We start from the raw sequence: 112569 nt of genomic DNA on the forward strand, positions 1-112569 counted from the left end.
TCGGCGACGGGCGCACACTACGCGGCCGCGAAAGGCGGCACGCTGACGCTGACCAAGGTGTTCGCGCGCGACCTCGCCGCGCAGGGCGTGACCGTCAACGCGATCTCGCCGGGGCCGCTCGACCTGCCGATCGTCTACGAGAGCGTCGCGCCGGACAAGCTCCGACAGGTGCTCGCGAGCCTGCCGGGCGGCAAGCTCGGGTCGGCCGGCTTCGTCGCCGATGCGGCCGTGCTGCTCGCGTCGGGCGACGCGCATTTCGCGAATGGCGCGTGCTGGGACATCAACGGCGGGTTGTATATGCGTTGAGCGGCCGCCGCATCGATCGCGCGGTGCAGACTGATGCCGCCCGGTGCAGGCCGGTACCGCGCACGGTGTATGCGGTGTATGCGGTGTATGCGGTGTATGCGGTGTATGCGGTGTATGCGGTGTATGCGGTGTATGCGGTGCGTGGGTGCGTGGGTGCGTGGGTGCGTGGGTGCGGGGACTGCGGGGACTGCGGGGACTGCGCTTACGCGCACGGCCCGATTCGCGTGCGAACCACCCTGCGCTAGCGCGACTCCCCGTCGTCGCCCCACACGACCATTACATCGCGCACCAGCGCGGCGATCGACGTCGCGCCGAGCTTCTCCTTGATGCTCGCGCGATGCACGTCGACGGTCTTCACGCTGATCGACAGGTCCGACGCGATCTGCTTGCTGCCCTTGCCGTCGACGACGCCGCGCAGCACCTCCTTCTCGCGCGCGGTCAGCGCATCGAGCCGCTGGCGCAGCTCGCGGTGACGCTGGCCGACCGCGTGCCGCTGCTGCGCGAGCCGCAGCGCGCGTTGCACGCGCTCGAGCATCTGCTGCGAGTTGTACGGCTTCTCGACGAAGTCGATCGCGCCGTTCTGCAGCGCGCGCACCGACATCGGAATGTCGCCGTGTCCGCTGACGAAGATCACCGGCAGCGTCGCGCCGCGCGCGTTCAGTTCGGCCTGCACGTCGAACCCGCTTTTCTCCGGCATGCGCACGTCGAGCACCAGGCACGCGGGCAGGTTCACGTCGAAGCGCGCGAGAAAATCGGCGGCATTCGCGAATCCCTCGGACGCGATGCCGACCGATTCGAGCAACCACGCGAGCGACGTCCGCATGCCGCTGTCGTCGTCGACGATGTATACGATCGGAGCGGGTGACGTCATCGGGGTGTCTCGCAAGATATCGGTATCGCACGCGCCGCGGGTGAGGCAAGCGTCGTTCGTCGGGGATGTGCGGCACATCATAGCGAGCCGAAAATGCGCTGAATACCCCTTTACGTACCGCTCGAACGCCCGATCGCACTTTTTTTCGCGCATCGTGCCGCGCATCTAGGTAGAACCTTTAGATGCGTTGGCGGGAACGCCATCTTCATCGTCAATCGTGCGAATGTTCGCCAGCTTTTTCGCGACGTACGCTTGGTTCATCGTCGACGATCCGCTGCCGCATCGACAACGCGCACGATCGCCGCCCTCATTCACCCAGGAGCGCCCATGTCCGCAACGACCGATACCCCGCAACCGGCGCGCGCCGCCCCCACCGACGCGCAACAGGCCTTCCGGCAAGCGATGGCCCACCTCGGCGCGGCCGTCAACGTGATCACCACCGCGGGGCCGCACGGCCGCTGCGGCATCACCGCGAGCGCCGTCTGCTCCGTCACCGACGCGCCGCCGACGCTGCTCGTGTGCCTGAACCGGTCGAGCGCGATGCATGCGATCTTCGAGCGCAATCGTCAGGTATGCATCAACGTGCTGCCAGCCGAGCACGAACTGCTCGCGCGCCATTTCGCGGGGATGACCGAGCTACCGATGGAACGCCGCTTCGAATTGCCGGTGTGGGATCGCGGCGAGCAGGACGTCCCCGTGCTGCGCGATGCGCTCGCGAGCCTGCAGGGCAGGATCGCCGAGATGAAGGAAGTCGGCTCGCATTCGGTGATGTTCATCGAGGCGACGTCGATTCGCGTGCGCAACGACGGCGACAGTCTCATCTACTTCAGCCGCGCGTTTCATCGCGTGTCGCGCACGGCCTGCGTGCGGTAACGGGAACGGTAACGGTCGCACTCACGTTGTCGCGCTCGCCGGTCGTTGCAGGCCCGATCGGCTACGCCGACGCCCTTAATGCACGCTGTCCGGCTGCGAGGGCCGCGCCCGCGAACAGCGTCAGCGCCGAATAGACGAGCCCGCGCGCAAGGCCCGCGCTGTCGGACACCCATCCGATCGCGACCGGCCCGGCGATCTGCCCGAACGCGAAGATCGTCGTGAATGCGCTGATGCCCTTCGCCCAGCCTTCCGGCGGCAGGTTGTGGCGCACGAACGCGGTCGTCGACGCGACCGCCGACAGGAACGTCGCGCCGAACAGCACGCCCGACGCGAACGCGGCCGCCGGATGCACGAGCAGCGCCGGCATCAGCGTCGCCACGCCGAGCAATGCGTTGAGCACGGCCAGCGCCTGGCCGCCGCGCATCCGGTCGAGCAGCCCCGACCACAGCCGCGCCGACACGACGGTCGCGACGCCGAGCATTACGTAGAACGCGGACACGACCGTCCCGCTCATTCCCGCGCCGCGCAGCAGCGCGACGATGAACGTCATGTAGCCGATGTAGCCGACGCCGAACAGGCCGTAGCCCGCGAGCGCGAGTGCGAAACGCGCGGGGCTCGCGGTCGCCGCCGAGGCGGCAGCGTCACGCCGCGCGGCCGGTGCCGCATGCGCATGCTCGATGCGACGCGCCGCCGACACGGCGATCGCCGAGAACAGCACGCATGCGAACGCGAGCGCGAACCATGCTGGTTGCCAGCCGTGCGCGCGCTGCACGAGCGTCGCGGGCACGAGCAGCGACGACGCGACGATGCCCCACCCGGTGCCGCCGTAATAGAGCCCGAGCAGCAGCCCCGCGTCGCGCGGCGCTGCGGACGCGAGCCGCGCGGCCAGCACGCCGCCGCTGATGAAGATCAGCGCGCTGCCGACACCCGTCGCGAGCCGCTCGACGAGCAGCGCGTTCATGCCGGACGTGAGCCCGCATGCGGCCATCAGCACCGCGGTCAGCGCGCAGCCGGCCGCCAGCAGCGTGCCGGTGCGCCAGCGGCGGGACAGCAACGGGAAGACGAGCGCGCCGATCAGGTAGCCGGCCGCGTTGGCCGTGTTCAAGGCGCCGGCCTGCGCGAAGGTCCAGCCGAGATCGGCCTTCATCGGCGGCAGCAGCAGTGCATACGAGAAACGCGCGAGCCCGAGCGCGATCGCGCTGCCGAGCGACAGGCAGATCGCGAGCCGCCACGCGGTCATGCGGTCGGGTTCGGTGGCGCCGGCGTCCTGTCGTGCCGGGCCGGCGTGCTCCGGTTGCGGCGCTGCGCGCATTGCGGTGTCTCCATCGTGGTTCGCATCGTGCCGCCGGGACGGCGGCGGGCGCGCGGCTGCGGCCCGCGCGCGAGGTCGTCAGATGGTGCCAGAAAACCGCTGGAGCCGGTTCGCGTCCACGATAACCGCGCGCATTGTTCGTGAATGGCGGAAATCGAAATGATCGATGCGATTGAACTCGCGATTCAAAAAATTGCTTGAATGAATCAATCAATCGATCGCGGCCCCGATATTCGAAAAAATCCTCGGGCTTTGCGATTGGATTCATACGCCTTCAGCGCGCGAAATGCAGCGAACCCGCGTGTTTAGCACGCCGCGGCTAAAAACCTCGCCACGCATTGCATTCGCCAAATCATCAGACTAATATCGACGCCACTCGTCCGGTATTCAAAAAACATCGGATGAGCGGCGGTAATCCCGTTACCGCGCTTTCATGTTGAATCGCTCATGTTCACCACAGGAGAATTGACATGCAGGAAACCCGGCAGATCGAATTGCTTGACTGGATGCAGGAAGACACGCACCCCGAGGCCGTCGAGATGATGGTCGAGGATGCCGTGGTGCCGTTCGGCACCGCGCTCTGGCCGGTCTGAGCGGCCAGCCCGTTCCCGCGGAAGGGCCGCGGCCCTTCCGCCGCCTCCGGAGACACGCATGCTGAACCTGCACCGTGCGCTGGGGTATCACCCGGCGCTGCGCGACAAGCTCGCACGCGGCGAGACGGGCAAACTGCTGGTCGGCTACGACAGCCGCAACCGCGACACCGCGTTGCGTGCGTTTTCCGCCCTGCCCGACTCGCTCGACGCGACGATCCTCTGCCTCGACACCCCCCCACCCGCCGACATCACCGCCGCGCTCACGCATGCGGACCTGTTCGTGCTGCTGTACGACTCGTCGTGCCTGCCGACGCCGTCGCCGAGCGGCCCGCCGTTCCTGGCCGCGATCCGTCCCGCGATCGTCAGGCACTGGAGCAAGTCGGTGCTGTTCAAGGATTACGGCCCGCATCTCGACGAGGCGTTCGCCGAATCGCTCGACGACATCGCCGCGCGCAACGGCCGGCTGATCGAAGCGGCCGCGCGCGCTTCGCAGATCCATTTCATCGACGAAGCCGGCAACACGCTGACCGGCTCGCTTGCGCCGGACCAGAAATGGACGAGCGTGGACGGGATGGGCAACCTCGACGTCGTGCCCGGCGAGATCGCGACGCACGTCACCGACCTGCACGGCTCGATCGTGTTCAGCGGCACGTTCCTCGGCACCGTGCCGTTCGCGATCAAGTACCGCGTGACGGAGCGGCTCGCGACGCTGCATGTCGAAGACAGCCTGATCGTCGATTTCGACAGCGACGACGCGGGCTTCCGGCGCGACTTCGCGTCGTATCTCGACCGGCACGACAATCACCGGCGCATCGAGGAATTCGGCATCGGCACGAACCTGGGCATCCGCGGACTTTACGGCCGCAACGCCGGCTTCGAGGAACGCCATCCGGGCCTGCATCTCGGCCTCGGCGGCGGCGCGAACGGCAGCCACCACCTCGACCTGATCTTCGCGCGCGGCACGCTCGCGTTCGACGAGCGGATTGTGTTCGACGGCGCGTTCGCCGTCTGACCTTGGCATCAGGCGTCGGCGGCCGCCGCGTCGCCGAGCCACTTGAACATCACGAAGCAGTCGACGAAGCCGAGCCGCGCGTGACGATACGCGCGCGGCAGGCGGCCGACGATCTCGAAGCCGAGCTTCTGCCACAGCGCGACCGCCACCTCGTTCGTCGCGACCACCGAATTGAACTGCATCGCGAGGAAGCCGCGTTCGCGCGCCACCTGCTGCGAGTGCTCGCACATCAGGCGCGCGACGCCCTTGCCGCGCGCGGCCTCGCTGACCATGTAACCGCAGTTGCACACGTGATTGCCGGGCCCGGCCGCGTTCGCCTTCAGGAAGTACGAGCCGAGCAGCACGCCATCCTCTTCGGCAACCCACGTGCAAAGCGGCGCATCGAGCCACAGCGCGCGGGCGGCTTCACGCGTGGGCGCCGGATCGAATGCGTAGGTCTCCTGCGCGGCGACGATCGCGTGGTACGTGGGCCAGAAGCGGGGGAAGTCGTCTTCGGTCATCGGGCGAAGCGTGATCATGCGGGTCCTCTCGTGAAGGGGTTGGGGAATGCGCGCGTGGCGCGACCCTGCGTCAGGGTCAGCTGGTCAGCCGCGCCATGTCCTGGAGCGAGAACGGCACGTTGCCGGCGTCGCCGTCAGATATTACCGGACCCTCTCCGACGTGCCGACCCGCGCGCGCCGCGCGTCGACCAGCGGGCTGCACATCTGCTCGCACATCGAAACGGTCAGCGGATTCGCGTGCGCCTTCGCGTCGTGCTTCGTCTCGATTCGGCAGTCGGCCCGCGTGCGTTTCACGTCATCCGCCTCATCGGGCCAACAACGCAATCACGTCGATATCCATGCCTTTATGTAACTTATAAGCTACAATGCTCTCCAAGTTCGAACTGCTTCGCTATCAGCGCGCCGACGGTCGCGAGCCTTTCACCGAATGGTTGAACGCCGTGCGCGACAAGGTCGCCCAGGCGCGGATTCGCGAGCGGCTGCGTCGCGTGCAGACCGGAAATTTCGGCGATTGCGAGCCCGTCGGTGAAGGTGTGATCGAACTGCGCATCCACGTCGGTGCCGGCTATCGCGTGTACTTCGGCCGGTACGACAGTGCGCTGGTGCTGCTGTTGTACGGCGGCGACAAGCACAGCCAGTCCGACGACATCAGGCATGCGAAGGAACACTGGCTGGACTGGAAACGGAGGCAAGCATGAACAAGCTCAAAGGCGCGGTATCGCACCACGACGCGGAAGTCGCCGAACTCGGTGCCGACCGCGAGCTCGCGGTGGCCTATTTGCGCGTCGCGATGGAATCGCTCGACGACCCCGACAATCGCGCGGCCGCGCTGCTCGCGCTGCGCACGGTCGCGGAAGCGTATGGCGGGCTCGGCGCGGTCGCGGCCGACGCCGGCATCAGCCGCGAATCGCTGTATCGCACGCTGTCGCCCAACGGCAACCCGACGCTGAAAACCCTGCTCGCGGTGCTCAAGACGGTCGGCCTGCGCCTGTCCGTCGTCCCCGCGCAACCGTCGCACGCATAACGCGGCGCACGCGCTTCAAGGCTGCACCATCCACACGAGCAGCACCGCGGCCGGCGCCCCACTCGTCCCCGCCGGCGGCCGCGCGAGCGTCGGCTCGACCTGCAGCGCCTGCGCGATCGTCGCCGCATCGTCGATCGTCGTCGTGCGCACGACCGTCATCAGCCGTGCGGGCCGATGCAGCGTCTCGCGATACAGCGCGCCGTACCACAGCGGCCGCGTGCCGAGCGCATCCTGCAGCGCGTACGGATAACGCCACAGCCGCAGCACGAGGCGGCTGTCCGGACGGGCCGGATCGACACGCACGAACACGCGGCGCGTACTTTCGCCATGCGTATAGCGCGGCAGCACGGGCAGCGCATCGGCCGGCCCCTGCGGCAGCAGCCACCGCAGCGCGGCGGCGGCCGACCACGACGTCGCGCGCTGCCAGCCGGCCAGCGAAAGATGGCGATCGAGCGTGTCCGACGTCGCGCACCATTGCAGCGGCAGATATTCCTCGCGATCGCCGCCGATCTCGGTGCGCCGCGTCGGCACGCGCTGCCACCCGCCGCGCATCCATTGATCGACCGTCATCGCGACGACGTCGCCCACGTGCGGGCGCGCCGCGCGATCGAGCTGCCATTGCGCGGGCACGGTCCAGACGCCGGCCGTCGCGAGCACGACGAGCACCGCGACGAGCGCGCCCCGCGGCTGCACATGCTCGCGCACCTGCCAGTACGCATAGGCGCCCGCCAGCACCGCGAACCACGCGAGCCCGAGGCTCCAGCCGCCGAGCAGACCCGACAGCCACGTATCGCCGACGTACAGCCGCGCGAAGCCGCCGAGCACGATCCACAACACGACCGCGGTCACGACCGGAATGCGCCACAGCGCCGGCCGGTCGCGCGTGATCACCCAGCCGATGCCGCTGCTCGCGAGCATCGCGAACGCCGCGTCGGCGTCGGGCAGCGGCACGTGCAGCGCGCCGGGCGGCAGGCTCGCGGGCGTCATGCCGGGCAGGCCGGTGCCGAACGCCGGCACGAGCACGACCGCGATGCCGACTGTCGCGAGCCACCACGCGGACGTCACCCAGCAGCGATGGATCATCAGCCAGACCAGGAACGCGGCCGCGACGATCAGCCCCGTATCGTGTCCGTGCAGCACCGCGAGCGCGCGCATCGCGGCATCCACGGGCGGCGTGCGCAGGTCCTGCAGGAACGCATACACCATGATGTCGGCGTGCATCAGCGAATCGTTCGCGACGACGTCCCGCACGATGCCGGCAAGCAGCCACACGCAGCCGACGAACAGCAGCGCGAACACGGGCACCACGCCCGGCAGGCGGCGCCCCTTCTCGATCGCGTCGTGCAGCCAGCCGCCGACGCGCGGCCAGCGGCGCGCGCATGCGTGCACGGCCGCGCCGGCCGCGCGGCGCAGCAACGGCCAGCCGCGCCGCAGCGCGACGCGCACGCCGATCCACACGAGCGCGACCAGCGCCGCGATCACCAGCAGGATCGCGGCGACCCGCACGCTGATCGCGGCGGCCAGCACCGCCGACGCGCCGAACAGGATGCCCGGCACGACGTGCACGGGCGCCCAGATCAGCGCCGACACGACATTGACGGGGTAGAACGACCGGCGCGGCAGCGTCGCGCAGCCGACCACGACCGGCACGACCGCGCGCACCGGCGCCAGGAAGCGCGCGAGCACGATGCTCTTCGTCCCGTGGCGCAGCACGAACTGCTCGCCGCGCGCATAGGCATCCGCGTAGCCCAGCCGGACCCACCCGTTTCGAATCGCGCCGCGGTAGCGGCGTCCGAGCTCGAAACTGATCCCGTCGCCGAGGATCGCGCCGGCGGCCGCGACGCCGATCGTCGTCCAGCCGTCGAGCGCGCCCGCGCCGATCAGCGTGCCGGCCGCGAACAGCACGGCACCGGCCGGCACGACCGTGCCGATCAGCGCGATCGCCTCGGCACAGGCGGCGGCGAACACGACCGCCAGCACGAGCGCCGGATGCGCGCCGATCGCACCGAGCCATGCGTGGATGGTGTCGCTCATCGCAGGCCGCGCGGCGTGGCGGCGCGGCGTGCCTGCACCGGGCCGGCGTTGGCGTGAGGAAGGTTCATCGGCGTATGCGCGCGGTCGCGCCGGGGGGCGGTGTCAGTCGAACTCGTACTGGCGCGCGTCGGCCTCGAGCGGCGCGTCGTGATAGCCGACGGTCGCGATCTCGTGCAGATAGCGCGCGAGAAACGCGCCGATCGACCCGGCTTCCTCGTACTGATGCACATGGCGGAATTCGTGCGTAAGGAGGCGTCGCGTGTCGTGGCCGCGCAGCACGAACACCGCATGGCCGAGCGTGAGGCCGATCGTCCCCGGCGACAGCAGGCCGGTGTCGCGCGCGATCGCGCCCAGCGCCGGCGTGTCCGGAAACGGCAGCCGGTCGGCGACCACGACGCGGATCCGCTCCGGCCGGACGACGCCGACGGTACGCGCGTCATCGGCCTGCGCGGGCGTCAGCGGCACGCCCTGCGCGAGCCCGTGGGCTGCCTGCGCGTCAGCCCACGCGACGGCGTCGGGCAACGCGGACGGCAGGATGTCGGCGAGATCGATCATCGTGGCGGCTCCTCGGGTCGGGACGGTGCAATCGGGCACCAGTTTATCTCTGAATCAGGGCGCTCCGCGAGGCATGCCGCCCGCCTGACGGCGACCATTCTTCGGGAATACCCGCCCCATCTGGCCCTATCGCCTGTACCATTTCACGCCGATTATTTCGCTTCAAGACAGATTCGACACTCTCGTGTCTCAAAAATTTCGCGCAGGTGCACCATTTTTGGTTTCGGCGGAATATATTGGTCAGAAGAACGGCCGCGGCGGCTACCGGCGGAGCAGCCCGCGGCATCATCCCGAAGAGGACCGCTAGATGATCAGGGTAATGCTGGCTGACGATCACGCAGTCATGCGGGACGGACTGCGTCACATCCTGGAAACGGCCGGCGGTTTCGAAATCGTCGGCGAGGCGAGCGACGGCGCGGCCACGCTCGCGCTGGCCGAGCGTCGCGCCGCCGACGTGCTGCTGCTCGACCTGTCGATGCCCGCGCCGACCGGTATCGAGCTGATCCGGCTGGTCAGGACGCATGCGCCGTCGCTTCGCATGCTGGTGCTGACGATGCATGCGGAGGCGCAGTACGCGGCGCGCACGTTCAAGGCCGGCGCAACCGGCTACCTGACGAAGGACAGCGCGACCGCCGAACTCGTCGAGGCCGTCACCAAGGTCGCGGCGGGCGGCGTGTACGTGAGCCGGTCGGCGGCCGAGAGCCTCGCGCGCACGCTGCGCACGCCGGCCGACATGCTGCCGCACGAGCGGCTGTCCGCGCGCGAACTCGACGTGATGCGCCGCATCGTCGCGGGCCAGACAGTCACGCGGATCGCGGCGGAACTCACGCTGAGCGCGAAGACGGTCAGCACCTACAAGACCCGCATCCTCGAGAAGATGGAGCTGCCGCACGAAGCCGCGCTGGTGCGCTACGCGATGCGCCACGATCTCGACCTCGGCGTCGACGACGCATGATGCCCGCGTTCCGCGTCCGCTCCGCCGCCCCCGACGACAACGACGCGTCGGATCCGTCGCGCCTGTTCATGTCGTCGCTGCCGCCCGACCGGCGCGAGCGGCAGCTCGCGATCGCGACGGTGATCGTGTCGGCCGTGATCTTCGCCGCCCTCGCGCCGTTCGCGGGCGTGCCGCTCGCGCGCGTGTTCGGCTTCATTCCCGTGTACCAGTCGGCGATCGTGATCAACGACATGGTGACGGCCGGCCTGCTGCTCGGCCAGTACGCGATCCTGCGCGAGAAATCGCTGCTCGCGCTCGCGGGCGGCTACCTGTTCACGGGCTTCATGGCCGGCACGCACATGCTGACCTTTCCGGGGTTGTTCTCGCCGACGGGCCTGCTCGGCGCGGGCGAACAGACCACCGCGTGGCTTTATCTGTTCTGGCACGGCGGCTTTCCGCTGACGGTCGCCGCGTACGTGCTGCTGCGCGCGGCGGCGCGCGCGCGTCCGCCGTCGCTCGAGCAGCGCCCTGCGGCGATCCCGATCCTGCTTTGCATCGCGTCGGCCGCGGGCGCGACCGTCGCGCTCGCGCTGCTCGCGACCGCCGGCCACGACCTGCTGCCGCGCATCATGCAAGGCAACCGGATGGCGTCGACGATGACGCACGCGATCACGATCGTCTGGGCACTGAACCTCGCCGCGCTCGTGTTGATGTGGTGGCTGCGGCGTCGTCATTCGGTGCTCGATCTGTGGGTGATGATCGTGCTCGTCGCCTGGCTGTTCGACATCGCGCTGTCGGCGATGCTGAACCACGGTCGCTTCGACCTGGGCTTCTACGCCGGGCGGACCTACGGCCTCGTCGCATCGTGCGTCGTGCTGTTCGCGCTGCTGTTCGAGAACGGCAGGCTGCATGCGCAGACGGTGCGCGCGCTGGCCGGCGCGCGCTATCAGCACCTGCTCGTCGTCCAGAAGAGCGCGCAGCTCAACGAGGCGAACGAACGGCTCGAGCAGCGCGTCGCGGCGCGCACCGCGCAGTTGAGCGCGTCGAACCGCGACCTGCGGCGCGAAGTCGAGGAGCGCGTGCGCGCGGAGCGGGCGCTGCAGGCGTCGCGCGAGGAGCTGCGCGAGATCGCGGCGATCAGCGCGACCGCACGCGAGGCCGAACAGCGCCGCATCGCGCGCGAACTGCACGACGAACTCGCGCAGACGCTCGCGGCGCTGAAGAACGATCTCGAATGGCTGCTCGACCGCGTGCCGCAGGACGACGCGCCGCTGGCGCGCAAGATCGCGGCGATGCATGCGCTCGCGCGCGGCGCGGTGACGGCCACGCGGCGCATCGCGTCCGACCTGCGTCCGCTGATGCTCGACGACCTCGGGTTCGCGGCCGCGATGCAATGGCTCGTGGAGGATTTCCAGCGCCGTCACGGCATCGCGTGCGTGCTGCACGTCGAGCCGGGCGAATTGCTGCTCGACGAACCGTATGCGACGGCCGTGTTCCGTATCGCGCAGGAAGCGCTCGCGAACGTCGCGCGGCATGCGGCCGCGTCGAGCGCGACCGTGGCGCTCGTCTACCGTGACGAGACGATCGCGCTGACGATTCGCGACGACGGTGCGGGCTTCGATCCCGGTGCGCCGCGCAAGTCGGGATCGTTCGGGCTGGTCGGCCTGCGCGAGCGCGCGTATCTCGTCGGCGGCACGCTGCGGATCGATACGACGCTCGGCGAGGGAACGACTGTGGAGGTGGATATTCCGGTGGCGTCGGCGCATGTGGCGATCGCGCATGACGGACGGGGGACGTCGCGGGCGGAAGAGGTAAGGGCGAAGCAGTAGCGGCGGTGTGCCGCTGCGGGGGTCAGTGGTAGTCTTCTTCCCGCTGATGCCGAACGGTGAGGATCGTGACTTGTTCGACCGTTGGCCCAATCGGCAGCAGGGACTGCGCGATACCGCAGCCCCCGGCCGCCGCCGTCCATCACACCCGCGCCGCCACCATCCCCCGCTCCGAGCGCGTCCACGCGACGAGCGCGCCGATCCCGAGCAGCGCAAGGCACACGATCGGCACGATCATCGGCCCGAACGCCGTGCCCGTCACCTTGCCCGCGAACGGCATCAGGTTCTGGCTGAAGAAGCCGCCGAGGTTGCCGATCGAGTTGATCGCCGCGACGCTCGCCGCCGCCCGCGCGCCGGTGAAGTAACGCGGCGGCATCGACCAGAAGCACGGATACAGCAGCGGGATGCACGCCCCGCCGAGTACGAGCGCGACGAAGCGCAGCGGCGTCGACGGCAGCACGAGGCTCAGCAGGAAGCCGAGCGCGCCCAGCGCCGCGACGATCGCGATCGTGCGCAGGATGCTCTTCGCGCGGCGCAGCTTCGACGGCAGCCACACCAGCAGCACCACCGCGAGCGCCCACGGCAGCATGCTCAGCAAACCGTTCGTACTGCTCGATACCCCGAACGATTTCACGAGCGTCGGCAGCCAGTACGTGACGCCGTACAGCGACGTCGACATCAGCATGTAGGTCGCCGCGAACAGCATCACGCGCGGATCGAGCAGCGCCTTCCACGGCTGCGCATGCTCGGCCTGCGCCGGCTTCTCGCGCTCCAGCGCGGCCGCGACGATCTGCTTCTCGCGTTCGTCGAGGAACGGCGCCTCGCGGAACGACGCCGGCAGCACGCGGAACACGACGATCGCGACGATCACGGCCGGGATGCCCGTCGCCACGAACACCCACTGCCAGCCCGCGAGCCCCCACACGCCGTTCAGGCTCAGCAGCACGCCGCCGACCAGCGAGCCGAGCATGTTCGCGAGCGCGCTGCCGAGCGTGAAGATGCCGAGCACCTTCGCGCGATAGCTCTGCGGGAACCACAGCGTCAGGTAATAGATCACGCCCGGATAGAAGCCGGCCTCGGCGATCCCGAGCAGGAAGCGCAGCGAACAGAACGCGGGCATCGACGTCGTGAAGCCCATCAGCACGGTGATGAGGCCCCACGTCAGCATGATCCGCGCGAGCCACACGCGGGCGCCGTAGCGATGCAGCGCGAGCGTGCTCGGCACCTCGAAGAGCAGGTAGCCGATGAAGAACAGCGACGACGCGAGACCGAACGCGGCCTCGGTCATCCCGAGGCTGTGCACCATCTGCAGTTTCGCGAAGCCGACGTTCTGCCGGTCGATGAACGCGATCAGGAACATCACGACAAGGATGGGCATCAGGCGCCGCGCCATCTTCGACATGATGCGCTGCTCTTCGGCGGACGCGGGGTCCAGGGTTTCGATGGTGGCATTCACTGCGGGCTCCTCCGTGAAGCGGTTGCTTGTCGGTTGAATCGGCGCCGCGCGCGACGAACGCGCGGGCGCGGTGGGGTTCGATGAAATCGGGATCCGGAAACGAATGACCGCCGTCGTCAGCCGGTCCGGTAGTCGTCGAGCATCGGCGCGAACATCTCGTGCCACGCGCGCGGCTTCGCCTTGATCGTGCCGGCGAGATACAGGAATTCGACGTAGTCCATCAGCTGGTTCGGCCGCACCGAGAAACGCGTGTCCGGCGCGGCGAGCATCTGCATTACGTCGTCGTGCGACACGGCGACGCCCGACGACGCCGCATACAGCGCGGCCGCCGCGCGCGGGTCCTGCGCGATCAGGCGGTTCGCTTCGTCGAGCGCGCCGAGAAACGCCGCGGCCAGCGCGGGCTCCGTATCGACGAGCCGCTTCGGCGCGAACACGACGTCGAGCGTCAGCGGGCCGAGCACGTCGACCGAATTCACGACGCGATGAATGCCCGGCTGCCGCAATTCGAGGGTCGAGAACGGCGGCGACGTGAAGTGCGCGGTGACGCCGTTCTCGCGGCGGATCAGCGCCTGCATCGCCTGCGGATGCGGCAGGTTCACGGTGATCGAGTCGAGCTGCGCGAAATGCCGCGCGCCGAGCTGCCGGCTCGCGACCATCTGCAGCACGACCGCCGACAGCGACGTACGGATGCCCGGCACCGCGATCCGGTCGGACGGCGTGAAGTCGCGCAGCGACGTCAGGCCCGGACGGTTTGCATTGAGCGACAGCGAGGTCGTGGACAATCCGCTGATGCCGATCACCTCGACGTTCGGAATCCCGCGCGCCCGCGCCCACAGCTCGATGAAGCCCGGCGCGCCGGCACCCGCGAAATCGAGCGTGCCGGCCATCATCGCGTCGTTGACGGAATTGCCGCCGTCGAGCAGTACCCAGTCGACCGCGACGTCGCGCAGGCCGTGCCGCGCCGCATGCCGCACGAACAGGCGCTGCTTCTCCATCACGAGCAGCGGCAGGTACAACACGCCATAGCCTTTCGAGATCCGCACCGTGCGTGGCTTCGCGCGCACCAGCGACGGTGCGCCCAGCATGCCGAGGCCGGCGGCGAGCAACGCGCGGCGGCGCGGCGACGTCGTCATGCGCATGCCTCCGTGCGGCGCACGACCGGCCGCAACTCGGCAGCCGGCGTCAGGCTACGCCGTGCATCCGGCCGCGCCTTCGTCGTGCCCGTGACATGCTGCATGTTGCCGTCTCCTCTGGTATTAATGCCGTCGTCGCTTGCTCCGGCTGAACACAGGTTATCGAGCGAGTCTGAGAAAATACTGACATCCCGCCCCCGGGAAAACCCCTAACCCCTCACCCTGCAAACGGCACCATGCGCATTCTCGTCGTGGAGGACGATGCCGAAATCGGCGCGGCGATCCGCAGCCGCCTCGCGCGGCTCGGCCATGCCGTCGATCTCGAAACCGACGGCTCGACCGCGAACGGCCTGCTGCGCGTCGAGCGCTTCGACCTCATCGTGCTCGATGCGAACCTGCCCGGCCTCGACGGCTTCGCGGTACTGCGCAACCTGCGCGCGTCGGGCAGCACGACGCCGGTGCTGCTCGTCACCGCGCGCTCGGCGATCGACGACCGCGTGAGCGGCCTCGGCCTCGGCGCCGACGACTATCTCGTGAAGCCGTTCGACTACCGCGAGCTCGATGCGCGCGTCCAGGCGCTGCTGCGCCGCAACAGCGGCCATGCGAACGACGTGCTGACGCTCGGCGGCCTCGTGATCGACCGCAGCAGCCGTCTCGCGGAGCTCGACGGCCAGCCGCTGTCGCTGTCGCGTCAGGAGTTCGCGTTGCTCGAGATTCTCGCGAGCCGCCCGCAGCGGATCTTCTCGAAGGACGAACTGCTGAACCAGCTGTTCAGCTTCGGCAACGAGCCGACCGCGAACGCGGTCGAGCAATACGTGACGCGCGTGCGCAGGAAGCTGCACGGCAGCTCGGTCGAGATTCGCACCGCACGCGGGATGGGGTATCAGATTGCCGCGCACTGACTGGTTCCCGAAGACGCTGTTCGGGCGCACGCTGCTGTTCATCGCGCTCGTGGTCGCGACCGGCGCGCTCGCGCTGGCCGCGATCGCGCGCTATTACGCGGGCGTCGCGGCCGAGCGTGCGTACGACCAGCTGCTCGCCGGCGCGTCGATCCAGGTCGCGGAGAACCTGTACGTGCAAGGCGGCGTGCTCGCGCTGAACCCGCCCGTCGCCGCGCTGTCGACGCTGTCGCGCTACGACCTCGTCTACTACAAGGTGGTCGATTCGCGCGGCGTCGTCGTGGCCGGCTACAACGATCTCGCGAGCCCCGCGACGCTCGCGGCCGCGAAGCAGGGCCCGTCGTTCGCGAACGCCGTCTACCAGGGTCACCGGATCCGCACCGCGACCATCGCGCGCTACATGCCGGAGGAAAGCACGCCGGGCTGGGCGCTCGTGACGGTTGCGCAGACAACCAATGCGCGGCAGCAACTGACGAACGACATGAGCATCAAGGTGTGGACGCTGATCCTGCTGATGAGCGTGCTCGCGATCGGCGCGAGCGGCCTCGCGATCCGGCGCGGGCTGCGCCCGCTCGCGCAGATCGGCACGATCATCGCCGCGCGCGACCCGGCCGACCTGCGGCCGGTGGCCGTCGACACGCCGAGCGAGATCGACGCGATCATCGGGTCGATCAACGGGCTGATGCGGCGGCTCGCCGAGCGGATCAACGCGATGCAGCGCTTCATCGCCGACGCCGCGCACCAGATGCGCACGCCGCTCGCGCGGCTCGACGCGCAGATCGAACTGCTCGACGGCGAAGCCGATCCCGCGCGTCATGCGGCGCGGCTCGATGCGTTGCGCGCGACCTGCTCGGATGTCGGGCGTCTCACCGGGCAGTTGCTCAATCATGCGATGGTGATTCATCGCACCGAGGTCGTGCCGCTGCAGCCCGTCGATCTCGTCGCGCTCGCGAAGGACGTGCTCGGCCGCACGATTCCGCTCGCGGACGCGCGCGACGTGGCCGTCGCGTTCGCGAGCGACGCGCCGCATGCGTGGATCGACGGCGATGCAATCAGTCTGCAGGAGGCATTGTCGAACGTGCTGCACAACGCGCTGCTGCACGGGCATGCGGACGATATCGTCGTGTCGATCGCCACCGCGGGCAACGCGGATCGGGCGGTGACGCTGACCGTCACCGACAACGGGCGCGGCATTCCGCGCGAGCATTGGGACGCGGCATTGCAGCCGTTCGTGCGGATCGCGCCGGACGGCAGCGAACGCCGCACCGGGTCGGGTCTCGGGCTCGCGATCGTGCAGGAAGTGATGAAGGCGCACGGCGGGCGCGTCGGGTTCGCGTTTCCCGATGCGGGCGGGTTCGCGGTGGTGCTGACGTTTCCGCGGGCGGCGACGGCGCATGCCGGTCACGCATGAATCGGCGGGATGCGGCGCCCCTTCCGTCGACTACGCCGCCACCGCCTCCCCGCCGAGATACGCATCGCGCACGCGTTCGTCGTCGAGCAGCGTTTTCGCGGGCCCTTCGAGCACGACGCGCCCCGTCTGCAGCACGTATCCGTAATGCGCGATCTCCAGTGCGAGGCTCGCGTTCTGCTCGACCATGAACACCGTCACGCCCTGCCGGTTGATCGTGTCGATCAGTTCCAGCACCTTGTCGACGTAGAGCGGCGACAACCCCATCGTCGGCTCGTCCATGCAGATCAGCTTCGGCCGCGCCATCAGCGCGCGCGCCATCGCGAGCATCTGCTGCTCGCCGCCCGACAACGTGCCCGCGCGCTGCGCGAGCCGCTCGCGCACGCGCGGAAACAGTTCGAGCACGCGCGCGTAGTCGTCGGCCACCGCCGTACGATCGCCGCGCGTATAGGCGCCCATCAGCAGGTTCTCGCGCACGCTCATGTCGCCGAACAGCCGCCGCGCCTCGGGCACGGCCGCGATCCCGCGCCGCACGCGCTGCGGCGTCGCGAGCGCGGTCACGTCGTCGCCGTCGAAACGCACGACGCCGCGACGCGGCCGCATCAGCCCGAGAATCAGCTTCATCGTCGTGGACTTGCCGCTCGCGTTGCCGCCGAGCAGGCTGACGATCTGCCCGCGGCCGACTTCGACGTTCACGTCGAAATGCACCTGCACCGGGCCGTAGAACGTGTCGAGGTGTTCGAGTTTCAGCAGCGCGTCGGTCATGGTCGTGTCGGGTCCGGAAGAAGGTGCGCTCATGCGGCCGCCTGCACGGTGCGCTCGGCCGCCGTGCCGCCTGCATGGCGGCGGCCGAGATAGGCCTCGATCACGCGCGGATCGTGCCGCACGTCGCGTGGCGCGCCTTCGGCGATCTTCACGCCGTTGTCGAGCACCATCACGCGGTCGGACACGCGCATCACGAGTTCGAGCTTGTGCTCGATCAGCAGGATCGTCAGGCCGCGCGTCTTCAGCGACTGGATCAGTTGCAGCATCTCGGCGGTCTCGGTCTCGTTCATCCCGGCGGTCGGCTCGTCGAGCAGCAGCAGGCGCGGATGCAGCGCGAGCGCGCGGCCGATCTCCACGCGCCGCCGGTTCGCATACGACAGGCTGTGCGCCGGATGATCGATGCGCGGCGTGAGCCGCTCGCCGAACCCGGCGATGATGTCGCGTGCCTCGTCGCGCAGCGCCGCTTCCTCGCGCCGCACCGACGCGGGCCGCACGAGCGCGCGCCACACCTCGGCCGCCGCGCCGAGCGCCGGCCAGCCGGGCCGCGCCGCGCGCAACCGCGCGTGCGCGCCGATCAGCACGTTGTCGAGCACGCTCAGGTTGCCGAACACGCGGCCGTGCTGGAACGTGCGCGCGATGCCGAGCGCCGCGAGCCGTTCCGGCGGCGTGCCGGTGATGTCGCGGCCGTCGAACGTCACGCGGCCGGCATCGGGGCGGTCGGCGCCCGCGATCAGGTTGAACAGCGTCGACTTGCCCGCGCCGTTCGGGCCGATCACGCTCAGCAGCTCGCCGTCGGCGAGCGTCAGGCTTGCCGCGTCGAGCGCGGTCACACCGTCGAAGCGGCGCGTCAGGCCGCGCACGTCGAGCAAGGGTCGAGTGGTGGTCATCGCATTCCTCCTCATACCGTGCCGAGCAGGCCCTGCGGCCGGAACCGGACGAGCAGCAGCAGCACGAGGCCGTAGATCAGCATCCGGTAGTCGGCCGCCCAGCGGAACAGCTCGGGCAGCCCGATCAGCGCGATCGCGCCGACGACGCCGCCGAGCACGTTGCCGAGCCCGCCGAGGATCACCATCGTCAGCGCGAGGATCGACACCTGCGAATCGAAGGTCTGGTGATTGATGTAGCTGTACAGGTGCGCGGCGATGCCACCGCTCACGCCGGCCGCGACGCCGCCGACCGCGAACGCGATCGCCTTGTAGCGGTTCGGCGCGATGCCGTGCGCGCGCGCGGCGACGTCGTCCTCGCGCACCGCGCGCAGCGTGCGGCCGAGATGCGAGCGCAGCAGCCGCACCTGCACGAGCGCGAACGCGGCGAGCACCGCGAGCGTGAACCAGTACGCGGCGCGCGCGGTCGTCGCCCACGGCAGCGGCGCGATGCCGGTGATGCCGAGCGGGCCGCGCGTGAGGCCGTCCCAGTTCAGGATCACGAGGCTCACCACTTCGCCGATCCCGAGTGTCGCGATCGATACGTAGTGCCCGCGCAGCCGGAACGCCGGATAGACGAGCAACGTGCCGAGCACGGCGGTGATCGCGCCCGCGCACGGAATCGTCACGGCCGGCGACCAGCCGAGATCCGACGACAGCAGCGCCGACGCATACGCGCCGATCACGAGCAGCGCGGCGTGGCCGAGCGAGATCTGCCCGACCGTGCCCGCGACGAGCGTGAGGCTCAGCGCGAGCAGCCCGTACAGCCACGCGTTGGTCAGCGTCTGCAGCACATAAGGCGATGCACCGAGCCACGGCAGCACGGCCGCCGCCACGATCAGCACCACGAGCACCGGGCGCGGCACGCGCACGGCTTTCGCGGCCGCGAGGAAGGTGCCCGTCATCGGCTCCGGCGGCAGCGCGCGCTTCCCGCTGAACAGGCCGTTCGGCCGCCACACGAGGAACACGATCAGCAGCCCGAACGCGAACAGGTCGCGATAGCTGGTGCCGAACAGCGCGACGCCGTAGCTTTCGACGAGGCCGAGCAGCAGGCTGCCGGCGATCGCGCCGGGCACGTTGCCGAGCCCGCCGATCAGCAGCGCGACCACGCCCTTCAGCGTCGCCTGGAAACCCATCGCCGGATCGATGCTGTTGTAGTACATGCCGACCAGCAGCCCGCTTACACCGCCGAGCGCGCACGCGATCGCGAACACCGTCTGGTTCACGCGATCGACGTCGACGCCCATCTGCAGCGCCGCGTCGCGATCCTGCGCGGTCGCGCGCACGGCCCAGCCGAGCCGCGTGAAGCGCAGGAAGCCGTACAGCAGCGCGGCCGCCGCGAGGCCGATGCCGGCGATCAGCAGGTCGAGCGCACCGAGCGTCGCGCCGGCGATCCGCAGGTGCCAGTCGGGCAGCGGCGTCGGCACCGCACGCGGGTCCGCGCCGAACGCGAGTTGCGCGAGCTGGTCGAGGATGAAGCTGATGCCGATCGTCGCGAGCAGCGGCGCGATGCGCGCGGCGTGGCGCAACGGCCGCAGCCCGATCCGCTCGATCGCGATGCCGAGCGCGCCGCAGCCGACGACGACCGCCGCAAGCGCGGCCGGCAGCGGCAAGCCGAAGCGCGTCAGGCACAGCCAGCCGATGAAGGCGCCGACCATGTAGACCGAGCCGTGCGCGAAGTTGATCAGGTGCGACACGCCGAAGATCAGCGCGAGCCCCACCGCGAGCAGCGCGTAGATGTTGCCGACGATGAGGCCGTTGAGCGTGTAGTCGAGCCAGGAAGCCATCACGATGCGTCCGTCGTATGCATGCGGGTCAGAGTCGGGGCCGGGTTCAGCGCGCCGCGAGCTGCGGCTTCGCGCCGTCCCACAGCGCCCACTGCCCCTGCTTCACGACGAGATACACGGTGCGTGCGCCCGCGACGCGGCGCGTCTGCGGATCGAAACGCACCTTGCCGAAGATCACGCTCGGCACGTCGCTCACTTTCTCGAAGCCGTCGTGCGCGGCCTGGCGCGTCACGCCGTAGCGGCGCAGCACTTCGGCCGACAGGATCAGCGCATCGTATGCACGCGCGACGAACGAATCGGGATCGGCATGGAATTTCGCGCGATAGCGCTGCACGAACGCCTGCACCTCCGGGCGCGGTTCGGCCGGGAAGAAGTTCGATTCCGTATAGACGCCTTCGACGGCCGTGCCGCCGAGTTCGAGGAACTTCGGCGAATACACGGAGCCGACCGCCGCGATCGGCAGCGTGAGCCCCGACGTGCGCGCCTGCCGCACGATCTGCGCGCCGTCCGCGTAGTAGGAAATCAGCACGATCGAATCGGGCTTCGACGCACCGATCCGCACGAGCGTCGAGCGGAAATCCTTCTCCGCCGGCTGGTAGCCTTCGGCCGCGACGACCTGCGCGCCGAGCCCCGTCACCGCCTTCGCGAAGATGTCCTTGCTGGTGCGGCCCCAGTCGGTGTTCAGGTACAGCACCGCGATCCGCTTGAAGCCGAGTTCCTTCACCGCGTAGCGCGCGAGCAGCGGCTGCTCCTCGGCCTGGCTCAGCGCGGTGCTCCACAGGTAGTCGCCGCCCTTCGTGAAATCCGGATGGGAGTTCGTGAAGCCGAACTGGATCAGCTGCCCGCGCTGGTAGATCGGCGACGCGGCCATCGACGTCGCGCTGGAAAAGTCGCCGAGCTCGATCACGATGCGTGGGTCCGCGACGAATTTCTGCGCGATCGCCACCGCCTGGCGCGGATCGCTGCGGCTGTCCTGGAAGTCGACCGCGAGCGGCCGGCCGTGGATGCCGCCGCCGCCGTTGATCTCGTCGAGCGCGAGATCGAAGCCGCGCTTCCATTGTTCGCCGTATTGCGCGTCCTGCCCGGTGAGCGGCCCGCTCACGCCGATCACCACCGGCTCGCCGGACACGCCCGCCGCGAGCGCGCCGCCCGTCGACAAGCCCCATGCGGCAGCCAGCGCCGCCACCGTGCCCAGCACGCGCCGCCATGCGCCGCGTGCGTCGTTTCCCGAAACGTTCATGCGTCCCCCCAGCTTCAGTCAGTCGAAAAGAGTGAGGGCATGTAACCATCCGGTTCAGGGCGTTCCAACGAAGTTTTGCGCATATCGATATCGTGCGCGGCGCGAAGCGCAACGTCACTGTCACGGTCTCCGGCACGGCGCGCCTCGCGCGACGCATCGGCACGCGCTGCAGCGCATTGATTCGATTGACGTTTGCCGTCGAGCGTCGCTGCCGGCCGACGCGCATGCATGCACGGCTCGTCGTCCCGGCACGCGTGCGCTTCGCATGTTTGGCGCTGTCGATAGCAAAAATCATTATATGAATCGTGCATGCTCGCACTCCTACAATGCGCAAATCGCATCATCGGAACGCGTCATGGAGTTGCATCAACTCGAAGCCTTTTCCGCGGTCATGTCGGCCGGCAGCGTGACCGGCGCGGGCGAGCTGCTCGGCCGCTCGCAGCCGGCCGTCACGCGGCAGATCCAGGAGCTCGAAGCCGATCTCGGCTATGCGCTGTTCGACCGGCACGGCCCGCGCGTCACGCCGACGCGCCGTGCATTCCTGCTCTACGAGGAAGTCGAACGCTCGCTCGTCGGCCTGCGCGCGATCGAAGCGCGGGCGCGCGCACTCGGCGACGAAACCGCCGAACCCGTGCGCATCGCGGCCACGCCTTCACTCGCGGCCACGCTCGTGCCGGCCGCGCTCGCCGCGCTGCCCGACGGCGCGCACGCGCCGCACTACCAGTTGCGCAGCGAGTCGGCCGAACACGTCGTGCACGAAGTACTCGCCGGCACGGCCGATATCGGCGTCGTCACGCTGCCGATGGCGCATGCGGGACTCGACGTGCACTGGATCGCGCAAACGCCCTGCGTCGCCGTGCTGCCGGCCGACGATCCGCTCGCGGGCAAGCCGCGCATCGCGCTGCGCAATCTCGCGGGCCGCCGCATCGTGACGGTCGCGAACCGGCACCGGCTGCGCCAGCGGATCGATGCGGCATTCGCGGCCGCACGTGTCGACGCGCACGTGTTCATCGAAACCAATGCATCGCTGAACGCGGTGATGGCCGCGCGCGCGGGCGTCGGGATCGGCATCGTCGACCCGGCGACCGGTGTGGCACTGCCGGTGGACGGCGTCGTCGCACGACCGCTCGATGTCGACATCCCGTTCGCGTTCGGTGTCGCGACGCCCGCCGGCAAGACGCGCACGGCGGCCGTCGAGGCGCTGCTCGACGCGCTGCAGCACACGACGCGCGCGCTGCTCGACGACGTGACCTTTCACGATGCATCCGTGCACGACGCGTTGTTGCGAGGCGACCGGTTGCGCATCGATCGCCCGCCTCGCGCGGCACGCGCCACACGAACCGCACGCACACGCGGTACCCGCCCGGAGGCCGCATGACGGCGACGCCCGACACACCCGACGCACCCGACGCACCCGACACGCTCGACGCACTCGAAGCCCGCCTCGCCCAGGACCTGCGCTGGCTCGACCTGCCCGCGCCGTCGTGGGTGCCGCCGCGCGACGTCGACGGCACGCGCGTGCTCGACGTCGCGATCGTCGGCGGCGGAATGGCGGGGCTCGCGGCATCCGCCGAACTGCGCCTGCTCGGCATCGACAACCAGTGCGTGATCGACCGCGCACCGGCCGGCTACGAAGGCCCGTGGATCACGTTCGCGCGGATGGAGACGCTGCGCTCGCCGAAGCAGCTCACCGGCCCCGCGCTCGGCCTGCCCGCGCTGACGTTCCGCGCGTGGTTCGAAGCACGATACGGCCGCGACGCGTGGGACGCGCTCTACAAGATTCCGCGCACGCAATGGATGGAATACCTGCGCTGGTATCGCCGCGTGCTCGACCTGCCGGTGCGCAACGACACCGCGCTCGTGGCACTGCGGCCGCGCGACGACGGCCTGCTTGCGCTCGACCTGCGCGCGACCGGCCACGCGCAGACCGTGCTCGCGCGACATGTCGTGCTGGCGACCGGCCGCGACGGGCTCGGCGGCCCGTACGTGCCGCCCGTCGCGCAACGCGCGCTGCGCTCGCGTTGGGCCCATTCGTCCGAGCCGATCGATTTCGCTTCGCTCGCCGGCAAGCGCGTCGGCGTGGTCGGCGCGGGCGCGTCCGCGTTCGACAATGCGGGCACCGCGCTCGAAGCGGGCGCCGCGCGCGTCGACCTGTTCTTCCGTCGCGCGGACATTCCGCGCATCAACAAGCTGACGGGCATCGGCAGCCCGGGTCTCGTGCACGGTTACGCCGATCTCGACGACGCGGCGAAGTGGCGCTTCATGCACTACGCGCTGACGTCGCAGACACCGCCGCCGCGCGACAGCGTGCTGCGCGTGTCGCGGCATGCTCACGCACACTTCCATGCAGCCAGCCCGATCGAAACGCTGGTCGAACACGCGGACGGCCTCGACGTCGTCACGCCGCGCGGCCGCTACACGGTCGACTTCCTGATCTTCGCGACGGGCTTTCATTCCGACTGGACGACACGCGCGGAATTCGCGTCGTTCGGGCCGCATGTGCGGCGCTGGAAGGATCGCTATCAACCGGAACCGGGCACATGGCTCGACGAGCTCGCCGAGTCGCCCGATCTCGGCCCCGCGTTCGCGTTCCAGGAACGCGAACGCGGCGCCTGCCCGGCCGTCACGCGCATCCATTGCTTCAACCATGCGGCGAGCCTGAGCCACGGCAAGCTGTCGGGCGACATCCCCGCGATCAGCGCGGGTGCCGAGCGGCTCGCACGCGGCATCGCGAGCCGGCTGTTCGACGCCGATCGCGACCGCCACTACGACGCGCTCGTCGCGTTCGCGACCGCGGAGCTGCAGGGCGACGAATGGCGCGACGCCGACGCATGAGCGCCGCCACGATCCACGCTACTCACGACGACTGGAATCCATCACGATGACCGAACCCATCCCGCCGGCCGCCGCGCCGGATACGATCGACGCCGTCGCCGGCCTGCGCGAAGGCGATGCCGTGGCCGCGCTGCGTCGCGCACGCGACAAGGTGCTGCTCCATACGCGGCTCAGCGAAGCCGCGCTGTTCGACACCGCGCTGCCCGATCTTTCGTTGATCGAACGATTGCATGCGGCACGCTATGTCGCGCAGCGCTCGAATGCGCACGCACTGGCCGCGGTCTACCGAACACGACTGATCGATGCAGGCGGCACGCCCGACGACATCGCCCGCGCGGACGCCGATGCGTTCGACGCACTGCCCACGCGCCTCGGCGCGCTCCTCGCGCATGCGCGGCGCCTGACGCGCTCGCCCGCCGACGCACGCCCGTCCGATCTCGACGCACTGAAGTCGGCCGGGTTCACGACACCCGCGATCGTCGCGCTGTCGCAGCTCATCGCCTTCGTCTCGTATCAGCTGCGTGTCGCGGCGGCGGCGGAAGCGTTGCAGGCGCGTGCCGCCGGGGAGGCCGCATGACCACGGCCACGCACGGTTTCACGTCCGCCACGCTCGGCTGGCGTGCATGGCTCGACACGGTGCCGCTCGAGCGCGCCACGGCCGACCAGCTCGCGGTGCTCGAAGCGAGCCATCCGCAAGCAAAAACGTCGGACTACTACCTGCTGCTCGTCCACCTGCCCGACATCCTGAGGCAGCGTTCCGGCGTGTTCAACGCGATCATGTACGGTCCCGGCGGACTGTCGCGCGCGGAACGCGAGCTGGCAAGCACGGCCGTGTCGCGCGTGAACGGCTGCGTGTATTGCGCATCGGTGCATGCGCAGCGCTTCGCGCAGCTCGCGAAACGCACCGATGCGATCGATCAGGTGTTCGACGATCCGTCGACAGCCGGCACGACCGCGCGCGAACGCGCGATCATCCGCTATGCGGTCGCGCTGACCGAACGGCCCGACACGGTGGACGAACGCGACATCGCCGCGCTCGAAGCCGAAGGGCTCACCCACGAAGAAATTCTCGACCTGTCGCACGCCGTCGCGATCTTCGCGTGGGCGAACCGGCTGATGCTGACGCTGGGCGAACCGGTGTTTCCCGAACCCGCAGCGGGCAACTGACACGCCGGCCGACGCGCGCGGCCGCGCGTCACGCCTTGTGCGTCGACAACAGAATGCTCGTCTCCGTATTCGCGATCCCGTCGATCAACCGGATCGCGCCGAGCACGCGATCGAAATGCTCGAGCGAATCGGCGTGCAGCTCGGCGACCAGATCCCAGCGCCCGTTGGTACTGTGGATCGACGCGACGTTCGGATGCCCGCGCAGCACCTTCACCACTTCCGCGCCGCGATTGCCCTGCACCGCGATCGACATCAGCGCGCGGATCCGGTGCCGCTCGGCGGCCGGCTTGAGCCGCACCGTATAGCCGACGATCACGCCGTTCTTCTCCAGCCGCGTCAGCCGGTTCTGCACGGTCGCGCGCGCGACGCGCAACGCCTTCGCAAGGGCGACGACGGGCATCCGCGCGTTGTCGCGCAGCAGCGCGATGAGCTGCCGGTCGACGTCGTCGAGCGTAATCATGAACGAACCTTCCTGTTGAACGTGACACGGCCGCCAGCGTGCCGGACGGCACGCATTTCGACCAGCATGATTTGAACAAACTGCCGTATCCGGCCAGCAATCTGCCAAGTCTATCGAGAAATCTGCCATTTTTGCCGTCTTTTTGTTGGCTCGACTCACGGAAATAATGAGTCCATCGACCGGCCGCATGGGCCGCGACGCCGCTTTTGATGGAGCCGGGGCCCGGGCCGACACGCCCGCCCCGGTCGACCAGAACGCCTGGACACGCGTCCGGGCAACAAAATGGAGACAGACCGATGACCCGCTTCCTCGACGTTCCCGCCACCGCCCGACTGATCGCCCAGACCGGCGTCACGCCGTTCCTGCGCGCGCTCGTCGACACGCTGCGCGCCGATTACCTGCACTGGGCCGACTTCGACAAGTCGCCGCGCGTCGCCTGCCACTCGCGCGACGGCGTGATAGAGCTGATGCCCGTCGCGAACGCGTCGCTGTTCGCGTTCAAGTACGTGAACGGCCACCCCGTCAACGCCGCGCGCGGGATGCACACCGTGATGGCGTTCGGCGCGCTCGCCGAAGTCGACACCGGCTACCCGCTGCTGCTCGCCGAACTCACGCTGACCACCGCGTTGCGCACCGCCGCGACGTCGGTGCTGGCCGCGCAGGCGCTCGCCCGCCCCGACGCGCGCACGATGGCGCTGATCGGCAACGGCGCGCAGAGCGAATTCCAGGCGATCGCATTCCATACGCTGCTCGGCATCGAGGAAATCCGCGTGTTCGACGTCGATCCGCTCGCGACCGACAAGCTCGTGAAGAACCTCGCCGCTTACCCTGAATTGCGCGTCGTGCGCGCCGCGTCGACCGCCGACGCTGTGCGTGGCGCCGACATCGTGACGACCGTCACCGCCGACAAGGCGTATGCGACGATCGTCACGGCCGACATGATCGAGCCCGGCATGCACCTGAACGCGGTCGGCGGCGATTGCCCGGGCAAGACCGAGCTCGACGCGGGCGTGCTGCAGGCGGGCCACGTGTTCGTCGAATTCGAGCCGCAGTCGCGCATCGAGGGCGAGATCCAGCAGATGCCGGCCGACTTCCCGGTGACCGAACTGTGGCGCGTGCTGCAGGGCGAGACGACCGGCCGCGAACGCGCGGACGAAGTCACGGTGTTCGACTCGGTCGGCTTCGCGCTCGAGGACTACTCGGCGCTGCGCTACCTGTATGCGCTCGCGCAGCAGCACAACGCGGGCGTCGAGATCGCGCTGATTCCGCCGGCCGTCGATCCGAAGAACCTGTTCGCGCTGATCGACGATCCGGCCGCGATCGCGCAGGATCATGCGGCGTTCGTGACCGAAGCCGTCGCCGCGTTCGCACGCTGATCGTCATCCCGGGCGGCGTGCGCGCCGCCCGGTTCCCCGCCTGTCTCTTCAAACATTCATGAATCTCGTATCGATCCAGGCGCCGGCCGCCGTCGTGATGATCCGGCCGCACCGCTTCCTGCCGAATCCGCAGACCGCGGCCGACAACGCGTTCCAGCGCACGGCCGTCGGCGGCGCGCACGACGCGCTGTCGGTGTCGGCCGCCGCGCGCGACGAAGTGACGGCAGCCGCGCGGACGCTCACGGACGCCGGCGTGCGCGTGCACGTGTTCGACGACCACGGCGAGCGTGACACGCCCGACTCCGTGTTCCCGAACAACTGGTTCTCGACCCATTCGGGCGGGCATATCGCGTTGTTTCCGATGCATAGCCCGAACCGCCGCCGCGAGCGGCGCGCGGACATCGTCGAGATGCTGAAAGCGGAATACCGCGTGCAGGACGTGATCGACTACTCGGGGCTCGAATACGACGACGTGTTCCTGGAAGGCACCGGCGCGATGGTGCTCGACCACGTCGCGCGGATCGCGTACACCGCGCGTTCGCGCCGCGCCGATCCGGTCGCGCTCGAGCGCTTCTGCACGCACTTCAACTTCGAGCCGATCTGCTTCGATACGGCCGATGCGAACGGCAACCCGATCTATCACACGAACGTGATGATGAGCGTCGCCACCGAGTTCGCGATGATCGGCCTCGACCTGATCGCCGACCGCCGGCGCCGCGACGAAATCGCGCAACGCCTGACCGAAACGGGCCGCACCGTGATCGCGCTCGATCGTGCGCAGATCACGAATTTCGCGGGCAATACGCTGGAGCTGTCGGGCAAGGACGGGCGCGTGCTCGCGCTGTCGCGGCGCGCGTTCGACTGTCTCACCGGCGGCCAGCGCGCGACGATCGAACGCTCCGCGCGGCTGCTGCCGCTCGACGTGCCGACGATCGAGCTGGCCGGCGGCTCGGTGCGCTGCATGCTCGCGGGGATTCATCTCGCGCGGCGGGCCGCAGCACATGACGTGAAGGAAATGGAATCGGCGGCGCGGCAACGCGAACCCGTGCCACACGCCTGAGCGGACATCCTGCGCGAATAGCCCGATAGCGCCGCCAGACGATGCTTCGATCTGCGAACCAGATCGAAGCATCGTCCCGCCCGTTCATCACCCCGCCAGCAGCTTCAACCCGGCCGGCAGCGTTTCGCCGAACACACGTGCGGTGTCGGCTTCGTCGAACGCAATCGCCTCGCGCACCATGTCGATCCACGCGGCCGACACATTCGCGGAAGACAGGCGCTTGATCACCGCCTCACGCGTTTCATCCGGCAAATCGCGTTCGCGGTCGCCTGTCATCCGCGCGATCTGCGCGACCGCGAACGCCGCGGGTTCGACCTGCTTCCAGTCCAGCGCGAACAGCGCATCGAGCCAGCGGTTCGCGACGTCGGCCGGCACGACACTGTGCGCGCTGCCGTAGAACGGCCGGCGCGCACCGATCCGCCCGAGCGCCCACGCGCACAGCGTGCGCTCGGCCGGCTTCTGCAATTGCACGATCAACCGCTCGGCCAGTTCCACCTTGCGCTCGACCGGCAATCGTTCGAGCGACGCGGACAAACGCGTCATGTCGGCCGGGCCGACCTTGGCCGGGTCGAACGGCAGCTTGCGGCGCTTGTCGTCGGACGGTTCGAGGAACGCGATCGCATCGCGCACCTGCGTCTGCGCGTCGTCGTCGAGGCCGCCGGCCACGCGCCGCCACAACGTCCACCACTCGGACCACACCTGTGCGTCGTTCACGTACTGGATCCCGTCGTCGAACAGCGGCCACAGCTGCTCGATGCGCCACGCATCGAGCGGATGGCCGAAGCCCGGGCGCAGGCAATAGCCGGCGAGGTTCAGCCACGCGCGTTCGTGATCGGCCGAGCGCCGCCGGCGACGCGCGCGCGCAAGCAACGCGTCGAACAGCTCGCGCGCGAGCGCGACATCCCACTCGTCGCGCGGGCCGAGCACCTGTTCAAGTTGCGCGCGCAACCGTCGCGTGTCCTTCGGCGTGACGTCCGCGGCCTTGCTGCCGAACGAGCGGTCGATCAGCTCGATCGCGTGATCGACGCGCGGATGGCGCGCGAACGCGGCATCGTCGCCTTGCGCGGGCGCATCGCCGCGCAACTGGAATTCGAGCCGCCAGCGGCGCGCTGCATCGTCGGTCGCGATGCAGTGCATTTCGAGCGTGCCGACCTCGGTCAGCGACGCGGTGAGTTTCACCGGCGTTTCGCGCACATCGCTACCGGCCTTCGCGTCGACGACCGTCGCGATCGGCGGCAGCCGCACGAAGTCGCCGCCGTCCAGCTCGACCAGATCGCCCGGCTGGTACGCGGTGTCGGCGACCGTCGACACGAGGTGGAAACGCACCGGCTGCCCGAGCTGCAGCGCGAACGTGCGTTCCTCGAGCCGGATCTCGCGACCTTCCTCGGCACCGCGCGGCAGCAGGCAGACACCGCGCGCCGCCGTGGCGCCCTCGCCATCGTCGAGCACGAGGAAATAACTGCGCGCGGAACCGCCGCCGATGCGCGGCGCATGCCCCGCCCGCGCCAGGCCATAGGCGACCGCGCCGCGCGCGACCGCCACGTCCGGATGCGCGTTGTGCAGCACGTCGAGCGGCGCGCCGCGCCACGCGCCGAGCGTCTGCGCGAGACGGCCGGCCAGCGCCCCCGCGCGGAACACGCCGCCGTTGAGCAGCAGCGTGTCGGGCAGCGGGCCTTCCGCATGACGATTCAGGAACGCGGCGACGTGGCGCGTGACGGCCGGGTCGCTCGCATACGGCAAGCCGAATTCGACGATCGCGGCCCGCGCGCGGCGCGGCAGCTCGCCGGCCTCGACCTGCGGAAAGAAGCCGTCGACGACGATCTGCTCGACTTCCTGCCGCGTCAGCTCGGCCGAGCGCGCGCCGCCGACGAGCTTGCTGCCCGCGCCGAGCAGCGTCACGGTGACGGAGGCCGGCGCGTCGTCGCCGAGCAGCCGCTCCTTCGCCGCGCGACAGCGTTCGACGAGCTGCGACAGGCTCGCGGCCGACAGCCGCGTGCCAGGCTCGGTCAGCCGCGTCTCGACCAGGCGCGCGAGCGCGAGGTCCATGTTGTCGCCGCCGAGCATCAGGTGATTGCCGACGCCGACGCGCGTGAAGGCCGGTTCGCCGTCGTCGCCCGGCGCGACGTCGACCAGCGTGAGGTCGGTCGTGCCGCCGCCGACGTCGCAGATCAGCACGCGCCGTGCCGCGGCGAAGGTGTCGCGCAACGTCGTGCGCTGGCCGTACAACCAGTCGTAGAACGCGGCCTGCGGTTCTTCCAGCAAGCGCAGCGCCGGCAGTCTCGCGCGTTTGGCCGCCTCGACCGTCAACGCGCGGGCGCCGTCGTCGAACGACGCCGGCACCGTCAGAATGACGTCCTGCTTCGCGAGCGGCGCATCGGGAAAGCGCGCATCCCACGCAGCCCGCACGTGCGCGAGATAGCTCGCGCTCGCGTCGACCGGCGATACCTTGTCGACGCCGTCGGCCGCGCCCCACGGCAGGATCGCCGCGAGCCGGTCGACCGATGCGTGCGACAGCCAGCTTTTCGCGCTGGTGACGAGCCGCCCCGGCACCTGCGCGCCGAGCGTGCGCGCATAGCGGCCGATCACGGCCGGCGGTGCACCGGCCGCATTCGCGTTGGCCTTCGGATCAGCCTTCGCACCCGCCTTCGAATCGGCCGTCCACGGCAACCGCAGCGCGTCCGGCGGCAACTCGCCCGCCGCCGGGTGATAGCGCACCGACGGCAGCAGCGGCTGCGCGGCCACCGCGCCGGGGCCGACCAGTTGCTCGACGTCGAACACGCGGATCGCGTCGGAGCCGGCCTCGACGTATGCGACGACCGTGTTGCTCGTGCCGAGGTCGATGCCGACCGTATAGCGCTTCATCGCGCTCAGGCGGCGCCGCGCACGTCGAACTCGACCTTCCAGCGCTCGTTCGTGCCGCTCGGGATCGCCTCGAGCTCGAGCGTGCCGGCTTCGGTCACGCGCGCATGCAGCTTCACCGGCACGACCTCGCCGACCGTGCGCCCTTCGGCGGGCAGCGTGGCCTGGATTTCCTCGAGTTCCTGCAGCTCTTCAGGCGACCAGTAGTCGAGCAGCGTGCCGACCTGGTCCTGGCGCCGCACCGACGACCCGAAGAAGCGGAACTGCACCGGCTCGCCGACGACGAGGCCGAACTCCTGCGGCGGCAACGCCGCATCCGAGCCTTCCTCCATCCCGAACGGCGCGACGCACAGCGCCTGCACCGGCGGCTCCAGCCCCGGCACCGCGGGCATCGCCGACTCGATCGCGACGTAGTACGCACGTGCCGTGCCGCCGCGAATGCGCACGCCGCGGCCGCGCTTCACGTAGCCGTAATAAGCCGCGCCGCGCGCGACCGCCAGATCGAGGTCCGCGCCCTCGAGCAGGCGCGCGGCCGGTGCGCCTTCGGCGGCGAGCCAGCCGTTGAGCGTATCGAGCACGCGCTGCGTGAGCAGCGTCGACTTGAACACGCCGCCGTTGAACAACACCGCGGTCGGATGCAGGAACGTCGCGCCTTGCGGCAGCGTGCGCTGCACGCCTTCGAGCGCGTCGAGCGCCGCGACCTGGCGGCCGAGGAACGCCGCGAGATGGCGCGTGATGCCCGCGTCCTGCGCATACGGCAGGCCGAGCTGCGTCAGGCCGACGCGCGCGCGACTCACTGGGCGCGCCGCCGCATCGACTTGCGGGAAGAAGCCTTCGAGGATCGTCTGCGTGAGTTCGGCGCGCGTCAGTTCCGTGCGGATCGAGCCGCCGATCAGCTTCGAGCCGCGGCTCGGCACGACGAGCGGCACCGCGTCGGTCGTCGGGTCGGACAGCAGCGTTTCCTTCGCCGAACGGCACGCGTAGGTCAGCGCGCGCAGTTGCCACGGATCGGCCTGCGTGCCCTGCTGCGCGAGCTTGCGTGCGACCACGTGCGCGAGCGCGAGGTCCATGTTGTCGCCACCGAGCAGGATGTGCTCGCCGACCGCCACGCGATGCAGTTCGAGATTGCCGTCGCGCTCGACCACCGCGATCAGCGACAGGTCGGTCGTGCCGCCGCCGACGTCCACGCACAGGATCAGGTCGCCGACCTGCACCTGCTTGCGCCAGCCGCCTTCGCTCTTCTGGATCCAGCTGTAGAGCGCTGCCTGCGGCTCTTCCAGCAGCGTCATGCGCGAATAGCCGGCGGCACGCGCGGCTTCCGCCGTCAGTTCGCGCGCGGCCGGGTCGAACGACGCGGGGATCGTGACCGTCACGTCCTGGTCGGCGAACGGCGCGTCGGGATGCGCGTGGTCCCACGCTTCGCGCAGGTGCGTCAGGTAGCGGATCGAGCTTTCCAGCGGCGACACGCGCGCCACTTCCGGCGGCGCATCGCTCGGCAGGATCGCCGCGCGGCGATCGACGCCCGGGTGGCACAGCCAGCTCTTCGCGCTCGACACGAGGCGGATCGGCGTGCCCGCGCCGCGGGTGCGTGCCATTTCGCCGACCGCGAAGCCGCGCGAGGCCGTCCACGGCAGCGTCAGGTCGCCCTGCGTCAGCTCGCTTTCATGCGGAAGATAGAGGAACGACGGCAGCAGGTCGCGCGACTCCAGCGCGCCGGGCGCGGTCAGCTGCGCGATCGGCAGCACCTGCTGCGTGATCGTTTCGCCGTCGCTCGCGGCGCTGTCGACGTACGACAGCGCGCAGTGGGTCGTACCGAGGTCGATACCGATCGAATAGCGCGGATCGTTCACAGTTCCACCTCCGCCGGTGCGACCACCGAGGCGTCGTGGCTGCCGGTCAGCTTCGGCAGGCGCACGTCGGCCACGCGCCAGCCGCGGTGGCTGACCGTGCCCGTGAACGGCGCGGCGCCGACCACGTTGCCCGTCACGCGCACGGCCGTCGCGTCGAAGCCGGCCGGCAGCGTCACGCGGCTGCCTTCGGCTTCGTCGCGCACCGGCACGATCGTGAAATGCTCGCGCAGCGCGGCGCGGCAGCCGTCGTGCACGAGGCGGGCGGCGGCGCCGATGTCGGCGTCCGCATAGCCTGCGATGTCTTCCTCGACGAAGTCGATGAAGCGCGCATCGCGCTGCAGCAGGCCGAGCAGTTGCAGCGCGGCTTGCGGGCTCGCTTCGCGCAGCTCTGGGGCCGGCGCCTTCACGGGCGCGGGCGCCGGGGCTGCCGCGGGTGCCGGCGCAACCGGCGCCGGCGCGCCGTCGCGCACGCGCAGCACGCCGGCCGCGAACTCGCGGTTGCCGATCACGGAGAAGAACGTGCCGACGGCCAGCGACAGCCGGCCGAAGAAGGACAGGTGGGTTTCGGGCATGGGGTCTGGACTCCTGTGGGCTCGCGACACGGCGAGCAGCTTGCCTGGGCGCCCGGCGGCGGCGTGCGATTGCGCACTGCCGCCGCCGGGCGCGCGATTCGGGCGCGCCCTCTCGGGTGCGGAAAACCCGTATTTTGCCCTGTGGCGGGCGAACCGGGCAGAAGTTGGGGGACAGAACACAACGGCGCGCGGGTTTTGCGCGGCGCCGGATTGCATCGGACTGCCGGCTATCGGGGGTCGGCCGGGGGTCGGCCGCGATGTTGCGGCGCGTCAGCGCGGCTTGCGGCGGCGTACCGCCTTCACCCGGAAATCGCGCGAATTCGGGCGTGTGACGTGAAACGCATGGGGACCGCGTCGGCGTAGCGCTACATGCTTCATGCAATGTGATGTTTAATGCCCGGCAACGCCAGCATTAAAGGACACGAAATGCTCGACCTCGACGACCTTCGCCTCGTGCGCGCGATCGGCGCGTCGCGTTCATTGGCATCCGCCGCGCGCCTGCTCGACCTCACCCCGCCCGCGGTCACGATCCGCCTGCAGCGGATGGAGGCGAGGCTGGACGTCCGGCTCGCCGTGCGGCAGCCGAAGGGGATCGAGCTGACCGACGAAGGTCAGCGGCTTTATCGGGAAGCCGTGGAGATTCTCGAGCGCGTGGACGCGCTGCCGAACAACATCGCGGGCGATCACGGCGACGTGCAGGGCACGCTGCGCGTCGTCGCGCCGTTCGGCTTCGGACGCAAGTACGTCGCGCGGATCGTGCGCGACGTGCAACGCGCGCATCCGAAGCTCGAAATCTCGCTGCACCTGTCGGAGAGTCCGCTGACCAGCGCGTCGGGGGCCGACGTGGTCATCCATGTCGGCAGCCTGAAGTCGTCGTCGTGGATCGGCTATCCGCTCGCGCCCAACGAGCGCTTCCTGTGCGCGAGCCCCGGTTACGCGCGGCGCATCAAGCAACTGGACCATCCGTCCGACCTCGCGCGCTACGACTGCCTGTGCCTGCGCGAGAACGACGAGGACGTGCCGCGCTGGCGCTTCTCGCAAGCCGGCGACGGCAAGGGCGAATCCAGACGATCGGCGGTGATTCGCGTCACGGGCGCGCTGTCGTCGAACGACGGCACCGTCATCACCGACTGGGCACTGGCCGGGCTCGGCATCGTCGAGCGCTCCGAGTGGGACGTCGCGCCGCTGCTGGCGAACGGCAAGCTGGTCAGGCTGCTGCCCGACTGGCATCTGCCGCCCGCGCCCGTGACCGCGCTGCTGCCGTCGCGCACCGGCCGCTCCGCGCGGCAGCGGGTTTTCCTCGAAGCCACGACGCAATTCCTCGCTCCGCCGCCGTGGCGCGGCAAGGCATGAGCGCGGTCCCACGATTAAATGCTGCTTAATGCTCGATTTGGCACGCGTTAAACACGCTGCGCGCCAAACGCCCTACTGTGTTCGCTGTCGGCAATCCACCGAGGCAACGCATCATGGGCATTCCCCTCCTTCTCAACACCCCCGCCGCATTGATCGACGTCGGCCGCATGCATGACAACATCGCGCGCATGCAGGCGCATCTGGACGCGCTCGGCGTCCGGTTCCGGCCGCACGTGAAGACCACCAAGTGCCAGCACGTCGTCGACGCGCAGGTCGCGGCCGGCGCGCGAGGCATCACGGTGTCGACGCTGAAAGAAGCCGAGCAGTTCTTCGCGGGCGGCGTGCGCGACATCGTCTACGCGGTCGGCATGATTCCCGCGAAGCTCGGCCAGGCGCTCGCGTTGCGCCGGCAGGGCTGCGACCTGAAGATCGTCGCCGACAGCCTGCAGGCCGCGAATGCGATCGCAGCGTTCGGGCGCGAGCACGGCGAGCGCTTCGAAGTCTGGATCGAGGTCGACGTCGACGGCCATCGCTCGGGGATCGCCCCCGACGACGACCTGCTGATCGACGTCGGCCGCGCGCTGGTCGACGGCGGCATGACGCTCGGCGGCGTGCTCGCGCATGCCGGCTCCAGTTACGAATACGACACCCGCGACGCGCTGGTCGCGATCGCCGAACAGGAGCGCAGCCGGACCGTGCTCGCCGCGGAGCGCCTCAGGGCCGCCGGGCTGCCCTGCCCGGTCGTCAGCATCGGTTCGACGCCGACGGCGCTGTCCGCGGAGCGCCTCGACGGCGTGACCGAAGTCCGCGCGGGCGTGTACGTGCTGTTCGACCTCGTGATGCACAACGTCGGCGTGTGCGCGCTGTCCGACATCGCGCTGTCGGTGCTGACCACCGTCATCGGGCACCAGGAAGAAAAAGGCTGGGCCATCGTCGACGCGGGCTGGATGGCGATGAGCCGCGATCGCGGCACGCAGCGGCAGGCGCGGGATTTCGGCTACGGGCAGGTGTGTAGCGAAGACGGTGACGTGCTCGGCGAGTACGTGATGAGCGCCGCCAATCAGGAGCACGGCATCGTGTCCCGCATCGGGACGCCGGACACGGATATCGCGAAGCGGTTTCCGATCGGGACCCGTTTGCGGATCCTGCCGAACCACGCATGCGCGACCGGCGCGCAACATCCGGAATACCACGCGGTGGGCGACGACGGCACCGTGCGGAACTGGCCGCGCTTCTATGGGTGGTAAGCACCAGGCATCGCGGTGCGGCGGTCGATTCGTCGGGGTGATACGCCGATGTCCGGCGACGCAATCGGCCGCCGCGCGCCCGCCCTCCCTCCCGACATTGACTATTTGTCCAAATCTATACAAACTATAAAGCCGCGATTCACATTGCACCTGCACAGGCTCCCCACCATGCCGACAGACGCCCACCTCCTTCTTCTCGACCGGGATGTCGTCGAACCGGCCCTTCAAACCGAACACGTAATGGCGGCGGTCCGCGAAGCCTTCGTGCTGCACAGCCAACGCGCAGGGCGCGTGTTCCCGGTCGTGCGCGAGAAGCTGCATACCGGCGGCGTGTTCGGCATCAAGTCGGGCGACGTCGCGAGCCAGGATCTGCTCGGCTTCAAGGCGGCCGGATTCTGGCCCGGCAATCGCAGCCTGGGCGGCGAGCCGCACCAGGCGACGATCGCGCTGTTCGATCCGGCCACCGGCCGCCCGCTCTGCATCATGGACGGCAACGCGATCACCACCGCCCGCACCGGCGCGGCCGGCGGCCTGGGCCTGCAAGCGCTGGCCCGCCGCGACAGTACGCGCCTCTGCGTGTTCGGCACCGGCGTGCAGGCGCGCGTCCAGCTCGACCATGCGCTCAGGCTGCTGCCGCAACGGTGCGCGGTGCAGTACGTGAACGCGCGCGGCGAAGCGGACGCGGTGTTCGAATCGGCATTCCGCGAACGCTGCGACATCCGCGTCGCACGAAACCGGAACGATGCGGTGGCCGACAGCGACGTGGTCATCACGGCCACGCCGGGCGGCGGCCCGCTGTTCGATGCGGACGCAGTTCGGCCCGGCACCCACCTGACCTGCGTCGGCGCGGACACCGCGGGCAAGCGCGAGCTTCCCGAAGGCGTGCTGCAGCGCGCGCGCATTTTCGTGGACGATCACGAGCAGGCGCGCGGCATCGGCGAGTGCCAATGGGCGCCCGATCTGCCGCGCACCGAAATCGGCGACGTGCTCGCCGGGACCGTGCCGGTCGATCGCTCGCCGGGCGAGATCACCGTATTCGACATGACGGGGCTCGCGCTGCAGGACCTGACCGTGGCGCGCTTCCTGTATCGGCAGGCCGTCGAGCGCGGCACGGGACGCTCGATCCCGTGGCCGTGGTGAACGGCAACGGCGTGATATCTTCCATTGCCATGCGTCTATCCAAAGTTTCCGCCATCTCGTTCGATCTCGACGACACGCTATGGCCGTTCGGCCCTTCCGTCGCACGGGCCGAGGCGTCGCTGCATGCGTGGCTGATCGCGCACGCACCCGATACCGCGAGCGTGCTGCCGACGTCGCAGACGCTGGCCCAACTGCGCGATGAATACGAACGCTCGCGGCCGGATCTCGTCGGCGACTATCGCGCGTTGCGCATCGGATCGATCCGGCTGGCGCTCGAGCGCGCGAACGAAGACGTCTCACTGACCGACCGCGCCTACGACGTGTTCTATTCGGCGCGAAACCAGGTCGAGTTCTTCGACGATGCATTGCCGGCGCTCGCGTGGTTGAGCGCGCGGTTTCCGCTGATCGCGGTGACGAACGGCAATGCGGACCTTCAACTGACCGGCGGCGGCGAGTTCTTCCGTGAAACGCTCAGCGCGCGTGCGTTCGGGTTCGCGAAGCCCGAGCCGGAAATCTTCCATGCGGCCGCCGCGACGCTCGGCGTGCCGGCGGCGGAACTGCTGCACGTTGGCGACGACTTTCACCTCGATATCGTCGGCGCGTTGAATGCGGGGCTTCAGGCGGCGTGGGTCGTACGTGACGCGGGGTCGCAAGCGGAGCACGCTGCGCATCGTGCCCCGTCGCCGCATCTGACCGTTCGCGACTTGTCGGTGCTGTGTCGCGCGCTGGGTGCGCCTGACGCGGTGTCGTAACCGCAAGCCCGCGAGATCGCGCGGCCGCGGTCGATCACGCCCGTCGACATGACCGACCGCCGCTTCACGCCGCCTTGCGTGCGTCCGCGATCCGTTGCGGCGCCTTCGGCCGCGCATAAAGCCGCGCGAGATACGCACGCAATTGCGGGAACGGTTCGATCAGGTGGCATTCGCTCGCCCAGTCGATCAGGTAGACCGTCACGCAATCGGCCACCGTCAGCGTGTCGCCGACGATGAATTCGCGCCCTTCGAGATGCTTGTCGAGGATCGCGGCCATCGTCGCGAAATCCTCGCGTGCCAGCTCGATATCGGCCGGCGAGCGCTTTTCCGGCGGATAGAGGAACGAATGGCGCGTAATCCGCCACAGCGGCTGTTCAAGCTCCGTCACCGCGAACATGACCCATCGATAGGCCTGCGCGCGCAAAGCGAGATCGACGGGCAGCAGCGCCTTCTCCGGGTACTTGTCCGCGAGATACAGCACGATCGCGGCCGACTCGGGAATCACGAGGTCGCCGTCCACCAGCACGGGCACCTTGCCGGCCGGATTGAGGTGCAGGAATTCGGGCCGCTTGTGCTCGCCTTTTAGCAGGTTGACCGACACGAACTCGAAATCCGCGTCCAGTTCCTTGAGCCCCCAGAGCGCGCGTTGCGTGCGCGTGCCGGCGAATCCGTAAAGCTTCATCGCAATGTCTCCATCGATAATGTCGGGAAAAATCGCCGCGCGCAGGCGACGGCCAATCGGCCGCTTCGAGTGCTTCGAGTGCTTCGAATGCTTCGAATGCTTCGAATGCTTCGAATGATGTGAATACTTCGAACGCTTCGATCACTTCGGCCGCTTCGCCCGCGCATGCAGCGCCTGTCGCCGTTCACATGCCGGGCACCGGGAGCACCGGCATCACGTCGATCGCATCGCCCGGGAACAGCGTGAAATGCGGATGGCCCTCGAACAGCGCGGCGGCCGCGTCGTGCGATGCGGCACGCACGACGGTGAAGCCGCTCATCGCATTGGCGGTGTCCGTCACGCCGCCCTTGCCGATCGTCTTGGTCTTGCCGAGCGGCCCGCCGGGCTCGACGATCGCGTCGCGATGCCGCTCGACCCACGCATGCCATGCGGCGATCCCTTCGCGCTCCCGCGTGCGCCGCTCGTCCTCCGGCAACGCCATCCACGCCTTCATGCCCGGGCTATCCTTGCTGCCGAGGAATACCGCGAGATACAACTGCTGTTGAGCACTCATGCTTCCTCCGTCCGATGGCGGGCACGGCGGGCTGCCGCGCCTCGCCCTTGACACAGTAGGTTGATATCAACATAATTGCAACATGGCACGCAAAGAAAAGCTCCCTTTCGAAACGACGCTGATGGTGCGCGATTGCTGCCTGTGCCTGCACATGCAGCGCGCGGCGCGCAATCTCGCGCGCATCTTCGACGATGTGCTGCGCCCGCTGGATCTCACCAACGGCCAGTTCTCGCTGTTGATGTCGCTGAACCGGCCGCAGCCGGCCGCGATGAAATCGGTCGCGTCATTGCTCGCGATGGATCGCACCACGCTGACCGCCGCGCTCAAGCCGCTCGAGCGGCGCGGGCTGCTCACGATCACGGTGGATCCGGACGACAAGCGCAGCCGCCTGCTCGAACTCACGCCGGCCGGTCATCAACTGCTGGCCGAAGCGTTTCCGCTCTGGCAGCAAACGCATACCGAGATCGAACGGCCGTTCGCGCCGGAAGCAGTCGATGTGTTGCGCGGCCAGTTGCGCGCGCTGTCGGAGGACACGGCTACGCGCGGCTGAAGCGGCGCGTCACGTCATTCACTTCCGGCCCTTCTTCGGCATCAGCAGTTGCGCGCATTCCTGCAGGAAGCGCACGGGCCCGTGCGCATGCAGTGCCTGCCCGCTGCTGAGCGCGCCGTCGATGACGGTCGCGAGCCGCAGTGCGCAGGTTTCCGGCGGTTTCGTCGACGGCGAGCAGATGCCGAAAGCACGCTTCGGGTGTCGTGCCGCCATGCCGGCGGCGCTCACCGCCCAGGAGGCGTCCTGTCCCGCTATCCGCCAGACGCCCCCGACTCGGCAACGCCACGCCGCATAACTCGGGCCGGCTAGTGCGCAACTGGCGCGACCTCGCCGCGCCACTTGCCGATGCGCGATCGCGCGCATCGGCGTGCCGCAATCCGTCAGTCGGCCAGTGCCGGCGCCACGCCGACCCGCTTCGGCACGCCGGTCACGATCGTCGCGACCGCCACGGCCAGCACCGCGGCCGCGCCCAGGAACACGCCGCCCGCGCCGTTCGCGTCGAACACGACGCCGCCGGCCGCCGCGCCCGTCGCGATCGCGAGCTGGATCGCCGCGACGATCAGCCCGCCCGCGCTCTCGGCTTCGTCGGGCACGGTGCGCGTGACCCACGTCGACCAGGCGACCGGCACGCCGCCGAACGCCATCCCCCACAACGCGACGAGCACCGCGTCGATCATCGGCGCGCGGCCGAGCGCGACGAGCGCGATGCCGAGTACGACCATCAGCGCGGGCATCCCGATCAGCATCGGCCGCAGCCGGTGCTCAAGCACGCGCCCGGCGAGCGACGTGCCGACGAAGTTCGCGATCCCGTAGCCGAGCAGGATCGCCGACAGCCCGTTCACGCCGACGCCCGCGACCTGTTCGAGGAACGGCCGCAGATACGTGAAGAACGCGAAATGCCCGGTGAACACGAGGATCGTCGCGAACATCCCGAGGCCGACGGTCGGCCGGCGCAGCACGTCGACGAGCGTGCGCAGCCGCGTGGTGCCGCTCGGCGGCATCGACGGCAGCGTCATGACCTGCGACACGAACGCGAGCGCGCCGAGCCCGGCCGCGATCAGGAACACGTTGCGCCAGCCGATCAGGTGCCCGAAATAACTGCCCATCGGCGCGGACGCGATCGTCGCGACCGCCACGCCGCTGAAGATGATCGACAGCGCACGCGGCACCATCGCGGTCGGCACGAGCCGCATCGCGGTGGCCGTCGCCATCGTCCAGAAACCGCCGAGCGCGACGCCGAGCACGACACGGCCGATCAGCAGCGTCGTCAGGTCGGGCGCGAACGCGACCGCGAGATTGGACGCGACGAGCAGCACCGAGAACGCGAGCAGCACGCGCCGGCGGTCGATCGTGCGCGTCAGAGCCGAGATCAGCAGGCTCGTGACGAGCGCGACCGTCGCGGTGGCCGTGACGGCCTGGCCGGCCACGCCTTCGGTCACGCCGAGGCTGTCGGCCATCGGCGTGAGCAGGCTCGCGGGCAGGAATTCGGCGGTGACGAGGCCGAACACGCCGAGCGTCATCGCGAATACCGCGCCCCAGGCCGGTTCACGGGGGGCCGCCGTCGAAGCGGCCGAGGAGATTCCGGGATTCATGCGGGGTTCCGTGTCGGTTAGGGAAAGTACTGATGAGGGCGTATCGTAAGGAACAGCGGCAGGACGGTCTATGACATACAATCCGTTCTTGTTGATCGATCGTCCGAATCTCGCGATGTCCGAGCCCTTGCTTCCCCCCGTGCCCGACGTACACGACCTCGTCAGCGAGTTGCTGCTGGGGATGCGCCTGAGCGGCGTGCAGTACCGCCGGATCCAGGTGCCGCGGCCGTTCGGGCTGAGCTTCGGCCATGCGCCGGGCCGCGCGCAGTTCCATTTCGTCGGGCGCGGGCCCGTGCTGCTGCGCGACGCGGACGGCACGACGGTGCGGCTCGAGGCCGGCGACGCGATCCTGCTGCCGCACGGCCGCACGCATGCGCTGGTGTCCGATCCGGACGCGCCGTGCCGCGAGATCGGCGGCTTCGCGGCCGCGAAGATCTGCGACACGGTCGCGTCGGTGGGCGCGACGACCTGCGCCGCGACGGAGCCGGCCGCCGGCGATGCGCTGATCTTCAGCGCGTGCATGGAGCTCGATCTCGGCGGCATGCAGCCGCTCGTCGGGACGATGCCGGCATTCATGCACGTCGGCACGCTGCTCGCGCGTTACCCGGAAATCCGCCCGATGCTCGACGCGATGGAGCGCGAATCGTGCGCCGAGCGCGCGGGTTTCGCGGGCATCCTCGCGCGGCTCGCGGACGTGGTCGCCGCGTTCATCGTGCGCGGCTGGGTCGAGTGCGGATGCGGCGACGCGACCGGCTGGGTGCAGGCGTTGCGCGAGCCGAAGCTCGGCCGCGCGATCGTCGCGCTGCATCGCGATCCGGGGCGCAACTGGAGCGTCGCGGAACTGGCCGCCGAAGCGGGCGTGTCGCGCTCGGTATTCGCCGAGCGCTTTCTCGCGGCCACCGGGATGACGCCGGTGCGTTACCTGACCGAGTTGCGGATGCGGCTCGCCGCGCAGTGGATCGCCCGCGAGGGCGAGACGATCGAAGCGGTGGCGTACCGGCTCGGCTACGGGTCGCTCGCCGCGTTCAGCCGCGCGTTCAAGCGCGTGGTCGGCCGGCCGCCGGGCGCGGTGCGTGCCGAAGGCGACACGCACGCCGATGCGTGACGTGTAACGCGTCACGCGCAACGCACGGCGCAGCGAACGCCTGCCGGGTCGCCCCGGCATCGCACGATCGGTCGCCGCGCGTGACGATCCTGCTCAGCCGCTGCGCGCGTCGAGTTCGTCGATCAGCGCCGTCGCGCACTTCACGGCCAGCGCCGCGCACTGTTGCGCATCCACCGGCGCGCCGTTCGTCACCGCACCCTGCACGATCCGGCCCAGCAATTCCTTCGACAGGTCGGCGATCTCGTGTTCCCGTTCCGTCATGTTCGTCTCCTGCGCGCCGGCCGGCTTCGGCCGCACGCGCGATTGCACCGGGCGCCGCGTGCGCCGCGCCCGACCTTCAACGTTGCCTGGCCCGCACGACGATCTGCGCCTGCGTGTCGCGTTCGATGCGTTCGAGCGACGCGCGCAGTGCCGTGAACTCGTCGGGCGTGCAGACCTGGCGGCCGAATTCGGCCTTCATCCTCCGCGTGACCTGCACGACGTGCGCAGCCGCATCGAATACGTAATGCGACGTGAACTCGACGAAACGGTCGTGCACGGCCGTATCGGCCGGCAGGTCGGTCACCGCGACGTCGGCCGGCAGCGCGACCTGGCCGGTCTCGTCGAACGTGCCGCCGATGCATGCCCACGGCTGCGTGCGCACGGGCTCGGCCAGCCAGCCCTCGACCTGCGTCGCGATGCCGCCCGTGAGGCTCGACAGCGCGGGCACGGCGGTCGTGCCGTCCGGCCACACGAAGTGATCGAGCGTGCCGGCATACGTGACGTCGAACGGCCCGTCCGTCGCACGGCGATCGCTCGTCGCGATCTGCGCGCGGCCGCGCAGCCCGCTTTGCCGCAGGCGTTCGTTCGCGAGTTGCCGGATGCGGTCGGGCGCCGCCCGGCGAAACAGCGTGCGTTCGAGTTCCGCGGTCCAGCCGTCGTCCTCGACGCGCGCATGAAACCGCGCGGCGCCCGGTTGCGCGGCATCGATCTCCACGCGCGCGGCGCGGTGCTTCGGCTGCGTGGCCGGCGTGCGCGACAGCACGCCGGTGTCGACGAGCAGCGCCGGCCGGTCCATCACGATCGGCGGCAGGTAGCCGAACGCGATGCCGGCCGTCGTGGTGTCCGCGTAGACGCCGAGATCGGGCAGCCACGTGATCGCGTGATTGATCGCGCCGCCGCCGTAACCGGGCACCGACGGCAGCGTGTACACGGAGCCGAGATTGATCAGCACCGCTTCGCTGCGGATGCCGGCCGCCGCGAGCAACGCGCCGAACAGCGCGACGTGGTCCTTGCAGTCGCCGTAGCGGTTGCGCAGGATGTCGGTCACGCGGTGCGGCGCGGCGGCCGTCTCGCCGAGAAAGAGCGCGACGTAACGCACGTTCGCCTGCACCCAGTCGTACAGGACGCGCGCGCGATCGCGCGGATCGGCGGTGCCGGCGGTGAGCGCGCGCGCCAGTTGCACGACGGCCGGATCGTTCGCGCCCGGGTCGACGGCCGCGTTGCGGTAGCGCGCGGCGAACGCCGCGTAGTCGGGCAGCGTGGACACCACGAGCCGGTCGCCGTAGGTCGGATAGCCGACCGAGCCGCTCTCGATCCGGTCGTACGTACCGTGCCGGTATTCGAATGCGTAGCGCGTGCGGCCGTTCGCGGTCACCGGCGGCAGCGCGACGTAACCGCGTGCGTCCGCATGCAGCGGCATGTCGGCCGGCACGTCGAAGATCAGCCGCTGGTTCTCCACCGGCTCGCGCGACGGTTCGACGTAGTAGCCGAAGTAACCTGCGTTGACCGGCTTCGTGCGCGACTTGCGGAACGCGATGCGCGTGCTCGATCCGGCTTCGACGCCGGGAAACACGACGGTGCGCAGCAGCCCGTCCTGGAACGTCGGCGCGCCGGCCGAGCGCGGCTCCTGCACATCGCGGATGCCTTCCGGACCGACCGGATGCGCGACACCGTCGCGATCGATCGTCTCGGCCGCGACCAGGTCGACCTTCTCGAGGTTCTTGTCGAACCACACGTAACGCTGCGCGATCGCATCGATCCCGTTCGCATCGTTCGCGCGCAGTGTCGAATCGTCGTCCTCGTCGAGCGAGCCGTCGTGCTGGATCACGAATACATGGACGTCGCTGACGAGCGTGACGGGCGCGGCGTCGCCCGCGTCGGCGAACGCGGGACGCACGAACGCCAGCGCGATCGCGGTCACGGCAACCGCGAGCGTTGCGGCGCGACCCGGCAGCCTGCCGGTCGATCGGAACGGAAAACGCACCACGTCGAAGCTCTCCGCGCGTTTCGTGCTCAGGTCGGGACGCAACGGGCACGCATTGGCGCGCCGCGCCCCGTCGTTCAACCCAGTGTGGGTGACGTGCCCGCGAGCGTCAAGCCACGGGGCGGCGGCCCGCGCCGCCATGCACCGGGCGCACGAGGAAGCGCGCCTGCGTCATGCAGGCATGACTGTCGCACTTTCGCGCGATGCTTGCTGCGTGATCGCCATTTATGTCATGTCGTGACACATAATTTTGGCGCGTAACGCCGCGCGTGCGAGGTCGCCGAAGCGCATGACGATCCGGTGAATTCGACACGCCGACATGGGGAAGGAGGCATCGTGCCGATCGACAACGATTTCGAAATCGGTTATCTCGTGATCGCGTTCGCACTGCCGGGCGTGATCCTGATCGGTGCGCTGCATCTCGAACGGTGGCATCCTGAGCGAATCGGCGCTGCGATCGGCGCGCGACTCGGAATCGCGCTGATCGAAGCGACGCCGATGCTGAACGCGGCCCGGCCCTCGTTCTTGCCCCCGTTTCCGCCGCGCCGTACGCGTTCGCGGCCCGGGGTCGGAACGACCGGCACCGGCCCTACCTGCCGGAGGCGACATGGAAAACGCTATCGTCGCGATCATCCTGATGCTCGTGGTCCTCGTATTCGCGGTGCTGTTCTTCGCGGAATGGCGCAGCCGCGACCGCACGCGCGACCGGCTGCTGCACCGCTCGTCGCATCGCTCGCCACGCTCGCATACGCATCACCATTCGTAAGCGGAAAGCGCGTCGCGCACGTCGAGCCCCCTCAAGCGTACAGCCCCGGAATGGCGGCACATGTTTCTCGAGGACAGCAACGGGCACCGAAGGGCGCGCCGGGCGAGACGGTCTGCGCGAATGTCGAGACGGCAAAGCCGGCCAGTCCGGCTGCGATCAGGATCTTCATGGTGTCGATGATCGATTGACGGACGCAGGCGCAGCAGCGCGTGCGCCCGGTCCAGCGTGCGTTATTGCTGCACGAGTTCGACGCGGCGGTTCTGCGCGCGGCCTGCGTCGTCGCCGTTGGACGCAACCGGCGACAGCGACGCGACACCCTTCGCGACGAGCCGCGCCGGCGCGATCTTGTAGGTCGTCGCCAGTGCCTGCGCGACGGCCTCCGCACGCTTTTGCGACAGGTCGGCGTTGTGCGCGAACTGCCCTTGATTGTCGGTATGGCCGACGATGTACACCTTCAGCGCCTGGTTCGCGGTCAGCAGCTTCGCCATCTCGTCGAGCTGTGGCTTCGACTCGGGCTTCACCTGCGCCTTGTCGGTGTCGAAGTAGATGCCGTACAACGCGATCTTCCCCGTCGCGGCGAGGCCCTTCTGCAGCGCACCGGAATCGAGCACCTTGACTTGCCCGGTCTGCATCGGCTTCACCTCGACGACTTCCTCGTAGACGAGCGTGCGCTTGTTCGATGCCGAACTGTCCATGATGTGCAGGAACACATACGCATCGCCGGACGCTCGCGGCAGCTTCGCGAGGATCGTGCGGTGCTTGTCGCCGAAGTTCGCGTCGCCGCCGCCCGCCTGCCGCAGCCGGCCGGAATTGATCACGACGCTCTGGAAGTCGCTGCCGCCGCTCTTTCCGCACTGCTCCGCGGTACAGCGGAACAGAATCTGGAAGCCCCCCTTCTGCAGCGCGTCGAGATAGTTGCGCTCGACTTCCAGCGTCGACCGGCCGCCGTCGATCGCGTACGAGATCCGCGTGATCTTGCCTTCGAGATTCAGGCCCTTGGCGGTCCTCTCGTCGTCGATCGGCTGGTTCGGCAAGAACGCCTCGTCGAACGGCGTCTGCGAATATGCGGTGATGGTCGCGCCGGCGAAACGCGTGAGCAACGGATGATCTTTCGCACCCGGCTTGTCGCCGCCAGCGCTCGCCAGCGACGAAAGCGACAGCAGCGCGGCGGCGAACAGTGCGTTGCGGCCACGGCGTGCGACATGGAATACGGACGATGCTGCGTTCTTCATTGAGCCCCTCGGAAAGGATTTGTCGTTCTGTTGATGGCGTCGAAGCGCGCGCATCTTATCAAATCTTTCCGGGAAAACGGGCAAAAGCTTTCGAATACTGAACAATCTGACGCGCCACGTCATGTTGAATCGTTTCCAAGCGTGCGCGGGCGTCTTCCGTGTGCATCGCTACCCGACGTTCATCGGCAGCAGCACCATCTGCCGCCCCTCGACGTGCAGCCGCGCCTGCAATTCGACCGGCGTCTGGTTGTGCAGCCACGCAGTCAGGAAATTCACGCGCCTGAAGATCAGCTTGCTCGCGAAGCACACCGCGTTCGGATAGGCATCGAGCGTCGACGACGCGAGGTTCATGAATTCGACGACCGGGTTCGTGCCGAACGCGATCCGGTAGTCGGCCGCGATGCCGTTACGGCGGCAGTGCGCGACGTAGTAGTCGAGCGCCTCGGTGATCGTGTGACGCAGCCGCTCGAGATGCTCGTGCCCGTCGTACGCTTTCGCATCGACCTCGCCCACCGCGAGAAAGATCACGTTGCGAAAGTGCCCGGGAAACAGCCGGTTGACCCACAGCAGCGCATGCATGCTCGCGCCGCGATGCTTGCCGACCAGCAGCACGGCCGTCGGCTGCGACGGATCGGGCTTGCCCGGCGCCGTCGCCTCGTCGACTTCCGGCGGCGGCCCCGAGAACAGCGCGTCTTCCTTCGCGAGCTGCGCGCGCGTGTACGCGTAGTGGCGATTGATCATGACGCACAGCGCGATCACCGCGCTCGTCACGAGCACCGTGAGCCAGCCGCCGGCCGTGAACTTCTCGATCAGCGTGATGACGAGCACCGTCGACGTCACGCTGAACCCGAGCGCCGACAGGAAGAAGTGCTTTAACCAGCCGCGCTCGCTGCGATGGCGCCACCAGTACGTGCACAGCCCCAGCAGCGACATGCTGAACGTGAGGAACACGTTGATGCTGTACAGCACGACGAGCACGTCGACGCTGCCGTGCGTCCACAACAGGATCAGGAGGCCCGACAGGCCGACGACGATGATGCCGTTCTGCCGCACGAGGCGCGTCGACAGGTCGCGGAAATGGCGCGGCACCCACGAGTCCGACGCCATGTTCGACAGCACCGCCGGCCCGTCGAGAAAACCCGTCTGCGCGCCGACCAGCAGCAGCCCTGCCTCGAACGCGAGTACCGCCGCGAGCAGCGCGTGGCGCGCGAACGCGGAGCCGAGCCCGAGATGATCGATCACGCTGCCGAACACGACCGCGTTGAGCGTTTCGCCTTCGACGGGCCGTGCGTGCCACAGCATGTACAGCAGGATGATGCCGCCGGCCGTGAACGCGAGCGACGTCGACATGTACCACATCGTCGCCTTGCCGTTCGGCACGCGCGGATCGGCGAGCATGTTCACGTTGTTCGACACGGCCTCGAGGCCCGTATAGGTGCCGCCGCCGAGCGAGAACGCGCGCATCAGCAATGCGAGCATCACGAACACGCCGAGCGATTGCGACATCCCGTGCGCCTCGTGCACCGCGTCGGGCACGATCGTCGCCAGGGCGCTGCCGTGCACCGCGACGCCGTACACGATCAGCCCGAAATGCAGCACGACGAAGCCGATGAAGATCGGCAGCAGCACCATGATCGATTCGCGCATCCCGCGGAAGTTGAGCCCCGTCATCAGCAGGATCAGCACGATCTCGGTCGTGAGCTTGAACGCCTGCGCACTGACCGGCAGCAGGCTGAAGAACGCGTCGACACCGCTCGCGAGCGACGTCGCGACGGTCAGCACGTAGTCGACCAGCAGCGCCGCGCCCGACACGAGCCCCGGCTTCGACCCGAGCAGCGAGGTCGCGACGCGATAGCCGCCGCCGCCGGTCGGAAACAGCTCGATCACCTGGTTGTAGCCGAGCGCGATGATGAACACGGTCGCCGCGGTGGCGCATGCGAGGAACAGCGCAAGCGGCGTGTGGTGCGCGAGCGCGAGGAACGCCTCCTCCGGGCCGTAGCACGACGACGACAGGCCGTCCGCACCGAGCCCGACCCAGGCCAGCAACGGCGTCACCGCGATCGCATGGCGCGTGCGCGGATCGAGCGGGTCCAGCGGCTTTCCGACGAGCAGCTGCCACATCTTCTGGAATGCGGTCACGGTCCCCTCCCGGGACGCCGGGCGCGGCGGCGTCATCTTTTAAAACTAGCCGACGCCCGGCCGCTGCACCAGTCCGCACAATCCATGAGACGTGGTCGGCGGCACGGCTTCGCTTTCACCGCGTAAGCGGCCGGCACGCCGCGCGTTGGCCGAAGCGGCGTGCCCGTACCGCCCGCCGGCCGAACGCGCAGATCGCGCACGGCATCGCCATCGCGGCCGCCGTCGCTGCACTTGCCACCGTCGCTACGTCGGCACCTTCGCCGCCTTCACAGCCCTCGCGGCCCTCGACGACCACCGGCCCGATCCCGCCCACCTCTCTTCACCGCTTTCCCACCGAGCGACCACATCGTTCACATCGCCCGCATGACCCGCACGGTTCGCGCCGGACGCGATACCCGCACGCGTCCCCGTCATGCGTTGTTCCCCGCAATTCGACATTTGTGCGCGCGCAACAATGGCGGTGCCCCGCGGCCGGCGCCGTGCGGGGGCAGGTTTCCACGTCGTCGGCCGCGTCGGTCTCTGAAAAACCACATCTCTCGAGGACATACCATGCAACTCCAATCCCATCCGGCGTGCCGTCCGTTTTACGAAGCAGGCGAACTCACGCAGCTGACCGCGTTCTACGAAGAAGGCCGCAACGTCATGTGGATGATGCTGCGATCGGAGCCGCGGCCGTGCTTCAACCAGCAACTCGTCACCGACATCATCCATCTCGCGCGCGTCGCACGCGACTCGGGCCTGCCGTTCGACTTCTGGGTGACGGGCTCGCTCGTCCCCGAGCTGTTCAACGTCGGCGGCGACCTGAGCTTCTTCGTCGACGCGATCCGCAGCGGCCGTCGCGACCAGCTGATGGCCTACGCGCGCTCGTGCATCGACGGCGTATACGAGATCTACACGGGCTTCGGCACCGGGGCGATCTCGATCGCGATGATCGAGGGCAGCGCGCTGGGCGGCGGCTTCGAGGCCGCCCTCGCGCACCACTACATGCTCGCGCAGAAGGGCGTGAAGCTCGGCTTCCCCGAGATCGCGTTCAACCTGTTCCCGGGCATGGGCGGCTATTCGCTGGTCGCGCGCAAGGCGGACCGCGGGCTCGCGGAATCGCTGATCTCGTCCGGCGAGGCGCATGCGGCCGAGTGGTACGAGGATCGCGGGCTGATCGACCAGACGTTCGACGCGGGCGACGCATATCTCGCGACACGCACCTTCATCGACGTGATGAAGCCGAAGCTGAACGGCATCCGCGCGATGCTGCGCGCACGCGAACGCGTGTTCCATCTCACGCGTTCCGAGCTGATGGACATCACCGAGGACTGGGTGCACGCGGCGTTCACGATCGAGCCGAAGGATCTCGCGTACATGGAACGCCTGGTGATGCTGCAGAACCGGCGCGTGTCGAAACTGCGCACGGTGTGACGTGAGCGGCGCGCCGCCGCGTAACCGGCGGCGCCCGTCATGCGGGGAGGCTCAGGCGATCAGCCTGAGCTTTCTCGTTTCCGCGAGCCAGGCCTCGAAGGCCTGGGCCGGCATCGGCCGCGCGAAGTAGAAACCCTGCGCGTGGTCGACGTTGATCTGCTTCAGGAATTCGGCTTCCGCGTGCGTCTCGACGCCCTCGGCGACCACCGAGAAACTCAGCGCCCGCGCGAGCGACACGACCGAGCGCACCAGCGCCTGCGAGCGCGGGTTGCGGTCGATGCCCGTGATGAAGCTGCGATCGAGCTTGATCGAATCGAGCGGCAGCCGCGACAGTTGCGACAGCGACGAATAGCCGGTGCCGAAATCGTCGAGGTGAATCTCCGCGCCGAGGTGGCGGAACTGCTTCATCAGCTCGTGCGCCGCTTCCTCATCCTCGATGAAGCTGCTTTCGGTGAGCTCGATGTCGACGAGGCTCGGCTTCAACCCGGCGCTGTCGAGGATCGATGCGAACTGATCGACGATGTTCATGTCCTGCAACTGCCGCGCGGATACGTTCACCGCGATCCGCACGTCGAGCCCCTTCGTCTTCCACGCGGCGGCCTGCGCGGCCGCGGTGCGCATCACCCAGCGCCCGAGCGGCGCGATCAGCCCCGATTCCTCGGCGAAGCGGATGAACTCGATCGGCGCGACGAGCCCGCGATCCGGCGACTGCCAGCGGATCAGCGCCTCGACGGCGTGCACGTCGCCGGTCGCGATGTCGACGACCGGCTGGTAGTGCAGCACGAACTGCTCTTCCTCGAGCGCCTTGCGCAGGTTCGTGTCGAGCCACATGTACTTCGCGACCTTCTGGTTCATCTCCAGCGAGAACACGCGGTACGTATGCTTGCCCTCTTCCTTCGCGACGTACATCGCGGTGTCGGCGCTGCGGATCAGCGTTTCGAGCGAGTCGCCGTGCTGCGGATACATCGCGATGCCGATCGAGCAGCTCGTGTAGACCTCCACCAACCCGAGGTGGATCGGCGTACGCAGCCGCTCGAGGATGATCTGCGCGGTCGCCTCGAGCAGCGGCCGCGTGCCGTGCTCGAACAGCACCAGGAATTCGTCGCCGCCGAGCCGCGCGAGCGTCGCGCCGGACGGCAGGCAGCCGCCGATGACCATGGACACGTCCTGCAGCAGGCGGTCGCCGGTGATGTGCCCGTAGTGGTCGTTGACGCGCTTGAAGTTGTCGAGATCGAGGAACAGGATGCCGACCTGGCCGCGCACGTCGGTGCGGTCCGCGGCCAGCGCGACGCGGATGCGCTCGCTGATTGCGTGACGGTTCGGCAAGCCGGTCAGCACGTCGGAATTCGCGAGTTCGCTGAGCCGCTTCTGCGCGTTGCGCTCCTCGGTGACGTCGACGCCCGAGCAGATCAGGAACTGCTCGTCGGCGCCGCTGCCGCTCTGCACGAACTTGTTGCGGAACTGGAACAGGCGCGGGCCGTTGACCGTGTTGATGTAGCGCTCGACCTCGAACGCCCGGTTGCTCGCGAAAAAGCCGGTGATGTTGCTGCGCGACTGCGCACCCTGGTCGGGGCTCATGAACAGCTCGAACGCGCTGCGGCCGATCACGTCGACCTCGCGCTTGCCGGTCACTTCCTCGCACAGGCGGTTGAAGCGCTGCACCATGCCGTTGCGGTCGAGGATCACGACGAGCGAATTCACCTCGGACACGACCTGCTCGGCGAACGCGAGCCCGTGCGCGAGGTCGCCCGCGACGGACGCGGTATCGGAATAGGCGGAGGCGGTGCCGGCCCAATTGGCGGTATCGACCTTCCTACCGACCAGATGGAGGCTGACCGGATCGCCGAACAGCGCGAGTTCGAGCACGAGGTGCGACGTGACGCCGGTGAGCGCGCGGATCCGCGCGGCCTGCTCGCCGGTCAGTGCCACCGCGGCATTGGTCAGGCCGCGAACGGCGGCCAGCTCGAGTGCATTGCTGTCGCTGCCGAGCCGCCAGCATGGGCTATGCGTACCGAGATGCGCTTCGAGCACGGCGCGATCGTTTTCGTCATCCATGGACACGCCCCGATCCAGAAAAAACGCACAGTGTAGACGGAGGCGAGCCGGCCGCCCCCGATCCCCGGGCGCGCAGCGCGCGTACCCGGCGGGGCAGTCGTGATGACCGTGCCAGTGGCCCTCGTTCCGTACTTGTTTCCAACCAATGCGAACCGGCGTTCGCGCATCTCGCGCGCAGGTTTTCCAAACGAATGATGGAACCCATCTTATCAAATGACGAAGAAGATTGGCACTCACATTTGGAACGAGGTGTCAAGGAACCGGAACTCGGTTGGCATGACGGATTTTTCGTGATTGGCGGGCTGCGCGAATCCGGTCGCGAACGCGTCGAACCAGGACGGCGGAATCGCCGGAGCGCCCCGCCGGACGGCGGTTTGCGGGAAATCGCGGCATCCCGGCAGCGACGTGTCGGCGCGGCGCGGCGGCGGGGTCGGATCGCATTGCGCCGCGCGCGGAATCAGGGATTTTCGTGGCCGTTCGTGCGTGAATGCGCGCCCTTATTCCCAGCGCTGTTGCAACATCGCGTCGATCGGTGCGAGCGAATAGATCGCCGGACCGCGCAGCCGATGCAGCAGCATGAATGGAACCGGTGCGATCGCCGCCCGGAACGCGCGAAAGCGGTGCGGCGGGCGCCCCGCCGAACCGCTTTCCGCGTGCGTCACACCCTGTCGCTCAGCCCGCCGCGCCGTACCCGCCGCCGCCCGGCGTTTCGACGACGAACACGTCGCCCGGCGCCATCTGCGCGCGGCCGATATGCTCGAGCGTCTCGACCGTGCCGTCCGCCCGCTCGATCGTGTTGCGGCCGAGCGCGCCGGCTTCGCCGCCCGCCGCGCCGAACGGCGCGTGGATCCGGTTGTTCGACAGGATCGACGCGGTCATCGGCTCGAGGAAGCGGATTCGCCGCACCGCGCCGTCACCGCCGCGCCAGCGCCCGGTGCCGCCGGAACCCGCGCGCAGCCGATGCGAGTCGAGCCGCACCGGATAGCGCCATTCGAGCACCTCCGGGTCGGTCAGCCGCGAGTTCGTCATGTGCGTCTGCACCGCGCCGACGCCCGCGAAGCCGTCGCCCGCGCCGCTGCCGCCGGCGATGGTCTCGTAGTACTGGTAGCGGTCATTGCCGAACGTGAAGTTATTCATCGTCCCTTGGCTCGACGCGACGCAGCCGAGCGCGCCGTACAGCGCGTTGGTGATCGCCGACGACGTCTCGACGTTGCCCGATACCACGGCCGCCGGATACTCGGGGTTCAGCATCGAGCGCGCCGGCACGATCACCGTCAGCGGCTTCAGGCAGCCGGCGTTCAGCGGGATGTCGTCGCCGACCAGCGTGCGGAACACGTACAGCACCGCGGCCATGCAGACGGCCTTCGGCGCGTTGAAGTTGTTGTCGAGCTGCGCGGACGTGCCGGTGAAGTCGATCTCCGCGCGGCGCGCCGCGCGGTCGACGCGGATCGCCACGCGAATCTCGGCGCCGTTGTCGAGCGGATAGCGATACGCGCCGTCCTGCAGCGCGCCGATCACGCGCCGCACCGCTTCTTCCGCGTTGTCCTGCACGTGCCCCATGAACGCGAGCACGACGTCGCGGCCGAACTGCCCGACCATCCGCCGCAGCTCGTCGACGCCCTTCTGGTTCGCCGCGACCTGCGCGCGCAGGTCGGCCATGTTCTGCTCGATGTTGCGCGCCGGATAGCGGCCCGACGCGAGCAGCGCGCGCGTGTCGGCATCGCGCAGCACGCCCGCCGACACGAGCTGCCAGTTGTCGATCAGCACGCCCTCTTCGTCGATGTGCGTCGAATCGGGCGGCATCGAGCCCGGCGTCGTGCCGCCGATGTCCGCATGGTGGCCGCGCGAGCCGACGTAGAACAGCGGCGTGTCCGAGCCGTCCGCGAACACCGGCGTGATGACGGTGACGTCCGGCAGGTGCGTGCCGCCGTGATACGGGTCGTTCAGCATGAACACGTCGCCGTCACGCATGCGGCCGCGGTTGCGCTCGATCACCGTGCGGATGCTCTCGCCCATCGAACCGAGATGCACCGGCATGTGCGGCGCGTTCGCGATCAGGTTGCCGTCGCCGTCGAAGATCGCGCACGAGAAGTCGAGCCGCTCCTTGATGTTCACCGAATACGCGGTGTTCTGCAGCCGCAGCCCCATCTGCTCGGCGATCGACATGAACAGGTTGTTGAAGATCTCGAGCCGCACCGGATCGGCATCGGTGCCGAGCGAGCGGCGCGTCGGCAGCGGCGTCGTGCGCGTCAGCACGAGGTTGCCTTGCGCGGTCATCTGCGCGCGCCAGCCGGGTTCGACGACGGTCGTGCCGTTCTTCTCCGCGACGATCGCCGGGCCGTCGATCGTGTCGCCGGCCAGCAGCGAGTCGCGCACGTACAGCGCCGCGTCGTGCCATTGGCCGCCGGAATGGAAACGCACGGCGCTGTGCGCGCGCGGCGCCGCGCCCGCGTCGCGCGGCACGAGCGGCGCGATCTCGACCGGCGCATCCGAGCGGCCGATCGCCTCGACCGATGCCAGCTCGGCAACCAGCGGCGTGCCGGGCATCAGGAACGCATAGCGCTGCCGGTACGCGGCCTCGAACGCCTGCTGCATCGCGGCGACGCTGCCGGCCGGCACGTCGAGCGCGGAATCGGTGCCCTGGTAGCGCAGGTGCACGCGCCGCTCGGTCGCGATGCGCTCCTGCGGCACGCCCTGTTCGAGCAGCGCGCCGACCGCGTCGTCGGCCAGCCGGTCGAGCGTCGCGTTCAGCGCCGGCAACGATTCATCGGACAACACGGCTTCCACCGCGCGCTCGCGCATCGCGGTCTGGTCGGCGAGCCCCATCCCGTAAGCGGACAGCACGCCCGCGAGCGGATGCGCGAACACCTGCGTCATCCCGAGCGCGTCGGCCACGCCGCAGGCGTGCTGGCCGCCCGCGCCGCCGAACGTCGTCAGCACGTAGCGCGACACGTCGTGGCCGCGCTGCACCGAGATCTTCTTGATCGCGTTCGCCATGCTGCCGATCGCGATTTCCAGGAACCCTTCGGCCAGCGCCTCGGGCGTGTCGCGCCGCCCGGTCGCCGCGTGAATCTCGTCGGCGAGCGCCGCGAATTTCGCGGCCACGCCGTCGCGGTCGAGCGGCTGGTCCGCATGCGGGCCGAACACGCGCGGGAAGTGATCGGGCTGGATCTTGCCGAGCATCACGTTGCAGTCGGTCACCGTCAGCGGGCCGCCACGCCGGTAGGCGGCCGGCCCCGGGTTCGCGCCGGCCGATTCGGGCCCGACGCGCAGCCGCGCGCCGTCGAAGCCGAGCACCGAACCGCCGCCGGCCGCGACCGTGTGGATGCTCATCATCGGCGCGCGCATCCGCACGCCGGCCACCTGCGTCTCGAACACGCGCTCGAATTCGCCGTTGTAGTGCGACACGTCGGTCGACGTGCCGCCCATGTCGAAGCCGATCACGCGCTCGAAGCCGGCCGCGCGCGCGGCGCGCACCATCCCGACGATACCGCCGGCCGGGCCGGACAGGATCGCGTCCTTGCCCTGGAACGCGTCGGCGCGCGTCAGGCCGCCGCTGCTCTGCATGAACTGCAGGTTCACGCCGGGCATCTCGTGCGCGACCTGCTCGACGTAGCGGCGCAGGATCGGCGACAGGTACGCGTCGACCACCGTCGTATCGCCGCGCGACACCATCTTCATCAGCGGCGACACCTCGTGCGACACCGACACCTGCGTGAAGCCGATCCGGCGCGCGAGATCCGCCAGCGCGCGCTCGTGCGCGGTGTAGCGATAGCCGTGGATCAGCACGATGGCCAGCGCCTGCACGCCCGAGTCGAACACGCGGCGCAACGCCGCCTCCGCGCGTTGCACGTCGAGCGGCACGACGACGTCGCCGTGCGCGCCGATCCGCTCGTCGACCTCGACGACGGTCTCGTACAGCGCATCGGGCAGCACGATGTCGAGATCGAACAGGCGCGGCCGGTTCTGGTACGCGATGCGCAGCACGTCGCGAAAGCCGCGCGTCGTCGCGAGCGCGGTGCGTTCGCCCTTGCGTTCGAGCAGCGCGTTGGTTGCGACCGTCGTGCCCATCTTCACCATGTCGACGCGCTCGGGCGTGATCGGCTCGCCGTCGGCGAGGCCGAGCAGGTGGCGGATGCCGGCCACGGCCGCATCGCGATACTGCTCGGGATTCTCCGACAGCAGCTTGTGCGTGACGAGCGAGCCGTCGGGCCGGCGCGCGACGATGTCGGTGAAGGTGCCGCCGCGGTCGATCCAGAATTGCCAGCGCGCGGCGTCGGAGGAAACGGGGAAAGTGTGTCGGTCAGTCATGGCGATGAACTCGATGCGTCGTTGAACGAAGGACGAGCGCCGCCGCACGGCGCGCGTCGCGCGCCGCGTGAGGGCTTCGATGAAAAGGGAGCGGTAGAAAGGCGGCGGGCGGGCGCCCGCCCATGCGGCGTTATGCGGCGTCGAGTTCGCGGCCGCGCGTCTCGGGCAGCGTCAGCGCGGCGACGATCAACACGCCGTAGGCGGCGACCGCGAAGATCCCGATGCTCGCGCCGAGCCCGTAGTGCTTCGACAGCGCGCCGATCAGGAACGGAAACAGGGCGCCGATCGCGCGGCCCACGTTGTAGCAGAAGCCCTGGCCCGAGCCGCGCACCCGCGTCGGGAACAGCTCGGTGAGGAATGCCCCCATCCCGGAGAAGATGCCCGATGCGAAGAAGCCGAGCGGGAAGCCGAGCCACAGCATCGACGCGTTCGTGAGGTGCAGCACCGGCGACGTATAGGCGAACGCGATCACCATCGAGCCGAGCGCGAACAGGATGAAGTTCGGCTTGCGGCCGAGCCGGTCGGTCAGGTACGCGCTCGTCAGGTAGCCGACCCACGAGCCGAAGATGATCATCGCGAGATAGCCGCCGGTGCCCATCACGGTCAGGTGCCGCTCGGTCTTCAGGAACGTCGGCAGCCAGGTCGTGATCGCGTAGTAGCCGCCCTGCGCGCCGGTAGTCAGCAGCGCCGCGCGCAGCGTCGTCGACAGCAGCTTCGGCGCGAAGATTTCGGTGAGGCGCGGCGCGTCGGCCACCTTCGCCTGTGTGGCCTTCTCCTTCTCGTAGACGTCCGGCTCCTTCACGTAGCGGCGGATCACGACCACCAGCAGCGCCGGCGCGAGGCCGACGAGGAACAGCGCGCGCCAGGCCTGTTCGGCCGGCAGCACCGAGAACAGCAGCGCATACAGCAGCGCCGACAGCCCCCAGCCGATCGCCCAGCCCGACTGCACGAGGCCGACCGCCTTGCCGCGATCGCGGGCGCGGATCACTTCGCCGATCAGCACCGCGCCGGCCGTCCATTCGCCGCCGAAGCCGAAGCCCATCAGCGCGCGCGCCGCGAGCAGCTGGTGATAGTTCTGCGCGAGCCCGCACAGCGCGGTGAACACGGCGAACCACAGCACCGTCAGCTGCAGCGTGCGCACGCGGCCGATCCGGTCGGACAGGATGCCCGCGATCCAGCCGCCGAGCGCCGACGCGAGCAGCGTCATCGTGCCGATGAAGCCGGCGTCCGCGAGCGAGATGCCCCAGGTCGCGACGAGCGTCGGGATCACGAACGACAGCATCTGCGTATCCATCCCGTCGAGCATGTAGCCGACCTTGCAGCTCCAGAACGCGCGGCGTTCGCGCGGCTGCGCGTCCGCATACCATCCGAACAGGCCGTTGCGTGCGGGGCCCGCGGGGTCGGCGGCGGGCGCCGCGAGGGTCTTACTTTCCATGGTGAAGCTCCTGTCGAAATATGCGGTCGAAACCTTGCGTGTGGTGCGTGTGGTGCGTGTGGTGTCGTGCGCTTCTTGCGTCGTGCGTTGCTTGCGCGCGTCGCGCTGCGGGTGCGCGCCGCGCTCCGGGCGGGCGGATCGTCTGTGGTCGCGGCATGCCGCCGCGTCGGGGCCGGACCGGCGCCCGTGCGGGCCGCCGGCGTCGGTCGGGTCAGAACACGGCCAGCGACGCGTTCGTGATGTCGGTCATCAGCATGTAGCCGGGCGTATGCGCGATCGCGAGCGGCAGCTTCGCGTCCATCAGCGCGGTTTGCGGCGTCACGCCGCACGCCCAGAACACCGGCAGCTCGCCGTCGCGCACCGTCACCGCGTCGCCGAAATCGGGCGCGCCGAGATCGGCGATGCCCAGTTCCTGCGGATGGCCGATATGGACCGGCGCGCCGTGCACGCCCGGGAACCGGCTCGTGATCTGCACTGCGCGGATCGCGTCGGCGCCGCGCAGCGGCCGCATCGACACGACCAGCTGGCCGCCGAAGATTCCCGCGCGCCGGTTCGGAATCGTCGTACGGTACATCGGCACGTTGCGACCCTCCTCGATGTGGCGCAGCCCGATCCCTTCGCGCGCCAGCATGTCCTCGAACGAGAACGAGCAGCCGATCGCGAACACGACGAAATCGTCGCGCCACAGCGCTTCGAGCGATTCGACCCGCTCGGTCAGGCGCCCGTCGCGGTAGACGTTGTAGCTCGGCACGTCGGTGCGGATGTCGAGATCCTCGCCGAGCACGTCGAGCCGGAACGCGCCGGGTTCGCCCACGCCCAGCAGCGGGCACGCTTTCGGATTCGCCTGGCAGAAGCGCAGGAAATCGTGCGCGTACTCGTTCGGCAGGATCGCGAGATTCGCTTGCGCGAACGGGCCGCACTGGCCGGCTGTCGGGCTGCGGAACGTGCCGTTGCGCACGGACTGGCGGAATTCGGTAGGCGTCATGATGGTCGCGGGCAGATCGATATGTCGTCGGGATGACGGTTGCGTCAGCGGATACGGCGAAGAATAGAAAAGAAAAAATTTTGTCGCCAACGAGTTTTTTTGCGCCGCGTGTATAGAATTTCTTTACACGAAGCCGGGTTTTCCCCAGTCCCGTTCATTTTTTCAGCGGGGCAAGCTGCGCGCCCAACGCCTTGCCGACCGCCATGAACACGCGTTTCCTCGAAACCTTCGTCACGCTCGCGAAGCTGCGCAACTTCCGCACGACGGCCGCCGCGCTGCACGCGACACCGGCCGCGATCTCGCAGCGCCTGAAGGCGCTCGAGGACGAATTGCAGACCGTGCTCGTCGATCGCGACAGCCGCGAATTCCGGCTCACGCCGAACGGCGAGTACCTGCTCGGCTATGCGAAGGCCGTCGTCGAGGCGACGCACGAGCTGCAGGCCGCCGCGGCCGGCGAAAGCGCGCTGCGCGGCAAGTTGCGGCTCGGCGTGATCGAGACGGTCGTGCACAGCTGGCTGCCGCATTACCTGCGTCGCCTCGCCGCCGACTATCCGCAACTGGAGATCGACCTGACCGTCGACGTCAGCGTCGTGCTGCAGCGCCGGCTGATGGCCGGCGAACTGGACCTGATCATTCGCGTGGAGGGAAGCGACGAGGCGTCGGTCGTCTGTGACGCGCTCGCGAACTATCCGGTGCGCTGGATCGCGCGCGCGGGGCTGCTGCCGACCACGCGCGCCGGCCTCGCGCGGCAGGTGCTGCGCCAGCCGATCCTGACCTACGGGCGCGGTACCGCGCCGCACCGCGCGCTCGAGGACATCGTGCGCACGCTCGCGCACGCGCATGGCGTGCCGCTGTCGGAGACGCGCATCACCGGCTCGCCGTCGATCTCGGTGATCGTGCAGCTCGTGCGCGACGGCTTCGGCGTCGCCGCGATTCCGGTGCTGTTCGTGGATGCGCTGATCGCGAGCGGCGAGGTCGTCGAGCTGCCGCTGCAGCCGTCGCCGCCGTCGATCGTCGTGTCGATGTCGCGGCGGGCGGACGCGCCGAAGTTCGTGCATGGCGCGTCGATCGCGGCACGCGCCGCGTGTCACGAGTATTGCGAGAAGAGCAACCGGCTGCTGGTCGAGGCGCTTTGATGTGGTGTGGGGATGCCGGGCGGATCACGCACGGCGCCTGAAGCGCCGTTCGGCGATCGGCTTACGCCGGCTGCCGCGCATGCGGCTGCGCAAGCTTGCCGTCGCCGTATTCGCGCAGCACCTGCGAGATCACCACGCGATAGCCGTCCAGCCAGCGCGCCTGCTTCGCCTTCGCTTCCAGATGCGCGGGATGCTGCATCAACTGCCGCAGCGCCGCCTCCGATTCCCAGTAGTAGACGTTCTGGATCAGCCCCGCCTCGGCGTTCTCCCACGTCTCCTCGCCGAGGTAGCCGGGCGTCGCGCGCGCCGTGTCGGCGATCTGCCGGTCGAGGCGGTGGAATTCGTCGTCGTATTGCCCGGCGCGGAAAATGAAGGTCGATGCGTACATGCGCGCCCCATCGGAGACGGTTGAAAGAGCGCCAAGTGTAAGGCACGCGCGGCGTGCCGCCGGTGTCACGCGGTGAGCGCGATGAAAGCGTGCCGATCGTCGAGCCACGCATCGATGCGCGGGGCGTCGGTGCGCGTGCCCGCCTTGGCGGCCGGCATGGCGGCGAGTGCGTGCCCCGCACGTTCGAGTGCCTGCGCAAATCCGCGCAATTCGGCCGTCGCCGGTCGGTCGTCGAGACGACGGCGTGCGAGTGCCGCCTCGATCCGTGCGTCGATCAACGCGCGCTGCGCGTCGATGAAGTCGATGCACAACGCGCGGCAATGCGCGGACACCGATGCGACGGCCAGCAGCACCGGCACGATCGACATCGTCAAGTAGCCGCCGGGCGCAAGCCGCGACAACGCCGCGCGCACCTGCGGTCCGCCGTCGATCAGCGATGCGAACACCGCGTCACGCCATACCGCACGCTCGAACGCGAGCGCATCGCGAAACGTGTCGAGCGCCGCGCGGTCCGCGACCTGCCCAGCCGTCACGAGCGGCAGCGCCGACGCCATATCGTCGGAAGCCGTGCCGCCGTCCGCGCCGACGATGCAATTCGCACCGAGCCACGCCGTCTCGTCGCGCCGCCCGGCGAGCACGCGGGATTGCAGGCGGTCCGGCAGCATCGGATCGAGCGGCACGGCGCCGCAGATCGAAGGCTTGTACGCATGCACGCTGCAGCGGCCGTCGTCGGCCAATGCAGGACAGCGCCCGAGCGACGGATAGTCGTAGCCCTGAAGCGTCAGCGCAATCCATTCGTCGCTCGTGCCGCGCGCACGATGGAACAACGTGTTCGCGAGCGCATCGCAGGCGGCGATGTCGTCCGCGTCGAGCGCATGCTCGCGTCCGCCCGCGCGCGTTCGTTCACCGATGCGCCGCTTCGGCACACGATGGATCGTCAGCGCGCCGACGAAGCGGTGCCGATGCCGGAACAATTCGCGCAACGACAGCGTCGGCGCGCTGTTGCAGCAGCGGCCGCACGCATTGCACGCGAGGCGGTAGTCGTCTACCACGGCCGCCGCACCGAGTCCTGATAGCGCGTCAGGATGAAATGCGCGACGTCGTCCGAGTGATACGCGGCGACGAGCTGCGCAACCCACGGCTTCGTGCGGTCGGCGTCGCGCACGGTCAGCACGTTCGCATACGGCGAGCGCGCATCCTCGAGATTGATGCTGTCGCGCGCCGGTTGCAGCCCCGCGCGCGCGGCGTCCTCGTAGTCGATCGCGACGAACGCGGCCGAGTCGAGCGCCGCATGCAGCCGGTCGCGGCGCAGCGCGACGAACTTCAGCGCGAGCCGGTTGCCCGTCACGTCGCGCAGCGTCGCATGCAGGCCGGCCTGGTCGCGCAGCGTCACCAGCGTGTCGTTCTGCAGCAGCACGAGCGCGCGAGCCATCCCGCGCGGATCGGCCGGGATCGCGACCGTCTCGCCTGGCCGCAGTTCGTTCAGACTCCTTATCTTGCGCGAATAGAGCGCCATCGGCAGCGTGACAGTCGGCGCGACGGCGTTCAGTGCATGACCTTTCGCCGTGCGCGTCGCGGCAAGGCGCTGTGCGTCCTCGAAGCTCGCCGCGTCGATCCTGCCGTCGGCGAGCGCGGTATCGATGCGCGACGCGTCGTCGAATTCGACGACGTCGACATTCAGCCCGCGCGTGGCGGCGACACGCTTCACCTCGTCCAGGATGTCCGCATGCACGCCGCGCGTCACGCCGACGCGGATCGTCGACGTGACGGTTTCGGCCGCCACGATCCAGCCCGAATGGGCGACACCGCACGCAACGATCAGCGACGCGGCAACGCAATGCATCGCCCGCTTCACGACGCATCCCTCAGAATCGTGCGGAACCCGATATGCGATGCACCGAGATCCGCTTCCTGCTGTTCGCGCGACGACGCGCGATAGCGCACGCAGTAATCGCGCGAGCACAGGAACGAGCCGCCCTTGATCACCATCGGCGTGTCGTGCCGGCGCGTCGGCGGTGCGACGGCCGCCGTGTCGCCGTTCGTGTGCGACTGATGCGGGCCCGTGTACGTGTCCTTCGTCCATTCCCATGCGTTGCCGATCATGTCGTACAGATGGAAACCGTTCGCCGCATAGCAGCCGACCGGTGCGAGGCCCGCGTGGCCGTCCTCGGCCGTATCGAGCACCGGGAACGCGCCCTGCCAGTAGTTCGCGGCCGGCTTGCCCTGCGCGTCGCGCGGCGCCGCATCGAGCGACGCGTCGTCGCGACCGGCCTTGCCCGCATATTCCCATTCGGCTTCGGTCGGCAGATCGCGGCCGAGCCAGTGCGCATACGCGAGCGCGTCGCGCTGCGTGACGAGCGTGACGGGCAGGTTGCCGAGCCCGTCGACGCTGCTGCCGGGGCCGCGCGGCTGCCGCCACGATGCGCCCTTCACCCAGGTCCACCACGCGAGGTCGCGCGCGTTCAGCTCGTCGCGCGTCGGCACATGAAACACGGCCGCGCCGCCCTGCTGCTCGGCCTCGGTCACGTAGCCGGTCGCCTGCACGAACGCGGCGAACTGCGCGATCGTCACGTCGGTCTGGTCGATCCAGAAGCCGCCGACGCGCGTCTTGCCGTCGCCCGCCGGACGCTCGTCCGCATAGCCGCGTGTGCTGCCGAACACGAACGCGCCGCCGCTCAGGTGCACCATCCCGGCCTTCGGGTCGTCGCGCCACTTCGCGGGCAGGCCCGAGTAGCGCTCGCACTGCCGCTCCGAGCCGAGCGGCACGAGCGGGCGGCCGCGATTCGCGTCGTCGAAGGCGCCGGCGGGCGACGCCGACGGGCTCGCATAGCCGACGGCGAACGCAGCCGCGAACAGCGTGGCCGCGAGCGCCGCGCCGAGTGTCCGGAAGCGGAACCGCATCGTGCCGTCCTCAGTAGTAGCCGCGCGGACGCAGCGGCTCCACCCCGCCGACGTTGCTCATGTACGTCTTCCACTGATCGACGAGCGTGCTGATCACGGACGGGTTCTGCGCCGACACGTCGGTCGTCTCGCCGCGATCCGCCGCAAGGTCGTACAGCTGCCAGTGGCCATCGAGCGGCCCGAGCGGCGGTTCGGTCCACAACGCCTTCCAGCGGCCGTCGGCGCTGCGCAGGTATGCCCGGCCGTACGCTTCGTCGCCGAACGGCGTGGTATGCACCTCGCCCGTCGCCGAGCCGGTGAGCACCGGCAGCAGCGACTGGCCCGTCGGCGGATAGACGTAGCGGTTGTTGTAGACGACCTTGCCCTTGTTCTGGTCGACGCCCGTCAGCGTGTTCACGAGCGGCGGCGCCGGTTGCGACGGCGGCGTGACGCCCGCGACCGCGAGGAAGGTCGCCGTGTTGTCGGTCACGTGCGTGAACGCGCGCAGCGTCGGCAACTGGCGTGTCTGCCCCGGCAGCCGCACGATCGTCGGCGTCGACACGCCGCCTTCGGCCGAATAGCCCTTCGTGAGCCGGAACGGCGTCGCGCTCACTTCGGCCCAGCGCAGCCCGTACTGCAGCCGTTGCGCGTTCTGCTTGCTGTTGTCGGTGCCGAGCGTCGAATAGACCGGCTCCTGCCCGTTCGCGGTGTCGGTCGCCGTCGGGTCCGCGCCGGAGTCGATCGGCCAGCCTTCCGCGCCGTTGTCCGACTGGAACATGATGAACGTGTTGTCGTATTCGCCGATGTCCTTCAGGTGCTGGATCAGGAGGCCGATGTTGTAGTCGAGATTCTCGACCATCCCCGCATAGATCTCCATGTAGCGCGCCTGCGCACGGCGCTCGGCCGGGCTCAGGCTCGCCCACAGCTTGTCGACCTTGCCGGTGCCGTAGTCGCTGTAGCCGTCGGTGGCCGAATGCACGGCGCTGATGTACTTCGCGTTCGCGGTGCCGTTGTTCGCCGTCGCCGGCGACGCGGCCGTCGTTTCGGGCAGGCCGTCGAACGGCTTGAAGTCGGCGGGGATCAGGCCGAGCGCCTTCTGCCGCGCGATCCGCGCGTTGCGGATCGCATCGTAGCCGGCGTCGTATACGCCCGCGTACTTGTGCAGCCACGGGTCCGGCACCTGCAGCGGCCAGTGCGGCGACGTGTAGGCCGCGTACGCGAAGAACGGCTTGCCGTCCTGCCTGTTCGCATCGATGTACGAGATCAGCTTCTGCGTATAGAAGTCCGTCGAGTAGAACACGGCCGGATTGCCGCCCGCGCCGCCCGGCTGTCCGGGCTGGCCCGGCTGCACGTAGCTGCCGTCTTCCGTGTAGTTCGACGAGCCGGCCGGCTCGTGCGCGAAATGGTTCGTCGCCGCGCCGCCGAGCAGCACGTAGCTGCGCTCGAAGCCCCACTGGTCGGGCGTCTGCCCGCTGCCCGTCGCACTGCCGACGATCCCCGAGCCGATGTGCCACTTGCCCGCGATGTACGTGTGATAGCCGGCGTCCTTCAGTAGTTGTGCGAACGATAGCGCGCGATCGTTCAGGTAGCCCTCGTAGCCGGGCAAACCGCGCCGCTCGTCGGTCGGCACGCCCATCGTGCCTTCGCCGACGAGGTGGTGATCGGTGCCGGAAATCAGCATCGCGCGCGTGATCGCGCAGACGGTGCCCGTGTGGTGGTTCGACAGGATACGGCCCGACGCGACGAGCGCGTCGAGGTTCGGCGTGTTGATCTCGCCGCCGAATGCGTGGATGTCGGAATAGCCGAGATCGTCGGCCATGATGTACAGGATGTTCGGGCGTTTCGCGGCCTGCGGCGGTGTCGCGGCGGCCTGCGACGGCGCATCGCTGTCGACGCCCCCGCACGATGCGAGCGACAACGCGCCGGCAATCGCGGCGCAGACGACACGGAAACGGAAAGCATGCAACGGCGACGCGGACTTTTTCATTTTGTCGAACGCTCGATCTACGGATCGGCGATCTTAGCGTCGCCCGCGCGGCGCCCAAAGTCGGATTCGTCACATGCTAACGGGGAGCAGGAATATGCACGGCGGCCCACGCTGGCCCGTGCTGCTCATCCCCGATATCGAGATAGGAAATGAAATTCCGAACGCATAATCCGATCGCATACCGCGATGAAAGCATGCGACCGCATATCGTTGTCGGTCGAAAGCACAACGCGTGTATGCCGCCCGACCGTGAAATGTTCATCGGAGACCTTATGTTGAAAATCAAGGAACTACTGGAAACCCTCTCTACGTTCGAGCCTTACCGGCCGGCAAAAGCACTGTCGATGGAGCGAGCGCGGAAGGGCTCGATACTTCTGCTTGGTGGCGGCGGCATTTGTTTCCTGCTGCTCCTCTTGATGGTGGTATGGCACAAACTGGCGCCTGCAGAGTGGCAAAAGGCGCCGGCCCTGGTGCTCTATGCGTTCACCGTGGTCCTGAGCCTTCTTTCTCTCATCGTTGAACCCATCGTCGGCGTCATTCAGATGTTTCGCTGGAAACAGGAAGCGCTGGATACGCTCATTCGCGAGATAGAGACTGATGAGAATAGCGCACGGCTTCTGAACAGCTATGCCGACAACACACTGAAATACGCGCAGCATTGCCTGCAACTCAAGGTGAAGCGCCTCGACTCACGCGTCGTTTCATTCTTCGGCGGAGGTACGGCGGCCTATGCGCTTCTTGCCATCACGCTCACCAATATCAAGGATGCGGGCGGATTGCCGTGGCTGCGGAACACGCTGACGAACGGATTCGTCTCCGGAAACTTCATCAATACGGCGATTCTCTGGGGTATCGCGCTGGTTTTCGGCCTGTCCGTCGGCTCGATGATGCTGAAGCGCGTCCAGTCGCGCTTCGCCTACCAACTCGAGCTAATCGAACTGACGTTGTTGCGGCGAACGTTGGAGAACGCGGAAAAGAACACATCGCGTTCAGCAGCGCTGTCGGGCGATCGTCCATAGCGCATCCACGCAAATGCATTTCCGAATCCGTTATTGGATCGCGCCGTCACGCGTTTTTATACTCGTCAGCACTCTCTGCTAAAGAGTGCCAGCCAATTTCGACACAACAGAACAGGACGGACAGATGAGCCTACGCCCCTTGCACGACCGGGTCATCGTGAAGCGACTCGACCAGGAAACCACCACCGCCTCGGGCATCGTGATCCCCGACAGCGCCGCGGAAAAGCCCGACCAGGGCGAAGTGATCGCCGTCGGCCCCGGCCGCAAGGACGCGGACGGCCAGCGCATCGTGCCCGACCTGCAGGTCGGCGAACGCGTGCTGTTCGGCAAGTACGCGGGCCAGGCGGTCAAGGTGGACGGCAATGAATTCCTCGTGCTGCGCGAGGAAGACATCGTCGCGGTCGTCAATCAATAACGGAGTGCAAATCATGGCAGCGAAGGAAATCATTTTCAGCGACGTCGCACGTGCGAAGCTGACCGAAGGCGTCAACATTCTCGCGAACGCGGTGAAGGTCACGCTCGGGCCGAAGGGCCGCAACGTCGTGCTCGAACGCAGCTTCGGCGCGCCCGTCGTCACCAAGGACGGCGTGTCGGTCGCGAAGGAAATCGAACTCGCGGACAAGCTGCAGAACATCGGCGCGCAGCTCGTGAAGGAAGTCGCGTCACGCACCAGCGACGCCGCCGGCGACGGCACGACGACGGCCACCGTGCTCGCGCAGGCGATCGTGCGTGAAGGCCAGAAATACGTCGCGGCCGGGCTCAATCCGCTCGACCTGAAGCGCGGCATCGACAAGGCGGTGGCAGCGGCCGTCGACGAGCTGAAGAAGATCAGCAAGCCGACCACCACCAGCAAGGAAATCGCGCAGGTCGCGACGATCTCCGCGAACGGCGAGGAATCGATCGGCCAGCGCATCGCCGAGGCGATCGATCGCGTCGGCAAGGAAGGCGTGATCACCGTCGAGGACGGCAAGTCGCTCGCCGACGAGCTCGACGTGGTCGAAGGGCTGCAGTTCGACCGCGGCTACCTGTCGCCGTACTTCATCAACAACGCCGACAAGCAGATCGCCGAGATCGAGAACCCGTACATCCTGCTGCACGACAAGAAGATCTCGAACATCCGCGACCTGCTGCCGGTGCTGGAGCAGGTCGCGAAGTCGGGCCGGCCGCTGCTGATCATCGCGGAAGACGTCGAAGGCGAAGCGCTCGCGACGCTGGTCGTGAACAACATCCGCGGCATTCTGAAGACGGTCGCGGTCAAGGCGCCGGGCTTCGGCGATCGCCGCAAGGCGCTGCTGGAAGACATCGCGATCCTGACCGGCGGCCAGGTCGTCGCCGAGGAAACGGGCCTGACGCTCGAGAAGGCGACGCTCGCCGAACTCGGCCAGGCCAAGCGCATCGAGGTCGGCAAGGAAAACACGACCGTGATCGACGGCGCGGGCGACGCGAAGAACATCGAGGCCCGCGTGAAGCAGATCCGCGTGCAGATCGAGGAAGCGACCTCCGACTACGATCGTGAAAAGCTGCAGGAACGCGTGGCGAAGCTCGCGGGCGGCGTCGCGGTAATCAAGGTCGGCGGCGCGACCGAGATCGAAGTGAAGGAGAAGAAGGACCGCGTCGACGACGCGCTGCACGCGACGCGCGCGGCCGTCGAGGAAGGCATCGTGCCGGGCGGCGGCGTCGCGCTGATCCGCGTGCGGCAGGCGATCCGCGAACTGAAAGGCGCGAACGCCGATCAGGACGCGGGCGTCAAGATCGTGCTGCGCGCGCTCGAGGAACCGCTGCGCCAGATCGTCACGAACGCGGGCGAGGAAGCGAGCGTGGTCGTCGCGAAGGTCGCGGAAGGCACGGGCAACTTCGGCTACAACGCGCAGACCGGCGAATACGGCGACCTCGTCGAGTCGGGCGTGCTCGATCCGACCAAGGTCACGCGCACCGCGCTGCAGAACGCGGCATCGGTCGCGGGGCTGCTGCTGACGACCGACGCGACCGTGTTCGAAGCGCCGAAGGATGCGGCGCCGGCCGCGGTGCCGGGCGGGCCGGGTGCGGGCGGGCCCGGGTTCGATTTCTGACATCGCTGCGCGACTGCCCGAACCGGGCAACCGCGCTTCGATCCACGACGCGTGGCGGCACCGGTCGCCACGCGTTTTTTCATTCGCGAACGCCGCGCGCGCCGTCGTCAGAACATCTGGCGCAGGCCGATCGCGGCCCCGACGTTGTTGGTCCTGCCGATCTGGTCGACCTTGCCGGTGAGCCGGTTGGTGGCGCCCGGATAGTCGGCCGCGAACGCGCCGTTGCCGCGCGCGAAATCGACCGTGCCGTATACCTCGGTGTGCTTCGACAGCGCATATTCGGCCAGCACGGTCGCCGAGTAGTTGATCCCGGAGCCGAGCGTGCCGTCGAGCCGCTCCGCATTGCGCGCGTGGCCGTAATAGCCGGCCACCGTGATCAACAGCGGCGCGGTAGCCTGCCAGTTCGCGCCGACGTAGAACGTATCGTCGATACGATTCGGGCTGCCGCCACCGAGCGTGGGCGCGCCGGCCTGCTGCATGTTGAAGTCGGTCGTGCCCGTCTTGTCCTGCCCGTGCAGCCAGCCGGCCAGCAGGCGCACGGACGGCGTGACCTGGTACGCACCGCTCACGTGCAGGAAGTTCACCTTCGCGCCGTTGACCGCGCTGCCGTTCACGGACGACACCGAGGTCTGCTGGAAGCCGGCGTTGATCGACGCGGGCCCTTGCGCGTAGGTCAGCTCGACACCGTACGTGCTGTCGAGACCCATCGCGCCGGCATGATTGCCGAACCCGTAGATCGCATCGACGCTGAAGCCGTTGGTCGAGAACTTGTACTTCACCGAGTTCGCCACCGTCAGGTAGTTGCCGATGCCGTTGTACGCCCAGCTGTCCTGCCAGTAGTCGCCGACGGTCATCGGGTCGAACACGTCGCCCATCGTGTCGTACAGCGGCGCGTACTGGTTGCCGAAGGTCAGCGAGCCGTACCGGTCGCTCGCCAGGCCGACGTATGCCTGCCGGCTGAACAGCGTGTTCGCGACGTGCAGCCTGCCGTCGCCGAGCTCGAAGCCGTTCTCGAGACGGAAGATCGCCGCGAGGCCGCCGCCGAGATCCTCGCTGCCGCGCAAGCCCCAGCGGCTGTGCGTTTCCGGGCCGACCGTCATGCCGACCAGGTCCCGGCCGTCGGGGCCGGCGTTCGTCTGATAGCGGATCGCCGTATCGACGAGGCCATACAACGTGACGGAACTCTGCGCAAAGGCGGGTGATGCCGCTGCTACGGCGAACACCGCGCCGACACCACCGGATACGACGATGCGGTTCATGAAAGGCCTCCCTGAGCGATTGATTTTGTAAGCACTCCGACAGCATTTGCGGCTGGCGGACGGTACTGCGCTCGGGAGAATAATCGGTCATATTCGCGACACCTATTGCCGATTCCGGATTGCACCTTTCCAACGCGCTCAACAATGACGGCGGCGTGCGGCGCACGCTCGCCGGCCGGTGCCGAAACGACCGCGAGGCGCCATCGACGGCACGCCGGGGTAAGATGAACGCTCCTTCCGCCGCTTCGCCGCCCGCGCCATGTCGACCACCATCAACACCCTGCTGCCGCTCGCCGGCGTCCTGCTGCTCAGCGTGGCCAGCCCCGGCCCGAACTTCGTGATCGTCACGTCCACCGCGCTCGCGCAGCGCCGCGCCGGCGTGATGACCGGGCTCGGCCTCGCCGCCGCATCGGGCACCTGGGCCGCGATCGCGATTGCCGGCCTCGGCCTGCTCGTGACCCACGTCGCCTGGGTGCACACCGCGCTGCGACTGGCAGGCGCCACGTACCTGATCTGGCTCGGCCTGAAGATGGTGCTGAGTGCACGCAAGCCGCTCGCCGTGTCCGCGCCGCCCGCGTCCTCCGGCTGGCAGGCCGCGAAGAAGGGCTACGTGGTCAGCATGACGAACCCGAAATCCGTCGCGTTCTACGGCAGCATCTTCGCGTTGATGGTGCCGGCGCATACGCCGGTGTGGCTCGATCTCACGGTCGTCGTGCTGTCGATCGGGATTTCGGGCGCGTGGTACTGCGCGATGGCGCTGCTCGCATCGCATCCGTCGGTGCGCCGGCTGCTGATCCGGCGCAAGGCCGTGCTCGACACGACGGCCGGGCTGCTGCTGATGGGGCTCGGCGGGCGCATGCTGGCCGGGCGCTGAGCGCCGTCGCGCTGCCGCATCGCCACGAAAAAAGGCCGCTTGCGACACCCCGTTGCCGGGAGTCGCAAGCGGCCTTTCCGCATGCCGCGCGCCTCAGCGCCGCGCCGCCAGCCTTCTCACGACACTCACGAGCGCATCGACCTCATCGCACGTGTTGTAGAACGCCAGCGACGGCCGCACCGTCGCCTCGAGCCCGAAGCGCCGCAGGATCGGCTGCGCGCAGTGATGCCCGGAGCGCACCGCGATGCCCTCTTCGTTCAGCGCCTGCCCGACTTCCTCGGTCTCATAGCCCTTCAGCACGAACGACAGCACGCTCGCCTTGTCGCGCGCGGTGCCGACGAGCCGCACGCCCGGCACCGGCGCGAGCACGCTCGTCGCATACGCGAGCAGGTCATGCTCGTAACGCGCGATGTTCTCGATGCCGACGCGGCTCACGTAATCGAGCGCCGCGCCGAGCCCCACCGCATCCGCGATGTTGCCGGTGCCGGCCTCGAAGCGGTTCGGCGGCGGCTGGAACACCGTGCGCTCGAACGTCACGTCCGCGATCATGTTGCCGCCGCCCTGCCAGGGCGGCATGTCGTCGAGGATCGCGCGCTTGCCGTACACGACGCCGATGCCGGTCGGCCCGTAGATCTTGTGCCCGGAGAACACGAAGAAGTCCGCATCGAGCGCCTGCACGTCGACGCGCATGTGCGAGATCGACTGCGCACCGTCGACCAGCGCCTTCGCGCCCGCGCGATGCGCGAGTTCGACGATCTCCTTCACCGGCACGACCGTGCCGAGCGCGTTCGACACCTGCGTGACGGACACGATCCTGGTGCGGTCGTTGAGCAGCTTCCGGTATTCGTCGAGCAGCACCTGCCCCGAATCGTCGACCGGAATCACGCGCAGCTTCGCGCCCTTGAGTGCGGCAAGCTGCTGCCACGGCACGATGTTCGCGTGATGCTCGAGGTTCGACACGATGATCTCGTCGCCTTCGCCGACGTTCTGCACGCCCCACGACTTCGCGATCAGGTTGATCGCCTCGGTGGTGCCGCGCACGAACACGATCTCGTCCGGCGACGACGCGCCGATGAAGCGCTGCACCGTTTCCCGCGCATGCTCGTACGCATCCGTCGCACGGCCGGCCAATGCATGCGCCGCGCGGTGAATGTTCGAGTTCTCGTGCGCATAGAAATACGCGAGTCGGTCGATCACGGCCTGCGGCTTGTGCGTCGTCGCCGCGTTGTCGAACCAGACGAGCTGCTTGCCGTTCACGCGCTCCTGCAGGATCGGGAAATCGCGGCGGATCGCGTTCACGTCGAACGGCGGGTGTGCGCCGCGATACAACTGACCTTGCGGCTCGGCCGCGTGCGTATCGTCGATGAAGTAACGCGGCACCTCGCCGCCCGATGCGCGCGACACCGGCACGTCGCGCTGCACGGCGAGCAGTTCGCGCAGCGCATCGTCCCCCGGCAGCCCGAACGCTTCCGGCGACGCGAGGCCGTTCGACGGCACGACGATGTCCTGCGGCGTCGCCTGCCAGCCCTGCCGCGAGCCGTCAGTGAAGTAAAACGGCGACGCGGACGGCGCGGCCTGCACCGCGCCCTCCGACACCGCCGCCTGCGCCTGCGGCACGCCGAGCGCCGCGCCGCCGACGCGCGGCTCGAACGCGGGCGCGATCGACACCGCGTTGTCGGGCAGCCCGTTCTGCGCGGCCGCGTGCGGCGCGAGCGCGGGCACGCGATTGCCGAGCGACAGCACGTGCGTCGGCGCGGACGGCGCGAGGTTCGTGCCGGGCGCCTTGCCTTGCGGCAGCGCGAGGCCCGGCACGCCGGTGCCCGTGCCGCCCGGCCCCGCGAGCGGCGAGCCGCCCGGCGCCGGATTGCTCACCGACGCGAGGATCGGCGCGGCAGCCGGCAGCGCCGACGGCACGCCGCCGACCGCTCCGCTGCCCGCCGACAGCCCGGGCGCGGTGGCCTGCCCGGGCGGCGTCGCGAAGAACTCGGACGCGAGCCGCGCGAGCGCCGCCGGGTCGGGCAAGCCGGCCGGCAGCGGCGCGTGCGGCAACGCGAGCGCGTCGCTGCCGGCCGAGCCGGGATTAACGGTAGGTGTCGGGATAGTCATGGTACTTGGCGATTTCGACGTCATCGAGGACAGCCAGCGCATCCGGCGAATGGACCGCGAGCGAGCAGTACAGCGAGATCAGGTACGACGCGATCGCCTGGTTGTTGATCCCCATGAAGCGCACCGACAGGCCCGGCCCCTGCTCGCCCGCGACGCCCGGCTGATAGAGGCCGACCACGCCCTGGCGCTTGTCGCCGACGCGCAGCAGCAGGATCTTGGTCTTGCCGTCCGCGACCGGCACCTTGTCCGACGGGATCAGCGGAATGCCGCGCCACGTGAGGAACTGCGAGCCGAACAGGCTGACCGTCGGCGGCGGCACGCCGCGCCGCGTGCATTCGCGGCCGAACGCGGCGATCGCGAGCGGGTGCGTGAGGAAGAACGCCGGTTCCTTCCACACCTTGGTCAGCAGCTCGTCGAGGTCGTCCGGCGTCGGCGCGCCCGTCAGCGGGAAAATCCGCTGTTCGTCGGTCACGTTCGCGAGCAGCCCGTAGTCCGGGTTGTTGATCAGCTGGCTTTCCTGCAGCTCCTTGATCGTCTCGATCGTCAGGCGCAGCTGTTCCTTGATCTGGTCGTGAGGACTGCTGTAGAGATCGGAGATCCGCGTATGCACGTCGAGCACCGTGCTCACCGCGTTCAGGAAATACTCGCGCGGCTGTTCCTCGTACGGCACGAAGGTCTGCGGCAGCACGCTTTCGTCCTCGAGCTGCGTGCACGCGGCGCGCACGGCTTCCGGGTTCTTCACCTGGTTCAGGCGATAGATGCCGGCCTCGACCGGCACCCACTGCAGCAGATGGGTCAGCCAGCGCGGCGTAATCGTGGAAAGCTGCGGGACGGTCTTGGTAGCGTTCGCTAGTTGGCGGGCGGCGTGATCGCTCAGCGCGGCCGTGCCGCTTGCAACGGTCGACATGTGTGGCTCCGGGTTCTTAAGATGAAAAACGGGATTGCTTATGACGCTGGGTGATTATCGGAAGCACGCACCTGCCGGCTCAACATGCTATAGCCGTCACGCGGCACCACCGAACGGGAAAGGAAGCGGAATGCGTCAGGCGACGGACACGCCGGGCAACAGCGTCGAGATCGACACCTCGAACGCGCGCGCGATCTTGTCGGCGGTGACGATCGAGGCGATCGCCTCGCCGCGCTCGATCTCGCCGACGTACGAACGGTTCAGCCCCGCGTGTTCCGCGAGCTGCTCCTGCGACCACGTGCGCGCCTCGCGCAGCTTGCGCACATTGGCGCCGAAGTGCTGGATCAGGTCGCTCATGTCGTCACCTGTGTGTCGGGCACCGGCTCGGCCGGCTCGCTCCGCGCGCGCGGCGCGGCATTCGCCTCGCTGCGCAGCACGGCCTGCGTGATGTTCGCGCCCGCCGGCACGTCCTGCGTGAGCCACACGTTGCCGCCGATCACCGCGCCGCGGCCGATCGTCACGCGGCCGAGGATCGTTGCGCCCGCATAGATCACCACGTCGTCCTCGACGATCGGGTGGCGCGCGAGCCCCTTCTCCAGATGACCGGCCGCATCGCGCGGGAAGCGCTTCGCGCCGAGCGTGACGGCCTGGTACACGCGCACGCGCTCGCCGATGATCGCGGTCTCGCCGATCACGACACCCGTGCCGTGGTCGATGAAGAAGCCGCCGCCGATCCGCGCGCCCGGGTGAATGTCGATGCCGGTTTCCGCATGCGCCTGCTCGGCGATGATCCGCGCGAGCAGCGGCAGCCCGAGCCGGTACAGCTCGTGCGCGAGCCGGTGGTGGATCATCGCGAGAATGCCGGGATAGCACAGCAGCACTTCGTCGACGCTGCCCGCCGCCGGATCGCCGTGGAACGCGGCCAGCACGTCGCTGTCGAGCAGCCGGCGGATGTCGGGCAGCCGCGCGGCAAATGCCTGCACTGCGGTGGCGGCCGCTTCGTCGATCTGCGCGTCGGCGTTGCGTTGCCGCGCCGCGTAGCGCAGCTCGAGCGTCACCTGCGCAAGCAGCGCGTTCAGCGCCGCGTCGAGCGCATGGGCCACATAGAAGTTCTCGCTCTCCTGCCGCAGGTCGGGCGGCCCGAGCCGCATCGGGAACAGCACGCCCTTCAGCGCGCCGACGATCTGTGCGAGCGCCTCGCGCGCCGGCAGGTCGCGCCCGCCCGGTTCGAGCGAGCGCCGCTGCTTCTCGCGCCACGCGCGGCGCACGGTCTGGAGCGACTGAACGATCTCGTCGATATCGAATGCGGCCATGCTGACTTCTCCCCGTAACGGCCGTGACTCAGTCCTGCGCCCACGGCAGGCCGCGATGGCGCCAGCCGTTGCTGCCGCCGCGGTGCTGCTGCTCGTCGAGGTCGCCCTCGAACCCTTCGAGCACGTTGAATACCTGCGTGAAGCCGCCTTTGGTCGCGGCCTCGGCCGCCTGCGCGGAGCGGTTGCCGCTGCGGCAGAGCAACAGCACGACCGCGTCCTTGCCGGTCTTCGCTTCCAGTTCGCGCACGAAGCGCGGGTTGCGCGTCAGGCTCGTGCCGGTCGCCCACGGCACGTGCAGCGACTCCGGCACGTGGCCGACGAATTTCCGTTCTTCCGCGGTGCGCACGTCGACCAGCAACGCGTCGCCGGCGGAAAAGAGCGCCCACGCGGCTTCCGGCGCCACGCCGCCCGCGTACGGCGTGCCCGCCGCTGCGGCCGCCGCGCGGGCCTCTTCGAGCGCCTGCCGGGCGGCGGTTCGTTCTTCCAATGCAAACGTCATCACGCTTCCTTGTTCTCGCAGATTCGTACGATCAAACATGCCGGGAATGCGGCCGGTGCAGCTTGCGTGCTGTCTATAGCCGTCAGCCCCACTATGCGAGCGCGCTCGGGGAAGCAGAACCAATAAAAATTCATTTCCTAATCAGCAGCGCGTGGAATGCAATAGCAGACGCGCGCAATTGGGGCGGATTCGTGCGGAGGACGGGGAGCGATGGCCGTTCGATGTCGCACATCGAAGGTTTTTGAAAGGAGTGGCGACGGCGAAGCCGGGAACGATGCCGCATGTGACGCGCGCCGCACGTCGTGATGGAATCCTGAATGGAATCGTGTGCCGGGTCGAACGGCGCACACTTCGATGAATCGGCGAACGGCAGGCGGCCGGCGCGGTGCATCGCCGACGCACCACGCCCGTCACCGCATCAGCGGCCCGGATCGACCGGCGCGATCGGCACGCCGCGAGCCTCGATGTCGCGCCCCGCGAGCAGACACAGATCCTCGCGATGATGCGCGGCGACAACCTGCACACCGACCGGCACGTCATCGACGAATCCCGTCGTCACCGCGAGCCCCGGCAACCCCATCGCCGGCAGCGCACGCAGCGTGAGCTGCGCTTCCCATACGCGCTCGAACCCGTCCGGCCCTTGCCGATCGAGATCATCGGGAAACGGCAGTTCCGACGATACCGGCAGCAGCAACACCGCGTATTCGTCGAGAAAGAGCCGCCACTGCCGCGTCAGCGTGGTACGCCGCACGAGCGCGCGGCTGATCACGTCGGCAGGCAGATCGCGCACCTTGCCACGCACGGCGGCGATCACCGCGGCCGCGCCGGGATCGCCGTCGCTTGCGACCGCGTTCGCCAACGCATCGAATCCGTCGCCCAGCCAGAGCTGCTCCTGCAACAGCGCCGCCTCGCGCAGCGGCGGCGTGTCGTCGATTTCGTCGACGGTCCAGCCCGCGTCGACGAGCCGGCGCGCCGCGTCGCGCAACGCGGCCTCCACTTCGGGCACGACCTGCAGGCCGCCCGGACGCACGCATAGCGCCGCGCGTTTCGGCACCGCGCACCCGTCGACCGGCACCGGCACGTACCACGGGTCGCGCGGGTCCGGCGCGGCGAACGCGCGCAGCGCCAGCGCGAGATCGTCGATCGTGCGTGCGATCGGCCCCGTCGTCGACATCAGTTGCGCGCCGATCGCGCGCTCCGGCGACGACGCGTTGAACGCCGGCACGCGCCCGAGCGACGGCCGGATGCCATGCACGCCGCAGGCATAGGCCGGGTAACGCACCGAGCCGCCGATGTCGGTGCCGACCGCGATCGGGCCGATCCCGGCGGCCACGGCAGCCGCCGCGCCGCCGCTCGAGCCGCCCGGCGTCAGCGAACGGTTGCGCGGATTGTACGTATGGCCGTGCACGAGATTCGACGTGAACCAGCGCAGCGCGAACGTCGGCGAATTGGTGCGGCCGAGCAGCACCGCGCCGGCCTTTCTCAGGTTCGAGACCGACGGGCTGTCGGCACGCGCGATCAGGTTTTCCTGCAGCCGCGTGCCGTTGGTCGTCGCGAACGCCGCGACGTCGACGTTGATCTTCACCGTCACGGGCACACCGGCGAGCGGGCCCGGATCGTCGCCGCGGGCAATCGCGCGATCCACCTCGTCGGCCTGCCGCCGCACGTCGTCGGGACGATGCTCGACCACCGCGTTGATCGCCGGGTTCACCGCTTCGAGGCGGGCCAGCGCGGCATCCGCCACTTCCCGCGCGGACACGTCGCGTTCACGCACCCGCTTCGCGATTTCGGTCGCCGACAGTTGCCAGAGTTGCTGCGTCATGAATTCTCCTCGTCAAGGGACTTCACAATCACCGACGGCGCCGCGCGTCACGCACGCCGCGCCGCCGTCTTCACTCACTGCGCATCCTGCTTCGCACGTTCCGCGGCCGCGATGATCGCGTCGGCCACGGCTTTCGGCTGGCTCAGCATCGCGACGTGGCTGCCGTTCACGCGCGTGACCGTCGCGCCGATCCGCTTCGCCATCGCCTCCTGCAGCTTCGGATCGATCATCCGGTCCTGCGTCGCGACGACGAACGACGACGGCTTCGCATGCCACGCGGCCTGCGCGACCTTCTCCGAAATGCAGCCACCGTACCACGGCCCCTGCGTCGCCGCGACGACGCGCTGCTGCGCGGGCGGCAGGTCCGGCGCGAAATCCTGCGCGATCGCCTTGTCCGACAGCGTCGCGAAACCGCCCGCATCCTTGCGCAACTCGCCGGCCCACGACGGTGCCGGCAGCCCCTGCGTGACGTCGGCGATCGACTGGCCGTTGTCCGGCGCGAACGCGGCGACGTAGACGAGCGACTTCACCTTGTCGTCGTTGCCCGCATCGCTGATCACGACTCCGGCCCACGAATGGCCGACCAGCACGACGGGCCCCTTCTGCTCGTCGATCGCGCGCTTCGTCGCGGCGGCGTCGGCGGCGAGCGAGCTCAGCGGATTCTGCACCGATACGACATGCAGGCCGCGCGCTTCGAGCAGCGGAATCACGCGGTTCCAGCTCGACCCGTCGGCGAACGCGCCGTGCACCAGCACGACGTTCGTGCCCTTCAGGTCTTCCTTGGGCGCCGCCTGCGCCGAGACCGCACCGAACAGCCCGCCGAGCACCGCCGCGGACACCAGAACCCGTTTCGTCAAACCGACCATCGTCATGCTCCTTTTCATCGTGTTGTTCATCTGAAGTGTTTCCGATGCGGCCGCGCCGCTCGTTTCGCAGGCGCGGCCGCGGATCACGAGTGCGCGTACAGATCGTCCGCGTCCGTGCGTGCGTTCCGTGCGGCGCGCTGGTCGGCCGCGGCGTAGCGGGCGGCCGGCGCTGCCGCCGCGGCCACGTTGTCGTCCTGCGACTTCGACGGGCCGTTCTGGTCGGAGCGCGCGACCTGCTGCGCTGCGATGACGTTCTGTGCGGCGGCGATATCGTCCGGGTAACGCGCGTCGCTGCCGGCCGGGTTGTAGCCGGCTTTCTCGAGCCGGATGAGGTCGGCACGCACGTCGGCGCGCGTGAGGGCGTGGCCGGTATCGGCGAACGACAACGCGGGGATCGAAGCGAGTACGGCAACTGCGAGGATTCGAGCGGCTTTCATGAGATTTCTCCTGGAAGGAAGGTGGGGTATCGATCACTCGGCATCCGGTGCGAACGTCTGGCACCGAACGTTTGCTGCATGTCGACAGTAGAACCCGCTCACGTATCCGGCTTGTTTCCGAAACCCGCCTTCAGTGCAATCCGATGTTTCCGGAACCTCGATAGATACAGTGCGATACAAATTCGCCAGCATCGCCACGTACACACGGACAATTGCGATTCGAGCGCTTCCAAGTACGGACGCGATGTCGTGCGCAGCTGTGTCATGAGGCCGATTCGCCGGATGGTCGCCTGTCGGACGACAGCGGAGCGCAAGGTCACGCTCTACGTCAGCAACGAAGCCATGCGACCGATTCGGGCCTGAAACACATTCTGACAATCCGTGTCCGTTATCACGGGCTCCGCGCGGAGTTTTCGCTCGCCTGAGTCTTTCATGCGCGCCGATTCAGTATGCTCGTCGCCTGCTCATGTTTCCCTCTTGCTTCGGACACTTATCTTTATATTCCGTGTCTGTCCGATGGCCGCGGAACGCATCACGCATGTTGAGGAGTCTGGATGACCGATTCAATTTTCGATCCTCGATCGAAAGCGAAGACGCGCAATGACGAACCCGTCTCGCACGCGGCTGCGCCGGACGCGCCCGCATCTCGGCCGGCACCGCCGCCGATCGTCGTCGGCCGCGTCGAAGGCGTGACGATGTTTGCGAAGAACACGCCGCTCATCTGTCTCAAGCAAATGCCGTTGCCCGGTATCGTGATCTTCGTGCATGGGGTGAATTCCGAAGGCGAATGGTTCGAGGCCTCGGAGGACGGGCTGTGCAAAGGCCTGAATCGTCGGCTCGGGCGTCTGGACGATCAGATGATGTATCACGGTATCGACGCCGGACAGTTGACGCCCGCGAAGTACACGGAGAGTGTGACGCCGGATGGGTTTCTCAATCCGAAGCTCTGGTCCGGCAACTACATCAAGCCCGATCCGTCGTTCTCACCCGTCATTCATTTCCGCTGGGGCTATCGCGCGACCGCAGCGGAATTGAAGGAGTACGGCGACAAGATCTTTCTCAACGAGAAGGACTACTGGGGCGGCGGCCCGTTCACGAACGGCTGTGCCAGCCTGCCCGATCTTTGGCACGGCGGTCTGGACGATCGAACGATGGGCTGGATGACCGTGCAAGGCATCAATCCGACCAACCGCCCGCTGTATCGCGCGCCGCCGCGTGCGTATGGCGTGCTCGCGGCGCTGCGACTGGCCAGACTGATCGAGTCGATCCGCCGCATGCAGGCCGACGTGCCGATTACCGTCGTGTGTCACAGCCAGGGCAACATCGTCGGTCTCACGGCAGCGTTCTTCGGCGACGCATTCCCCGATGTCGAAGATCCGTGGGGGCGCACGGGCCACTGCGTGGCGGACGCCTACGTGCTGGCGAACGCGCCGTACAGTCTCGCCAATGCCGACGGCCCGAACAAGTCCGACACATTCATGGATACATGGTCGCAACGCGCGACGAAAGACGGCAGCGGCCAGCGCGGACGACAGACCTATGCGGCACGCACGAAAACGTTCGGCAAGTTTCTATCGATCATCGGTGCTCGCAAAGCCTGTGAACAGCCCGCAGACAAGATCGATGAAGACATGGCGAACGAACGCGTATCGCCGACGAGTAATCGATCTTATGCGGCGCAACAGGACCGCGATCGGCATGGCCTGAATCAATCGACATACGGCCGCGTCACCGCGTATTGCTGTCCGCACGATCAGGTGATTTCGGCGGTGACGGTTCAAGGCATCGGCTGGCGCGGCATCAGCAAGGACGAACTCGACGATATCGGTGCCGCTGGCATCCTGACTCAGCGTGTATTCGCATCCGGCTTTCCGGTCGGCGTTCAGAAACCCTACCGGTACTGGGAAGACGATTGGCGACATGACAAGAAGGGAACGAAGCCGGGATTCTGGTATCCGCCGTCACCGCCGGCCAAATTCAATCTGATCGGTGCGCTCAAAGGAAACGAAAGCGTTCTGGGGATAGCCGCGACGCTGGCGACCGCGCCGCTCATGTTCGTCGTGACTGGCATCAGTTCGGCGTTGAACATGCTCCGCGTGAACGCTGACCCGCCGAAGGGTTGGACGGTGGTGGCGGATGCGCCGGAACTCGACGAGCCGTTCCCGCCGAAGGCGATGCGATTCGGTAAACCCGTCGAGACGAAGGACGGCGATGCGACAAGCGACTTCAACGAAGGCAACGATCCGCCGGCTGCCTGGCGCGACGCGAACAAGGCTGACGCGGACAAGCGGGCCGATGATCCGTACGACCAGTACCAGCCGAAGAACACGGATAGCGTCGCGCAGGGTACGGCAGGCACGGAGGCCGGGCAGCGTTATGAGGACCGCGCGTTGATGCGGATGGAAGCGCGACGAACGCTGAACAAGGAATGGCTCGATGGCGACGGCCACGTGATCGGCGAGGACGGCAAAAGCGCGATGCCCGAAGGCTACAAGGAATGGCGCGACAAACAGATTGTCGATTGGCTCGATCGCGGCGCGACCAACAGCCCGACGAATCACTCAACGACGATGACCAACCCCGAGCATGCCGAAAAGGCGCTTGCGTATGACGTGGCCGTGGGCCTGTGCTACTTGACGGAAAAACAACTCAAATCGCTGCGCATTGAGGCTGATTGGCGGATGGGCGATGGGATACCCAAAGACACCCCGAACAAGAAGTATGCCGACTATTTTGCGTCTGGCTCTTTCGCTAGAACGCCTCTCCAGGAATGGGTACACGCAGAGAAAAGCGAAGGCGAGATGCCGGCCGCAATCTCGAATGAGCGTGAAGGTCAGTTTTACTTAAAGGTTGGGGGGGCCGTATGAAGATGCTGATCGCTACATGGCCGCGACGTATCGCTATCGCTATTTGTGTCTGGCTGATCACCACTGCTCTCATGGCCTGGCTGATGGCGCACGTAGAACAACCTGACCCTGCGCATTTGGAAATCGGAGATTGGATGAAACGCTTTTTTGTCGTGCCCGCACTGACTGCGGCTATGGTTTTTGCGTTCACCACGGCCATGACGCGTCCAGCACAAGGCGCACCTATCGGGGATCCGAAGGAAGGTACAGCAGTCGGATCCGCAGAATCGGCCAAGCCATTCGTCGCTCAGGTTGTCGGCCTGGTCTGGTTGAATCCATTGCAACGTATGGATTACCCGACCGAATGGCAATCGTTGTGGACGCAAGGGCTTGCGACACCGAACAAAAACGATGACATGGTCCGCACCGATCCGAAGTCCTTTACCACCCTGCAATCGGTAGCGGGGATCGCATATGGCAACGAAGGCGAGGAAACGTTCGACGGCTTCTATGCCAAGTACATCGACAAATTCATCCTGCTTCTACGCGCTCGTTACTTCAGCAACGTGAAATACTTCTACACCGTGAAATCCGATAGCCAGAAAGATTGGCGCGAACTCGCCGGCATACGCTTCGAAGCTGCCGTTCCGCCCCGACTCGATCCGGCCTTTGCCAAGTCGCGCATGATCGATCGGATGATGAACTTCTTCGAGATTGGCCCGCCGTCACCCAAGACGCTTTGGAGCCGCGACACGCCTCCCGACGTGCAAATCACCCAAGGTGGCGCAAACGCCGGCTTCACGTCGCTGAACAACGCGCTGGACTACTTGCAGGCGAACCCCGACAAGACCGTATGGGCGATGAACTGGGACGCCCCGAACTTCCCGCCCACGGATGCGCAGATCAACGAAAACCTCGTCGTGCTTTTTCTCGCCGGCCCGAGCTTCAACACCGAGCGCGAGCCGCTCGCCTGGATCGGCAAGGCCGCAACCGGCAACACGCACGATTTTTCGCCGAAGGTCGGCACGACACGCGCCGTGCAGGCATGGAAAGCCACGATCGGCGAAGCAGCACGCAATGCCGGCGTCGCGGTCACGGACCTGAATTACATCGTCCACGACGCAGGTGTACCCAGCGACGCAGCGTCGTTACGCGTTGTCTCGCTCGCGCAGACCTTGACCGAAACCCTTCCGGAATACGACCCCAGGAATCAGACGTTCAACACGGCAGCACTCCTCGGCGACATGGGAACCGGCAGCGCGTTGACCGACGTCGCACTCGCAATCGGCCGAATCAACCACTTCGGCGGCAACGCCTTGGTCGCAGGCACGACCGACCCCGAGCACCCTGTCGCCGTCGTCGTCAGACCACCATCGAAGCTCACCCCGATCGATCCCGCCAAAGACTGGTTCCGCGCACGCGGCGGCAACAACGCGTACCTCCCCTGGTGGGGTCGTCGACACGACACCGACTACGGCATGCAAGGCTATTCGTGGTGACGCAATCTACGCGGCGGCGCAATCGTTGGCGACCGGGTTCACTCCGCCGCTCCGCCGCGCCACCCGCAATTCGGCACCGGCGATCAGAACGATGGTGAATGGCGAACGGCGTACCCCACACGACACGCATTCGCCGGTTCCGCCACGCTCGCCCCCTCAAGGCGCAAACCGCGTGAACACATAGTCGTGATTCTTCACGCGCGCCTGATGGCACGCGAAGCAGGTCTGATGCTGACCGAGATCGGCCGGCACGCCGTTGATGAAGCGCCCGAAACCCCAGCCACCCGTCGACGCATAGCGACGCGAATCCTTCACCATCACCTGCACGGTCGTCGCCTGGCCGGGCACCGTCGCCGACGCGAACTCGTCGGACTGCTTGCGCTTGTACGCGAGCTTCACGAGGATCGCGCCGTCCGGAAACGGCAGCGTCGCCTGTTCGAGCGCGCGGATCGCGACGGGGTTGCCGAGCACCACGCGCAATTCGTCGAGCGGTGCCGCTTCCTCGGCCGGCGCGACCATTTCCCACTTCCGGTAGCCGGGCGGGATCGTCACGCCGTAGATCGGCGACGCAGCCGGCTTCGGCTGTTCGGCAAGCGCAGCCGGGCCGCTCACCGACAACGCGCCGGCCAGCAGCGCGCCCGCGACGCATGCACGGCGCACGCCGCGCTGCACGACATCAGCGCGTACCCGCATCACAGATGCTCCACTTGCAGGATCGCATCCGCGAACGCCTGCGGCGCTTCCTGCGGCAGGTTGTGGCCGATGCCGCCGGTGATCGTCCGGTGCTGGTACTTGCCCGTGAACTTCTTCGCATACGCGGCCGGCTGCGGATGCGGCGCGCCGTTCGCGTCGCCTTCCATCGTGATCGTCGGCACGGTGATCGCCGGGCCGGCCGCGAGCCGCCGCTCGATGTCGTCGTATTGCGCTTCGCCCTGCGCGAGCCCGAGGCGCCAGCGATAATTGTGGATCACGACGGCTACGTGGTCGGGGTTCTGGAACGACGCGGCGCTGCGCGCGAAGGTCTCGTCGGAGAACTGCCACTTCGGCGATGCGAGCTGCCAGATCAGCTTGTTGAACGCGTCGCGGTTCTCCGCGTAGCCGAGCGCGCCGCGCTCGGTCGTGAAGTAGAACTGATACCACCACTGCAATTCGGCCTGCGGCGGCAGCGGCTTGCGGTTCGCCTCCTGGCTGCCGATCAGGTAGCCGCTCACCGAGACCAGCGCCTTCACGCGCTGCGGCCACAGTGCCGCGATGATGTCGGCCGTGCGCGCACCCCAGTCGTAGCCGCCGAACACCGCGCGGTCGATCTTGAGCGCATCCATCAGCGCGACGATGTCGACGGCCGTCACCGCCTGCTGGCCGTTGCGCACCGTGTCGGCCGAGCGGAACGTCGTCGATCCGTAGCCGCGCAGGTACGGCACGATCACGCGATAGCCGGCCGCCGTGAGCAAGGGCGCGACTTCCGCGTAGCTGTAGATGTCATACGGCCAGCCATGCAGCAGGAACACGACCGGACCGTTCTTCGGCCCGAGATCCGCATACCCGACGTTCAGCACGCCCGCGTCGATCTGGTGAATCTTGCCGAGCGACGCCGCGCCGGCCGCACGCTTCGGCGTCGACGCATCGGGCGCCGACTGCGCGCGCGCCAGCGAGCCGAATCCGAGGTCGGCCAGGCTCAGGCTGGCGAGTGTCGTGCCCAGAATCAGGCGGCGGCGGGTGTTGACGGTATCAGGCATGACGCGTTCTCCATTGTCGATCGGTAAGAAAGAGGCCCGCGGCACGTGCGGGCGATGCGGAATCGCCATTCACGGCGGCGGCGCATCGCACCGCGCCGCCGTGTGAATCGCTTCACCGGTTTTATATCCGAACCGTCCGGACGCTTTGTATCCCAACGTATCTGTGTCCGGGTACGACATACAGCGATTCAAAATCGTGGCGGAAACGGGTGTTCACGGTCGGCCGCGCACGACGCGCGACACGAGCCGGCATCGCCACCGGCCCGCGTTTTCCCGTCAAGCCACGCTTACGCGCGACGCAACGGCCGGAACCCGGCGCGCACTTCGCGGGCGAACAGTTCCGGCTCCTCCCAAGCCGCGAAATGCCCGCCCTTGTCGACTTCGTTGAAGTAGATCAGGTTGTGATAGCTGCGCTCGGCCCAGCTGCGCGGCGCCTGGTAGATCTCGCCGGGGAACACCGTGATCGCCGCCGGCAGCGAGATGTCCACCGCGTTGAAATTGTTCGAGTGATCCTCCCAGTAGATCTGCGCGGCGGATGTCGCCGTGTTGGTCAGCCAGTACAACGAAATATCGTCGAGGATCTCGTCACGCGGGATCGACCGTTCGGGCACGCCACCGCTGTAGGTCCACTGCGAGATCTTGTCGTACATCCACGCTGCCTGCCCCGACGGCGAATCGGCGAGCGCGTAGCCGACCGTCTGCGGCCGCGTGACCATCATCGCCGAGTAGCCGCAGTTGTCGCGATAGAACGTCGCAAGCTTCTCGTACGCAGCCTTCTCCTTCGGCGCCAGCGATGCCGGCGCCGGCGCGTCGGTCTGCAGCAGCGTCGCGATGTCCGGCGGCACCGTCGCCGGCATGTTCACGTGAATCCCGGCCAGGCCCTGCACGCGCTGCATCGCCATCCGGTGCGAGATCACCGAGCCGCAGTCGCCGCCCTGCGACACGAAGCGCGTATAGCCGAGGCGCGCCATCAGCTCGCCCCAGGCACGCGCAATGTGGTCGGAGCCCCAGCCCGTCTTGGTCGGACGCCCGGAGAAACCGAAGCCCGGCAGCGACGGCACGACGACGTGGAACGCATCGTCGACACTCGCACCGTGCGCGGTCGGGTCGGTCAGCGGGCCGATCGCCTTCAGCAGCTCGAAGATCGAACCGGGCCAGCCGTGCGTCATGATCATCGGCATCGCGTTCGCGTGCCGCGAGCGCACGTGGATGAAGTGAATGTCGAGCCCGTCGATCTCGGTGATGAACATCGGAAAGCCGTTCAGGCGCGCCTCGCCCTTGCGCCAGTCGTATTCGGTGCCCCAGTAACGCAGCAGCGCCTGCATGCGCGCGAGCCGCACGCCCTGCGATTCGTCGGCGACGGTCTCGCGACCCGGCCAGCGCGTCGCGGCGATGCGGCGGCGCAGGTCGGCCAGTGCGTCGTCGGGGATATGGGCGGTGAACGGGCGTATGCCGTCGCCGCCGGTGGCCGCACGCAGCGCGGCGGTGGGCAGCATCGCGGATACCCCGGCGGCCACGGAAGTGGCCAGCAGGTGGCGACGCGTCGGGGAAAACGGTGTGGAAGACATCGTTCGGCATCTCCTTTCGTGAAGTGGAAAGTGAACATGCCGCGCGTCCGAGCGCGCCTTCGCTTTCATTCGGGCACACACCGGTCACGCGGCGTTGCCCATTTGAAAGGTCTGATGTATCCGGGATTTGTCTGACTTGTACGCGTTTGTAGCGGAAACGCGGACGTCGCCGTCAGGGCGCGACCCAACGGCCTTCGTAGCCGTCGTCGTTCACGTCGAACACCGCGCGGCGATGGCCGCTGCGCGCGAGTTCGAGCCAGTCGAGGCGCGTCACCGTGACGTGGAGCAGGCAGAAGTTCCGGTAGCCGTCGTCGATGGCCGCTGTGCCTGTGGTTGCGCCTGCCGCGACGTGCGCCTCTTCGGGCGACTCGATCGGCGTGCCCGGGCGCCGCGGTGCGCGATACAGCAGCAGCGTATGCGGACGGCTCGATTGCCAGACCGCGCGACGTTGCGCTTCGTCGTCGCAGATCGATGCCACGCCTTCCGCGCGAATCTGCACGAGTGAATCGAGATCGTTCGCGACGATGGCGATACGCGCGTCACGGCGCAATTCCGCGACCTTCTCCGAACGCGCATCGGTATGGAACGACAGCAGGCGATCGGCGCGGCTCACTTGCCGCAACACGATCGTGCGCACCTTCGGCGCACCATCGAGGCCGAGCGTCGCGGCCTGCAGCATCGTGAACGGCGAGCGCTGCGCGCCGACGCCGGACTCGAGGCAGGACCAAAGGCGGTCGTACGTTTCCGTCAGCGATTCGGAACGGGTGTCGGTGTCGGACATGATGGCGCGGCGATCCTGCGCGATTCGATCGCGACAGCTTAACCGTTTTGGCGGCGGGCTTTCCTTGTAGGCCCGCCGCCGCGCGGTTCAGTTGTAGCCGAGGACGGCCGGTGCGGCGTCGCGCGTGTCGGTCGACTCCGCGCCGAAGCGGCCGAGTACGTCGGCCACGTACTGCGGCCCCGCGCTGATCTGCGACGACTTGTGCGCGACGGGACGGATATCGGCCATGCCCGGCGCTTCGTCCATCCATACGGTGTGGTCGATGACGATGTTCATGTGGGTCTCCTCACGCGGCCAGCGCCGCACCATACGCGCGCACGAGGCGCGCCACGCCTTCCCGGATCGCGTCGACATCGGGCGCGGCGAACGACAGCCGCAGCGAAGCCGCGTCGACGTTGTCCGCGAAGAACGCCTTGCCCGGCACGAAGACGACCTTGTTCGCGATCGCCTGTTGCAGCAGCACATCCGACGACACCGCGCCGATGCGCGCCCACACGAACATCCCGCCTTCGGGACGATGGAACGCGATCGCATCGCCGAAGCCGGCGCGCAGCGCGTCGCACATCGCGTCGCACTTGCGCTGGTAGGCCGCCGTGATGCGCGGCAGATGGCGTTCGAGTGCGCCGTCGGCGAGATACTCGGCGGCGGTGGCTTGCGTCCACGGCGTGCTGCACAGGTCGACCGTCTGCTTCGCGATCACGCAGCGCCGCGCGATTTCGGCCGGCGCGATCGTCCAGCCCACGCGCAGCCCCGGCGCGACGATTTTCGACAGGCTCGCGAAATGCACGATCCAGTCGCGCGCGCCTTCGACGTCGTTCGCGAGTGCAAGCATCGACGGCACCGGTTCACCCGCGAAACGCAGGTCGCCGTAGGGATCGTCCTCGACGATCAGGAAACGGTATTGCACCGCGAGGCGCAGCAGCTTCAGCCGGCGTTCGCGCGTGAGCGTCGCGCCGGTCGGGTTCGCGAAGGTCGGGACCGTGTAGAGCAGCTTCGGCTGCGCGATCGCGCCGGATGCGAGTTGCGACGCGAGGCGGTCGACGTCGAGGCCTTCGCCGTCGACGGGGATCGTGACGATGCGCGCCTGTTGCAGACGCATCGCCGACAGCGTTGCCGGGTACGCCGGCTGTTCGGTCAGCACGACGTCGCCGGGGCCGACCATCACGCGCAATAGCAGATCGAGGCCCTGTTGCGAGCCGGTCGTGACGAGCAGTTCGGCGGGCGTGCACGTCACGTTGCGGCGCGCCATCAATGCGATCAGTTGCTGCTTCAGTTCGACGAGGCCGTCGGTCGGGCCGTATTGCAGGCAGCGGACCGGCTGGGCGTATGCGCGTTCGGCGGCGGCGTTCAGGCCGTCGAAGTCGAACAGGTCGCTGGCCGGGTAACCGCCCGCGAAAGAAATCATCCCCGGCTCGGAGAGGTATTTGAACAGCTCGCGGATCGGCGAACCGGCAGGATTCTGGAATGAAGGCGTGAACGCGTACATGTCGTCGTGAGCTGGATGGCAGCGACGGCCGGGATAGCCGACGGGTGCCGCCCGCCAAGGCGCTTCTGGCGCCAACGGCGGGAATGCGAGCCACGATTGTCGATAGTCATTAGCGCTGCGGCAAACGATATCTATGCACTAGGTCTTGCGGTTTGGTCATCAAATGGGCGGCGCTCGCCGCTTTTCGGGAGGTCGGCAGACTCCCCCGGTTTCCGGTTGTCGGCGGCTCGGTGACCCGACATCACCCCCCTTTCCCGCGCTCTCCAAGCAATTCCGAGCGCCCGATCACTTCTCTTCCATTGTCGGCCTTGTCCGCATCCGAGAAACCGGCGGCATCAATCACCGGTGTGAGCGCCCTCAGTGCCGCCTGCGGTTTGGCACTCCGTAGCGACGCCATCCCTTCGTTCCACGCATGCAGCATCTGCTTTGCCACCCAGTGCCACCGCGTGTCATCTCGTCAGTCCTCGGTCTTGCGCTGTTCGGCCAGAACATCGTCCAGCGTGCGCTGATGTCCGCGCCGAACCATGCGCAGATCGTAGCCGGCTGCCTCAAGCAGGCGCACCAGCGCGGATACGCTCATGTCGCCTCGTGCAAGCGTTTCCATACGGGCAAGCGTCGTACGGGCGATGCCGGCGCGCTCCGCGAGCTCTCTCTGGGAAAGCCCCACCGCGCTGCGCGCTTCTTTCAGCATCTCTCCGACATCGGACAATGTGGTCATTTGTAGCCCCGGGGCATCAAAAATGAGTGAACCTAGCCTAATTGTAGCCCCAGAGGCACAAATTTCCATCTGCGATTTTGTATCCTCAGGGATACAAAAACTGATAAAACAGGCACCGATGTAGCCCAAGGGCTACATGATTGGCTAACCGCGGTCGATATCGACAAACGATATCCATCGATACGGTCTTGTGGTTCGATCATCGATCGAGGGACGTGATGCGGCCGTGCCGCGCGGATGAATAGAGTACGTTGGAGGGTTTTCGACGGGTACGTGTTGGCGGAAGCGACGCCGCACCTAGCCCAAGATGCGCGCAACCCGAGGCATCTTCCGTCATCGAGCCCTCGCCGCGAAACTCCCCCTCATCGGCACTCAATATCGACCGCCAGAATCTCATACCCCGGATCGGCGTTCTCGCTCGCCACCTTCTTCGCTTCTTCATACGAAAGAAAGGACATCGCTTCTTCGATCTCCGGTGCCATGCCGATGTCGCCGTCCTCGCCGGTACAGAGGAACTGAAGCCCGGTCTTCACGACATAGATGGTCGTCATGTCTCCCTCCATGGTGTGCATGGGGAACTTCCAGTCTAGCCTCCACGCTCCCTTATTCAACTCCGGCAACGCCGGCCGGCAGCCGCCCCCGCCCCCGATTACCTAGGTAATTGACACGTATGGACCTAGGTAATTGGCGTCCCTACGATATTTTCGACGCGAATGAAAGCACACACCTACGAAGAGGACACGACCATGACCACCCAGGACGTCGATACCAGCACGCTACGACGCGTGATCGCCGCAGCCTCGATCGGCAATTTCGTCGAATGGTTCGATTTCGCCGCGTACGGCTTTCTCGCCACCATCCTGACACGCGAATTCTTTCCGAGCGGCGATCCCACGGTCGGTCTCCTGAAGACCTTCGCCGTCTTCGCGGTGGCTTTCGCATTCCGCCCGTTGGGCGGCCTGGTCTTCGGCGTCATCGGCGACCGGATCGGCCGCAAGCGCACGCTTGCACTGACGATCCTGATGATGGCCGGCTCGACCACATTGATCGGCCTGCTCCCGACCTACGCGAGCATCGGTTATTGGGCGCCGTTGCTGCTCACGATCATCCGCTGCGTCCAGGGGTTTTCGGCTGGCGGCGAATACGCCGGCGCATGCGCGTACGTGATGGAACACGCACCGCGCCGCCGCCGCGCATTCTTCGGCAGCTTCGTGCCGGTGTCGACCTTCTCGTCGTTCGCCTGCGCGGCCGTGGTCGCCTATCTGCTCGAATCGTCGCTGTCGTCGCAGGCGATGGTCGAATGGGGCTGGCGCGTGCCGTTCCTGATCGCGGCACCGGTCGGCCTCATCGGCGTGTACCTGCGCGTCAACCTGAATGAAACGCCCGCGTTCCAGGCGCTCGAAGGCAAGCACGACATCGCGCATGCGCCGCTGATGGAAACGCTGCGTTCGCAGTCGCTGAATATCCTGAAGCTCGGCGCGTTCGTGTCCGTGACGGCGCTGTCGTTCTACACGTTCACGACGTATTTCGCGACCTACCTCCAAGTGGCCGGGCACCTGTCTCGCGGCACGTCGCTCCTCGTGACGGTGCTCGCCCTCTTCTTCGCCGCGGCCCTGTGCCCGGTCGCCGGCTTCTTCTCCGATCTCGTCGGCCGCCGCGCGACGATCGCCACGACCGGCCTCTTCATCATCGTGTCGGTGTATCCGGCGTTCTCGCTGGGCGGTTCGGGCGTGTTGTCGCAATCGCTGGCCGGCGTCGCGCTGCTTGCGATCGGCGCGGTGTTCTCGGGCGTCGTGACGGCACCGCTGATGTCGGAAGTGTTCGCCACGAAAACGCGCTATACCGCATCGGCGATCACGTACAACCTCGCGTACACGATCTTCGGCGGTACCGCACCGCTCGTCGCCACGTGGCTGATCTCGGCGACCGGGACCAACCTGTCGCCCGCTTATTACCTGATCGCCGTGTCGATCCTGGCGATGATCGGCGGCCTGTCCCTGCCGGAAACGTCGAAGACGGCGCTCGAAGACGCAGGTCCGGCAACCGCGAGAACCGGCCAGTCCGCCAAGCGCGGCGTCGAAGGCGCGGTTTGAGTACACGCCCCGCTCGTACAAACGGGGCCGACTAAACCGACGCATGGAGAAACACCATGACGAGCCTTCACGACACCAGCATCATCATCGACGGCCTGAACATCTCCCGCTTCGAGCGATCGGTGTTCGAAGACATGCGCAAGGGCGGCGTCACGGCCGTCAACTGCACGGTCTCCGTGCGGGAAGACTTCCAGAAGACGATCGACAACATCGCGGAGATGAAGCAGCAGATCCGCGAATACAGTGAAATCCTCACGCTGGTGCGCACGACGGACGACATCCTGCGCGCGAAGCGGGAGAACAAGACCGGCATCATCCTCGGCTTCCAGAACTCATATGCGTTCGAGGACACTGTACGTGCCGCGCCATTTCTTCACGAACGATCATGTCGCCGTGGAAGACACGCTCGGCAGCGAAGCCTACGCGTCGATTCTCTACACGGCCGGCTACGCGCGGGCGAAGGGCACGACTGCTGCGTCTTTCACGTCGGTTGAATGTCCTGCAAGCGCTACCGCTACAATCCGACAGGAGCGAACCAGCCTGGGTCCGAACACGGTTCGCACCCGTCGACCCGATGCCGAACATGACCGACACGATGCCAAGCCTCGACTACGAAGATCTCTTCAGGCATCTGCCCGTCGCTGCGATCGTGGCGAAAGAGCGCATCATGATCGACTGCAACGAGAAGGCGCTGCAATTGTTCAGGGCGACTCGCGACGACATCATCGACCAGTCGTTCGCGAAACTGTATCCGCAGCAGAAGGATTTCGCGACGACCGGCCGTCGCCTCGCGCCGCTGCTCGCGAAGCATGCGGGGTTCAGCGACGATCGCATCATGCGCCGCATCGACGGCAGCCATTTCTGGGTCACGGTGTGCGGCTTCGGCTACAACACGAAGCGGCCTTTCGAGCTGGCCATCTGGACCTTCACCGACCTGTCGGGCGACGCGAAGCATCCCGACGTCGCCAGCACGCTGACCGATCGCGAGCGCGACGTCGCGGCATTCCTGGTTCACGGGCTCACCAGCAAGGAAATCGGCAAGGAGCTGAACATCAGCCCGCGCACGGTCGATATTCATCGTGCGAGCTTGTTGAGGAAGTACGAGGTGCGCACGACGCACGATCTGATCGCTCGCTTGCTGGCGTGAAGCGCACGTGCTCGCCTGCCCCCCTTCAATCCTCGCATCCGCTGCCTTGCAAGCCATGACGCTCCGGTGGGCTCGGGGACTATCCCTTGATGCGGTCAGTGCGTGACAACTTGCGCCACGCGTCGGTGGCAACCACGTCGACCTATCTCCATGGGGAAGAGGCGAAGCGCGCGCGCCAAGTCGCCGCAGCCTTCCGGCGTCCGCCGCGTGGATCGCGCCGTCAGAACCTTCCCCCGTCCGGCACGCGGCTGGGACGTATCAATCAAAAAAGCGCGAGGCTGGCCCAATTTCCGTCTCGGTCTTAGTTGGAAAATTCGGGCCCCATCCTATTGGAATTAGCTCCCGAAGTTGCACGATGGCAGGTCTGCCATGTACGTCTGCGACAACGCCTGGGGATATTGCGCGCCCGGAAACTATGAATTTCAGAAAGGTGGCTGTAAAGCTGAGATAGGAAGATGGCGCACCTCAACGCCAAATGCAGAAAGACTCGCGGACTCGTCTGGGCGTTGTTTCACTAACCCCGTGTGTGCTGATTCCGCCTCTCGATATTTGAAAGTTTCATCATGGCTAAAGCGCTCATGCCCGTCCTTGCTGTCGTATCCGTTATCGCTCTTCCCAAGGGCACGCCCGCCAATGGACATGGTCCTCCGATGCGTGAGCCGGTGCACGAAGAAGTCGTCCCACTGCAGCAAGCGCGGTATGACCGTAGCAACGGTAACGCGCGTTATCCGGCGGACATCTACGCGGAACTGGCGAGCGTGGCGGCTCAACAGCAGGCGGTAAGCGGGTACGATGGCGCGAAATTCGGCTCGGCAGTTTCCGACGCAACGACTGCGGCTCAATTGGCCTCCTATGGCTCGATCTATATTGAAAGTTGACTGAGCGTCGACGCGGACAAAGGAGAGACTTTGTGAAATCGAAAAGAGCTATCCTTGCGCTGATCGCGACGACAGCCATATGCCTGTGCACAACAGCGCGGGCGCATGTCAGGATCGGGGTACTGGTGGGTGTCCCGCCCCCGGTCATGATCGCGCCCACCCCGGTCTTCTACGCGGAGCCCGTCCCGGTTGTCGTGCCGTCGGTCGAGCCAGCCCCGACCACCGTCTACGCCGAAAAAACGCAGACGAGTCCCCCGGCGGGCACTTGGTGGTATTGCCCGGTCACAAAGAAATATTACCCGTACGTCAAGGGGTGTTCGAGCGGCTGGATGGAAGTGCCCGCGAAGCCAACCGGCCCCAAGTGAGATGAGCAAACACAATTTAATTTCGCCGGTATTGAGTGCTGACGCCAGCGGTCTGTTCCGAAGCGAATTGCTGGCACGTCGCGTCATCGGCGCGGAATTGATCGAACCACTTGCTGGTGCCGGGCAGCGCCATCACTGTGGGGCCCATCGGCATGGCAGCACAGCCGGCGACCGCCATGATGCCGGCCAGGCTCATCACTGCGGTTACCGCTAATACGCTGCGCTTCGCGCACGTGCCGCACCTGGGCAACGTTGATAGCAGACACACGGGTTGTGCGGCTCATCAATAGGCGGCTGCATGCCGGTGTGCTGGAAGACAGCAGGGTGACGCAAGGTGAAGTTGGTACCGTTCAGGGCGGCAGCAACTCGCCGCTGCTGTCGAATATCTACCTTCACTATGCGTTTGATTTGTGGTTGAAGCAATGGCGTGCGCGGCACGCCGAAGGCGATGTGATCGTCGTGCGGCACGCTGACGATTGGATCGCGGGATTCCAAAACGTAAGGAATGCGATGCGCTTCCAGCGCGAAGTGACTGCACGGCTGGCCCGCTTCGGCCTGACGCCCACGAGAGCGAGACGCGGCTGATTGAGTTCGGACGCTTTGCGCGCGAGGACAGTCAACGTCGCGGCCGGAGCAAGCCGCAGACCTTTGACTTCCTGGGCTTCACGCATTGCTGCGGGAAGACTCGGAACGGGAAGCTCGCGGTGCTGCGGTTGACCAGTGGCGAACGAATGCGAGCCAAGCTCTTGGCAGTCAAGGAACAACGGCCCCGGTCCAGTGATGTCCTGCCCGTTAAAGTTCGGCTCGGTCGTGTCATCCAGGCGCATCACCACCTCGCATGCCCGCATCCGCTCGGTCGAGCTCTGCCATTGCGGCTCCATGACGTCGCTCCATTCGAGCTTGTCCTGCGCGAAGAATCGATAAGCCGCCGCCGTCTCAGCCCAGCCGTCACATGCCAGCGGAATGATCGCTGTCGGATTGCCCGACAGTTGCTCGGCCAGCAGGACTGCCCGCCGGTTCAGGCGCTTGTCGCCCAGATCCATGCCCTTGAATTCCATTGCCGCCCAGCTCGCCGTTGCTCGTGCCATTCGCGTGCCGCGCAAAGAGCAAGAGTAAACCGCAAGCCACGATAGTTTACAAGCCGCTCACGCCGACTTGTGTGTAATGGAATGATCCAAATGATCATTGGATGCGACACGCCCTGTAACGGATGAACTGCTCATACCGCCATAGTTTTCGAATATCTGCCGCTGCGATGCCATTCGTGCGAGTGCCGCCCGGAAGTCGATCGCATATTGCATGGTGATGCAAGTGCTCATCCTGTCGTGGTAGCACGGGCGCTGTTGGGCTACATTCGCGCGCACCTGCATACGCGTCAACGGAGCGCGATCGCTATTGTGAGCGAGCGCGATAACGGGCGCAGTCAGCACAGAGGCAACGACAGGAAGAGAGATGAACGTTTTGCGCTTTGCCATGATTAGAGGTCCATATCAAAATGATGCACCAAGTACAACGGATAGAGAACGGGAATCGACGTGATGACCGGCTTAGTCGAACAGCAGCAGAGTGACGCCGGATCGTTCAGCGGCAGTTTTAGCCATTTTCCGGCAGCTTGGAAGCACCGTGCCGACAATAAATACTTCTGCCGCCAGCAACGGTTGACGTGTCGCGGCATTCACTGCTCACACCGATAGGTTGACGCATCCGCAATTGACTGTTGCCGACGCGTAATGGTGCCTTGCTGCCGATATACTCCGCTGCAGGCTTACCCATTGGAGAGGATTCTTATGCAACTGCCATTTAACGCCCAACTCATCGAAGCCAAACATCGGACCGCGCACAAGATCGTGCAGCATGCGCTCAAGAGCGCAGCGATCGCCGAGACGTTGAATGGCGCGATCGACGTGCTCGGCGACGCACTGTTGGAACTCGAACTCATGATCGAACACAGGGGTCCGTGGGCGCACTGAGGCGACTCGTTGCTCGCAAGCCATCCATTCCAAGAGTCACCGTTGACTTTCATACCATATTTGATTATTCTATCAGAATTGATGAAACAGCCCGATTCCAGCCATCGGCGCCACCGAACGCGCTGGACCTCATCTATGGAATATATCGATACCTTGCGCCTCTTCCGCGCCATCGTCGAAACGAAGAACTTCCGGCGTGCCGGGCAAATGATGGACCTCTCGCCATCGGTAGTTTCGCGATCGATCGCGTCGTTGGAAGAGCGTCTCGGTTTGAGACTCTTTCATCGCACCACGCGTCAGCTTTCGTTGACCGAGGTCGGGGAGCATTTTTACGACGGTTCTTGCCGGATCCTCGATGATCTCGATCGTCTCGAAGCGGAGACGGCAGGCCACGGGCGCGTGCCTACCGGCGTACTTCGCCTCGTTGCACACACGACAGCGACGATGACATGGCTCCCGGCCCTGACCTCGTCATTCAAGAGCAAGCATCCGAAGATCGCACTCGATGTCACGTTGACTGAACGCCCGGTAGACCTGACGGCGGAGGGCTACGACCTCGGTATCGTCATGCCGTTCATGTTGACGACCGATCTCGCGGTCACCCGGCTTCTTCAGCGTTTTCGGCTGGTTCTCGTCACGACCGAGCATTACCTCCAGGGCCGCTCTCGGCCTCAACGCCCGGCCGATCTCGCAGAGCATGTGTTTGTGACAGTGCCGCCGTCGATGCACAAGCCGATCGTGAACTTTCGCGTCGAAAACGAAACGGTGGCCGTCCCGATCAACTACGAAGTCGCGTCGAACAATCCCGTATTCAACCGTGATGTCGTACTCGAAGGCTTTGGCGTCGCTCTGCTGCCGATGAGTCTTGTCGAGCAAGACATCAAGACCGGGCGCCTCGTCCGGTTGTTGGAGCGGTTCGAGATCACCGATACCGTTGCAGAGATCAGGTTGGCCTACATCGGGCGGGCATTGTTGCCGGCGAAGGTACGGGCGTTTATCGAACACACCGTGGAATTTTTTGAGGCTACCTGAGCCTTCGATCACAAGCCGGTTGGCTTGCCAACGAGATTGGGGTGATCGCATGAACTTGAGCTCGATTTTTGGAGGCGCTGGAAACGCTGAGCACTTGCCCGGCTTGGCGCAACAAGTACCTGCGCCCGGCTTCTCAGGTACCGCCCAACGATCTGGCATACAGACACGCGGACACGCTGGGCCTGTGTTTCACTAACCTATGCAGCTCCCGCGGTCCCGACCTTTCAGCTGGCATTGGGACATTGCCCACGGTAGCGAAGGGACATTGGCGGGCGTCGCCCCCCGGGGGGCGAAGTACGTGCCGGAAACCGAATCCAACCACCGAGTGAACGATATGGCTTTGCACAAAGGCGTCTTGGTAGCAGTGGCACTTGCACATGTATCGATGCGCATGCACAGGTCGCCGGCACACAGCCTCTGAGCGTGACTATTGAGCAGTCCCAGGCGCTTCTGCAGGGATGGAGCGTCAAGAAGAGCGTGCTGGCAAAATCGGTCTACAACGACCAGAACGAAAAAATCGGCGCGGTCAAAGATCTGATCGTGGCCCCGGACGCCTCAGTGTCGGCGGCCATCGTCGCTACAGGCGGCTTCCTCGGCGTCGCCACGCATGACGTAGCGGTGCCCATCGCAGCCCTCGACGTGCGCGGCGGCAATCTATACCTGCCGGGCGCCACCAAGGACGCCCTGAAGGCAACGCCTGAGTTCCAATACGCGAAGGTGCAGTCACCGCCTAAGCCGAAGAAGGCTCATACAGAGTGATCTGTTTTCAACAGTCCTGAGCTTAGGTCGTTGCGGCAGGCGATGTCAGTCGCAACGATCTATCACCGGACTCGAGGCTCCTCGCGCTCAACCGCTTGCCGCTCAGTCCCCCTTACGCTGCGCACTCAACGAATGCCGCCAGCCCTTTCCGCACCCTCCCCAACCACGATAAACAAAAAAAAGCCCGGCAAAGCCGGGCCAATCAGATTGAGACACAAGGAGAATCCCGCCCACCACACACCGGGCGGTCACGCCGCGCTACACGACGTTCTTTTCGACGATCGGCCGGTTTTCGAGCACACGCTCCCAGCCGAGCGACGACAGGTCGAGCGATTCATATCGCCCGCCCAGGATCAGCTCGCTCACCCCACGCCCGGTCGCGGGCCCTTGCTGCAGCCCGTGCCCGCTATACCCGTTCGCGAACACGACGTTGTCGAGCTCGGGGTGATACCCGATGATCGCGTTGTGATCGAACACGTTGTACTCGTAGTATCCGGACCAGCAGTTCTCCACGCGCAGCGCTTCGAACTCCGGCACGCGATTCGCGAGCGTCGGCCAGATCACCTCGTCGAACAGGTCGTGATCGACCTCGTCGAGCGGCAGGTCGTCGGGGTCGCGATCGGGGCTCGGCGACGTCCCGCAGATGTACGTGCGCCCTTCCGGCCGGAAATACACGCCGGTCGGATCGATCAGCAGCGGGCAATCGGTGAGCTTCGCCGGCGACGACACGTTGAAGATGCTGCGACGCCGCGCATACACGGGAATGTCGATGCCCATCATCGACGACAGCGTGCGCGTCCACGCACCGGCCGCGTTGACGAGCGTGTCGCATACGTAGCGCTCGCCGTCGTTCGTCACCACGTGCGTGATCTTGCGACCATCGCGAACGACGCCGGTCACATCGGCCGGCACATACCGCGCGCCGAGCGCCTGCGCCTTCTTGCGCAGCGCCTGCACGAGCCCGTAACCGTCGAACCACCCTTCGCCGCTCGCGCCATAGGCGCCCGACACGAGATCGTCGACGTTCAGCCAGGGAAACTTCGCGCGCAGCGCATCGCGATCCATCAACCGGATATCGGCGCCGAGCTTCGTCTGCAGCGCGTGGTTCTCGCGCAGCGTCGCGTCACCAGCCGGTGTCGCGAGAAACAGGTAGCCGCCTTCATGCAGATCGATCGACGGCCGCGTGCCGTCGACTTCGAGCCGCTCGCCGATCGTGCGCAGGAAGTCGATCCCGAACAGCGACATCTCGATCGACAGCGGCGTCGAGAACTGCTGGCGAATCGACGCGGCCGACAGCGCCGACGACGATTTCGCATAGGTGGGATCGCGTTCGATGACGGTGACGGACACTGTCGGATCGGTAGCACGCAGGAAATAGGCGATCGAGCTGCCGATCACACCACCGCCGACGATGACGACTTGAGAACTCACGACTGACTCCAGTTGCACGTGAAAGGCGCGGCAAGCCGGCCGCGCCCGAAGGTTGTTCGTGCCGCGTCGCGCGCGGCGCCGTGCGCGGCAGACTGTGACCACCCGGCGAATCGCCCCGACATGCGCCGCGATCGCATCCGATCGCTGGGGCTATTTCAGCACGTCCGGGCTCGCCGCGAAAGTCCGCGCGCGTTCGGGAAATTCAGGTATTCAGTCCGCCGTTTGCGTGGTGACGGGCTGCCATGCGGCGTTCTTCACTTCATACAGCGTCGAACTCGGGTTCTTCAGGTCGCCCGTGTTCGTGAACGCGATCGTGCCGGTGATGCCATCGTAGCGCGTGCCCTTCAGCGCGCCGTTGAAATCGGCCGGCTTCGTCGAGTTCGCCTTCTGCATCGCGTTGATCGCGATCCACGTCGCGTCGTACGCGAACGGCGCATACGCGAGCATGTCGACGCCGTACTTCTGCTTGAATTTCGTTTCGAACTGCTTGCCCTTCGCGAGACGCGACAGCGGCTGTCCGTACTCCCACACCGACGCGCCTTCGGCCGCATTGCCCGCGAGCCTGATGAAGTTCGCGTTCATCACGCCGCCGCCGGCCAGGAACTGCGCGCGGATGCCGAGCTGGCGCATGCGCTTGACCAGCATCGCGGACTGCGCGTCGAGGCCGCCGAAGAACACCAGGTCGGCATTCGTGCTCTTGATCTTCGTGAGCTGCGCGCTGAAGTCGACGGCCTTGTCGTTCGTGAATTCGCGCGCGACGATCGTGCCGCCGTTCGCCTTCGCGGCCTTCTCGAATTCGTCGGCTTCGCCCTGGCCGAACGCGGTGCGGTCGTCGATGATCGCGATGCGCTTCGCCTTGGTCACGCTCGCCGCATACGCACCGGCATTGCCAGCGTTCTGCGCGTCGGTCGCGATCACGCGGTACACGGTGCCGAGCCCGGCGCGCGTGATGTCGGGATTGGTCGCCGACGGCGTGATCATCGGAATGCCGGCCTTCGCGTAGATCTTCGACGCGGGCAGCGTCGTGCCCGAATTGAAGTGGCCGACCACGACGGCCACCTGCGCGTCGGTCAGCTGCTGCGCGGCCTGCACGCCGATGCGCGGATCGCTCTGGTCGTCCTGCGACGCGACGACGAACTTCACCGGCTTGCCGCCGATCGTCGGGTGCGCGGCGTTCGCCTCGTCGACGGCCATGCGCACGCCGTTCTCGATGTCCTTGCCGTACGCGGCGCCGCCGCCGGTCAGCGGCACGGCAACCCCGACCTTGACAACGGTTTCCTGCGCATGGGCCGCGCCCGTCTGGAACGCGAGAATCGCGGCGGTCAATGCAATGCCGGAAAGCGAACGAATGCGGAACGTCATCGGCCAATCCTTCTTCTGTGGGTCGGGATGCGACGCGCGACCATCGCGCGCCGGCGACCTCTCGCGTGCCGGTGATTTTTTCGGTCGCCGGAAGCGTCGTTGCGCAAGCGCGCATCGCCTGCCGGTCGATCACCGCGGTTCCGTCTCCGGGGAACCTGTCAGCGCGAAAGAGGTGAACCGATTGTGGGTAGCCAATACGTGTGCAGCAAACGAAATATCGGAACTATGTTGTGAGGAATTGTCATCAAGTGCCCGTGCCACCACGATCCGCGGCCCGCGCGACGGCGGCCCGGAAGCGGCCGCATCGAGCGGGATGCGCGCACGCGCCGTTGCGCCAAGGGCGCGCAGGGTCATGCCAATGGAGAATCAATTGCCAGGTCACACGGCGGCAACGCAGCGCACATCGCGCGATTCGATCAAATGGCGCCCGGTGCCGCTCAATGCCGGTCGGTGCCCGTCCGCTTGCGCTCCGCATCGGCCGCCTCGCCGGCCTGCTCCTGACGCTTGCCGGCCTGCTGCTCCGCCACGCCTTCCGCTTCCGTCTCGCGGTCGCCCGTCACCTTGCCGAGCGCTTCCTTGACCGAACCCTTCAGTTGTTTGAGCTTGCCTTCGATGCGATTCCTGTCCATGGTCGTCTCCTGCGATGAGTTGGGGAGAGAGACGACGGCACGGCAGCCCGCGCCGCACCGCCGAGTGGACAGGATCGCAGCCGCGCGCCGCGCGCGGCAGATGCGGATGCACCAGCCTGCATGGTGCATTCGCACCGATGGCCCGACGGCCGGCGTCAGTTCTTGCCGTTCTTGTCGGCGGCTTTCTCGCCTCGCGCACCGTTCGCGTCGGACGTGCCGACAATCCCGCGCTCGCGCGCCCACACGATCGCCTCGCCGCGGCTATGCACGTCGAGCTTCGCGTAGATCGTCGCGACGTGATTGCGGACCGTGTTCGGCGCGAGCCCGAGACGGCCGGCGATCTCCTTGTCGGCGAGGCCGTGACACAGCAGGTCGAACACGTCGCGCTCGCGCGCGGTGAGGTCCGACAGCTGCGCGCCCGCGTCCGGCGCATTCGCGCGCCGCACGTTCGCCAGTTTTTCGATCAACGTGCGGCTGAACCACGATGCATCCTGCATCGCGGTCTCGATCGCATAGACGAGTTCCATCTCGGTGCGCTTGCGATCGCTGATGTCGAGCAGCGCGATCAGCAGGCAATCCTGCCCGTGAATCGCGACCGGCTCGGCCGACACGACGCAATCGCGCACGTCGCCGTCGCGCGTCCGGATCTGCACATCTGCATTGCGCACGTTGCCGTCGCGCGCGAGTTGCGTGTCGATGCACTGCCGTGCGCCGCGTTCGGCCCACAGGCCGATCTCGTCCGCGGACTTGCCGAGCAGGTCGTCGCGCGCATGGCCGGCCATCCCGACGAACGCATCGTTCACGTCGAGCAGCACGAAACCGTCGGCCGTGACGATCGCGGTCGCGACCGGCGCCATCCGGAACGCCTTCGCGAAGCGCTCCTCGCTCTGCCGCAGCGCGAGCTCGGCCTCCTTGCGCGGCTCGAGATCCATGAACGTGAACAGCATGCATGGCTCGCCGTTCATGTCGATCGGCTGCCCGGCGACCACCACCGCCTTCGTGCCGCCGTCCGCGCGCTTGAGCACGGCCTCCATCTGCGGGATCGTCGCGCCCTCGCCCAGCCGCTCGATCGCGAGTTCGCGCCGCTCGGCCTGTTCGAGCACGTCGAGTTCGTAGACGGAGCGGCCGAGCACGTCGTCGCGCACATGGCCCGTCATCTCGAGGAAGCCTTGATTGACCTTCACGTAGCGCAGGTCGTCGAGCCGGCAGATCACGGCCGGCGCCGGATTCGCATTGAACGTGCGCTCGAAGCGGTCCTCGGCGCTCGCCCATTCGGTCGCATCGTGCAGCACGAGCGCGAGACAGTCGGGCTCGCCGGCCGCGTTCGTCAGCACGAGGCTGCGGATCCGGTGGACCCAGCTCACGTTCGCGTCGGCGGCCGATTCGACTTCGACCGTCACGTCGCTGAACTCCTCGCCCGCGATCACGCGGTCCATCGGATAGTGGCCGTCGCGCACCGGACGGTTGTTCCGGTAGCGCAGCCGGAAGCGCTCGCGATACTCGGTGACGTCCGCGCCGAGCGCGTCGAGCTCGGTCACGCCGTGCATCGCGAGCGCGGCCTCGTTCGCCCATACGATGCGCTGGTCGGGTTCGATGAGGATCACGCCCTCGGTGAGCCCCGCGATGATCTGGTGCAGCTGGCGCCGGTCGGTATGCGACTTGAGCGCCTGTTCGTTTACTCGTGCGTCCATTTGATCGGTGGTCCACGTGGTCGATATCGTTGCCGGGCTGGTCGCCGCCGCACCGCCGCGCCGATAAGCGCGATAAGCGCCGACATGCGCGGGCCGGCGCGCGCCGCGATGATCGCGTGCGGTCGATGCGGTCGACAGACGCGGAATGCATCTGCGCAATAGTACATTCGCATGCCGCGCCGCCTGCGTGCGCCATCCCGCCGAGCGGCGCGCGGCGCACCTCCCGCGCTTCCCGCGCCTGTCGTCGCGCATCGCGCGTGTGCTGACGCATTTCCCGTTCCCGCGCCTTCGTTCCGTCCCCGTGCAAACGCACTAGCCGATCCGGTGAATTTGCGCGATGCCCGCGTGCGTTTGCGCCGGTACGCTGGTACTGCATCGGCGCTCACGCGCTGCCTTTCCATACCGCAGAGGAGGACCCGCTGATGAAGTCGCATCAGACACCCGATCCGACGCGGCCCGAGCCGGCGCCGGACAATCCGCCCGAACCGTCGCCCGGCACCGATCCGCCGGTACCGCTGCCGCCCGACGTGCCGCGCCCGGACATGCCGCCGCGCGAGCCCGGCTACGACACGCCGATCGCGCGATGACGCGCGGCGCGCCGGCACCGACTCGCCCATCCATCACGTCAATCGAAGGAGCCCATCCCATGAACAAGACCTCGAACCTGTCGGCGTTACTCGCCGTCAGCGCGGCGTTGCTGCTTTGCGCCGCCCCGCTCACGAACGCACAGGCGTCGTCGTCCGACGAAGGTATGAAGACGGAATCGAACCAGCCCGTCACCGACACGTGGATCACGACCAAGGTGAAAAGCGAACTCGCGACCACCGAGGGCGTGAAGAGTACGCACATCAGCGTGAAGACGGTGGACGGCGTCGTCACGCTGACGGGCGTGCTGCCGTCGAGGATCGCGGTGAAGAAGGCCATCGCCGCGACGCGCTCGATCAAGGGCGTGAAGCACGTCGACGCAGCCGGCCTGAAGGCGAAGGCCTGAGCTATCACGCGGCCGCGTGCCGCACTTTTTTCTCCCCTTATGACAGGAGCGCACCATGAACGAGGACAAGATCAAGGGTCAATGGAAGCAGCTGACCGGCAAGATGAAGGCGAAGTGGGGCAAGCTGACCGACGATGACCTGCAGGTCGCCGAAGGCAACCGCGACTATCTGGCCGGCAGGATCCAGGAGCGTTACGGGATTGCGCGCGACGAAGTCGAGAAGCAGCTGAAGGACTTCGATCGCGAGCTGTAACGCGCCGGTCGTCTCACCCGCCGCGACGCATCCCCGCGTTGCGGCCATGAAGAGGACAACGACATGGGCAAGTATCTGATCGCCTGGCTGCTCGGCGTACCGATCGGCGTGCTGCTGCTGTTCTATCTGGTGACGCACCTGTTCTGACGATCGCGGCGCCCATTCAACGCAAACGGGCCGGTGGCTGTGCTCAGCCACCGGCCCGCTTTTTCTTCGTGCGGCGTCGCGCTTACTTCGCCGCGTTCGCCGTCATCTTGAAGATGCCCTGCGCGTTGCCCGCATCGAACCGCAGGTCCGTCACCCAGCGGCGCGCCGCCTGGTCGAACGTGCGACGGCGCGTGATGAATTCGTAGAACGAGCCCGGCACGTTGCGCTTCACCGTGCCGCCGTCGCGCGTGCGGAACTCGCGCTCGACGATGTCCGCGCGATACGCGGTCTGGAACACGCGGCCCGAACGCGAGCGCTCGACTTCCGGCTTCATCGGCCGCCCCTTCGCCTTCTCGTCGTCGGACAGCTTGAACACGTCGGCCACGCGATCGGTCGCATGGTTGAACGCGTTGCCCTCGGTCGCGATCCACGCCATCTCGGCCGATTCGAGCAGCAGCGTTTCGTAGTCGAGTTCGTTCGGCAGGTCGTGCTGGCGCGCGAACGCACCGACGATCTCGGGCAGCAGCGCATGCGCGGCGTCGAGCGACAGCCAGCCTTCGCGCTCGATCTCCCACAGAAGCGCGACGGCCGCCGGCGACAGCGGATCGCGCGACGAGCTCACGACGTTCGTCACGGCCTGCTGGAATTCCTTCGAGAAGCGCTCCGGATGCAGTTCGCTGACGAAGAACTGCGCGATCTCGTCCGGCGCGTCTTCGTGCGCATACGCGCGGCCGGTCATGCCGAGCTTGTCGAGCGGATAGCGGCCGTTCAGGCGGAAGCCGAGCGGACGCAGGATGCGCGTGAACGCGGCTTCGCCCGGCGGCAGCGCGCCCGTGTGCGGCCAGCGCACCGTGCGCAGCGCGCCGTGGTCGAAGTAGACCGAGCCGCCGTTTTCGATGGCATCGGCCGTGTACGCGCGGCCGTTCGCAGAACGTTCGAGCAGCCCTTCGAACAGCGCCATGTTCATCGCCTGCGCGATTTCCGCGCGCGTGACGACGTCGGTTTCCCATTCGTCGAGGATGGCCGGCATGTTCAGGGTCGCGAACAGGGCGTCGGTCTTCGCCTGTCCCAGCAGCTTCGTCAGCAAGCTCTCGATATTCGGATTGCGCATCAGGATTCTCGTGTTCGGGGGACCGCCGGCAAGCGTGCCGGCAACTCGATTGGCCGGCCGCCCAGCGGGCGCCTGGCCTTGCGTGGGATGCATTATTCAAAGGGTTGCAGCGGGGCGTAAAGCGAGATTAAATTGACACGTGATGAGTTTTTGGAATTATTCGCGGTCCCTACACCCGTCCGCCGGCCCGCCGCGGGCCCGTCCGTTCGTCAGACAAAACGAGCATCATGCGCAAATTCAAGATCCCCAACATGGGTGCGCTCGTGGCTTTCGAAGCCGCGGCGCGCCACGAGAGCTTCACGCACGCGGCCAAGGAGCTGTTCCTGACCGAAAGCGCGGTATCGCGGCAGATCGCGACGCTCGAGGCGAGCCTCGGTGTGCGGCTGTTCGCGCGCGTGAAGCAGCGCGTCGTGCTGACGCGCGCCGGCAAGCTGTACGGCACGCAGGTGCGGCGCGCGCTGGAGGCGCTCGACCGCGACACGCTGTCGATCATCGCGCACGGCAGCGGCGGCGGCTACCTGGAACTCGCGGTGCTGCCGACCTTCGCGTCGCACTGGCTGATTCCGCGCATCAAGAGCTTCTACGACCGCACGCCGGACGTGCGCGTGAACATGGGCAGCCGCACCGACCTGTTCTCGTTCGAGGACACCCACTTCGAAGCCGCGATCCACTACGGCAAGCCGACCTGGCCCGGCACGTCGTCCGACTACCTGTTCGGCGAGGAAGTCGTGCCGATCTGCTCGCCGGCGCTGCTCGACGGGCCGGTCGAACGCGTCGAGGACCTGCTCGCGTATCCGCTGCTGCACTCCACCACGCGTCCCGGCGCATGGGCGCAGTGGTTCGAGACGCACGGCGTCGAGGACATCCGCACGATGCAGGGCGTGCGCTACGAACTGCACACGATGCTGATCAGCGCGGCCGCGGCCGGGCTCGGCGTCGCGCTGGTGCCGAAGTTCTTCGTCGAGGAACAGTTGCAGCAGCTTGGCCTCGTCGTGCCGTGCGACGCGGCGACGGTCGGCGATTCGGCGTACTACCTCGTGTATCCGACGGAGTTCAGCCACAGCAAGCCGCTGGAATCGTTTCGGGCGTGGTTGCTGGAACAGGCGAGCGCGTATGCGGCGCCGGGACGGGACAGGGAGGACGATGACATGGATGCGGAGGACGACGAAGACGTCGAGTAATCGCGTCGCGTCACCGGAAGTCCGGTGCGCGCCGAGCCGGGCAACCCCGACCCGGCGCTCCGGGCAGCCGACCTCGCTTCGGCAGCGCGGCGGACCTTCTCTCTTTTCTTCACTGCGTCTGTTTTCTCTCAGGTTCCGGGCAATTTTTTCTTCGCCGCGCCGGGTCATTATCCGCTCAATACGGCGGAAGTGAAACGTTTGCGCATGCGTCGAGCAGCTTATATCCGCCATTCGGAAACAATCCTTCAAATTGTTTACGCATGGTGCGATGGCATTCGGCAAATCTTGCAATCGGCTCGGCGTTCCTTTTTAATGGAACTGGTTCCATTCCGCGTTTCGGCCATGCCGACGCGTGACGTCCCGTCGTCCGCGCGTCATCATGCCGATTCAGGATCGAGGATCGTTCAGCTCAGGATTCCGCATCGCCCGTCCTTACCGGACACCCCCGTCAAACGAGACCGTCATGCCCGATTCCGCTTCCCTGCAGCAGCTGTTTCCCGCCTATCAGGACATCCCCGCCGAGTTCCGGCTCGCAGCACCGATCCACCAGCGCGTGTCGCTGGTCGACGGCGAGTTGCGCCCGTGGGACGGCACGACCAAGACCGTGCTGTCGCCGGTGTGCGTGCGCCAGCCGGACGGCAGCGTCGCGCAGATGGAGATCGGCAGCTATCCGGTGATGGGCGAGACGGAAAGCGACGCCGCGCTCGACGCTGCGGTGCGCGCGTACGACTCGGGCCGCGGCGAGTGGCCGACGATGAAGGTCGAACAGCGCATCGCCTGCATGCAGGACTTCATCAAGCGGATGGTCGCGCAGCGCGAGCTGGTCGTGAACCTGATCATGTGGGAGATCGGCAAGAGCCTCGCCGATTCGCAGAAGGAGTTCGACCGCACCGTCACGTACATGACGCAGACGATCGACGCGCTGAAGGAGCTCGACAACGCGAACTCGCGCTTCGTGATCGCGGAAGGCACGATCGGCCAGATCCGCCGCACGCCGCTCGGTGTCGTGCTGTGCATGGGGCCGTACAACTATCCGCTGAACGAGACCTTCGCGACGCTGATCCCCGCGCTGCTGATGGGCAACACGGTGGTGTTCAAGCCGCCTCAGTACGGCACGCTGCTGTTCGAGCCGCTGCTCGAAGCGTTCCGCGACGCGTTCCCGAAAGGCGTGATCAACACGATCTACGCGCCGGGCGCGGTGGTCGTGCCGCACATGCTCGCGTCGGGCAAGATCAACGTGCTGGCGCTGATCGGTTCGAGCAAGGTCGCCGATCACCTGAAGAAGCAGCATCCGAAGTCGCACCGGCTGCGTGCGATCCTCGGCCTCGACGCGAAGAACGCGGCGATCGTGCTGCCCGACGCCGATCTCGACCTCACCGTGAAGGAGTGCCTGCTCGGCGCGCTGTCGTTCAACGGCCAGCGCTGTACCGCGCTGAAGATGCTGCTCGTGCACCGCTCGATCGTCGACGAATTCCTGAAGCGCTTCACCGCCGCGCTCGAACAGCTGAAGATCGGCATGCCGTGGGAGAAAGGCGTCAGCATCACGCCGCTGCCGGGCATGCATCGCACCGCGTACATGACCGACGCGATCGACGACGCGAAGGCCAAGGGCGCGCAGGTCGTCAACCACTCGGGCGGCGAGTTCAGCAAGACGCTGTTCTACCCGGCCGTCGTGTATCCGGTGTCGGAAGGCATGAAGCTGTATCGCGAGGAGCAGTTCGGGCCGATCATTCCGGTTGCGCCGTTCGACGACGTGGAAACCGCGCTCGATTACGTGACGACCTCGGAGCACGGCCAGCAGGTCAGCATCTTCGGTTCCGATCCGGCGCAGATCGGCGCGCTCGTCGATCCGCTCGTGAACCAGGTGTGCCGCGTGAACATCAACTGCCAGTGCCAGCGCGGGCCGGACGTGTTCCCGTTCGCCGGGCGCAAGGATTCGGCGGAAGGCACGCTGTCGGTGACCGACGCGCTGCGCGCGTTCTCGATCCGCTCGATGGTCGCGGCGAAGCAGACCGACGGCAGCAAGCAGCTGCTCGATTCGATCGTGTCGGATCACTACTCGAAGTTCATCAATACCGGCTTCATCTTCTGAAGCGCTGAAGCCGGGACGGTGCGATCGACGATCCGCCGCGTGTGCGCGCGGCGGATCGTCTGTTTTCGGATTCGGGGTTTCGCGGTTCCGGGATTTGGATTCCGGTGACCGCGGCGGGTTCGCTCACACGTTGGACGCGAGCAGCCGGATCCCGGCGAGCCCGAACACCACCGCGAGACACGCGTCCATCATGCGGCGGCCGCGCACGTACAGCCGGCGCGCACCGTCCGTCGAGAACACCAGCGCATAGCCGCCGAACACCGCGCAGCCGATCGCGAGGCAGCCCGGCACGACGGCGCCGTGCGACGCGCCCGCGCCGTTCGACGACAGCGCGACGATCGACACCCACACCAGGATCGCTTTCGGATTCGTCAGATGAAGCATCGCGCCGCGCGCAAAGAAGCGCGACAGCGGCTGATCGGGCGCAGCTTTCAGCGCGGCGCCCGCCTTCGCCGACCACGCGGTGCGGCCCGACTTGAACGCGAGCCACAGCAGGTACACGCCGCCGAACAGCTTGATCGCGACCAGCAGCTTCGACCATGCGAGCAGCGCGGCCGAAACACCCAGCGCGGCCACCGTCGCCCAGCACATCGAGCCGGAAATCACGCCGAGCGCGAACGCGAGCGCCGCCTTGCGGCCGTGGTTCGCGGCGACCGACATGATCGCGAGATTGCTCGGGCCGGGGCTGGCCGTGCCGACGAAGTAAGCCGTGTAGGCCAGCAGCAGGTTGGCCGAGAAGAAGGCGTGGACGCTCATGTCGAACCTCGCGGGGATGATGCGGTGATTGTTCGCGAACCCGGCGCCGCTGCCCATGAACAGTTGTCCGGTTATTCGCTGGGCCAGTTGGATGGCGCGCGTGACGCCGGTTGCACGTGCGTCCGGCGGGCTGCGACAAAAACGTCTCGGATATGAAACATCCGGCGCATGCGACGCGCGCCTTCAACGCGCGGCGGGTGGCATCGCGGCTCGCCGCGCGGGACCGTCCCGAGGCCGCGGGGACGCCGCCGACGCACATGTTCCGCGACCTTGCAGCGCTTCGTCGATCGACACACTCGACCGTTTTCAACCTGGCGTTACGTTACATCGCTGAAGCATTTCGGCCGTCCGCCCCTGTCGCGCGGCCGACCGCGAGCGCGCGTGGCGGACGGGCGTCCTGCTCGATTTTCCGTGCAAGCCAGTCCCGGCGGGACGCGATGACCGCTGCCGCGACCCGCGTCAACAGTGCTCAACAATTGGATCGAGGGCTGGTACGGAACCTGCATTCGCATTGCAGTGACAGCCGCGCCGACGATCGGCGCGAACATGAACCCGGATCAGGACCATCCCCGGATACGCCCGAACGATCCACGCAAGCTGCGAGGCACATCATGGATGCGCTGCCCAACTCGTCCGATACGTCGTTCCAGATCTTCCTCGCGAAACTGCTCGAACAGCCGCAGCCCGAATGGACGGAAAAGCAGCAGATGGAACTCGAGATGGCGCGCACGCTGTCGACCCGGATGGTCAACTACGCGGAAGCCATGCGCGGCGGCAACGCGGATCTCGCGCACTGCCTCGTGCTGTTGCGCTACGCGAAGGTCCTCGACTTCATGCTGACGTCGCTCGTCGCGCACCGCGACATTCATCCGCAGACGCTGCGCACGCTGTTCCGGCTCGCGAACCTGAAGGTCGACGACGCGTATCCGGTGTAACACGGCTCGACGCACCGGGCGGCGCCCGACCGCATTTCCCGAGGCAGCCTCATGCGTGCGTCGGTCGTGACGGCGATCGCGCTCCGTCGTGCTCGTCACGATAGTCGCGACGCCGGGCGATGCATGAAGCAGTCGCGCCTCGCGCCCACCCGTTCGCCTGCATGCTGATCCCGTACATCAGCGCCCGCGCCTTCCCGCTCGCGCAAACGGATGTACAATCGCGCGCCATGAACGCACTTCGCCACTTTCTGCTCCAGCATGGCGTCGCGCGACAGCTGCTGTGGGGGCTCCTCCTCGTGACGCTGCTGTCCCGTGCGCTGATGTCGGGTGCCGTGATGCTCGATCCGGATGGTCCGGACGCGGGCTCGGTGGTGCTGTGCTCGGGCCGTGGCCCGCTGATCGTAAACGTCGCCGCGCTGGCCGCCCGCTTCGACGCGAGCGCGCCGATCACGCCGGCCAACGATGCGCTGGCGCTCGCCGATGCGCTCAAACACGACGCGCATATCGACAAAACGGCATCCTCCGGAAGCAGCGACAGCCTCTGCGCATTCGGCGCCGCGCTATTCACGGCGCTCGCGTCGTTCGTGCTGCTGGTGCTGCTGTTTCCCGCCGCGGCACCGCGCCGGTTCCGCATTCATTTCGCGCTCCTTCCTTTCGTGCGATCGATATTCGACGATCGCCCGCCCTCCCGCGCCCCGCCGCTGTTCTGCTGAACGTTCCGCCCCGCGGCTCCTGCACGTCGATGTGCATGGGTCTTCACGCCGTTCGTTTCACACGAACTGATTCAAGCGTTCATCCGCATGCCCGTATCGCCCGGGCGACGCGTCGCTGCGCCCCGTTCGCGCATGATGCCGCGTCGCCCGTGCCGCCGATGCGCGCACGCGGGTGCGCCGCACGTTGACGCATGCCGGCCCGCGCCGGCGTCGTCGGTCAACGCACACGAGGAACCGTCACCATGTCGACCACCGTCGATCGGGCAGTCTCGCCCACCCGTCCCGCAAGCGCCGGTTACCGGACGCTTTGGCGCTGGCACTTCTATGCCGGCTTGTTCGTCATGCCGTTCCTCGTGATCCTCGCGATCACGGGAACGCTGTATTGCTTCCAGCCGCAGATCGAACCGCTGCTGTATCCGCACCGGCTGGTCGTCGAGCCACGCGCCACGCCGCGGCTCGACGCCGATACGCTGCTCGCGAACGCGCGAACCGCGGTGCCGGCCGATGCAACACCGGTGTCCGTCCAGATATCCACCGCGCCGAACCGCAGCGCGGAATACGTATTCCGGCTGCGCGACGGCAGCCGCGAGAGCGTGTACGTGAACCCGTACGACGGCAGCGTGCTCGGCACGCTGAGCGTCGAACGCCGTTTCATGCAGGTCGACCGGATGCTGCATCGCAAGCTGCTGCTCGGCAAGACCGGCGAGCTGCTGATGGAACTCGCCGCCTGCTGGACGTTCGTGATGATCGGCACCGGCATCGCGCTATGGTGGCCGCGCGGCACGTCCCCCATCGGACGCGCACTCCGGCCCGACCTGTCGCTGCGCGGCCGGCCGCTGTGGAAGAGCCTCCACGCGACGGCCGGCATCTGGCTCGCGGCCGGCACGGTCGCGTTCATCCTGACCGGGCTGCCGTGGTCGGGCTCGTGGGGCAAGAACTTCAAGGCACTCGCCGCGACCGTGAACCTTGGCGCGCCCGAAGGCGCATGGGGCGGCGCATCGGTGCGTTCGGCGCGCCCGGACGCCGCGACGACGCTCGCGCCCGCACCGGCCGCCGCGCCGGCCGGCCATCATCACGAATCGGGCGACGCGATGCCCGGGATGGTGATGGACGACCTGCCGCTGCCGCAAACGCCGTGGGCGGTCGGCAACGTGCCGGTTCCCCATTCGCCGTCGGCGCCGTCAGCGGCGCCGCTGCCGCTCGCACGCGCGATCGCGATCGTCGCCGGCCTCGGCGTGACGAACGGCTACACGCTCGCGTTGCCGGCCGGTGCAGAGGGCGTGTTCACCGCGTCGTACTTCCCCGCCGACCCGAAGGCGGAGGGGACGATCTACATCGACCAGTACAGCGGCGCGGTACTGAAGGACATCCGCTACGACGACTACGGCGCGGTGTCCCGAGCGGTGTCGTACGGGACGTCGCTGCACATGGGCCGCTATTTCGGGCTGGCGAACCAGATCATCTGCGCGGCGCTGTCGCTCGGGCTGGCCGCGATGGCCGTCACGGGCACGGTGATGTGGTGGAAGCGGCGCCCGGCCGGAAAGCTCGGTGCGCCGTCGCGCACACGCGGCGCGCCGCCGATGCGCGGCTGGATCGCGGGGCTCGTGCTGCTCGGCATCGCGTTCCCGCTGATGGGGCTGACGATCGTCGCG

Annotated in this window: 106 protein-coding genes and 3 pseudogenes (2 of these 109 only partly in view); 48 read left to right on the forward strand and 61 right to left on the reverse strand. The window is 67.5% G+C overall.

The features are described from left to right. Positions 1-306 carry the final stretch of an SDR family NAD(P)-dependent oxidoreductase gene (locus tag NQV17_RS07365; protein WP_257770944.1) on the forward strand. 438 nt of this gene lie to the left of the window's left edge, so only the last 306 of its 744 coding nucleotides appear in the window; its start codon lies beyond the left edge, outside the window; it ends in the stop codon at positions 304-306. Between the two features lie 241 nt (positions 307-547). On the opposite strand, the gene NQV17_RS07370 is transcribed toward NQV17_RS07365, so the two are convergent. Beyond that, positions 548-1177 (reverse strand): response regulator transcription factor, encoded by a 630-nt coding sequence (locus tag NQV17_RS07370; RefSeq protein ID WP_257770946.1) that lies wholly within the window; start codon positions 1175-1177, stop codon positions 548-550. Between the two features lie 327 nt (positions 1178-1504). Here NQV17_RS07370 and hpaC point away from each other — a divergent pair, with 327 nt between their 5' ends. Beyond that, entirely contained in the window at positions 1505-2050 is a 546-nt protein-coding gene (gene hpaC, locus NQV17_RS07375) for a 4-hydroxyphenylacetate 3-monooxygenase, reductase component (RefSeq protein ID WP_124520373.1), read from the forward strand. A gap of 61 nt (positions 2051-2111) precedes the next feature. Here the strand turns inward: hpaC and NQV17_RS07380 are convergent, their stop codons facing one another. Continuing rightward, complete coding sequence (locus NQV17_RS07380) at positions 2112-3362, reverse strand: YbfB/YjiJ family MFS transporter (protein WP_257770951.1); 1251 nt, start codon at positions 3360-3362, stop codon at positions 2112-2114. A 470-nt stretch (positions 3363-3832) separates the two neighbouring features. Here NQV17_RS07380 and NQV17_RS07385 point away from each other — a divergent pair, with 470 nt between their 5' ends. Both NQV17_RS07385 and NQV17_RS07390 read left to right on the forward strand, forming a co-directional pair. Continuing rightward, positions 3833-3955: a hypothetical protein gene (locus NQV17_RS07385; RefSeq protein WP_257770953.1), complete on the forward strand. Its 123-nt coding sequence runs from the start codon at positions 3833-3835 to the stop codon at positions 3953-3955. A 58-nt stretch (positions 3956-4013) separates the two neighbouring features. After that, the gene (locus NQV17_RS07390) at positions 4014-4967 is read left to right on the forward strand and encodes a leucyl aminopeptidase (protein ID WP_257770955.1); all 954 of its coding nucleotides are present in this window, start codon (positions 4014-4016) and stop codon (positions 4965-4967) included. Between the two features lie 8 nt (positions 4968-4975). Here NQV17_RS07390 and NQV17_RS07395 read toward each other — a convergent pair whose 3' ends face one another. Both NQV17_RS07395 and NQV17_RS38010 read right to left on the reverse strand, forming a co-directional pair. Next, a complete protein-coding gene (locus NQV17_RS07395) occupies positions 4976-5485 on the reverse strand; it encodes a GNAT family N-acetyltransferase (protein ID WP_044845369.1) in 510 nt (169 codons plus the stop codon). A gap of 123 nt (positions 5486-5608) precedes the next feature. After that, the gene (locus NQV17_RS38010; protein ID WP_374692684.1) at positions 5609-5761 is read right to left on the reverse strand and encodes a hypothetical protein; all 153 of its coding nucleotides are present in this window, start codon (positions 5759-5761) and stop codon (positions 5609-5611) included. A gap of 71 nt (positions 5762-5832) precedes the next feature. On the opposite strand from NQV17_RS38010, the gene NQV17_RS07405 reads away from it, so the two are divergent. Both NQV17_RS07405 and NQV17_RS07410 read left to right on the forward strand, forming a co-directional pair. After that, a complete protein-coding gene (locus NQV17_RS07405) occupies positions 5833-6165 on the forward strand; it encodes a type II toxin-antitoxin system RelE/ParE family toxin (protein WP_257770957.1) in 333 nt (110 codons plus the stop codon). Then, on the forward strand, positions 6162-6491 hold the full coding sequence (locus NQV17_RS07410) for an addiction module antidote protein (RefSeq protein ID WP_044845371.1): 330 nt from the start codon (positions 6162-6164) through the stop codon (positions 6489-6491). Before NQV17_RS07405 ends, NQV17_RS07410 begins: the two co-directional genes overlap by 4 nt. Before the next feature lie 15 nt (positions 6492-6506). On the opposite strand, the gene NQV17_RS07415 is transcribed toward NQV17_RS07410, so the two are convergent. After that, complete coding sequence (locus NQV17_RS07415; protein WP_257770959.1) at positions 6507-8525, reverse strand: VTT domain-containing protein; 2019 nt, start codon at positions 8523-8525, stop codon at positions 6507-6509. Positions 8526-8627: 102 nt separating this feature from the next. Next, a complete protein-coding gene (locus NQV17_RS07420; protein WP_257770961.1) occupies positions 8628-9080 on the reverse strand; it encodes a hypothetical protein in 453 nt (150 codons plus the stop codon). 307 nt (positions 9081-9387) lie between these two features. Between NQV17_RS07420 and NQV17_RS07425 the strand changes: the two genes are divergently transcribed. Together NQV17_RS07425 and NQV17_RS07430 are read left to right on the forward strand one after the other, a co-directional pair. Then, positions 9388-10035, forward strand: coding sequence for a response regulator transcription factor (locus NQV17_RS07425; RefSeq protein ID WP_044845374.1), 648 nt, complete (start codon positions 9388-9390; stop codon positions 10033-10035). Beyond that, a complete protein-coding gene (locus NQV17_RS07430) occupies positions 10032-11843 on the forward strand; it encodes a sensor histidine kinase (protein ID WP_257770963.1) in 1812 nt (603 codons plus the stop codon). The genes NQV17_RS07425 and NQV17_RS07430 overlap by 4 nt, the downstream gene beginning before the upstream one ends. 139 nt (positions 11844-11982) lie before the next feature. Here the strand turns inward: NQV17_RS07430 and NQV17_RS07435 are convergent, their stop codons facing one another. Beyond that, complete coding sequence (locus NQV17_RS07435) at positions 11983-13296, reverse strand: MFS transporter (RefSeq protein WP_257770965.1); 1314 nt, start codon at positions 13294-13296, stop codon at positions 11983-11985. Positions 13297-13412: 116 nt separating this feature from the next. Further along, a complete protein-coding gene (locus NQV17_RS07440) occupies positions 13413-14429 on the reverse strand; it encodes an ABC transporter substrate-binding protein (protein ID WP_257770967.1) in 1017 nt (338 codons plus the stop codon). Between the two features lie 236 nt (positions 14430-14665). On the opposite strand from NQV17_RS07440, the gene NQV17_RS07445 reads away from it, so the two are divergent. After that, positions 14666-15331, forward strand: a complete 666-nt coding sequence (locus tag NQV17_RS07445) for a response regulator transcription factor (protein WP_257770969.1) — start codon at positions 14666-14668, stop codon at positions 15329-15331. Next, positions 15318-16739, forward strand: a complete 1422-nt coding sequence (locus NQV17_RS07450; protein WP_257770971.1) for a sensor histidine kinase — start codon at positions 15318-15320, stop codon at positions 16737-16739. Before NQV17_RS07445 ends, NQV17_RS07450 begins: the two co-directional genes overlap by 14 nt. A 30-nt stretch (positions 16740-16769) precedes the next feature. Here the strand turns inward: NQV17_RS07450 and NQV17_RS07455 are convergent, their stop codons facing one another. From NQV17_RS07455 to NQV17_RS07475, 5 genes are read right to left on the reverse strand one after another with little or no spacing between them, the layout of a single operon-like run. After that, a complete protein-coding gene (locus NQV17_RS07455) occupies positions 16770-17534 on the reverse strand; it encodes an ABC transporter ATP-binding protein (protein ID WP_044845379.1) in 765 nt (254 codons plus the stop codon). Beyond that, positions 17531-18388 carry an ABC transporter ATP-binding protein gene (locus NQV17_RS07460; RefSeq protein ID WP_124571136.1) on the reverse strand — a complete coding sequence of 286 codons (858 nt, stop codon included), beginning with the start codon at positions 18386-18388 and terminating at the stop codon, positions 17531-17533. Before NQV17_RS07460 ends, NQV17_RS07455 begins: the two co-directional genes overlap by 4 nt. A gap of 11 nt (positions 18389-18399) precedes the next feature. Beyond that, positions 18400-20211: an ABC transporter permease gene (locus NQV17_RS07465; RefSeq protein WP_257771229.1), complete on the reverse strand. Its 1812-nt coding sequence runs from the start codon at positions 20209-20211 to the stop codon at positions 18400-18402. 46 nt (positions 20212-20257) lie between these two features. After that, a complete protein-coding gene (locus NQV17_RS07470; RefSeq protein WP_044845382.1) occupies positions 20258-21451 on the reverse strand; it encodes an ABC transporter substrate-binding protein in 1194 nt (397 codons plus the stop codon). Between the two features lie 14 nt (positions 21452-21465). Further along, entirely contained in the window at positions 21466-21762 is a 297-nt protein-coding gene (locus tag NQV17_RS07475) for a hypothetical protein (RefSeq protein WP_257770976.1), read from the reverse strand. A 44-nt stretch (positions 21763-21806) separates the two neighbouring features. Between NQV17_RS07475 and NQV17_RS07480 the strand changes: the two genes are divergently transcribed. From NQV17_RS07480 to NQV17_RS07495, 4 genes are read left to right on the forward strand one after another with little or no spacing between them, the layout of a single operon-like run. Next, positions 21807-22829 carry a LysR family transcriptional regulator gene (locus NQV17_RS07480; protein WP_257770978.1) on the forward strand — a complete coding sequence of 341 codons (1023 nt, stop codon included), beginning with the start codon at positions 21807-21809 and terminating at the stop codon, positions 22827-22829. Beyond that, complete coding sequence (locus NQV17_RS07485; protein WP_257770980.1) at positions 22826-24286, forward strand: NAD(P)-binding domain-containing protein; 1461 nt, start codon at positions 22826-22828, stop codon at positions 24284-24286. Before NQV17_RS07480 ends, NQV17_RS07485 begins: the two co-directional genes overlap by 4 nt. Before the next feature lie 46 nt (positions 24287-24332). After that, complete coding sequence (locus NQV17_RS07490) at positions 24333-24863, forward strand: CMD domain-containing protein (RefSeq protein WP_257770982.1); 531 nt, start codon at positions 24333-24335, stop codon at positions 24861-24863. Then, positions 24860-25453 (forward strand): peroxidase-related enzyme, encoded by a 594-nt coding sequence (locus NQV17_RS07495; RefSeq protein WP_257770984.1) that lies wholly within the window; start codon positions 24860-24862, stop codon positions 25451-25453. The genes NQV17_RS07490 and NQV17_RS07495 overlap by 4 nt, the downstream gene beginning before the upstream one ends. Before the next feature lie 28 nt (positions 25454-25481). On the opposite strand, the gene NQV17_RS07500 is transcribed toward NQV17_RS07495, so the two are convergent. Continuing rightward, positions 25482-25913: an Lrp/AsnC family transcriptional regulator gene (locus NQV17_RS07500; RefSeq protein WP_044845386.1), complete on the reverse strand. Its 432-nt coding sequence runs from the start codon at positions 25911-25913 to the stop codon at positions 25482-25484. A gap of 296 nt (positions 25914-26209) precedes the next feature. Between NQV17_RS07500 and NQV17_RS07505 the strand changes: the two genes are divergently transcribed. Both NQV17_RS07505 and ctlX read left to right on the forward strand, forming a co-directional pair. Next, entirely contained in the window at positions 26210-27289 is a 1080-nt protein-coding gene (locus NQV17_RS07505; RefSeq protein WP_257770988.1) for an ornithine cyclodeaminase, read from the forward strand. Positions 27290-27347: 58 nt separating this feature from the next. Then, complete coding sequence (gene ctlX / locus NQV17_RS07510) at positions 27348-28349, forward strand: citrulline utilization hydrolase CtlX (protein ID WP_257770990.1); 1002 nt, start codon at positions 27348-27350, stop codon at positions 28347-28349. Positions 28350-28436: 87 nt separating this feature from the next. On the opposite strand, the gene NQV17_RS07515 is transcribed toward ctlX, so the two are convergent. From NQV17_RS07515 to NQV17_RS07525, 3 genes are read right to left on the reverse strand one after another with little or no spacing between them, the layout of a single operon-like run. Further along, positions 28437-31211, reverse strand: coding sequence for an Hsp70 family protein (locus NQV17_RS07515; protein ID WP_257770992.1), 2775 nt, complete (start codon positions 31209-31211; stop codon positions 28437-28439). Positions 31212-31216: 5 nt separating this feature from the next. After that, entirely contained in the window at positions 31217-33058 is a 1842-nt protein-coding gene (locus tag NQV17_RS07520) for an Hsp70 family protein (RefSeq protein ID WP_257770994.1), read from the reverse strand. Further along, complete coding sequence (locus tag NQV17_RS07525) at positions 33055-33630, reverse strand: DUF2760 domain-containing protein (RefSeq protein WP_257770996.1); 576 nt, start codon at positions 33628-33630, stop codon at positions 33055-33057. Before NQV17_RS07525 ends, NQV17_RS07520 begins: the two co-directional genes overlap by 4 nt. Before the next feature lie 426 nt (positions 33631-34056). Here NQV17_RS07525 and NQV17_RS07530 point away from each other — a divergent pair, with 426 nt between their 5' ends. From NQV17_RS07530 to NQV17_RS07545, 4 genes are all read left to right on the forward strand, one after another. Beyond that, positions 34057-34983: a LysR family transcriptional regulator gene (locus NQV17_RS07530; RefSeq protein WP_257770998.1), complete on the forward strand. Its 927-nt coding sequence runs from the start codon at positions 34057-34059 to the stop codon at positions 34981-34983. A 113-nt stretch (positions 34984-35096) separates the two neighbouring features. After that, on the forward strand, positions 35097-36230 hold the full coding sequence (locus NQV17_RS07535; protein ID WP_257771000.1) for a DSD1 family PLP-dependent enzyme: 1134 nt from the start codon (positions 35097-35099) through the stop codon (positions 36228-36230). A 168-nt stretch (positions 36231-36398) separates the two neighbouring features. Beyond that, complete coding sequence (locus NQV17_RS07540) at positions 36399-37370, forward strand: ornithine cyclodeaminase family protein (protein WP_257771231.1); 972 nt, start codon at positions 36399-36401, stop codon at positions 37368-37370. Positions 37371-37399: 29 nt separating this feature from the next. After that, the gene (locus NQV17_RS07545) at positions 37400-38122 is read left to right on the forward strand and encodes an HAD family hydrolase (RefSeq protein WP_257771233.1); all 723 of its coding nucleotides are present in this window, start codon (positions 37400-37402) and stop codon (positions 38120-38122) included. Between the two features lie 64 nt (positions 38123-38186). Here the strand turns inward: NQV17_RS07545 and NQV17_RS07550 are convergent, their stop codons facing one another. Together NQV17_RS07550 and NQV17_RS07555 are read right to left on the reverse strand one after the other, a co-directional pair. Next, the gene (locus NQV17_RS07550; RefSeq protein WP_257771001.1) at positions 38187-38804 is read right to left on the reverse strand and encodes a glutathione S-transferase family protein; all 618 of its coding nucleotides are present in this window, start codon (positions 38802-38804) and stop codon (positions 38187-38189) included. A gap of 184 nt (positions 38805-38988) precedes the next feature. Then, positions 38989-39357 carry a hypothetical protein gene (locus tag NQV17_RS07555; RefSeq protein ID WP_124487701.1) on the reverse strand — a complete coding sequence of 123 codons (369 nt, stop codon included), beginning with the start codon at positions 39355-39357 and terminating at the stop codon, positions 38989-38991. Between the two features lie 82 nt (positions 39358-39439). Between NQV17_RS07555 and NQV17_RS07560 the strand changes: the two genes are divergently transcribed. After that, a complete protein-coding gene (locus NQV17_RS07560) occupies positions 39440-39907 on the forward strand; it encodes a MarR family winged helix-turn-helix transcriptional regulator (protein WP_257771002.1) in 468 nt (155 codons plus the stop codon). A gap of 18 nt (positions 39908-39925) precedes the next feature. Here the strand turns inward: NQV17_RS07560 and NQV17_RS07565 are convergent, their stop codons facing one another. Further along, positions 39926-40120, reverse strand: coding sequence for a hypothetical protein (locus NQV17_RS07565; protein WP_257771004.1), 195 nt, complete (start codon positions 40118-40120; stop codon positions 39926-39928). A gap of 167 nt (positions 40121-40287) precedes the next feature. After that, positions 40288-41499 carry an MFS transporter gene (locus tag NQV17_RS07570; protein WP_257771006.1) on the reverse strand — a complete coding sequence of 404 codons (1212 nt, stop codon included), beginning with the start codon at positions 41497-41499 and terminating at the stop codon, positions 40288-40290. A gap of 70 nt (positions 41500-41569) precedes the next feature. Between NQV17_RS07570 and NQV17_RS07575 the strand changes: the two genes are divergently transcribed. Next, on the forward strand, positions 41570-42604 hold the full coding sequence (locus NQV17_RS07575; RefSeq protein ID WP_257771008.1) for an AraC family transcriptional regulator: 1035 nt from the start codon (positions 41570-41572) through the stop codon (positions 42602-42604). A gap of 93 nt (positions 42605-42697) precedes the next feature. On the opposite strand, the gene NQV17_RS07580 is transcribed toward NQV17_RS07575, so the two are convergent. Then, a complete protein-coding gene (locus tag NQV17_RS07580; RefSeq protein ID WP_185500345.1) occupies positions 42698-42865 on the reverse strand; it encodes a hypothetical protein in 168 nt (55 codons plus the stop codon). A 76-nt stretch (positions 42866-42941) separates the two neighbouring features. After that, positions 42942-44852 carry a DUF3857 and transglutaminase domain-containing protein gene (locus NQV17_RS07585; RefSeq protein ID WP_257771235.1) on the reverse strand — a complete coding sequence of 637 codons (1911 nt, stop codon included), beginning with the start codon at positions 44850-44852 and terminating at the stop codon, positions 42942-42944. 333 nt (positions 44853-45185) lie between these two features. Between NQV17_RS07585 and NQV17_RS07590 the strand changes: the two genes are divergently transcribed. Then, positions 45186-45803 carry a hypothetical protein gene (locus NQV17_RS07590; RefSeq protein ID WP_257771247.1) on the forward strand — a complete coding sequence of 206 codons (618 nt, stop codon included), beginning with the start codon at positions 45186-45188 and terminating at the stop codon, positions 45801-45803. Between the two features lie 42 nt (positions 45804-45845). On the opposite strand, the gene NQV17_RS07595 is transcribed toward NQV17_RS07590, so the two are convergent. Together NQV17_RS07595 and NQV17_RS07600 are read right to left on the reverse strand one after the other, a co-directional pair. After that, complete coding sequence (locus NQV17_RS07595; protein ID WP_257771011.1) at positions 45846-46847, reverse strand: OmpA family protein; 1002 nt, start codon at positions 46845-46847, stop codon at positions 45846-45848. A gap of 168 nt (positions 46848-47015) precedes the next feature. Further along, positions 47016-48986 (reverse strand): APC family permease, encoded by a 1971-nt coding sequence (locus NQV17_RS07600; protein WP_257771013.1) that lies wholly within the window; start codon positions 48984-48986, stop codon positions 47016-47018. Positions 48987-49535: 549 nt separating this feature from the next. Between NQV17_RS07600 and NQV17_RS07605 the strand changes: the two genes are divergently transcribed. Beyond that, positions 49536-50399 (forward strand): crotonase/enoyl-CoA hydratase family protein, encoded by an 864-nt coding sequence (locus tag NQV17_RS07605; protein WP_257771015.1) that lies wholly within the window; start codon positions 49536-49538, stop codon positions 50397-50399. Positions 50400-50450: 51 nt separating this feature from the next. Here the strand turns inward: NQV17_RS07605 and pdeR are convergent, their stop codons facing one another. The 4 genes from pdeR to NQV17_RS07625 all read right to left on the reverse strand — a co-directional run bounded on the left by pdeR (position 50451) and on the right by NQV17_RS07625 (position 59185). Beyond that, complete coding sequence (gene pdeR / locus NQV17_RS07610) at positions 50451-52454, reverse strand: cyclic di-GMP phosphodiesterase (protein WP_257771017.1); 2004 nt, start codon at positions 52452-52454, stop codon at positions 50451-50453. Between the two features lie 672 nt (positions 52455-53126). Then, positions 53127-56765 carry a hydantoinase B/oxoprolinase family protein gene (locus NQV17_RS07615; RefSeq protein ID WP_257771019.1) on the reverse strand — a complete coding sequence of 1213 codons (3639 nt, stop codon included), beginning with the start codon at positions 56763-56765 and terminating at the stop codon, positions 53127-53129. A 130-nt stretch (positions 56766-56895) separates the two neighbouring features. After that, entirely contained in the window at positions 56896-58200 is a 1305-nt protein-coding gene (locus NQV17_RS07620) for an MFS transporter (RefSeq protein WP_044847288.1), read from the reverse strand. 211 nt (positions 58201-58411) lie between these two features. Beyond that, positions 58412-59185, reverse strand: coding sequence for a putative hydro-lyase (locus NQV17_RS07625; protein WP_257771022.1), 774 nt, complete (start codon positions 59183-59185; stop codon positions 58412-58414). A 203-nt stretch (positions 59186-59388) separates the two neighbouring features. On the opposite strand from NQV17_RS07625, the gene NQV17_RS07630 reads away from it, so the two are divergent. Continuing rightward, on the forward strand, positions 59389-60321 hold the full coding sequence (locus tag NQV17_RS07630) for a LysR family transcriptional regulator (RefSeq protein WP_257771024.1): 933 nt from the start codon (positions 59389-59391) through the stop codon (positions 60319-60321). 61 nt (positions 60322-60382) lie between these two features. Here NQV17_RS07630 and NQV17_RS07635 read toward each other — a convergent pair whose 3' ends face one another. The 5 genes from NQV17_RS07635 to NQV17_RS07655 all read right to left on the reverse strand — a co-directional run bounded on the left by NQV17_RS07635 (position 60383) and on the right by NQV17_RS07655 (position 65576). After that, on the reverse strand, positions 60383-60709 hold the full coding sequence (locus NQV17_RS07635) for an antibiotic biosynthesis monooxygenase (protein WP_257771026.1): 327 nt from the start codon (positions 60707-60709) through the stop codon (positions 60383-60385). 65 nt (positions 60710-60774) lie between these two features. Then, positions 60775-61761 (reverse strand): YkgJ family cysteine cluster protein, encoded by a 987-nt coding sequence (locus NQV17_RS07640; RefSeq protein WP_257771028.1) that lies wholly within the window; start codon positions 61759-61761, stop codon positions 60775-60777. After that, positions 61755-62552: a MetQ/NlpA family lipoprotein gene (locus tag NQV17_RS07645; RefSeq protein ID WP_257771237.1), complete on the reverse strand. Its 798-nt coding sequence runs from the start codon at positions 62550-62552 to the stop codon at positions 61755-61757. Before NQV17_RS07645 ends, NQV17_RS07640 begins: the two co-directional genes overlap by 7 nt. Positions 62553-62560: 8 nt before the next feature. After that, a complete protein-coding gene (locus tag NQV17_RS07650; protein ID WP_257771030.1) occupies positions 62561-63610 on the reverse strand; it encodes a formylglycine-generating enzyme family protein in 1050 nt (349 codons plus the stop codon). 10 nt (positions 63611-63620) lie between these two features. Further along, a complete protein-coding gene (locus tag NQV17_RS07655) occupies positions 63621-65576 on the reverse strand; it encodes an arylsulfatase (protein WP_257771032.1) in 1956 nt (651 codons plus the stop codon). 149 nt (positions 65577-65725) lie between these two features. On the opposite strand from NQV17_RS07655, the gene NQV17_RS07660 reads away from it, so the two are divergent. The 3 genes from NQV17_RS07660 (at position 65726) to groL (ending at position 68664) form a co-directional block, all read left to right on the forward strand. After that, a complete protein-coding gene (locus NQV17_RS07660) occupies positions 65726-66595 on the forward strand; it encodes a hypothetical protein (protein ID WP_257771034.1) in 870 nt (289 codons plus the stop codon). 124 nt (positions 66596-66719) lie between these two features. Continuing rightward, positions 66720-67010, forward strand: coding sequence for a co-chaperone GroES (locus NQV17_RS07665; protein ID WP_011356207.1), 291 nt, complete (start codon positions 66720-66722; stop codon positions 67008-67010). 13 nt (positions 67011-67023) lie between these two features. After that, positions 67024-68664 carry a chaperonin GroEL gene (groL, locus tag NQV17_RS07670; RefSeq protein WP_257771044.1) on the forward strand — a complete coding sequence of 547 codons (1641 nt, stop codon included), beginning with the start codon at positions 67024-67026 and terminating at the stop codon, positions 68662-68664. 107 nt (positions 68665-68771) lie between these two features. Here the strand turns inward: groL and NQV17_RS07675 are convergent, their stop codons facing one another. Continuing rightward, on the reverse strand, positions 68772-69923 hold the full coding sequence (locus NQV17_RS07675) for a porin (protein ID WP_044847314.1): 1152 nt from the start codon (positions 69921-69923) through the stop codon (positions 68772-68774). Between the two features lie 259 nt (positions 69924-70182). Between NQV17_RS07675 and NQV17_RS07680 the strand changes: the two genes are divergently transcribed. Next, positions 70183-70797 carry a LysE family translocator gene (locus tag NQV17_RS07680; protein ID WP_044847315.1) on the forward strand — a complete coding sequence of 205 codons (615 nt, stop codon included), beginning with the start codon at positions 70183-70185 and terminating at the stop codon, positions 70795-70797. A gap of 93 nt (positions 70798-70890) precedes the next feature. Here the strand turns inward: NQV17_RS07680 and NQV17_RS07685 are convergent, their stop codons facing one another. From NQV17_RS07685 to NQV17_RS07720, 8 genes are all read right to left on the reverse strand, one after another. Next, positions 70891-72903, reverse strand: a complete 2013-nt coding sequence (locus NQV17_RS07685) for a family 2A encapsulin nanocompartment cargo protein cysteine desulfurase (RefSeq protein WP_257771057.1) — start codon at positions 72901-72903, stop codon at positions 70891-70893. After that, on the reverse strand, positions 72878-73810 hold the full coding sequence (locus NQV17_RS07690; protein ID WP_034205507.1) for a family 2A encapsulin nanocompartment shell protein: 933 nt from the start codon (positions 73808-73810) through the stop codon (positions 72878-72880). The genes NQV17_RS07685 and NQV17_RS07690 overlap by 26 nt, the downstream gene beginning before the upstream one ends. Before the next feature lie 135 nt (positions 73811-73945). After that, positions 73946-74167: a helix-turn-helix domain-containing protein gene (locus tag NQV17_RS07695; protein WP_257771061.1), complete on the reverse strand. Its 222-nt coding sequence runs from the start codon at positions 74165-74167 to the stop codon at positions 73946-73948. Continuing rightward, complete coding sequence (gene epsC / locus NQV17_RS07700; RefSeq protein ID WP_257771063.1) at positions 74164-75123, reverse strand: serine O-acetyltransferase EpsC; 960 nt, start codon at positions 75121-75123, stop codon at positions 74164-74166. Before epsC ends, NQV17_RS07695 begins: the two co-directional genes overlap by 4 nt. 28 nt (positions 75124-75151) lie before the next feature. Then, the gene (locus NQV17_RS07705; protein ID WP_257771065.1) at positions 75152-75622 is read right to left on the reverse strand and encodes a rhodanese-like domain-containing protein; all 471 of its coding nucleotides are present in this window, start codon (positions 75620-75622) and stop codon (positions 75152-75154) included. Between the two features lie 418 nt (positions 75623-76040). Then, positions 76041-77444: an amidase family protein gene (locus tag NQV17_RS07710; protein WP_257771067.1), complete on the reverse strand. Its 1404-nt coding sequence runs from the start codon at positions 77442-77444 to the stop codon at positions 76041-76043. Positions 77445-77518: 74 nt separating this feature from the next. Beyond that, on the reverse strand, positions 77519-78310 hold the full coding sequence (locus NQV17_RS07715) for an alpha/beta fold hydrolase (RefSeq protein ID WP_257771239.1): 792 nt from the start codon (positions 78308-78310) through the stop codon (positions 77519-77521). An 83-nt stretch (positions 78311-78393) separates the two neighbouring features. Beyond that, a complete protein-coding gene (locus NQV17_RS07720; RefSeq protein ID WP_257771069.1) occupies positions 78394-78747 on the reverse strand; it encodes a DUF4148 domain-containing protein in 354 nt (117 codons plus the stop codon). A gap of 554 nt (positions 78748-79301) precedes the next feature. On the opposite strand from NQV17_RS07720, the gene NQV17_RS07725 reads away from it, so the two are divergent. Next, the gene (locus tag NQV17_RS07725) at positions 79302-81614 is read left to right on the forward strand and encodes a hypothetical protein (RefSeq protein ID WP_257771071.1); all 2313 of its coding nucleotides are present in this window, start codon (positions 79302-79304) and stop codon (positions 81612-81614) included. Continuing rightward, positions 81611-83092 carry a virulence factor gene (locus NQV17_RS07730; protein ID WP_257771073.1) on the forward strand — a complete coding sequence of 494 codons (1482 nt, stop codon included), beginning with the start codon at positions 81611-81613 and terminating at the stop codon, positions 83090-83092. Before NQV17_RS07725 ends, NQV17_RS07730 begins: the two co-directional genes overlap by 4 nt. Before the next feature lie 156 nt (positions 83093-83248). Here NQV17_RS07730 and NQV17_RS07735 read toward each other — a convergent pair whose 3' ends face one another. The 9 genes from NQV17_RS07735 to NQV17_RS07775 all read right to left on the reverse strand — a co-directional run bounded on the left by NQV17_RS07735 (position 83249) and on the right by NQV17_RS07775 (position 89932). Further along, entirely contained in the window at positions 83249-83785 is a 537-nt protein-coding gene (locus NQV17_RS07735; RefSeq protein ID WP_257771075.1) for a cytochrome P460 family protein, read from the reverse strand. After that, complete coding sequence (locus NQV17_RS07740) at positions 83785-84828, reverse strand: alpha/beta fold hydrolase (RefSeq protein WP_257771077.1); 1044 nt, start codon at positions 84826-84828, stop codon at positions 83785-83787. Before NQV17_RS07740 ends, NQV17_RS07735 begins: the two co-directional genes overlap by 1 nt. Before the next feature lie 287 nt (positions 84829-85115). Next, the gene (locus NQV17_RS07745) at positions 85116-86396 is read right to left on the reverse strand and encodes an epoxide hydrolase family protein (RefSeq protein ID WP_257771080.1); all 1281 of its coding nucleotides are present in this window, start codon (positions 86394-86396) and stop codon (positions 85116-85118) included. 172 nt (positions 86397-86568) lie between these two features. Continuing rightward, positions 86569-87177, reverse strand: coding sequence for a pyridoxamine 5'-phosphate oxidase family protein (locus tag NQV17_RS07750; protein WP_257771082.1), 609 nt, complete (start codon positions 87175-87177; stop codon positions 86569-86571). An 87-nt stretch (positions 87178-87264) separates the two neighbouring features. Further along, entirely contained in the window at positions 87265-87453 is a 189-nt protein-coding gene (locus tag NQV17_RS07755; protein WP_257771084.1) for a hypothetical protein, read from the reverse strand. Positions 87454-87463: 10 nt separating this feature from the next. Beyond that, positions 87464-88663, reverse strand: a complete 1200-nt coding sequence (locus NQV17_RS07760; RefSeq protein ID WP_257771086.1) for a PLP-dependent aminotransferase family protein — start codon at positions 88661-88663, stop codon at positions 87464-87466. Positions 88664-88904: 241 nt separating this feature from the next. Further along, entirely contained in the window at positions 88905-89096 is a 192-nt protein-coding gene (locus NQV17_RS07765; RefSeq protein WP_257771089.1) for a hypothetical protein, read from the reverse strand. A 24-nt stretch (positions 89097-89120) separates the two neighbouring features. Continuing rightward, positions 89121-89381 carry a helix-turn-helix transcriptional regulator gene (locus tag NQV17_RS07770; RefSeq protein WP_044849018.1) on the reverse strand — a complete coding sequence of 87 codons (261 nt, stop codon included), beginning with the start codon at positions 89379-89381 and terminating at the stop codon, positions 89121-89123. A 362-nt stretch (positions 89382-89743) separates the two neighbouring features. After that, positions 89744-89932 (reverse strand): hypothetical protein, encoded by a 189-nt coding sequence (locus tag NQV17_RS07775; protein ID WP_124489284.1) that lies wholly within the window; start codon positions 89930-89932, stop codon positions 89744-89746. 195 nt (positions 89933-90127) lie between these two features. On the opposite strand from NQV17_RS07775, the gene NQV17_RS07780 reads away from it, so the two are divergent. The 5 genes and pseudogenes from NQV17_RS07780 (at position 90128) to NQV17_RS07805 (ending at position 93499) form a co-directional block, all read left to right on the forward strand. After that, positions 90128-91474 carry an MFS transporter gene (locus NQV17_RS07780; protein WP_044849019.1) on the forward strand — a complete coding sequence of 449 codons (1347 nt, stop codon included), beginning with the start codon at positions 90128-90130 and terminating at the stop codon, positions 91472-91474. Positions 91475-91530: 56 nt separating this feature from the next. Beyond that, a pseudogene (locus NQV17_RS07785) lies at positions 91531-91830 on the forward strand (membrane dipeptidase); the annotation flags it as partial. Next, positions 91826-91933: pseudogene (locus NQV17_RS38015) on the forward strand (DUF5943 domain-containing protein); the annotation flags it as partial. The pseudogenes NQV17_RS07785 and NQV17_RS38015, both read left to right, overlap by 5 nt. Positions 91934-92048: 115 nt before the next feature. Beyond that, positions 92049-92621 (forward strand): PAS and helix-turn-helix domain-containing protein, encoded by a 573-nt coding sequence (locus NQV17_RS07795; protein ID WP_257771096.1) that lies wholly within the window; start codon positions 92049-92051, stop codon positions 92619-92621. 563 nt (positions 92622-93184) lie between these two features. Next, a complete protein-coding gene (locus NQV17_RS07805) occupies positions 93185-93499 on the forward strand; it encodes a DUF4148 domain-containing protein (RefSeq protein WP_257771098.1) in 315 nt (104 codons plus the stop codon). 381 nt (positions 93500-93880) lie between these two features. On the opposite strand, the gene NQV17_RS07810 is transcribed toward NQV17_RS07805, so the two are convergent. Further along, the gene (locus tag NQV17_RS07810; protein WP_257771249.1) at positions 93881-94063 is read right to left on the reverse strand and encodes a hypothetical protein; all 183 of its coding nucleotides are present in this window, start codon (positions 94061-94063) and stop codon (positions 93881-93883) included. A 125-nt stretch (positions 94064-94188) separates the two neighbouring features. On the opposite strand from NQV17_RS07810, the gene NQV17_RS38020 reads away from it, so the two are divergent. After that, positions 94189-94449, forward strand: a complete 261-nt coding sequence (locus NQV17_RS38020; RefSeq protein WP_374692683.1) for a reverse transcriptase domain-containing protein — start codon at positions 94189-94191, stop codon at positions 94447-94449. 374 nt (positions 94450-94823) lie between these two features. Here the strand turns inward: NQV17_RS38020 and NQV17_RS38025 are convergent. Next, positions 94824-94952 (reverse strand): annotated as a pseudogene (locus NQV17_RS38025) (transposase DNA-binding-containing protein); the annotation flags it as partial. A gap of 57 nt (positions 94953-95009) precedes the next feature. Further along, positions 95010-95339, reverse strand: a complete 330-nt coding sequence (locus NQV17_RS07820; protein ID WP_257771102.1) for a hypothetical protein — start codon at positions 95337-95339, stop codon at positions 95010-95012. Positions 95340-95651: 312 nt separating this feature from the next. Between NQV17_RS07820 and NQV17_RS07825 the strand changes: the two genes are divergently transcribed. From NQV17_RS07825 to NQV17_RS07835, 3 genes are all read left to right on the forward strand, one after another. Continuing rightward, positions 95652-95834, forward strand: a complete 183-nt coding sequence (locus NQV17_RS07825) for a hypothetical protein (RefSeq protein WP_257771104.1) — start codon at positions 95652-95654, stop codon at positions 95832-95834. A gap of 135 nt (positions 95835-95969) precedes the next feature. Then, positions 95970-96866, forward strand: coding sequence for a LysR family transcriptional regulator (locus tag NQV17_RS07830; protein ID WP_257771106.1), 897 nt, complete (start codon positions 95970-95972; stop codon positions 96864-96866). A 381-nt stretch (positions 96867-97247) separates the two neighbouring features. Then, positions 97248-97625 (forward strand): PRC-barrel domain-containing protein, encoded by a 378-nt coding sequence (locus NQV17_RS07835; protein ID WP_257771241.1) that lies wholly within the window; start codon positions 97248-97250, stop codon positions 97623-97625. A gap of 258 nt (positions 97626-97883) precedes the next feature. Here the strand turns inward: NQV17_RS07835 and NQV17_RS07840 are convergent, their stop codons facing one another. The 4 genes from NQV17_RS07840 to NQV17_RS07855 all read right to left on the reverse strand — a co-directional run bounded on the left by NQV17_RS07840 (position 97884) and on the right by NQV17_RS07855 (position 102738). Beyond that, on the reverse strand, positions 97884-99056 hold the full coding sequence (locus NQV17_RS07840; RefSeq protein WP_257771108.1) for an FAD-binding oxidoreductase: 1173 nt from the start codon (positions 99054-99056) through the stop codon (positions 97884-97886). A 210-nt stretch (positions 99057-99266) separates the two neighbouring features. Next, complete coding sequence (locus NQV17_RS07845; RefSeq protein WP_124524186.1) at positions 99267-100418, reverse strand: branched-chain amino acid ABC transporter substrate-binding protein; 1152 nt, start codon at positions 100416-100418, stop codon at positions 99267-99269. Positions 100419-100855: 437 nt separating this feature from the next. Next, a complete protein-coding gene (locus NQV17_RS07850; protein ID WP_257771112.1) occupies positions 100856-101047 on the reverse strand; it encodes a CsbD family protein in 192 nt (63 codons plus the stop codon). 155 nt (positions 101048-101202) lie between these two features. After that, the gene (locus NQV17_RS07855; RefSeq protein ID WP_257771114.1) at positions 101203-102738 is read right to left on the reverse strand and encodes a helix-turn-helix transcriptional regulator; all 1536 of its coding nucleotides are present in this window, start codon (positions 102736-102738) and stop codon (positions 101203-101205) included. A 422-nt stretch (positions 102739-103160) separates the two neighbouring features. Between NQV17_RS07855 and NQV17_RS07860 the strand changes: the two genes are divergently transcribed. From NQV17_RS07860 to NQV17_RS07870, 3 genes are read left to right on the forward strand one after another with little or no spacing between them, the layout of a single operon-like run. Continuing rightward, entirely contained in the window at positions 103161-103325 is a 165-nt protein-coding gene (locus NQV17_RS07860; protein ID WP_257771116.1) for a hypothetical protein, read from the forward strand. A 59-nt stretch (positions 103326-103384) separates the two neighbouring features. After that, entirely contained in the window at positions 103385-103729 is a 345-nt protein-coding gene (locus tag NQV17_RS07865) for a BON domain-containing protein (protein ID WP_257771119.1), read from the forward strand. A gap of 55 nt (positions 103730-103784) precedes the next feature. Next, entirely contained in the window at positions 103785-103982 is a 198-nt protein-coding gene (locus NQV17_RS07870) for a CsbD family protein (RefSeq protein ID WP_257771121.1), read from the forward strand. Between the two features lie 229 nt (positions 103983-104211). Here the strand turns inward: NQV17_RS07870 and NQV17_RS07875 are convergent, their stop codons facing one another. After that, positions 104212-105240 carry a DUF1338 domain-containing protein gene (locus tag NQV17_RS07875; protein ID WP_124489273.1) on the reverse strand — a complete coding sequence of 343 codons (1029 nt, stop codon included), beginning with the start codon at positions 105238-105240 and terminating at the stop codon, positions 104212-104214. 227 nt (positions 105241-105467) lie between these two features. On the opposite strand from NQV17_RS07875, the gene NQV17_RS07880 reads away from it, so the two are divergent. Then, positions 105468-106421, forward strand: coding sequence for a LysR family transcriptional regulator (locus tag NQV17_RS07880; protein WP_044848360.1), 954 nt, complete (start codon positions 105468-105470; stop codon positions 106419-106421). Between the two features lie 463 nt (positions 106422-106884). After that, positions 106885-108513: an NADP-dependent glyceraldehyde-3-phosphate dehydrogenase gene (locus NQV17_RS07885; RefSeq protein WP_257771125.1), complete on the forward strand. Its 1629-nt coding sequence runs from the start codon at positions 106885-106887 to the stop codon at positions 108511-108513. 123 nt (positions 108514-108636) lie between these two features. Here the strand turns inward: NQV17_RS07885 and NQV17_RS07890 are convergent, their stop codons facing one another. Next, complete coding sequence (locus NQV17_RS07890) at positions 108637-109269, reverse strand: LysE family translocator (RefSeq protein WP_257771127.1); 633 nt, start codon at positions 109267-109269, stop codon at positions 108637-108639. 611 nt (positions 109270-109880) lie between these two features. On the opposite strand from NQV17_RS07890, the gene NQV17_RS07895 reads away from it, so the two are divergent. The 3 genes from NQV17_RS07895 to NQV17_RS07905 form a co-directional block, all read left to right on the forward strand. Then, positions 109881-110204, forward strand: a complete 324-nt coding sequence (locus NQV17_RS07895; protein ID WP_257771130.1) for a DNA-binding protein — start codon at positions 109881-109883, stop codon at positions 110202-110204. A gap of 227 nt (positions 110205-110431) precedes the next feature. After that, positions 110432-110917, forward strand: coding sequence for a hypothetical protein (locus NQV17_RS07900; protein WP_257771243.1), 486 nt, complete (start codon positions 110432-110434; stop codon positions 110915-110917). A 242-nt stretch (positions 110918-111159) separates the two neighbouring features. Then, positions 111160-112569: the 5' portion of a PepSY domain-containing protein gene (locus tag NQV17_RS07905; RefSeq protein ID WP_257771134.1), read on the forward strand. Its footprint extends 54 nt past the window's final position; 1410 of the gene's 1464 nt are visible here — the first part of the coding sequence; it begins with the start codon at positions 111160-111162; the stop codon falls past the right edge of the window.

This window comes from Burkholderia sp. SCN-KJ (genome assembly GCF_024656005.1).
GTDB lineage: Bacteria > Pseudomonadota > Gammaproteobacteria > Burkholderiales > Burkholderiaceae > Burkholderia.

Coding starts and splice junctions, on each gene's coding strand:
- NQV17_RS07370 (WP_257770946.1), bottom strand. CDS start 1,177: ATGACGTCACCCGCTCCGATCGTATACATCGTCGACGACGACAGCGGC.
- hpaC (WP_124520373.1), top strand. CDS start 1,505: ATGTCCGCAACGACCGATACCCCGCAACCGGCGCGCGCCGCCCCCACC.
- NQV17_RS07380 (WP_257770951.1), bottom strand. CDS start 3,362: ATGCGCGCAGCGCCGCAACCGGAGCACGCCGGCCCGGCACGACAGGAC.
- NQV17_RS07385 (WP_257770953.1), top strand. CDS start 3,833: ATGCAGGAAACCCGGCAGATCGAATTGCTTGACTGGATGCAGGAAGAC.
- NQV17_RS07390 (WP_257770955.1), top strand. CDS start 4,014: ATGCTGAACCTGCACCGTGCGCTGGGGTATCACCCGGCGCTGCGCGAC.
- NQV17_RS07395 (WP_044845369.1), bottom strand. CDS start 5,485: ATGATCACGCTTCGCCCGATGACCGAAGACGACTTCCCCCGCTTCTGG.
- NQV17_RS07405 (WP_257770957.1), top strand. CDS start 5,833: ATGCTCTCCAAGTTCGAACTGCTTCGCTATCAGCGCGCCGACGGTCGC.
- NQV17_RS07410 (WP_044845371.1), top strand. CDS start 6,162: ATGAACAAGCTCAAAGGCGCGGTATCGCACCACGACGCGGAAGTCGCC.
- NQV17_RS07415 (WP_257770959.1), bottom strand. CDS start 8,525: ATGAGCGACACCATCCACGCATGGCTCGGTGCGATCGGCGCGCATCCG.
- NQV17_RS07420 (WP_257770961.1), bottom strand. CDS start 9,080: ATGATCGATCTCGCCGACATCCTGCCGTCCGCGTTGCCCGACGCCGTC.
- NQV17_RS07425 (WP_044845374.1), top strand. CDS start 9,388: ATGATCAGGGTAATGCTGGCTGACGATCACGCAGTCATGCGGGACGGA.
- NQV17_RS07430 (WP_257770963.1), top strand. CDS start 10,032: ATGATGCCCGCGTTCCGCGTCCGCTCCGCCGCCCCCGACGACAACGAC.
- NQV17_RS07440 (WP_257770967.1), bottom strand. CDS start 14,429: ATGACGACGTCGCCGCGCCGCCGCGCGTTGCTCGCCGCCGGCCTCGGC.
- NQV17_RS07445 (WP_257770969.1), top strand. CDS start 14,666: ATGCGCATTCTCGTCGTGGAGGACGATGCCGAAATCGGCGCGGCGATC.
- NQV17_RS07455 (WP_044845379.1), bottom strand. CDS start 17,534: ATGAGCGCACCTTCTTCCGGACCCGACACGACCATGACCGACGCGCTG.
- NQV17_RS07460 (WP_124571136.1), bottom strand. CDS start 18,388: ATGACCACCACTCGACCCTTGCTCGACGTGCGCGGCCTGACGCGCCGC.
- NQV17_RS07465 (WP_257771229.1), bottom strand. CDS start 20,211: ATGGCTTCCTGGCTCGACTACACGCTCAACGGCCTCATCGTCGGCAAC.
- NQV17_RS07470 (WP_044845382.1), bottom strand. CDS start 21,451: ATGAACGTTTCGGGAAACGACGCACGCGGCGCATGGCGGCGCGTGCTG.
- NQV17_RS07475 (WP_257770976.1), bottom strand. CDS start 21,762: ATGCACGATTCATATAATGATTTTTGCTATCGACAGCGCCAAACATGC.
- NQV17_RS07480 (WP_257770978.1), top strand. CDS start 21,807: ATGGAGTTGCATCAACTCGAAGCCTTTTCCGCGGTCATGTCGGCCGGC.
- NQV17_RS07485 (WP_257770980.1), top strand. CDS start 22,826: ATGACGGCGACGCCCGACACACCCGACGCACCCGACGCACCCGACACG.
- NQV17_RS07490 (WP_257770982.1), top strand. CDS start 24,333: ATGACCGAACCCATCCCGCCGGCCGCCGCGCCGGATACGATCGACGCC.
- NQV17_RS07495 (WP_257770984.1), top strand. CDS start 24,860: ATGACCACGGCCACGCACGGTTTCACGTCCGCCACGCTCGGCTGGCGT.
- NQV17_RS07500 (WP_044845386.1), bottom strand. CDS start 25,913: ATGATTACGCTCGACGACGTCGACCGGCAGCTCATCGCGCTGCTGCGC.
- NQV17_RS07505 (WP_257770988.1), top strand. CDS start 26,210: ATGACCCGCTTCCTCGACGTTCCCGCCACCGCCCGACTGATCGCCCAG.
- ctlX (WP_257770990.1), top strand. CDS start 27,348: ATGAATCTCGTATCGATCCAGGCGCCGGCCGCCGTCGTGATGATCCGG.
- NQV17_RS07515 (WP_257770992.1), bottom strand. CDS start 31,211: ATGAAGCGCTATACGGTCGGCATCGACCTCGGCACGAGCAACACGGTC.
- NQV17_RS07525 (WP_257770996.1), bottom strand. CDS start 33,630: ATGCCCGAAACCCACCTGTCCTTCTTCGGCCGGCTGTCGCTGGCCGTC.
- NQV17_RS07530 (WP_257770998.1), top strand. CDS start 34,057: ATGCTCGACCTCGACGACCTTCGCCTCGTGCGCGCGATCGGCGCGTCG.
- NQV17_RS07535 (WP_257771000.1), top strand. CDS start 35,097: ATGGGCATTCCCCTCCTTCTCAACACCCCCGCCGCATTGATCGACGTC.
- NQV17_RS07540 (WP_257771231.1), top strand. CDS start 36,399: ATGCCGACAGACGCCCACCTCCTTCTTCTCGACCGGGATGTCGTCGAA.
- NQV17_RS07545 (WP_257771233.1), top strand. CDS start 37,400: ATGCGTCTATCCAAAGTTTCCGCCATCTCGTTCGATCTCGACGACACG.
- NQV17_RS07550 (WP_257771001.1), bottom strand. CDS start 38,804: ATGAAGCTTTACGGATTCGCCGGCACGCGCACGCAACGCGCGCTCTGG.
- NQV17_RS07555 (WP_124487701.1), bottom strand. CDS start 39,357: ATGAGTGCTCAACAGCAGTTGTATCTCGCGGTATTCCTCGGCAGCAAG.
- NQV17_RS07560 (WP_257771002.1), top strand. CDS start 39,440: ATGGCACGCAAAGAAAAGCTCCCTTTCGAAACGACGCTGATGGTGCGC.
- NQV17_RS07565 (WP_257771004.1), bottom strand. CDS start 40,120: ATGGCGGCACGACACCCGAAGCGTGCTTTCGGCATCTGCTCGCCGTCG.
- NQV17_RS07570 (WP_257771006.1), bottom strand. CDS start 41,499: ATGAATCCCGGAATCTCCTCGGCCGCTTCGACGGCGGCCCCCCGTGAA.
- NQV17_RS07575 (WP_257771008.1), top strand. CDS start 41,570: ATGACATACAATCCGTTCTTGTTGATCGATCGTCCGAATCTCGCGATG.
- NQV17_RS07580 (WP_185500345.1), bottom strand. CDS start 42,865: ATGACGGAACGGGAACACGAGATCGCCGACCTGTCGAAGGAATTGCTG.
- NQV17_RS07595 (WP_257771011.1), bottom strand. CDS start 46,847: ATGAAGAACGCAGCATCGTCCGTATTCCATGTCGCACGCCGTGGCCGC.
- NQV17_RS07605 (WP_257771015.1), top strand. CDS start 49,536: ATGCAACTCCAATCCCATCCGGCGTGCCGTCCGTTTTACGAAGCAGGC.
- pdeR (WP_257771017.1), bottom strand. CDS start 52,454: ATGGATGACGAAAACGATCGCGCCGTGCTCGAAGCGCATCTCGGTACG.
- NQV17_RS07615 (WP_257771019.1), bottom strand. CDS start 56,765: ATGACTGACCGACACACTTTCCCCGTTTCCTCCGACGCCGCGCGCTGG.
- NQV17_RS07620 (WP_044847288.1), bottom strand. CDS start 58,200: ATGGAAAGTAAGACCCTCGCGGCGCCCGCCGCCGACCCCGCGGGCCCC.
- NQV17_RS07625 (WP_257771022.1), bottom strand. CDS start 59,185: ATGACGCCTACCGAATTCCGCCAGTCCGTGCGCAACGGCACGTTCCGC.
- NQV17_RS07630 (WP_257771024.1), top strand. CDS start 59,389: ATGAACACGCGTTTCCTCGAAACCTTCGTCACGCTCGCGAAGCTGCGC.
- NQV17_RS07635 (WP_257771026.1), bottom strand. CDS start 60,709: ATGTACGCATCGACCTTCATTTTCCGCGCCGGGCAATACGACGACGAA.
- NQV17_RS07645 (WP_257771237.1), bottom strand. CDS start 62,552: ATGCATTGCGTTGCCGCGTCGCTGATCGTTGCGTGCGGTGTCGCCCAT.
- NQV17_RS07650 (WP_257771030.1), bottom strand. CDS start 63,610: ATGCGGTTCCGCTTCCGGACACTCGGCGCGGCGCTCGCGGCCACGCTG.
- NQV17_RS07655 (WP_257771032.1), bottom strand. CDS start 65,576: ATGAAAAAGTCCGCGTCGCCGTTGCATGCTTTCCGTTTCCGTGTCGTC.
- NQV17_RS07660 (WP_257771034.1), top strand. CDS start 65,726: ATGAAATTCCGAACGCATAATCCGATCGCATACCGCGATGAAAGCATG.
- NQV17_RS07665 (WP_011356207.1), top strand. CDS start 66,720: ATGAGCCTACGCCCCTTGCACGACCGGGTCATCGTGAAGCGACTCGAC.
- groL (WP_257771044.1), top strand. CDS start 67,024: ATGGCAGCGAAGGAAATCATTTTCAGCGACGTCGCACGTGCGAAGCTG.
- NQV17_RS07675 (WP_044847314.1), bottom strand. CDS start 69,923: ATGAACCGCATCGTCGTATCCGGTGGTGTCGGCGCGGTGTTCGCCGTA.
- NQV17_RS07680 (WP_044847315.1), top strand. CDS start 70,183: ATGTCGACCACCATCAACACCCTGCTGCCGCTCGCCGGCGTCCTGCTG.
- NQV17_RS07685 (WP_257771057.1), bottom strand. CDS start 72,903: ATGACTATCCCGACACCTACCGTTAATCCCGGCTCGGCCGGCAGCGAC.
- NQV17_RS07690 (WP_034205507.1), bottom strand. CDS start 73,810: ATGTCGACCGTTGCAAGCGGCACGGCCGCGCTGAGCGATCACGCCGCC.
- NQV17_RS07695 (WP_257771061.1), bottom strand. CDS start 74,167: ATGAGCGACCTGATCCAGCACTTCGGCGCCAATGTGCGCAAGCTGCGC.
- epsC (WP_257771063.1), bottom strand. CDS start 75,123: ATGGCCGCATTCGATATCGACGAGATCGTTCAGTCGCTCCAGACCGTG.
- NQV17_RS07705 (WP_257771065.1), bottom strand. CDS start 75,622: ATGACGTTTGCATTGGAAGAACGAACCGCCGCCCGGCAGGCGCTCGAA.
- NQV17_RS07710 (WP_257771067.1), bottom strand. CDS start 77,444: ATGACGCAGCAACTCTGGCAACTGTCGGCGACCGAAATCGCGAAGCGG.
- NQV17_RS07715 (WP_257771239.1), bottom strand. CDS start 78,310: ATGGTCGGTTTGACGAAACGGGTTCTGGTGTCCGCGGCGGTGCTCGGC.
- NQV17_RS07720 (WP_257771069.1), bottom strand. CDS start 78,747: ATGAAAGCCGCTCGAATCCTCGCAGTTGCCGTACTCGCTTCGATCCCC.
- NQV17_RS07725 (WP_257771071.1), top strand. CDS start 79,302: ATGACCGATTCAATTTTCGATCCTCGATCGAAAGCGAAGACGCGCAAT.
- NQV17_RS07730 (WP_257771073.1), top strand. CDS start 81,611: ATGAAGATGCTGATCGCTACATGGCCGCGACGTATCGCTATCGCTATT.
- NQV17_RS07735 (WP_257771075.1), bottom strand. CDS start 83,785: ATGCGGGTACGCGCTGATGTCGTGCAGCGCGGCGTGCGCCGTGCATGC.
- NQV17_RS07740 (WP_257771077.1), bottom strand. CDS start 84,828: ATGCCTGATACCGTCAACACCCGCCGCCGCCTGATTCTGGGCACGACA.
- NQV17_RS07745 (WP_257771080.1), bottom strand. CDS start 86,396: ATGTCTTCCACACCGTTTTCCCCGACGCGTCGCCACCTGCTGGCCACT.
- NQV17_RS07750 (WP_257771082.1), bottom strand. CDS start 87,177: ATGTCCGACACCGACACCCGTTCCGAATCGCTGACGGAAACGTACGAC.
- NQV17_RS07755 (WP_257771084.1), bottom strand. CDS start 87,453: ATGAACATCGTCATCGACCACACCGTATGGATGGACGAAGCGCCGGGC.
- NQV17_RS07760 (WP_257771086.1), bottom strand. CDS start 88,663: ATGTACGCGTTCACGCCTTCATTCCAGAATCCTGCCGGTTCGCCGATC.
- NQV17_RS07770 (WP_044849018.1), bottom strand. CDS start 89,381: ATGACCACATTGTCCGATGTCGGAGAGATGCTGAAAGAAGCGCGCAGC.
- NQV17_RS07775 (WP_124489284.1), bottom strand. CDS start 89,932: ATGACGACCATCTATGTCGTGAAGACCGGGCTTCAGTTCCTCTGTACC.
- NQV17_RS07780 (WP_044849019.1), top strand. CDS start 90,128: ATGACCACCCAGGACGTCGATACCAGCACGCTACGACGCGTGATCGCC.
- NQV17_RS07795 (WP_257771096.1), top strand. CDS start 92,049: ATGCCGAACATGACCGACACGATGCCAAGCCTCGACTACGAAGATCTC.
- NQV17_RS07805 (WP_257771098.1), top strand. CDS start 93,185: ATGGCTAAAGCGCTCATGCCCGTCCTTGCTGTCGTATCCGTTATCGCT.
- NQV17_RS07820 (WP_257771102.1), bottom strand. CDS start 95,339: ATGGCAAAGCGCAAAACGTTCATCTCTCTTCCTGTCGTTGCCTCTGTG.
- NQV17_RS07825 (WP_257771104.1), top strand. CDS start 95,652: ATGCAACTGCCATTTAACGCCCAACTCATCGAAGCCAAACATCGGACC.
- NQV17_RS07830 (WP_257771106.1), top strand. CDS start 95,970: ATGGAATATATCGATACCTTGCGCCTCTTCCGCGCCATCGTCGAAACG.
- NQV17_RS07845 (WP_124524186.1), bottom strand. CDS start 100,418: ATGACGTTCCGCATTCGTTCGCTTTCCGGCATTGCATTGACCGCCGCG.
- NQV17_RS07850 (WP_257771112.1), bottom strand. CDS start 101,047: ATGGACAGGAATCGCATCGAAGGCAAGCTCAAACAACTGAAGGGTTCG.
- NQV17_RS07855 (WP_257771114.1), bottom strand. CDS start 102,738: ATGGACGCACGAGTAAACGAACAGGCGCTCAAGTCGCATACCGACCGG.
- NQV17_RS07860 (WP_257771116.1), top strand. CDS start 103,161: ATGAAGTCGCATCAGACACCCGATCCGACGCGGCCCGAGCCGGCGCCG.
- NQV17_RS07865 (WP_257771119.1), top strand. CDS start 103,385: ATGAACAAGACCTCGAACCTGTCGGCGTTACTCGCCGTCAGCGCGGCG.
- NQV17_RS07870 (WP_257771121.1), top strand. CDS start 103,785: ATGAACGAGGACAAGATCAAGGGTCAATGGAAGCAGCTGACCGGCAAG.
- NQV17_RS07875 (WP_124489273.1), bottom strand. CDS start 105,240: ATGCGCAATCCGAATATCGAGAGCTTGCTGACGAAGCTGCTGGGACAG.
- NQV17_RS07880 (WP_044848360.1), top strand. CDS start 105,468: ATGCGCAAATTCAAGATCCCCAACATGGGTGCGCTCGTGGCTTTCGAA.
- NQV17_RS07885 (WP_257771125.1), top strand. CDS start 106,885: ATGCCCGATTCCGCTTCCCTGCAGCAGCTGTTTCCCGCCTATCAGGAC.
- NQV17_RS07890 (WP_257771127.1), bottom strand. CDS start 109,269: ATGAGCGTCCACGCCTTCTTCTCGGCCAACCTGCTGCTGGCCTACACG.
- NQV17_RS07895 (WP_257771130.1), top strand. CDS start 109,881: ATGGATGCGCTGCCCAACTCGTCCGATACGTCGTTCCAGATCTTCCTC.
- NQV17_RS07900 (WP_257771243.1), top strand. CDS start 110,432: ATGAACGCACTTCGCCACTTTCTGCTCCAGCATGGCGTCGCGCGACAG.